This window comes from Sphingomonas sp. GV3 (assembly GCF_031082075.1).
Taxonomy (GTDB): Bacteria; Pseudomonadota; Alphaproteobacteria; order Sphingomonadales; family Sphingomonadaceae; genus Sphingomonas; species Sphingomonas beigongshangi.
On record NZ_JARWLE010000001.1, the window covers coordinates 1 to 111479 of the forward strand.

The 111479-nt window shown below is 68.9% G+C and carries 114 protein-coding genes and 2 pseudogenes (1 of these 116 running past the window's edge); 80 read left to right on the forward strand and 36 right to left on the reverse strand.

The window, feature by feature from the left end; translation table 11 throughout:
* Positions 1-362, reverse strand: a pseudogene (locus RF701_RS00005) (diguanylate cyclase); the annotation flags it as partial.
* Between the two features lie 271 nt (positions 363-633).
* Positions 634-2394, reverse strand: a complete 1761-nt coding sequence (locus RF701_RS00010; protein WP_308813648.1) for a fatty acyl-AMP ligase — start codon at positions 2392-2394, stop codon at positions 634-636.
* Between the two features lie 106 nt (positions 2395-2500).
* On the opposite strand from RF701_RS00010, the gene RF701_RS00015 reads away from it, so the two are divergent.
* The 5 genes and pseudogenes from RF701_RS00015 to RF701_RS00035 all read left to right on the forward strand — a co-directional run.
* Positions 2501-3037 (forward strand): RecX family transcriptional regulator, encoded by a 537-nt coding sequence (locus tag RF701_RS00015; RefSeq protein WP_308813649.1) that lies wholly within the window; start codon positions 2501-2503, stop codon positions 3035-3037.
* 66 nt (positions 3038-3103) lie between these two features.
* Positions 3104-3709: a cold-shock protein gene (locus RF701_RS00020; RefSeq protein ID WP_203310625.1), complete on the forward strand. Its 606-nt coding sequence runs from the start codon at positions 3104-3106 to the stop codon at positions 3707-3709.
* Positions 3706-4209: a DUF192 domain-containing protein gene (locus tag RF701_RS00025; protein ID WP_308813650.1), complete on the forward strand. Its 504-nt coding sequence runs from the start codon at positions 3706-3708 to the stop codon at positions 4207-4209. Before RF701_RS00020 ends, RF701_RS00025 begins: the two co-directional genes overlap by 4 nt.
* A gap of 539 nt (positions 4210-4748) precedes the next feature.
* The gene (locus RF701_RS00030; protein WP_288936932.1) at positions 4749-5144 is read left to right on the forward strand and encodes an NADH:ubiquinone oxidoreductase subunit NDUFA12; all 396 of its coding nucleotides are present in this window, start codon (positions 4749-4751) and stop codon (positions 5142-5144) included.
* Between the two features lie 206 nt (positions 5145-5350).
* Positions 5351-5584 (forward strand): annotated as a pseudogene (locus RF701_RS00035) (DUF2155 domain-containing protein); the annotation flags it as partial.
* A gap of 35 nt (positions 5585-5619) precedes the next feature.
* Here RF701_RS00035 and aat read toward each other — a convergent pair.
* The 3 genes from aat to RF701_RS00050 form a co-directional block, all read right to left on the reverse strand.
* Positions 5620-6354, reverse strand: a complete 735-nt coding sequence (aat, locus tag RF701_RS00040) for a leucyl/phenylalanyl-tRNA--protein transferase (protein WP_308813651.1) — start codon at positions 6352-6354, stop codon at positions 5620-5622.
* 83 nt (positions 6355-6437) lie between these two features.
* The gene (locus tag RF701_RS00045; RefSeq protein WP_210356695.1) at positions 6438-7157 is read right to left on the reverse strand and encodes a ParA family protein; all 720 of its coding nucleotides are present in this window, start codon (positions 7155-7157) and stop codon (positions 6438-6440) included.
* A gap of 126 nt (positions 7158-7283) precedes the next feature.
* Positions 7284-7667: a hypothetical protein gene (locus RF701_RS00050; RefSeq protein ID WP_210356694.1), complete on the reverse strand. Its 384-nt coding sequence runs from the start codon at positions 7665-7667 to the stop codon at positions 7284-7286.
* A gap of 162 nt (positions 7668-7829) precedes the next feature.
* Here RF701_RS00050 and RF701_RS00055 point away from each other — a divergent pair, with 162 nt between their 5' ends.
* The 22 genes from RF701_RS00055 to RF701_RS00160 all read left to right on the forward strand — a co-directional run bounded on the left by RF701_RS00055 (position 7830) and on the right by RF701_RS00160 (position 31818).
* A complete protein-coding gene (locus RF701_RS00055) occupies positions 7830-8798 on the forward strand; it encodes a cysteine synthase A (protein ID WP_210356693.1) in 969 nt (322 codons plus the stop codon).
* A gap of 48 nt (positions 8799-8846) precedes the next feature.
* Entirely contained in the window at positions 8847-9128 is a 282-nt protein-coding gene (locus RF701_RS00060) for a hypothetical protein (protein WP_308813652.1), read from the forward strand.
* A 295-nt stretch (positions 9129-9423) separates the two neighbouring features.
* Positions 9424-9927 (forward strand): division/cell wall cluster transcriptional repressor MraZ, encoded by a 504-nt coding sequence (locus tag RF701_RS00065; protein ID WP_287976946.1) that lies wholly within the window; start codon positions 9424-9426, stop codon positions 9925-9927.
* Positions 9920-10891, forward strand: a complete 972-nt coding sequence (gene rsmH / locus RF701_RS00070) for a 16S rRNA (cytosine(1402)-N(4))-methyltransferase RsmH (protein ID WP_308813653.1) — start codon at positions 9920-9922, stop codon at positions 10889-10891. The genes RF701_RS00065 and rsmH overlap by 8 nt, the downstream gene beginning before the upstream one ends.
* Positions 10888-11565 (forward strand): hypothetical protein, encoded by a 678-nt coding sequence (locus RF701_RS00075; protein ID WP_210356691.1) that lies wholly within the window; start codon positions 10888-10890, stop codon positions 11563-11565. The genes rsmH and RF701_RS00075 overlap by 4 nt, the downstream gene beginning before the upstream one ends.
* Complete coding sequence (locus RF701_RS00080; RefSeq protein ID WP_210356690.1) at positions 11562-13277, forward strand: penicillin-binding protein 2; 1716 nt, start codon at positions 11562-11564, stop codon at positions 13275-13277. Before RF701_RS00075 ends, RF701_RS00080 begins: the two co-directional genes overlap by 4 nt.
* Before the next feature lie 10 nt (positions 13278-13287).
* Positions 13288-14703 carry a UDP-N-acetylmuramoyl-L-alanyl-D-glutamate--2,6-diaminopimelate ligase gene (locus RF701_RS00085; RefSeq protein WP_308813654.1) on the forward strand — a complete coding sequence of 472 codons (1416 nt, stop codon included), beginning with the start codon at positions 13288-13290 and terminating at the stop codon, positions 14701-14703.
* Positions 14700-16088, forward strand: a complete 1389-nt coding sequence (gene murF / locus RF701_RS00090) for a UDP-N-acetylmuramoyl-tripeptide--D-alanyl-D-alanine ligase (protein WP_308813656.1) — start codon at positions 14700-14702, stop codon at positions 16086-16088. The genes RF701_RS00085 and murF overlap by 4 nt, the downstream gene beginning before the upstream one ends.
* Position 16089: 1 nt before the next feature.
* A complete protein-coding gene (mraY, locus tag RF701_RS00095) occupies positions 16090-17160 on the forward strand; it encodes a phospho-N-acetylmuramoyl-pentapeptide-transferase (protein ID WP_210356687.1) in 1071 nt (356 codons plus the stop codon).
* Positions 17157-18446, forward strand: a complete 1290-nt coding sequence (murD, locus tag RF701_RS00100) for a UDP-N-acetylmuramoyl-L-alanine--D-glutamate ligase (protein WP_308813658.1) — start codon at positions 17157-17159, stop codon at positions 18444-18446. Before mraY ends, murD begins: the two co-directional genes overlap by 4 nt.
* 11 nt (positions 18447-18457) lie before the next feature.
* Entirely contained in the window at positions 18458-19687 is a 1230-nt protein-coding gene (locus RF701_RS00105; protein WP_203310610.1) for an FtsW/RodA/SpoVE family cell cycle protein, read from the forward strand.
* Positions 19672-20841, forward strand: a complete 1170-nt coding sequence (murG, locus tag RF701_RS00110; protein ID WP_308813661.1) for an undecaprenyldiphospho-muramoylpentapeptide beta-N-acetylglucosaminyltransferase — start codon at positions 19672-19674, stop codon at positions 20839-20841. Before RF701_RS00105 ends, murG begins: the two co-directional genes overlap by 16 nt.
* Positions 20841-22256, forward strand: coding sequence for a UDP-N-acetylmuramate--L-alanine ligase (gene murC / locus RF701_RS00115; protein ID WP_308815589.1), 1416 nt, complete (start codon positions 20841-20843; stop codon positions 22254-22256). The genes murG and murC overlap by 1 nt, the downstream gene beginning before the upstream one ends.
* On the forward strand, positions 22253-22453 hold the full coding sequence (locus RF701_RS00120; RefSeq protein WP_210356684.1) for a hypothetical protein: 201 nt from the start codon (positions 22253-22255) through the stop codon (positions 22451-22453). The genes murC and RF701_RS00120 overlap by 4 nt, the downstream gene beginning before the upstream one ends.
* Entirely contained in the window at positions 22450-23340 is an 891-nt protein-coding gene (gene murB, locus RF701_RS00125; RefSeq protein WP_308815590.1) for a UDP-N-acetylmuramate dehydrogenase, read from the forward strand. The genes RF701_RS00120 and murB overlap by 4 nt, the downstream gene beginning before the upstream one ends.
* An 81-nt stretch (positions 23341-23421) precedes the next feature.
* Positions 23422-24396: a D-alanine--D-alanine ligase gene (locus RF701_RS00130; protein WP_210356683.1), complete on the forward strand. Its 975-nt coding sequence runs from the start codon at positions 23422-23424 to the stop codon at positions 24394-24396.
* Positions 24393-25355, forward strand: coding sequence for a cell division protein FtsQ/DivIB (locus tag RF701_RS00135; RefSeq protein ID WP_308813663.1), 963 nt, complete (start codon positions 24393-24395; stop codon positions 25353-25355). The genes RF701_RS00130 and RF701_RS00135 overlap by 4 nt, the downstream gene beginning before the upstream one ends.
* 16 nt (positions 25356-25371) lie before the next feature.
* Positions 25372-26634 (forward strand): cell division protein FtsA, encoded by a 1263-nt coding sequence (ftsA, locus tag RF701_RS00140; RefSeq protein ID WP_203310604.1) that lies wholly within the window; start codon positions 25372-25374, stop codon positions 26632-26634.
* A gap of 103 nt (positions 26635-26737) precedes the next feature.
* The gene (ftsZ, locus tag RF701_RS00145; protein ID WP_308813665.1) at positions 26738-28282 is read left to right on the forward strand and encodes a cell division protein FtsZ; all 1545 of its coding nucleotides are present in this window, start codon (positions 26738-26740) and stop codon (positions 28280-28282) included.
* A 245-nt stretch (positions 28283-28527) separates the two neighbouring features.
* On the forward strand, positions 28528-30090 hold the full coding sequence (locus tag RF701_RS00150; protein ID WP_308813666.1) for an SPOR domain-containing protein: 1563 nt from the start codon (positions 28528-28530) through the stop codon (positions 30088-30090).
* Positions 30036-30641: an SPOR domain-containing protein gene (locus RF701_RS00155; RefSeq protein ID WP_308813669.1), complete on the forward strand. Its 606-nt coding sequence runs from the start codon at positions 30036-30038 to the stop codon at positions 30639-30641. Before RF701_RS00150 ends, RF701_RS00155 begins: the two co-directional genes overlap by 55 nt.
* Before the next feature lie 10 nt (positions 30642-30651).
* Entirely contained in the window at positions 30652-31818 is a 1167-nt protein-coding gene (locus RF701_RS00160) for a deoxyguanosinetriphosphate triphosphohydrolase (protein WP_308813670.1), read from the forward strand.
* Between the two features lie 102 nt (positions 31819-31920).
* Here the strand turns inward: RF701_RS00160 and RF701_RS00165 are convergent, their stop codons facing one another.
* On the reverse strand, positions 31921-32223 hold the full coding sequence (locus tag RF701_RS00165; protein ID WP_203310600.1) for a hypothetical protein: 303 nt from the start codon (positions 32221-32223) through the stop codon (positions 31921-31923).
* A gap of 201 nt (positions 32224-32424) precedes the next feature.
* Between RF701_RS00165 and RF701_RS00170 the strand changes: the two genes are divergently transcribed.
* From RF701_RS00170 to tatC, 13 genes are all read left to right on the forward strand, one after another.
* On the forward strand, positions 32425-33948 hold the full coding sequence (locus RF701_RS00170) for a DUF1800 domain-containing protein (RefSeq protein WP_308813673.1): 1524 nt from the start codon (positions 32425-32427) through the stop codon (positions 33946-33948).
* A 5-nt stretch (positions 33949-33953) separates the two neighbouring features.
* On the forward strand, positions 33954-35096 hold the full coding sequence (locus RF701_RS00175; protein WP_308813674.1) for a DUF1501 domain-containing protein: 1143 nt from the start codon (positions 33954-33956) through the stop codon (positions 35094-35096).
* Between the two features lie 76 nt (positions 35097-35172).
* Positions 35173-36900, forward strand: a complete 1728-nt coding sequence (argS, locus tag RF701_RS00180) for an arginine--tRNA ligase (protein ID WP_308813675.1) — start codon at positions 35173-35175, stop codon at positions 36898-36900.
* Complete coding sequence (locus tag RF701_RS00185) at positions 36900-37625, forward strand: SPOR domain-containing protein (protein WP_308813676.1); 726 nt, start codon at positions 36900-36902, stop codon at positions 37623-37625. The genes argS and RF701_RS00185 overlap by 1 nt, the downstream gene beginning before the upstream one ends.
* 254 nt (positions 37626-37879) lie before the next feature.
* On the forward strand, positions 37880-38056 hold the full coding sequence (locus tag RF701_RS00190; RefSeq protein WP_203310596.1) for a hypothetical protein: 177 nt from the start codon (positions 37880-37882) through the stop codon (positions 38054-38056).
* Positions 38053-38346, forward strand: a complete 294-nt coding sequence (locus RF701_RS00195) for an antitoxin Xre/MbcA/ParS toxin-binding domain-containing protein (protein WP_308813677.1) — start codon at positions 38053-38055, stop codon at positions 38344-38346. Before RF701_RS00190 ends, RF701_RS00195 begins: the two co-directional genes overlap by 4 nt.
* A gap of 157 nt (positions 38347-38503) precedes the next feature.
* Entirely contained in the window at positions 38504-39142 is a 639-nt protein-coding gene (locus tag RF701_RS00200) for a hypothetical protein (protein ID WP_308813678.1), read from the forward strand.
* Between the two features lie 123 nt (positions 39143-39265).
* Positions 39266-40267 carry a beta-N-acetylhexosaminidase gene (gene nagZ / locus RF701_RS00205; RefSeq protein WP_210356673.1) on the forward strand — a complete coding sequence of 334 codons (1002 nt, stop codon included), beginning with the start codon at positions 39266-39268 and terminating at the stop codon, positions 40265-40267.
* Positions 40267-40992, forward strand: coding sequence for a ScpA family protein (locus RF701_RS00210; RefSeq protein ID WP_308813680.1), 726 nt, complete (start codon positions 40267-40269; stop codon positions 40990-40992). Before nagZ ends, RF701_RS00210 begins: the two co-directional genes overlap by 1 nt.
* Positions 40989-41579 (forward strand): SMC-Scp complex subunit ScpB, encoded by a 591-nt coding sequence (scpB, locus tag RF701_RS00215; protein ID WP_203310592.1) that lies wholly within the window; start codon positions 40989-40991, stop codon positions 41577-41579. Before RF701_RS00210 ends, scpB begins: the two co-directional genes overlap by 4 nt.
* 28 nt (positions 41580-41607) lie before the next feature.
* Positions 41608-41844 (forward strand): Sec-independent protein translocase subunit TatA, encoded by a 237-nt coding sequence (locus tag RF701_RS00220; RefSeq protein WP_203310591.1) that lies wholly within the window; start codon positions 41608-41610, stop codon positions 41842-41844.
* Between the two features lie 31 nt (positions 41845-41875).
* Entirely contained in the window at positions 41876-42316 is a 441-nt protein-coding gene (tatB, locus tag RF701_RS00225; RefSeq protein WP_308813681.1) for a Sec-independent protein translocase protein TatB, read from the forward strand.
* Positions 42313-43110 (forward strand): twin-arginine translocase subunit TatC, encoded by a 798-nt coding sequence (gene tatC / locus RF701_RS00230; RefSeq protein ID WP_308813682.1) that lies wholly within the window; start codon positions 42313-42315, stop codon positions 43108-43110. Before tatB ends, tatC begins: the two co-directional genes overlap by 4 nt.
* Before the next feature lie 132 nt (positions 43111-43242).
* On the opposite strand, the gene RF701_RS00235 is transcribed toward tatC, so the two are convergent.
* The 3 genes from RF701_RS00235 to RF701_RS00245 all read right to left on the reverse strand — a co-directional run bounded on the left by RF701_RS00235 (position 43243) and on the right by RF701_RS00245 (position 45454).
* Positions 43243-43377, reverse strand: a complete 135-nt coding sequence (locus RF701_RS00235; protein WP_203310589.1) for an entericidin A/B family lipoprotein — start codon at positions 43375-43377, stop codon at positions 43243-43245.
* A 316-nt stretch (positions 43378-43693) separates the two neighbouring features.
* Positions 43694-45238, reverse strand: a complete 1545-nt coding sequence (locus tag RF701_RS00240) for a sensor histidine kinase (RefSeq protein WP_308813683.1) — start codon at positions 45236-45238, stop codon at positions 43694-43696.
* Between the two features lie 54 nt (positions 45239-45292).
* Positions 45293-45454: a NepR family anti-sigma factor gene (locus tag RF701_RS00245; RefSeq protein WP_308813684.1), complete on the reverse strand. Its 162-nt coding sequence runs from the start codon at positions 45452-45454 to the stop codon at positions 45293-45295.
* A gap of 266 nt (positions 45455-45720) precedes the next feature.
* On the opposite strand from RF701_RS00245, the gene RF701_RS00250 reads away from it, so the two are divergent.
* Positions 45721-46527, forward strand: a complete 807-nt coding sequence (locus RF701_RS00250) for a response regulator (RefSeq protein WP_308813685.1) — start codon at positions 45721-45723, stop codon at positions 46525-46527.
* Between the two features lie 282 nt (positions 46528-46809).
* Positions 46810-47460 carry a sigma-70 family RNA polymerase sigma factor gene (locus RF701_RS00255; protein WP_210356666.1) on the forward strand — a complete coding sequence of 217 codons (651 nt, stop codon included), beginning with the start codon at positions 46810-46812 and terminating at the stop codon, positions 47458-47460.
* A 123-nt stretch (positions 47461-47583) separates the two neighbouring features.
* Here the strand turns inward: RF701_RS00255 and RF701_RS00260 are convergent, their stop codons facing one another.
* On the reverse strand, positions 47584-47754 hold the full coding sequence (locus RF701_RS00260) for a hypothetical protein (protein ID WP_210356665.1): 171 nt from the start codon (positions 47752-47754) through the stop codon (positions 47584-47586).
* Between the two features lie 72 nt (positions 47755-47826).
* Between RF701_RS00260 and glnE the strand changes: the two genes are divergently transcribed.
* Both glnE and RF701_RS00270 read left to right on the forward strand, forming a co-directional pair.
* Positions 47827-50520: a bifunctional [glutamate--ammonia ligase]-adenylyl-L-tyrosine phosphorylase/[glutamate--ammonia-ligase] adenylyltransferase gene (gene glnE, locus RF701_RS00265; RefSeq protein WP_308813686.1), complete on the forward strand. Its 2694-nt coding sequence runs from the start codon at positions 47827-47829 to the stop codon at positions 50518-50520.
* Positions 50513-50968, forward strand: a complete 456-nt coding sequence (locus RF701_RS00270) for a peroxiredoxin (protein ID WP_308815591.1) — start codon at positions 50513-50515, stop codon at positions 50966-50968. The genes glnE and RF701_RS00270 overlap by 8 nt, the downstream gene beginning before the upstream one ends.
* A 36-nt stretch (positions 50969-51004) precedes the next feature.
* Here RF701_RS00270 and RF701_RS00275 read toward each other — a convergent pair whose 3' ends face one another.
* The gene (locus RF701_RS00275) at positions 51005-51487 is read right to left on the reverse strand and encodes a hypothetical protein (protein WP_308813687.1); all 483 of its coding nucleotides are present in this window, start codon (positions 51485-51487) and stop codon (positions 51005-51007) included.
* Positions 51488-51567: 80 nt separating this feature from the next.
* Here RF701_RS00275 and RF701_RS00280 point away from each other — a divergent pair, with 80 nt between their 5' ends.
* The 4 genes from RF701_RS00280 (at position 51568) to RF701_RS00295 (ending at position 54564) form a co-directional block, all read left to right on the forward strand.
* Complete coding sequence (locus RF701_RS00280; protein ID WP_308813688.1) at positions 51568-52818, forward strand: multidrug effflux MFS transporter; 1251 nt, start codon at positions 51568-51570, stop codon at positions 52816-52818.
* Positions 52819-52886: 68 nt separating this feature from the next.
* Positions 52887-53228, forward strand: coding sequence for a DNA primase (locus tag RF701_RS00285; protein ID WP_210356662.1), 342 nt, complete (start codon positions 52887-52889; stop codon positions 53226-53228).
* Between the two features lie 229 nt (positions 53229-53457).
* A complete protein-coding gene (locus RF701_RS00290) occupies positions 53458-54099 on the forward strand; it encodes an outer membrane protein (RefSeq protein WP_203310582.1) in 642 nt (213 codons plus the stop codon).
* Between the two features lie 129 nt (positions 54100-54228).
* The gene (locus RF701_RS00295) at positions 54229-54564 is read left to right on the forward strand and encodes an HNH endonuclease (protein ID WP_210356661.1); all 336 of its coding nucleotides are present in this window, start codon (positions 54229-54231) and stop codon (positions 54562-54564) included.
* 64 nt (positions 54565-54628) lie between these two features.
* Here RF701_RS00295 and RF701_RS00300 read toward each other — a convergent pair whose 3' ends face one another.
* From RF701_RS00300 to RF701_RS00315, 4 genes are all read right to left on the reverse strand, one after another.
* Complete coding sequence (locus tag RF701_RS00300) at positions 54629-54796, reverse strand: hypothetical protein (RefSeq protein ID WP_308813689.1); 168 nt, start codon at positions 54794-54796, stop codon at positions 54629-54631.
* Between the two features lie 110 nt (positions 54797-54906).
* Entirely contained in the window at positions 54907-55506 is a 600-nt protein-coding gene (locus RF701_RS00305; RefSeq protein ID WP_308813690.1) for a TIGR02466 family protein, read from the reverse strand.
* On the reverse strand, positions 55503-56072 hold the full coding sequence (pth, locus tag RF701_RS00310; RefSeq protein ID WP_203310578.1) for an aminoacyl-tRNA hydrolase: 570 nt from the start codon (positions 56070-56072) through the stop codon (positions 55503-55505). The genes RF701_RS00305 and pth overlap by 4 nt, the downstream gene beginning before the upstream one ends.
* Positions 56073-56154: 82 nt before the next feature.
* Positions 56155-56814 carry a 50S ribosomal protein L25/general stress protein Ctc gene (locus RF701_RS00315; protein WP_203310577.1) on the reverse strand — a complete coding sequence of 220 codons (660 nt, stop codon included), beginning with the start codon at positions 56812-56814 and terminating at the stop codon, positions 56155-56157.
* A gap of 232 nt (positions 56815-57046) precedes the next feature.
* Here RF701_RS00315 and RF701_RS00320 point away from each other — a divergent pair, with 232 nt between their 5' ends.
* The 19 genes from RF701_RS00320 to RF701_RS00410 all read left to right on the forward strand — a co-directional run bounded on the left by RF701_RS00320 (position 57047) and on the right by RF701_RS00410 (position 72830).
* Entirely contained in the window at positions 57047-57754 is a 708-nt protein-coding gene (locus tag RF701_RS00320) for a CoA transferase subunit A (protein ID WP_308813691.1), read from the forward strand.
* The gene (locus tag RF701_RS00325; RefSeq protein WP_210356658.1) at positions 57751-58716 is read left to right on the forward strand and encodes an HAD family acid phosphatase; all 966 of its coding nucleotides are present in this window, start codon (positions 57751-57753) and stop codon (positions 58714-58716) included. The genes RF701_RS00320 and RF701_RS00325 overlap by 4 nt, the downstream gene beginning before the upstream one ends.
* A 1-nt stretch (position 58717) precedes the next feature.
* Positions 58718-59353: a CoA transferase subunit B gene (locus RF701_RS00330; RefSeq protein ID WP_203310574.1), complete on the forward strand. Its 636-nt coding sequence runs from the start codon at positions 58718-58720 to the stop codon at positions 59351-59353.
* Positions 59350-60048, forward strand: coding sequence for a glutathione S-transferase family protein (locus RF701_RS00335; protein ID WP_308813692.1), 699 nt, complete (start codon positions 59350-59352; stop codon positions 60046-60048). Before RF701_RS00330 ends, RF701_RS00335 begins: the two co-directional genes overlap by 4 nt.
* A gap of 52 nt (positions 60049-60100) precedes the next feature.
* Positions 60101-61540 (forward strand): 3-isopropylmalate dehydratase large subunit, encoded by a 1440-nt coding sequence (gene leuC / locus RF701_RS00340; protein WP_308813693.1) that lies wholly within the window; start codon positions 60101-60103, stop codon positions 61538-61540.
* Between the two features lie 116 nt (positions 61541-61656).
* Positions 61657-62286: a 3-isopropylmalate dehydratase small subunit gene (leuD, locus tag RF701_RS00345; RefSeq protein WP_203310571.1), complete on the forward strand. Its 630-nt coding sequence runs from the start codon at positions 61657-61659 to the stop codon at positions 62284-62286.
* Positions 62249-63250: an NADPH:quinone oxidoreductase family protein gene (locus RF701_RS00350; RefSeq protein WP_308813694.1), complete on the forward strand. Its 1002-nt coding sequence runs from the start codon at positions 62249-62251 to the stop codon at positions 63248-63250. Before leuD ends, RF701_RS00350 begins: the two co-directional genes overlap by 38 nt.
* 321 nt (positions 63251-63571) lie before the next feature.
* Entirely contained in the window at positions 63572-63895 is a 324-nt protein-coding gene (locus tag RF701_RS00355) for a DUF1476 domain-containing protein (RefSeq protein WP_308813695.1), read from the forward strand.
* Positions 63896-63902: 7 nt separating this feature from the next.
* Positions 63903-64133 (forward strand): BolA/IbaG family iron-sulfur metabolism protein, encoded by a 231-nt coding sequence (locus tag RF701_RS00360; RefSeq protein WP_115379230.1) that lies wholly within the window; start codon positions 63903-63905, stop codon positions 64131-64133.
* An 11-nt stretch (positions 64134-64144) separates the two neighbouring features.
* Complete coding sequence (gene grxD / locus RF701_RS00365; protein ID WP_308813696.1) at positions 64145-64456, forward strand: Grx4 family monothiol glutaredoxin; 312 nt, start codon at positions 64145-64147, stop codon at positions 64454-64456.
* Between the two features lie 30 nt (positions 64457-64486).
* Positions 64487-65743 (forward strand): glycosyltransferase, encoded by a 1257-nt coding sequence (locus RF701_RS00370; protein WP_308813697.1) that lies wholly within the window; start codon positions 64487-64489, stop codon positions 65741-65743.
* Between the two features lie 265 nt (positions 65744-66008).
* Positions 66009-66377 (forward strand): BlaI/MecI/CopY family transcriptional regulator, encoded by a 369-nt coding sequence (locus RF701_RS00375; protein ID WP_210356652.1) that lies wholly within the window; start codon positions 66009-66011, stop codon positions 66375-66377.
* Positions 66374-67918 (forward strand): M56 family metallopeptidase, encoded by a 1545-nt coding sequence (locus RF701_RS00380; protein ID WP_308813698.1) that lies wholly within the window; start codon positions 66374-66376, stop codon positions 67916-67918. The genes RF701_RS00375 and RF701_RS00380 overlap by 4 nt, the downstream gene beginning before the upstream one ends.
* A gap of 134 nt (positions 67919-68052) precedes the next feature.
* Positions 68053-68910: an MBL fold metallo-hydrolase gene (locus RF701_RS00385; protein WP_308813699.1), complete on the forward strand. Its 858-nt coding sequence runs from the start codon at positions 68053-68055 to the stop codon at positions 68908-68910.
* Positions 68895-69623, forward strand: coding sequence for a DUF4230 domain-containing protein (locus tag RF701_RS00390; RefSeq protein WP_308813700.1), 729 nt, complete (start codon positions 68895-68897; stop codon positions 69621-69623). Before RF701_RS00385 ends, RF701_RS00390 begins: the two co-directional genes overlap by 16 nt.
* Before the next feature lie 141 nt (positions 69624-69764).
* On the forward strand, positions 69765-70763 hold the full coding sequence (gene nadA / locus RF701_RS00395; RefSeq protein WP_210357767.1) for a quinolinate synthase NadA: 999 nt from the start codon (positions 69765-69767) through the stop codon (positions 70761-70763).
* Positions 70763-71608: a carboxylating nicotinate-nucleotide diphosphorylase gene (gene nadC, locus RF701_RS00400; protein ID WP_210356649.1), complete on the forward strand. Its 846-nt coding sequence runs from the start codon at positions 70763-70765 to the stop codon at positions 71606-71608. Before nadA ends, nadC begins: the two co-directional genes overlap by 1 nt.
* Positions 71609-71679: 71 nt before the next feature.
* A complete protein-coding gene (locus RF701_RS00405; RefSeq protein WP_308813701.1) occupies positions 71680-72123 on the forward strand; it encodes a hypothetical protein in 444 nt (147 codons plus the stop codon).
* Positions 72120-72830: a ribonuclease T2 gene (locus RF701_RS00410; RefSeq protein ID WP_308813702.1), complete on the forward strand. Its 711-nt coding sequence runs from the start codon at positions 72120-72122 to the stop codon at positions 72828-72830. The genes RF701_RS00405 and RF701_RS00410 overlap by 4 nt, the downstream gene beginning before the upstream one ends.
* 72 nt (positions 72831-72902) lie before the next feature.
* Here RF701_RS00410 and ahpF read toward each other — a convergent pair whose 3' ends face one another.
* The 3 genes from ahpF to RF701_RS00425 all read right to left on the reverse strand — a co-directional run bounded on the left by ahpF (position 72903) and on the right by RF701_RS00425 (position 76162).
* Positions 72903-74486, reverse strand: a complete 1584-nt coding sequence (ahpF, locus tag RF701_RS00415) for an alkyl hydroperoxide reductase subunit F (RefSeq protein WP_308813703.1) — start codon at positions 74484-74486, stop codon at positions 72903-72905.
* Between the two features lie 174 nt (positions 74487-74660).
* Positions 74661-75224: an alkyl hydroperoxide reductase subunit C gene (gene ahpC, locus RF701_RS00420; RefSeq protein WP_203310559.1), complete on the reverse strand. Its 564-nt coding sequence runs from the start codon at positions 75222-75224 to the stop codon at positions 74661-74663.
* Between the two features lie 164 nt (positions 75225-75388).
* Entirely contained in the window at positions 75389-76162 is a 774-nt protein-coding gene (locus RF701_RS00425; protein ID WP_308813704.1) for a sulfite exporter TauE/SafE family protein, read from the reverse strand.
* A 171-nt stretch (positions 76163-76333) separates the two neighbouring features.
* On the opposite strand from RF701_RS00425, the gene epsC reads away from it, so the two are divergent.
* The gene (gene epsC, locus RF701_RS00430; RefSeq protein WP_308813705.1) at positions 76334-77023 is read left to right on the forward strand and encodes a serine O-acetyltransferase EpsC; all 690 of its coding nucleotides are present in this window, start codon (positions 76334-76336) and stop codon (positions 77021-77023) included.
* Positions 77023-77361, forward strand: coding sequence for a DUF2794 domain-containing protein (locus RF701_RS00435; protein WP_203310556.1), 339 nt, complete (start codon positions 77023-77025; stop codon positions 77359-77361). Before epsC ends, RF701_RS00435 begins: the two co-directional genes overlap by 1 nt.
* Before the next feature lie 46 nt (positions 77362-77407).
* Here the strand turns inward: RF701_RS00435 and RF701_RS00440 are convergent, their stop codons facing one another.
* The 10 genes from RF701_RS00440 to RF701_RS00485 all read right to left on the reverse strand — a co-directional run bounded on the left by RF701_RS00440 (position 77408) and on the right by RF701_RS00485 (position 87325).
* Positions 77408-78448 carry a hypothetical protein gene (locus RF701_RS00440; protein WP_308813706.1) on the reverse strand — a complete coding sequence of 347 codons (1041 nt, stop codon included), beginning with the start codon at positions 78446-78448 and terminating at the stop codon, positions 77408-77410.
* A 111-nt stretch (positions 78449-78559) separates the two neighbouring features.
* On the reverse strand, positions 78560-79465 hold the full coding sequence (locus tag RF701_RS00445) for an SDR family NAD(P)-dependent oxidoreductase (protein WP_308813707.1): 906 nt from the start codon (positions 79463-79465) through the stop codon (positions 78560-78562).
* Between the two features lie 92 nt (positions 79466-79557).
* On the reverse strand, positions 79558-80052 hold the full coding sequence (locus RF701_RS00450) for a hypothetical protein (protein ID WP_308813708.1): 495 nt from the start codon (positions 80050-80052) through the stop codon (positions 79558-79560).
* A gap of 106 nt (positions 80053-80158) precedes the next feature.
* A complete protein-coding gene (gene phoB, locus RF701_RS00455; RefSeq protein ID WP_308813709.1) occupies positions 80159-80851 on the reverse strand; it encodes a phosphate regulon transcriptional regulator PhoB in 693 nt (230 codons plus the stop codon).
* A complete protein-coding gene (gene phoU, locus RF701_RS00460; protein ID WP_203310551.1) occupies positions 80851-81567 on the reverse strand; it encodes a phosphate signaling complex protein PhoU in 717 nt (238 codons plus the stop codon). Before phoU ends, phoB begins: the two co-directional genes overlap by 1 nt.
* Positions 81560-82324 carry a phosphate ABC transporter ATP-binding protein PstB gene (pstB, locus tag RF701_RS00465; RefSeq protein WP_287980228.1) on the reverse strand — a complete coding sequence of 255 codons (765 nt, stop codon included), beginning with the start codon at positions 82322-82324 and terminating at the stop codon, positions 81560-81562. The genes phoU and pstB overlap by 8 nt, the downstream gene beginning before the upstream one ends.
* Complete coding sequence (gene pstA / locus RF701_RS00470) at positions 82321-83613, reverse strand: phosphate ABC transporter permease PstA (RefSeq protein ID WP_210356638.1); 1293 nt, start codon at positions 83611-83613, stop codon at positions 82321-82323. Before pstA ends, pstB begins: the two co-directional genes overlap by 4 nt.
* Complete coding sequence (gene pstC / locus RF701_RS00475) at positions 83606-84982, reverse strand: phosphate ABC transporter permease subunit PstC (RefSeq protein WP_308813710.1); 1377 nt, start codon at positions 84980-84982, stop codon at positions 83606-83608. The genes pstA and pstC overlap by 8 nt, the downstream gene beginning before the upstream one ends.
* Positions 84979-86022, reverse strand: coding sequence for a substrate-binding domain-containing protein (locus RF701_RS00480; protein WP_210356636.1), 1044 nt, complete (start codon positions 86020-86022; stop codon positions 84979-84981). The genes pstC and RF701_RS00480 overlap by 4 nt, the downstream gene beginning before the upstream one ends.
* A gap of 61 nt (positions 86023-86083) precedes the next feature.
* A complete protein-coding gene (locus tag RF701_RS00485) occupies positions 86084-87325 on the reverse strand; it encodes an ATP-binding protein (protein ID WP_308813711.1) in 1242 nt (413 codons plus the stop codon).
* A gap of 148 nt (positions 87326-87473) precedes the next feature.
* Here RF701_RS00485 and RF701_RS00490 point away from each other — a divergent pair, with 148 nt between their 5' ends.
* The 5 genes from RF701_RS00490 to RF701_RS00510 are packed head-to-tail and all read left to right on the forward strand — an operon-like array spanning position 87474 to position 90511.
* Positions 87474-87893, forward strand: a complete 420-nt coding sequence (locus RF701_RS00490) for a hypothetical protein (protein ID WP_308813712.1) — start codon at positions 87474-87476, stop codon at positions 87891-87893.
* 38 nt (positions 87894-87931) lie between these two features.
* Positions 87932-88162: an HPr-rel-A system PqqD family peptide chaperone gene (locus RF701_RS00495; RefSeq protein WP_308813713.1), complete on the forward strand. Its 231-nt coding sequence runs from the start codon at positions 87932-87934 to the stop codon at positions 88160-88162.
* Positions 88159-89013 carry an HprK-related kinase A gene (locus tag RF701_RS00500; protein ID WP_210356632.1) on the forward strand — a complete coding sequence of 285 codons (855 nt, stop codon included), beginning with the start codon at positions 88159-88161 and terminating at the stop codon, positions 89011-89013. The genes RF701_RS00495 and RF701_RS00500 overlap by 4 nt, the downstream gene beginning before the upstream one ends.
* Positions 88998-89999: a nucleotidyltransferase family protein gene (locus RF701_RS00505; RefSeq protein WP_210356631.1), complete on the forward strand. Its 1002-nt coding sequence runs from the start codon at positions 88998-89000 to the stop codon at positions 89997-89999. Before RF701_RS00500 ends, RF701_RS00505 begins: the two co-directional genes overlap by 16 nt.
* A gap of 14 nt (positions 90000-90013) precedes the next feature.
* Positions 90014-90511 carry a hypothetical protein gene (locus tag RF701_RS00510; protein ID WP_210356630.1) on the forward strand — a complete coding sequence of 166 codons (498 nt, stop codon included), beginning with the start codon at positions 90014-90016 and terminating at the stop codon, positions 90509-90511.
* A 76-nt stretch (positions 90512-90587) separates the two neighbouring features.
* Here RF701_RS00510 and RF701_RS00515 read toward each other — a convergent pair whose 3' ends face one another.
* Positions 90588-91277: an HAD-IA family hydrolase gene (locus RF701_RS00515; protein ID WP_308813714.1), complete on the reverse strand. Its 690-nt coding sequence runs from the start codon at positions 91275-91277 to the stop codon at positions 90588-90590.
* 62 nt (positions 91278-91339) lie between these two features.
* Between RF701_RS00515 and glmU the strand changes: the two genes are divergently transcribed.
* Together glmU and glmS are read left to right on the forward strand one after the other, a co-directional pair.
* Positions 91340-92692 carry a bifunctional UDP-N-acetylglucosamine diphosphorylase/glucosamine-1-phosphate N-acetyltransferase GlmU gene (gene glmU / locus RF701_RS00520; protein WP_246847945.1) on the forward strand — a complete coding sequence of 451 codons (1353 nt, stop codon included), beginning with the start codon at positions 91340-91342 and terminating at the stop codon, positions 92690-92692.
* 212 nt (positions 92693-92904) lie between these two features.
* Entirely contained in the window at positions 92905-94728 is a 1824-nt protein-coding gene (gene glmS, locus RF701_RS00525) for a glutamine--fructose-6-phosphate transaminase (isomerizing) (protein ID WP_210356627.1), read from the forward strand.
* A 405-nt stretch (positions 94729-95133) separates the two neighbouring features.
* On the opposite strand, the gene RF701_RS00530 is transcribed toward glmS, so the two are convergent.
* From RF701_RS00530 to RF701_RS00550, 5 genes are all read right to left on the reverse strand, one after another.
* A complete protein-coding gene (locus tag RF701_RS00530) occupies positions 95134-96096 on the reverse strand; it encodes an SMP-30/gluconolactonase/LRE family protein (RefSeq protein ID WP_308813715.1) in 963 nt (320 codons plus the stop codon).
* Positions 96097-96161: 65 nt separating this feature from the next.
* Complete coding sequence (locus tag RF701_RS00535) at positions 96162-96665, reverse strand: cupin domain-containing protein (RefSeq protein WP_308813716.1); 504 nt, start codon at positions 96663-96665, stop codon at positions 96162-96164.
* Complete coding sequence (locus RF701_RS00540) at positions 96662-97771, reverse strand: Gfo/Idh/MocA family protein (protein WP_210356608.1); 1110 nt, start codon at positions 97769-97771, stop codon at positions 96662-96664. Before RF701_RS00540 ends, RF701_RS00535 begins: the two co-directional genes overlap by 4 nt.
* A gap of 170 nt (positions 97772-97941) precedes the next feature.
* Positions 97942-101019 carry a TonB-dependent receptor plug domain-containing protein gene (locus RF701_RS00545; protein ID WP_374758569.1) on the reverse strand — a complete coding sequence of 1026 codons (3078 nt, stop codon included), beginning with the start codon at positions 101017-101019 and terminating at the stop codon, positions 97942-97944.
* A 134-nt stretch (positions 101020-101153) separates the two neighbouring features.
* Positions 101154-104180, reverse strand: coding sequence for a glycosyl hydrolase family 28-related protein (locus RF701_RS00550; protein ID WP_308813718.1), 3027 nt, complete (start codon positions 104178-104180; stop codon positions 101154-101156).
* Positions 104181-104316: 136 nt separating this feature from the next.
* On the opposite strand from RF701_RS00550, the gene RF701_RS00555 reads away from it, so the two are divergent.
* A complete protein-coding gene (locus RF701_RS00555) occupies positions 104317-104988 on the forward strand; it encodes a gluconokinase (protein ID WP_308813719.1) in 672 nt (223 codons plus the stop codon).
* Positions 104989-105013: 25 nt separating this feature from the next.
* Here RF701_RS00555 and RF701_RS00560 read toward each other — a convergent pair whose 3' ends face one another.
* A complete protein-coding gene (locus RF701_RS00560; RefSeq protein WP_203310536.1) occupies positions 105014-105691 on the reverse strand; it encodes a FadR/GntR family transcriptional regulator in 678 nt (225 codons plus the stop codon).
* Between the two features lie 19 nt (positions 105692-105710).
* Positions 105711-107057, reverse strand: coding sequence for a gluconate:H+ symporter (locus RF701_RS00565; RefSeq protein ID WP_308813720.1), 1347 nt, complete (start codon positions 107055-107057; stop codon positions 105711-105713).
* 294 nt (positions 107058-107351) lie between these two features.
* Between RF701_RS00565 and RF701_RS00570 the strand changes: the two genes are divergently transcribed.
* From RF701_RS00570 to RF701_RS00580, 3 genes are all read left to right on the forward strand, one after another.
* Complete coding sequence (locus RF701_RS00570) at positions 107352-107624, forward strand: helix-turn-helix transcriptional regulator (protein WP_246847943.1); 273 nt, start codon at positions 107352-107354, stop codon at positions 107622-107624.
* A 74-nt stretch (positions 107625-107698) separates the two neighbouring features.
* Positions 107699-110704 (forward strand): glycosyl hydrolase family 28-related protein, encoded by a 3006-nt coding sequence (locus RF701_RS00575; protein WP_308813721.1) that lies wholly within the window; start codon positions 107699-107701, stop codon positions 110702-110704.
* A 327-nt stretch (positions 110705-111031) separates the two neighbouring features.
* Positions 111032-111479: the start of an ROK family protein gene (locus RF701_RS00580; protein WP_308813722.1), read on the forward strand. It continues 467 nt past the right edge of the window; the window shows 448 of its 915 coding nt (coding positions 1-448); it begins with the start codon at positions 111032-111034; its stop codon lies off the right edge, out of view.

Genomic DNA, 111479 nt, shown 5'->3' on the forward strand with positions numbered 1-111479 from the left:
CATGCGATCGCGAGCGCGCCGCCTTCGTAGACGGTGTTGCGCAGGTCGGCGGTGGTCGCATAGCCGTCCTCGCGATGATGCGTCGCGAGCCGGCGGACGGTGATCGTCACCGCGACGACGCCGACGAACACCGCCCAGCCGATCAGCCTGAGATGGTCGACGGCATGCGCGAACACCCAGATCGCGGCGGCCGCACCGAGCAGGTTGGCGGCGAGCAGGAACAGGGACAATTGCCGCCCGGCATGGAGCTGCGACGCGCGGATCTGCGCCCATTGGGTCGCGTCCGCGCCGTCGCGGAGCCCGAGCAGCTGGGAAAAGCGGATCGCTTTGGGATTGGCTGCGGGGGCGGGATCGTTGTTCACGATCCAGGCTGTATCGGGTGGTTGGTTGACGCAAGGTTGAGGCGGGCGCCGCGCGCGGCATTATTTTGCCGCTGGAGTCCGATCTACGTGCGTGGAAGCGGTGCCGGCCCTCGTCCCCACCAGGCCGCCCATCCAGGATACGCCGAGTGGAGGGGGCGGGTTGGGGTGAGGGCCGGTGCCGCGCCGATCCAGCGATGCTGGATCACGCACCCAAAACCCTTTGGTCGGCAGCCGGCACGCCCGCGTCGCGCAGGCGTGTCGGCGCGAGCGATCAGGCGGCGATGTCGTAGGGCTTGATGTCGCCCGAGAGATATAGGTTGCGCGCCTTGGCACGGCTCAGCTTGCCCGAGCTGGTGCGCGGCAGGGTGCGCGGCGGGATCAGCTCGATGACGCAGTTCATGCCCGTCACCGAACGGACGCGCTCCCGGATTTCCTCGCGTAGGCGCTGGCGCTCGGTCTCGTCGCTGCTGCGGCACTGGACGAGCACCGCCGGCGTCTCCTCGCCACCGGGCGTGGTGATCGCGAAGGCGGCGATATCGCCCGCCTTGAATCCGGGCAGCTGTTCCACCGCCCATTCGATGTCCTGCGGCCAGTGATTCTTGCCGTTGACGATGATCATGTCCTTGGCGCGGCCGACGATGTAGATGTAGCCGTCGGACATATAGGCCATGTCGCCGGTATCCAGCCAACCGTCGACCATGCACGCCTGCGTCGCCGCGTCGTCGCGGAAATAGCCGACCATGACGCTGGGGCCCTTGCACCACAATTTGCCGATCGCGCCGTCGGGCAGCGGCGTGCCGTCCTCCTCGCGGATCTCCACCGCCATGTCGCGCACGGGCTTGCCGCAGTTGACGATGGCGCGGAACCGCTGCGGGCGCGGCCCGTCGTTCGCCGCGAGCGAGTCGCCGCCGGACAATTGCGTTTCCTCGACCAGCTCGACGCGGATCCCCTCGCCGGGCGGCATGAGCGAGACAGCCAGCGTCGCCTCGGCGAGGCCATAGCTGGGCAGGAAGGCCGAGGCCTTGAACCCGGCGTCCGCGAAGGCGTCGACGAACGCCTGCATGACGTCGGGGCGGATCATGTCGGCGCCGTTGCCCGCGACGCGCCAGCGCGACAGGTCGAACCGGTCCGACGCCTTGGTCTGCGACGACATGCGGCGCGCGCAGATGTCATAGCCGAAGGTCGGCGAATAGGAGAGGGCGGTGCCATCGTGCCGGCTGATCAGGTCCAGCCAGGCGAGCGGCCGCCGCGCAAAATCTTCCGTCTTCAGATAGTCGGTCGACACCTGGTTGGCGATCGGCGACAGGAAGCAGCCGACCAGGCCCATGTCGTGATACCAGGGCAGCCAGCTGATGCAGCGGTCCGTCCCGCCGATCTCCATCCCGTGGCTGTGCGCGGCTAGATTGTTCAGGAGGGCGTGGTGCGTGATCGCGACGCCGTGCGGGAAGCGCGTCGATCCGCTGGAATATTGCAGATAGGCGATCGCCTGCCCGTCCGCCTGGGGAAGGTCGACGGCCGGCGCCTCGCGCTCGGCAAATTCCGCCCAGTCGATCCCCTGCGTGCCCCCAAGCCGCGCCGCCTCGGCCGCGAAGGCGGCAAGTTCGGGCGGATAGACGAGCATGAGCGGTTCGCAGCTGGCGAGCTGTACTCGCAACTGCTCGATATACGAGTCGCGACCGCCGAAGCTGGTCGGCAGCGGCAACGGCACGGGCCAGGCCCCGGCATAGACCGCGCCGAAGAACAAGGCGGCGAATTCCGGCCCGGTTTCCGCGACCAGCGCGATCCGGTCCTCCGGACGCACGCCCGCCGCGATCAGGCGATGCGCCATGGCGATGGCGTCGTCGCGCAGTTCGGCGAAGGGATATGCCCGCGCCAGCGTGCCGCGCGCGTCGTGGAAGTTCAGCCCGCGGCGGCCCTGCGCCGCGTAGTCCAGCGCCTCGCCGAGCGTGGTGAAATCGGCGAAGCGGCGCGGCAGTTCGTCCAGCGTCGGCGTCGACGTCGGCGCTGGCTGGGGCTGAATCTGCTCGGTCATTCGTGGGGTCCCGTATTGTCGCGCACCGCGCGCATCGTCTCGAAACGCTGCCGATGCGACAGCACAAGCGTTCTTTTTCTCGCGCCACTGTGGCAACAACAAGGCCATGCCCCGATCGCGTGCCTCTCCCAAGCCGTTGGACGCCGCCGCGCTGGAGCGGCTGGCGTTGCGCTACGTCGAACGCTTCGCGACGACGCGGGGCAAGCTCACCGCCTATCTGACGCGCAAGATCCGCGAACGCGGGTGGACGGGGGAGGCGGCGGACCCGGCGGCGCTCGCGGATCGCATGGCCGCGCAAGGCTATATCGACGATCGCCTGTATGCGCAGAGCAAGGCGGCGGCGCTGGCACGGCGGGGGCTGGGCGCCCGGCGCGTGTCGGCGGCGCTGCGCGAGGCGCATGTCGAGGAGGCCGACGCGGCGGCGGTCGCGCCCGACATCGCGGCGCGCGAGGCGGACTCGGCGCTGCGCTTCGCACGCCGGCGGCGGCTCGGACCGTTCGGGCCGCCCGCGGTCGATCGCGCGGTCCGCGAGAAGCAGCTGGCCGCGATGTTGCGGGCGGGGCACCCCATGACGATCGCGCGGCGCATCGTTTCCGCGCAAAATGCCGACGATATCGTCCGAGAATTGGAAGGAATGTCCTGAAACGCCCTTTTCCTGAATTGCGGCCGCGACGAAGCGTGCTAGCGTAGCGGCAACAGGGGTGCAGTGATGCGTAGCGAGCCGCAACGGGAGGGCGACGAGCACGGCGAAGTGCGGAGCGGCGGCGATATGCCCGCCGCGTCCGCGCCGATGCCTGCACCGGTCGCCGTCGAAGGTGTTATCAAGTGGTTCGACGTGACCCGTGGCTTCGGCTTCGCGGTGTCCGGCGATCCGGCTATCGGCGATGTGCTCGTGCATTTCTCCGTGCTGCAGCCGCATGGGCGGCGCAGCTTGCCGGAGGGCGCGCGCGTCACCGCGCTTGCCGTACAGCGCGGCCGCGGCTGGCAGGCGCGCGAGATCGTGACGATCGACCTCAGCCAGGCGGTGGAGGAACCGCCACGGCCCGCGCGGCCGGCGGACCGCGTCGACCCGGTGGCGCTGATCGACGTCGCGGGCGCCTTCGAGCCGACGCAGGTGAAGTGGTTCAATCGCTTGAAAGGCTATGGCTTCCTCATCCGGCTGCGCGATGGCGCGGACGTCTTCGTGCATATGGAGACGTTGCGCCGCGCGGGCATCTTTGCGATCGAGCCCGACCAGCCGCTGCGTGCCCGGATCGTCGACGGGCGCAAGGGACCGCTGGCGGTGGTGGTCGAAGGGGACGGGGAAGGGGCATGATCGGCAGCAAGGCGATCGTCGCGATCGTGGCGGTGCTCGCGATCGGCGGTACCGGCATCGCGGTGCAGCAGGGCGTGTTTTCCGGTGCGTCCGATACCGCCGCCAGCGACCAGCAGACGCGTCTTCCCGTGACGATCGCCTCGTCGAACGGCCAGCACCGGTTCGTGGTCGAACGCGCCGTGACCGCGCAGCAGCAGGAGCGCGGCCTGATGTTCCGCACCGACCTGACGCCCGACGGCGGCATGCTGTTCTGGCCCTATCCGGCCGGCGGCGGCGCGCCGCGCGAGGCGAGCTTCTGGATGAGGAACACGCCGACGCCGCTCGACATCGTGTTCATACGCCCCGACGGCACGATCGCGACGATCGCGGAAAACGCCGTGCCCTATTCGGAAACGCCGATTCCGTCGGGCGAGCCGGTCGGCGCGGTGCTGGAACTCGTCGGCGGGCGCACCGCCGAACTGGGCATAGCGGCGGGCGACAAGGTGACCTGGCCGAAGTGATGCGGGGTTAACCCATGGCGCCTGCGGCATCCGGATCGCGGGTCTTTTCCTTCTTGCGGGGACATCATCGGCGGAAACCTGGAGCCCGGGGAGGCGCTGCGAGCTGCGCTTGACCGGAGAGTTGCGCGAGGAGACCGGCATTTCCGCTGCCAGTGCCGTACCCTGCTTCCATTCATTGCGAGGATTCGTACGAGACGGCCTTTCAACTCAATATTTCTTGGTGACCACGTGGACGGGCACGCCAGCCATCCGCGGGAAGGAGCATAGCGACCTTCGCTGCTTCGATCTGGCGCTAGAGCATGATGACATTCCGTTGATCGTCATTGCGAGCGGCGCAAAGCAATCCAGCGCCGGACCTGCAAAGCCTGGATTGCTTCGCTACGCCTGCAATGACGGCGTAATTCGACCTGATGTCATCCCGCTCTGGCGGCATCGATGCCGAATCTGGCCCTCCCTCACTACAGGAACATCTTCGCGTCGCTCTCCTGATATCCATGATGCCGGTTGAAGCGGCGCGTGCGGGCGGGTAAGCGCGAGGCATGGGCATCAACCTCAATCCCTTCACCTGGTGGAACGGCGCGACCTGGGGCACCGTCCTCTATGGCCTGCGCGGCATGAAGCAGGTCGGCACCGACGACCTCGGCAACGCCTATTGGGAAGGCGGCAAGGATACGGCCGGCCGCGCCCGCCGCTGGGTGATCTATCAGGGTGCGAACGATGCCAGCCGCGTGCCGCCCGAATGGTTCAGCTGGCTGCATCACCATATCGACGAGACGCCGGATCGTGCGCTGCCGCCGCCGCGCCCCTGGCAGAAGCCGGCGATTCCGAACATGACCGGGACGCCGCTGGCCTATCGGCCGAGCGGCGCGCTGGAAAAGGGCGGTCACCGCCAGGCCGCGACCGGCGACTACGAAGCCTGGACCCCCGAAGGGTGACTCGGCGCTGGCTCGCCGCCGGCGTCCTGGCGGTGGTGCTGGCGGTGGCGGGCCTGATCGGCTGGCGCGCCTATGACGCGCGCCGGGCGGCCTCGCCGGTGGTCGCCGCGCAGGATTTCGATCCTAGCCCGCGCGACAAGGGAGACGACGCCGCGATCGAGACCGTCGCGGGCGCGGACGATGCCGCGCCGACCGGCGGCACGCCGATGGCGCAGCGCGTCGCGATCGTCGGACTGCTCAACAAGCGCAACGGCGTCGCGCGCGACCTGACGCTGAAGCCAGGCCAAGCCGTGCGCGTCGGCGACGCGATCGTCCGGCTGCGGGCGTGCGAGCGGACCGCGCCCTGGGAACAGGACACGCTGACCGGCGCCTTCGTCCAGCTGGACGTGCGCGGCAGCGACACGCATTGGCGCCGCGTCTTTTCGGGCTGGCTGTACAAGGAACGTCCGGCGCTGAACGCCGTCCAGCATCCGGTCTACGATGTCTGGGCCAAGAGCTGTACGATGGAATGGCCGGCGACCGGGCCCGATACGGTGTCGGCGGGCGCCGGCGCGGGCGGCGGGGCCAGCCGGTCCAGCGCGGCGAAATCGCCGGCCGCCCCCGAAGACGCGGCCGACGGCGAGACGCAGGCGCCGCCGTCCAGCGCCGCGGCGAGCAACGCGCAATAAGCGTCGCGATCGATCTCCACCGCGCCGAGCGAGGCGAGGTGGGACGTCTGGAACTGGCAGTCGAGCAGGCTGAAGCCGCCGACCTTCAGTCGCGCCACGAGCCAGGCGAGCGCGACCTTCGATGCGTCGGTCCGGCGGCTGACCATCGATTCGCCAAAGAAGGCGCGGCCGAGGGCTAGGCCGTACAGGCCGCCGACCAGTTCGTCGTCCTCCCAGCATTCGACCGAATGCGCGAAGCCGAGCGCGTGCAGCGTCACGAAGACGCGCTCGATGCCGGCGTTGATCCAGGTTTCGGGGCGATCCTCGACGCTTTCTGCGCACAGGCGGAGGATGCGTTCGAACGCGGTATTGGCGGTGACACGGAACCTGTCGCGGGCGATGGTCTTGCGCAGCGAGCGCGACAGGCGGAACCCGTCGAGCGGCAGAATCGCGCGCGTGCGCGGCTCCACCCAATAGACGCTGTCGGCGTCGCGATGGTCCGCCATCGGGAAGACGCCGACCGAATAGGCGCCCAGCACCATCTTTGGGTCCAGCCACTGCATCGCCGCCAAGGTGGCGGTGCACGCTGCCGATGGCAAGGCGCGGGGTGAGGGGCGGCGCCGCTCCCGCTAGAACGGGCCAGATCCTAGCCGGCCAACCGGCGCTCGATTGCGATCCACACGTCGGCGAAGGCGCGCGTCGCGGCGGAGCGGGGGGCATAGGCGCCGAGCGGGAGTCGGTGGCCCGCCATGGCCTCGACCGCGCTCGCCATGGGAATGACCGGCCAATCGGGATGCGCGGCCAGCGCCTCGGCATGCAGCCGGCGACGCCGATCGACCATTGCGTGGACGGGCATCACGGCGACCTTGCCACCAAGATGCCGCACCACCTCGTCATGGGTCCGGTGCGAAAGCGGCGAGGGCGCGACGGGCATGACGATGAGGTCGGCGGCGCGGATCACCTGCTCGCTGGTCTCCGTCAATCCCGGCGGACAGTCGAGCAGCACGTGATCGTAATCGCCCACGCCGTCGATCAGCTTGCCGAGGCGGCGGCGCTTGCCGATGCGGTGCAGCACGACGTCCAGATCGCGCAGCGAGGCATCCGCCGCGATCAGGTCGAGCCCGTCGGTGGCGGTCGCCCGGACCTGCGCCGCCGCGCCGACGTCGCGGGTGAAGATCGCCTGCGCGCGATCGGCGGCGGGGGCGGAAGGGCCGTCACCGAGGATCCAGCTCGCCGCCCCCTGCGGATCGAGGTCCCACAGCAGGGTGCGGCGCCGGGACGCGGTCGCCGCGCACCAGGCGAGGTTGACCGCGAGGCTGGTCTTTCCGACGCCACCCTTCGCACTATAGATCGCGATCGTTGCCATGGCGCGACCGTATCGGTCCGTTCGGCAGCCGTCGAGCGACCCACGCAGCGGCAGGCCTCGGGCCAAAAAGAAAAGGCCGGCGGAACGCACCGCCGGCCTTTGCCTACATCGGGTCAGTTCGTCGCGTTACGACTTGCAGGTCAGCGTGCCCTTGCCCGGCCGCGTGATCGTGATGTTCGACGGCGTGCCCGTCAGCTTCCAGCCGCCGTCCGCGGTGAGCGGATCGCCGGCCTTGGCGGCGGTCAGGCGGTTCGGCGCGCCCGCCTTTTCAGTCCGCACGAAGGCCAGCTTGTCGCCGTCGAAGAAGGTGACGTAGAGCAGGCTGTTGTCCTTGCAGCGGAACGTCTTGTCCGCCTTGATCGCCGGCGGCAGCTCGACGGGCGGGCGATTGGCGAGCTGCGTCGCCATCGGATCGGGATTGGTGTCGACGACCTCGGGCTGGGCCGGCTTGTTGTTGCAGGCGGCCAGCGCGAGCAGCGCGGCGGCGGCGGGGAGGAGGGCGCTCTTCATGATGGCGCGGTGCTTTGCGTATACGACGGGTCAGCGTCAAGCACGCTTTTGTCGCGCTGCAAAATCGGCCAAGCGCAGCTTTACGGCCGCCAAGCGGAACTGGCGGTGCCCGTCGTCACGCGCCGCTTGCCCCCGCGTTGCACCCGCGCCATCTAGCGAGCCATGTCCAGCCTGCCCGATACGCTCGCCCTGATCGGCAACACGCCGCTCGTCCGCCTGAAGGGGCCGAGCGAGGAAACGGGGTGCGACATCTTCGGCAAGTGCGAATTCGCCAATCCCGGCGCCAGCATCAAGGATCGCGCCGCGCTCGGCATCGTCGAGGACGCGGAGGCCCGGGGCCTGCTGAGGCCGGGCGGCACGATCGTCGAGGGCACCGCCGGCAATACCGGGATCGGCCTCGCGCTGGTCGCCAACGCCAAGGGCTACCGGACGATCATCGTCATGCCCGAGACGCAGAGCCGCGAGAAGATGGACACGTTGCGCGCGCTCGGTGCCGAACTCGTCCTGGTACCCGCCGCGCCCTATTCCTCGCCCTGTCATTTCGTGCACACCAGCCGCCGCATCGCGGAGGAGCGCGACAATGCGCTCTGGGCCAACCAGTTCGACAACGTGGCCAACCGCCGCGCACACATCACCGGCACCGCCGAGGAGATCTGGTCGCAGATGGACGGTCGCATCGACGGTTTCACCTGCGCCGTCGGCACGGGCGGCACGTTCGCCGGTGTCGGCCTGGGGCTGAAGGCCAAGGACGAGGCGGTGTGCATCGCGCTCAGCGACCCGCACGGCGCGGCGCTGTACGATTACTACGCCTGCGGCGAATTGCGCAGCGAGGGGTCGTCGGTCGCCGAGGGGATCGGGCAGGGGCGGATCACCGCCAACCTGGAAGGCGCGCCGGTCGATACGCAGTTCCGCATCTCCGACCAGGAAGGCTGGGACTGGGTGCGCCGCCTGCTCGGCGAGGAGGGCCTGTGCCTCGGGCTGTCGTCGGGTATCAACGTCGCCGGGGCGGTGCGGCTGGCGCGGCATCTTGGCCCGGGCAAGCGGATCGCGACCATCCTGTGCGACACCGGCTTCCGCTACCTGTCCACCCTGTACGACCCGGCATGGCGACAGGCGAAAGGCCTCGCCTGAGCGCCTGATCGACAATCGCGCGGCAAGTCGTTACAACAGTACGACACGATGAAGGCAGCGCGCGAACATTCCCAGACGGTGCAGCGGGTCAAGGTCGGGCTGATCGGCCTGGTCGCGGTCGTCCTGCTCATCGCCATCGCCAGCGCGATCCTGGGGTCGGCGACGCGGGAGCGTCCGATCGCCACGGCCGGATCGGCGCAGGCCGATGTCGTCGCCAACATGGCGCTGACCAACGCGGGCAGCGCGCAGGCCGCCGCCGACGCCTCCGGCGAACCGCTCGCCGAACTCGGTGTCGCCCCCTCGACCAGCAACAGCCAAGCCAACCGGTGATCCGCCGGGGAAAACCGGGGACGGCGCACCACGCGTGCGTCCGGCTGGCCGATTCTCGTGACATGCCAGGGATTTCGCTGGAGCGCCGAATGGAGCGTCCACCCAGAGGATAAGCGACGAAAGGGGGCCCTTTCCCCGTCTTTCCCCGAAAATCCCGTTGCGTCCCCGCCTGCCTGTTGGTATCCATTACCAACAACGGGGCAGGTATCACCTTTGCTGGCCGCAAAGACGGTCGGAGTCCGACGAGGGTCGGATTTCGAGGGTGATGCCGTGCGCGCCAGGGTGCGAGACGGGCGTGACAGAAAGGGGCAATTATCAGGGAAGCGGACTTGCTCTTGTCGACGACAAGGGCCGGGTTGCCATCCCCAACGCGCTCCGCTCGACGCTGGCGGAGAATGCGCCCCGCGCCGACGGCAAGGACGGCGGCACCGTCATCATCGCCGCGCACGAGGATCAGCCCTGTCTGATCGCCTACGACCCTGCCTACATCGCCGAGCTCAAGCGCGAGCTGAACGAGCGCGTCGCTTTGTCGCGCGGACTCGACGGCAAGGTCGACCACAATATCAAGCGCGGCGGCGCGAACGGCGAGGCGGTGCCCTTCGACGGTTCGGGGCGTTTCATCATGCCCGGCTTTCCGCGCTTCTACGCCAATATCGGTGCGCATGCCTTCTTCTGGGGCACGCTCGACTATATCGAGATCTGGGACCCCAAGACGCTGTTGTCGACACCCGGCATCGCGCCGCAGATGGTCGCCGCCTGCCGCTATTACTGCCAGGACAAGGGGATCGCGCTTGACTGACGCGCCCCACATCCCCGTGCTGCTCGACGAAGTGGTCGCCGGTCTCGCGCCCGCGCCCGGCGAGACGATCGTCGACGCGACCTTCGGCGCGGGCGGTTACACGCGTGCGATCCTGGCGCGGGGCGCGCGCGTGATCGCGTTCGACCGCGATCCCGACGCGATCGCCGCGGGCCGCGCCGCGGGACTCGAAGGACTGACGCTCGTGCACAGCGACTTTTCCGCGCTGGAGGCCGCGATCGGGTCGCCGGTCGACGGGCTGACGATGGATATCGGCGTGTCGTCGATGCAGCTCGACCAGGCGGCGCGCGGCTTCTCCTTCCAGTCGGACGGCCCCCTCGACATGCGGATGAGCCAGGAGGGGCCGAGCGCGGCCGACTTCCTCAACACCGCCGACGAGGAGGCGATCGCCGACGTCCTCTACCATTATGGCGAGGAGCCCAAGTCGCGCCGCGTCGCGCGCGCGATCGTCGCGGCGCGGCCGCTCGCCCGGACCGGCGAACTCGCGCTGGCGGTGCGCAAGGCGCTGGGCCACCGGCCGCACGACAAGAAGGATCCGGCGACGCGGACCTTCCAGGCGGTCCGCATCCATGTGAACCGCGAGCTGGGCGAGCTTGCCGACGGGCTCGCCGCCGCGGAGCGCGTGCTGAAGCCGGGCGGTCGCCTGGCGATCGTCACCTTCCACAGCCTGGAGGATCGGCTGGTGAAGAGGTTCCTGCGCGAACGCTCGGGCAACGTGCCCGGCGGCTCGCGTCACCTGCCGCAGGCCGCGTCAGGCAAGGCGCCGACGTTCGCAAACGTCGGCAAGGCGATCCGCGCCGGAGAGGCGGAGCTGGCGCGCAATCCGCGCGCGCGTTCCGCGACGCTCCGGGTCGCCACACGGACCGATGCGCCCGCCTGGGAGCATGGGTCCTTCGATCAGGGCATGCGTCCGGGGGCGGGCAGCAATCAGGAGGTGAGTATATGACCGCGGCGTACCGGTTGAAGGGAATAGGCTGGTTCGGTGGCTGCGTCGCCATCGTGCTCGGCTTCTATCTCGTCTCGCTGCAGGTCGCCGCCGAGCGCAAGAAGCTGGAGGGCATGGATCGCAAAATCGATGCCGCGCAGCGCGACATCCGCGCGCTGGAGACCGAATTCGACACCCGCGCCAATCTGGCCCAGCTGGAAAAGTGGAACGGCGAGACGCTGGCGCTCGCCGCGCCCGTGGCGGGGCAGTTCGTCTCCGACGAGCAGGCGCTCGCCAGCCTCGACGCCAATGGCGGCCCCGCCGCGCCGGGGCAGGGCGACGGCGCGATCCGCACGGCCGCGCTCGTCGTTCCGTCGCTGTCGATGCCGGTGCTCAACGCCCCCGCGACCGCGACTCCGGCGCCGGCGGTGGTGCAGGTCGCGGCAGCCATGCCCAAGGCGGCACGCGCGGTGATCCCGACCGCCAAGCTCGCCGCCGGCGCCACCGTCATCAAGGCGGCGGCGGTCGAGAAGAGCGCGCGGATGATCGCCAAGCTCAACGACGCGGCGCGCGGCGCGGCCGCGGTCGCGAAGGTGCGCCCGCAGGCCGTCGCGATGCTCGACAAGAAGCTGCTGTCGGACACGACGCTGGGCGAGATCCTGTCGAACGCCCGTTCGGAAGCCCGCAAACGGTGACCGTCATCGTCGCCCGCCCGGCCGCCCCGCGGCGCAGCGCCGGCCAGCGCCAGGCGCTGGTCGCGACCAGCCATACCCGGCTGATGATGCTGATGCTGCTCTTCGCGGCGGCGGTGACCGTGGTGATCGGCCGGCTGGCGATGCTCGGCGTCTTCTCGGGCGCGGAGGCGCAGGCGCGCACGGCGGCGCTCGCCGCGCGGGGCGACATCGTCGATCGCAACGGCGCGCCGCTGGCGCGGACGATCGATGCCTGGACGATCGCGGTCCACCCGAACAAGGTGCTGGGCGACAAGATGGAGATCGCGGCGAAGCTCGCCGCGCTGATGCCCGATCGTGGCGACCAGGCATGGTTCTACGCGCAGCTGACCAAGCCCGTCAGCTTCACCTATCTGCAGCGCCGCGCCAGCCCGGCGCTAGTCGAGCAGGTCAATGCGATCGGCGAGCCCGCGATCGTCTTCGCGCGCGAGACGCAGCGCCTCTATCCGCAGTCGACGCTGGCGGCGCATGCCTTGGGCTTCCTGTCCACGGACGGACACGGCATGAGCGGGATGGAGCGCGTGCTCGACGAGCGGTTGCTCGATCCCGCCAAGGCGGGACAGCCGGCCCAGCTGTCGATCGACACGCGTGTGCAGGCGGCGCTGGAAAGCGAGCTCGGTCGTGCCATGACGACCTTCTCCGCGCGCGCGGCGGGCGGCATCGTCCTCGACGTCCATACCGGCGAGGTCATCTCGATGGTGTCGCTGCCGACGTTCAATCCCAATCGCGTCGGTACGTCCGGCAGCGACGAACTGCGCAATATCACGACGCAGAGCGTGTTCGAGCTCGGTTCGACCTTCAAGCCTATCACCATGGCGGCGGCGATCGACAATGGCGTCGTCACCAGCATGAACCGGCGTTTCGATGCGACGCACCCGTTGCAGGTCGGTCGCTTCACCATCCATGACGAGCGTGGCGATCCGAAGCGCTGGCTCAACATGGCGGAGACGCTGATCTATTCCTCGAACGTCGCGACCGCGCGCGTCGCCGACGAGGTCGGGCCGCAACGGATGCAGGCGATGTTCCGCAAGCTCGGCTTCGATACCAAGCCCGATATCGAACTGCGCGAGAAGGGCCGTCCGCTGTGGCCCGGCTTCTGGGCCCGCACCACGACGATGACCACCGCATATGGCCATGGCATCGCGGTGACGCCGCTGCATCTCGCCTCCGCCTATGCGGCGCTGGTCAACGGTGGCATCTGGCGCCCGGCGACGCTGATGAAGATCGCGCCCGGACAGGCGCCGCGCGGGCGCCGGGTGATCAGCGAGGCGACCAGCGCGCGCATGCGACAGATGCTGCGCCTGATCGTTCTGCGCGGTACCGGACGTAAAGGCGACGCACCGGGCTATCGCGTCGGCGGCAAGACGGGTACGGCGGAGGCCGCGGTGGCGGGCGGCTATGACCGCTCGCGCAACGTCGCGACGTTCGCGGCGGCCTTCCCGATGGATGCGCCGCGCTACGTCGTGCTGGCGATGCTCGATTCGCCGCAGGGGACGAAGGAGACTGGCGGGTGGAAGACCGCAGCCTGGAACGCGGCGCCCGTGGTGGGCCGCACGATCGCACGGGTGGGCGCGATGCTGGGCGTCGTGCCGGACGAGCGGCGCGATATCGACGTGTCGGACATCACGCCGACGCTGTGGCAGGATCCGAGCGCGCCGCCGGTCGACGGCCGTTGAGGCGGGCGGCATGAGGCTGAGCCAGCTCACCGGGAACGACGACGCCGCGCTCGTCACCGGGTTCGCCATCGACCACCGCAAGGTCGCGCCGGGCACCGTCTTCGGCGCCTTTCAGGGCGCCCGCGTCAACGGCGAGGACTTCATCGCCGACGCGGTGCGCAGCGGCGCGGTGGCGGTCGTGGTGCGGCCGGGCGTCGCGGTCGAGGGTGCGGTCGCGATCCACGACGAGAACCCGCGCGAGCGTTTCGCGCGTCTCGCCGCCGCCTTCTTCGCGCCCTTTCCCGACGTCGCGGTCGCCGTGACGGGGACGAACGGCAAGACATCGACGGTCGAGATGACGCGCCAGTTGTGGCGGATGGCCGGCCATCATGCGGCGTCGATCGGCACGCTCGGCGTGACGACGGCGGACGAGCGCGTCACCACCGGCCTGACCACGCCCGACGTCGTCACCTTCCTGTCCAACGTCGCCGGCCTCGCCCGCGAAGGCGTGACCCATGTCGCCTTCGAGGCGTCGAGCCACGGGCTGACCCAGTACCGGACCGAGGGACTGCGCGTCGCGGCGGCCGCCTTCACCAATCTCAGCCGCGACCACCTCGATTATCATGGCGACATGGGCGCCTATCTGACCGCGAAGCTGCGGCTGTTCTCCGAGGTGCTCGATCCCGCCGGCACCACCGTCGTATGGTCGGACGACATTTACGCGGACCGCGTCGTGGACCTGGCGCGGGCGCGGGGCAACAAGCTGATCACGGTCGGCGAGCGCGGCACGACGCTGCGGCTCGTGCGGCGCGACCCGACCCTGCTCGGCCAGGGACTGACGATCGAGGCGGACGGCGCGGAACATCGCGTCGCGCTGCCGCTGATCGGCGGCTATCAGGCAGCCAATGCGCTGGTCGCCGCCGGCCTGGTGATCGCAACGGGCGGCGATGTCGCGCGAACCATCGCCGACCTGGCGCGGCTGCAGCCGGTGCGCGGCCGGCTGGAGCGTGCGGCGATCGCGAAGAGCGGCGCGCCCGTCTACGTCGATTACGCGCACACGCCCGATGCGCTCGAGGCGGCGATCGCCGCGCTCAAGCCGCACGCGCGCGGGCGCCTGTTCGTCGTCTTCGGCGCGGGCGGCGACCGCGACGCGGGCAAGCGCGAGACGATGGGGCAGGTCGCGGGAACGCAGGCCGATGTCGCGATCGTCACCGACGACAATCCCCGGACGGAAGATCCCGCGGCGATCCGCGCCGCGGTGCTGCGCGGCGCGCCCGGACTGCGCGAGATCGGCGACCGGCGCGAGGCGATCGGCGCCGCGATCCGCGAGGCGGGGCCGGAGGACATCGTGCTTGTAGCGGGCAAGGGGCACGAGCAGGGCCAGGTGGTCGGCGATCTGGTGCTGCCGTTCGACGACGTCACGGTGGCGCGGGAGTGCGCCGCATGACGGGGGCGGGCGGAACGCCGCTCTGGACCGCCGCGGAGATCGCCGTCGCCGTTTCCGGCATCGCCTCGGCCGATTTCGCGGTCGACGGCGTCGCCTTCGACAGCCGCGAGGTCGGCCCGGACGACCTGTTCATCGCGCTGACCGGCGAGAGCACGGACGGCCATCGCTTCCTGCCCCAGGCCTTCGCGCAAGGGGCGGGCGGCGCGATCGTCGCGCAGGAGACGCCGCATCCGCACGTCCGCGTCGCCGACACTTTCGCCGCGCTCAACGACCTCGGCCGCGCCGCGCGGGCGCGTATGGCCGGCACGGTGATCGGCGTGACGGGCTCGGTCGGCAAGACCAGCGCGAAGGAAGCGCTGTTCGCCGCGCTCGACCGGTCGATGCCGGGCGAGGTCCATCGGTCGGTCAAGAGCTACAACAACCACACCGGCGTGCCGCTCAGCCTCGCACGCATGCCGCGCGAGACGCGCGTCGGCGTGTTCGAGATGGGGATGAACCACGCGGGCGAGCTCGCGCAGCTGACCCGGCTGGTGCGACCGCATATCGCGATCATCACCGCCATCGCGCCCGCGCACACCGCCTTCTTCGCAGACGAGAGCGCGATCGCGGATGCGAAGGGCGAGATCTTCCAGGGGCTGGAGCCCGGCGGCACCGCCATCGTCCCCTATGACAGCCCGCATCGCGAGCGGCTGATCGCCGCAGCCCGCCCCCATGCCGCCCGGATCGTGACGTTCGGCCTCGACAAGGCGGCGGATGTCCATGCGACGGAGGCGATGCGGCTGCCGACCGGGGGCACGTTCGTGTCCGCGCGGCTCGGCCCGCGCGAGCTGTCCTTCACCCTGTCGCAGCCCGGCATGCACTGGGTATCGAACGCGCTGGCGGTGCTCGCCGCGGTCGACGCGGCGGGTGCGGACCTCGGCCTGGCGGGCCTCGCGCTCGGGGAGATGGGCGGGCTCGCCGGACGCGGCGCGCGCTTCATGGCGCCGGCGGTGGGCGGCGAGATGCTGGTGATCGACGAAAGCTACAACGCCAATCCCGCCTCGATGCGCGCGACGCTGGCGGTGCTGGCGCAGGAGCCGGGCCGGCACCTCGCCGTGCTGGGCGAGATGCGCGAGCTGGGCGACGATTCGGCCGATTACCACGCCGGTCTCGCCGATCCGGTCGTCGCGGCGCGCGTCGAGACGGCGCTGCTCGTCGGTGAAGCGATGACGCCGCTCGCGAATGCCCTTGAGGGGCGCGTCGATGTCGTCCATGTGGCCGATGCCGCTAGTGCGCTGGGCCGCCTTCGGGACATGGCCCGCGCCGGCGACGCGGTACTCGTCAAAGGATCGAACGGCGTGGGGCTGTCGCGGCTGGTCGCGGGCCTGGGGGGCGGAACTACCTGAAATGCTTTACTGGATCGCCGAGCACCTGAAGTTCACGGGGCTGCTGAACCTCATCCGCTACCAGTCCTTTCGAACCGGGGCGGCGATCGCCACCGCGCTGTTCATCGGGCTGATCATCGGGCCGCGCTTCATCGGCTGGCTGCGCGTCCGCCAGGGCAAGGGGCAGCCGATCCGCGCCGACGGCCCGCAGACGCATCTCGCCAAGCGCGGCACGCCCACGATGGGCGGGTTGATGATCCTGACCAGCATGGCGCTGTCGATCCTGATCTGGATGGACATGGCCAACCCCTTCGTCTGGGCGTGCCTGTTCGTGACGCTCGGCTTCGGCGCGATCGGATTCCTCGACGATTACGACAAGGTGCGCAAGGCGAGCACCGCTGGCGTGTCGGGACGCACGCGGCTGCTGCTGGAATTCGCCATCGCCGGCATCGCCGCGTGGATCATCATGGGGCAGAACGGGCCGCACCTGTATCTGCCGTTCACCAACCGGCTGTACCTCGACCTCGGCTATGCCTATCCCCTGTTCGCGGCGTTCACGATCGTCGCCTTCGGCAATGCGGTGAACCTGACCGACGGGCTGGACGGGCTGGCGACGATGCCGGTGATCATCGCCAGCGTCACCTTCGCGATCATCACCTACCTCGCGGGCAACGTGAAGTTCGCCGAATATCTGGGCATCGCGCACGTGCCGGGGGCGGGCGAACTCGCGATCTTCTGCGGCGCGGTGATCGGCGCGGGCCTTGCCTTCCTGTGGTTCAACGCGCCCCCGGCGGCGGTGTTCATGGGCGACACCGGCAGCCTAGCGCTGGGCGGCGCGCTGGGCACGATCGCGGTGGTGGCGCATCACGAGATCGTGCTGGGCATCGTCGGCGGCCTGTTCGTGGTCGAGGCGCTCTCCGTCATCATCCAGGTCTTCTTCTACAAGCGCACAGGCAAGCGCGTGTTTCGGATGGCGCCGATCCACCATCATTTCGAGCAACTCGGCTGGAGCGAGCCGACCGTGGTGATCCGATTCTGGATCATCAGCCTGGTGCTGGCGCTGGCCGGCCTGTCGACGTTGAAGCTGCGGTGATCACCGCCGCGCACTGGGCGGGGCAGCGCTACGCGGTACTCGGGCTCGCGCGTTCGGGCATGGCGACGGTGCGCGCGCTCGCCGCGGCGGGCGCCCATGTCGTCGCGTGGGACAGCGATCCCGCGGCGCGCGAGCGGGCCGAAGCGGTCGACGGCGTGATCGTCCACGATCCGGCGCTGCTCGACCTCTCCGGCGCGGCGGGGCTCGTCGTCTCGCCCGGCGTGCCGCTCAACACGCATCCGCTGGTGGCGCAGGCGCGGGCGGCGGGCGTGCCGGTGATCGGCGACATCGAATTGTTTGCGCAGGCGCGTGCCGAGCTTCCGCCGCACAAGGTGGTCGGCATCACCGGCACCAACGGCAAGTCGACGACGACTGCGCTGGTCCACCACATCCTGAAGACCGCGGGCGTGCCGACGCTGATGGGTGGCAACATCGGCCTGCCGATCCTGGAGCAGGACCCGCTGCCGGAGGGTGGGGTCTATGTACTCGAACTGTCGAGCTACCAGATCGACCTGACGCAGACGCTCGACTGCGATGTCGCGGTGCTGACGAACATCACCCCGGATCACCTTGATCGTTACGATGGTTTCGAGGGTTATGTCGCGTCGAAGCTGCGGCTGTTCGAAATGCAAACCGGTAATCACCTTATGGTGGTTGACAATGATACAGATGCGACCTTCGGGGTGACCGATGTCCGCGAAGAAGCGCAGATAAAATTTTGGGATATGGTCGATGTGTCGCGGCAAGCGGCTTGGCCGAATCTCAAGGGGCCGCACAACGCGGCAAATGCAGCGTGTGCCATCTCTATCGGTATCTGGCTGAATTTGTCAGGTGAGCAAATCGAGCAGGCACTCGAAACTTTCGCCGGTCTCCCCCATCGCACGCAGCGCATTGCCGAACGCAACGGCGTCGCGTTCGTGGATGACAGCAAGGCGACCAACCCCGAAAGCACCGCGCCCGCGCTCGGCGCGTTCGAGCGCATCCACTGGATCGTCGGCGGCAAGCGCAAGGGCGACGACCTCGACGCCTGCGCGCCCTATCTCGACCGCGTCGTCGCGGCATACACGATCGGAGAGGCGGGGCCGCTGTTTTTCGACCTGCTGAAGGGGCGCGTCCCCTCGGTGGAGCTGGCGGGCGATCTCGCCACGGCCGTCCGCCACGCCGCCGCGGCGGCGCGGCCGGGAGAAACCGTGCTGTTGTCGCCGGCCTGTGCTAGCTTCGACCAGTTCCGCGATTACGAGGATCGCGGGCGGGCGTTCCGCGCGGCGGTGGAGGCATTGGACTGATGGCGACACGGATGAACACCGGCGCTCCGGCGCAGGGCCGCGATACGCTGATCGCCAAGGTCAAGCGGCGCGGCGGGCGCGGCGACCGGTCGCCGCTGGGCACCTGGTTCTGGGACATCGACCGGATGCTCTTGCTGCTGACGCTGTTCCTGATCGCGATCGGATTGGTCGCGGTGGCGGCGGCGAGCCCGGCGACGGCGGTCCGCTATTCGGGCGAGCATCACAAGTTCGCGCCGCTCTATTATTTCTGGCGCCAGCTGATGTGGGTCGGCGTGTCGCTGCCCGTACTGTTTGGCGTGTCGATGCTGCCCGTCGCCACCGCGCGGCGCGCGGCGCTGATCGGCGCGGCGCTGTTCGCGTTCCTGCTCGCGGTGACGCCGTTCATCGGCGCGGTCCACAATGGCGCGCGGCGCTGGATCGGCGTTGGCATCGCCGAGTTCCAGCCGTCGGAATTCCTGAAGCCGGTGTTCATCGTCGCCGTCGCCTGGGTCCTGTCGCTCAAGGTCAAGGACCAGGACCTGCCGACAGTGCTGATCACCGGCGCGATGACGGCGGTGGTCGCGGTGCTGCTGATGCTGCAGCCCGATTTCGGCCAGACCGTGATCTTCTGCACCGTCTGGCTGGCGCTGCTGATGATCGCGGGCACGCCGATGCGCGTCCTCGCCGCGATCATCGGCATGGTGCCCGTCGGTCTCGCCGCCGCCTATATGTTCTACAGCACGGCGCGCACGCGCATCGACGCCTTCCTCTTCCCCGGCGTGGAGGGCGAGGGGGCCGGCGACCATTTCCAGACCAATGCCGCGCATGCGACGATCACCGCGGGCGGCTGGACCGGCACCGGGCCGGGCGGCGGCACCGCCAAGTTCGGGCTGCCGGAGGCGCATACCGATTACATCTATTCGGTGATCGGCGAGGAGTTCGGCCTGATCGCCTGTTCGATCATCGCGGTCGTGTTCCTGGCGATCGTCGTGCGCGTCTTCGTCCGGCTGCTCGACGAGCAGGACGAGTTCAAGCTGCTTGCGGCGAGCGGCCTGGCGGTGCAATTCGGCGCGCAGGCATTGGTGTCGATGGCGGTGAACACGGGGCTGGCGCCGTCGAAGGGGATGACGTTGCCGTTCATCAGCTATGGCGGGTCGTCGATGATCGCGCTGTCGATCGGCATGGGGCTGCTGCTCGCATTCACGCGGCGCAACCCGTTCCTGACGCGCAGTCCCTATGTGGTGAGATGGGGTTCGAATTGAGCAAGCATTACGTCCTCGCCGCCGGCGGCACGGGGGGGCACATGGTACCGGCGGCGGCGCTGGCCGCGGAACTGACGAAGCGCGGGCATCGTGTCGCCCTGGTCAGCGACGCGCGCGGCGTGCGTTTCCCGGGCCTGTTCGACGGAGTCCAGACGCACGTCCTGCCCGCGGGCCGGTTCCAGCTGAAGAAGCCGCAGGGCTGGGCGAGCGCGGTGCGCGAGATGCTGTGCGGACGGGCGATGGCGCGCGAACTGTACCGCACCTTCAAGCCGGCGGCCGTGATCGGCTTCGGCGGCTATCCGGCCTTCCCGGCGTTGCTCGCCGCCTTCGCGGAAAAAATCCCGACGGCGGTGCACGAGCAGAATGCCGTGCTCGGCCGGGTCAACCGCGTCGTCGCGGGGCGCGTTGGGGCGATCGCTACCTCCTATGCCGAGACCGCGCGCCTGCCGGCCAAGCTCGCGGACAAGGTGCATCTGGTCGGCAATCCGGTGCGCGAGGCGGTGCTGGCCCTGCGCGCCAGGCCCTATCCGCTGCTGGAGGAGGATGGGATCTTCCGCGTCCTCGTCACCGGCGGCAGTCAGGGCGCAAGCGTGCTCAGCCAGGTCGTGCCCGACGGGCTGGCGATGCTGCCCGTCACCTTCCGCCGGCGGCTGCAGGTGACGCATCAGGCGCGGATCGAGGATATCGACGCGGTGCGCGCCAAATATGCCGAGCATCAGATCCCGGCGGAACTCGCCACCTATTTGCCCGACATGCCGGAACAGCTCGCCTGGGCGCATCTGGTAATCGGCCGTGCCGGCGCATCGACCATCGCGGAGCTGACCGCGGCGGGCCGACCGGCGATCCTCGTGCCGCTGCCGTCGGCGACCGACGACCACCAGACCGCCAATGCGCGGGAGATGACCAAAGCGGGGGGCGCGCGCACCATTCCGCAATCCGACTTCACCGCCAAGGAACTCGCCAAGCAGATGCAGAAGCTGGGCCTCGACCCCGCGGCGCTCGAAAACGCCGCCGTCCGCGCGAAGAGCGTCGGCCGCCCCAATGCGGTCAGCGACCTGGCCGACCTGGTCGAAAGCCTCGACGCCCCGCTCGCGCGCTTGCCGGTCGGGAAGCCGGTAAAGCCCAAGCCGGCGCTGGCGGGGATGGGCGCATGATCCGCGGCGTCCATACCGACATCGGCCCGATCCACTTCGTCGGCATCGGCGGCATCGGCATGTCCGGCATCGCCGAGGTCATGAAGAACCTCGGCTATACGGTACAGGGTTCCGACGTCGCCGAGGGCTATGTGGTGCAGGGGCTGCGCGACAAGGGGATCGCGGTCACGATCGGCCATGCCGCCGAAAACGTCGCGGACGCGGCGGTGGTCGTCACCTCCACCGCGATCACGCGGTCCAACCCCGAGGTCGAGGCCGCGCTGGAGCGCCGCATCCCCGTCGTCCGCCGCGCCGAGATGCTCGCGGAGCTGATGCGCCTGAAGCAGACGGTCGCCGTCGCGGGCACGCATGGCAAGACGACGACGACCTCGATGGTCGCCGCGCTGCTCGACGCGGGCGGGATCGACCCGACCGTGATCAACGGCGGCATCATCAACAGCTACGGGTCCAATGCGCGCCTCGGCGCGAGCGACTGGATGGTGGTGGAGGCGGACGAGAGCGACGGCAGCTTCCTGCGCCTCGACGGCACGATCGCGGTGGTCACCAACATCGATCCCGAGCATCTGGACCATTACGGCAGCTTCGACGCGGTCAAGGACGCGTTCGTCGAGTTCGTCGAGAACGTGCCCTTCTATGGCGCGGCGCTGCTCTGCCTCGACCATCCGGAGGTGCAGAACGTGTTGCCGCGCGTGCGCGACCGGCGCGTCGTGACCTATGGCTTCTCCGCGCAGGCGGACATCCGCGGCGTCGACGTGACGCCGGTGCCGGGCGGCAACCGCTTCGCCTGCGTCGTGCGCCAGCGCGACGGGTCCGCGCGTACCATCGCCGACATCGAGCTGCCGATGCCCGGCCGCCACAACGTGCAGAACGCGCTCGCCGCGATCGGCGTGGCGCTGGAGCTTGGCATCGACGATGCGACGATCGCCCGGGGCTTCGAGGCGTTCGGCGGGGTCAAGCGCCGCTTCACCAAGGTTGGCGAGGTCGCGGTAGACGGCGGCGCGGTGACCGTGATCGATGACTATGGCCACCATCCGGTCGAGATTCGCGCCGTGCTGGCCGCGGCGCGCGAGGGTGCGCGCGGCCGCGTCATCGCGGTGGTGCAGCCGCACCGCTACTCGCGGCTCGGCAACCTGATGGAGGACTTCCAGACTGCGTTCAACGACGCCGACCGCGTGCTGGTGACGCCCGTCTATGCGGCGGGCGAGGCGCCCGTGCCCGGCGTCGACGCCGAGGCGCTGGTCGAGGGGCTGAAGCGGCGCGGTCATCGCTCCGCCGCCGTCATCGCGGATGCCGATGCGCTCGCTGCGGAACTCGCGGGCACGGTCCAGGCGGACGACATGGTCGTATGCCTCGGCGCCGGCGACATCACCAAATGGGCGGCCGGGCTGGCTGCGGCGATCGAGGCACGGCGATGACCGACTGGTTCGACGCCGGACTGCGCTTCCAGAAGCAGATGCTCGATGCGCAGCGCCGCACGCTGGAGGCGGGCAACCACGCCGTGGGCGCGGGCGAGGCGCTGGTGCAGGCGCAGGAGGCGACGCGCAAGGCGGCCGAGGCGAACCTCGCCGCCATCCAGGCGTGGATGCGCCTGTGGGGGGCGGGGCCGTGGTGATCGACCGTCCCGCCGTCCGTGGCCGCCTGACGCACGGCGCCCCGCTGGCGCCGCTCGTCTGGTTCAAGGCCGGCGGGGCGGCGGAATGGCTGTTCGAGCCGGCGGACGTCGACGACCTCGCCGACTTCCTGCGCGGCCTCGATCCTTCGGTGCCGGTGATGGCGCTCGGCCTCGGCTCGAACCTCATCGTCCGCGATGGCGGCGTCCCCGGCGTTGTCGTGCGGCTGGGCAAGGCGTTCGCGAAGGTCGAGGCGGTGGACGCGACGACATTGCGCTGCGGTGGCGGCGCGAGCGGCATCCTCGTGTCCTCGACCGCGCGCGACGCGGGCATCGGCGGCGTCGAGTTCCTGCGCTCGATCCCGGGTACCGTCGGCGGCTTCGTGCGGATGAACGGCGGCGCCTATGGGCGCGAGGTCAAGGACGTGTTGACCGAGGCAGAGGTGGTGCTGCGCTCGGGCGAGCGGCGGATCCTGTCGCTAGGCGATCTCGGCTACACCTATCGCCACAGCGCGCTGCCCGAGGGCGCGGTGGTCGTCGCCGCCACCTTCCGTGGCCATCCGGCCGAACCCGCCGCCGTGCAGGCGGAGATGGACCGGATCGCCGCGGCACGCGAGGCGTCGCAGCCGCTGCGTTCGAAGACCGGCGGCTCGACCTTCAAGAATCCCGACGGGCACAAGGCTTGGGCGCTCGTCGACGCGGCGGGCTGTCGCGGCTTGCGTCGCGGCGATGCACAGGTATCTGAGAAACATACGAACTTTCTGCTCAACCTTGGCACGGCGACGAGCGCCGACATCGAGGCACTGGGTGAGGAGGTACGCGATAAGGTAAAGGCGTATTCCGGGGTGACATTGGAGTGGGAAATTCAGCGGGTAGGGGTGCGCGCGTGAGCTCAACCCGTGTCATGCCCGCGAAAGCGGCGATCCGGATCGGCTGGCCCGTCGGCTCCCTCGCGATGGCGGCGTTTCCGGATGACGGAGGCGCGCGTGGTTGAGGCTTTGCCCGTGCCCCCCCTCCACATCGCGGTCCTCATGGGCGGCTGGTCGGCGGAACGGCCCGTGTCGCTGATGTCCGGCGCCGGCGTCGCCGATGCGCTGGAAGCGAACGGCCACCGCGTCACCCGGATCGACATGAACCGCGACGTCGCGGCCCGGCTGGCGGAGGCCAAGCCCGACCTCGTCTTCAACGCGCTCCACGGTTCGCCGGGCGAGGACGGCACGGTGCAGGGCATGCTCGACCTGATGGGCATTCCCTATACCCACTCGGGTCTCGCCACCTCGGTGATCGCGATCGACAAGGTGCTGACCAAGCAGGCGCTCGTCCCCGCGGGCATCCCGATGCCGGGCGGACGCGTCGTGCGGTCCGCCGACGTGTTCGAAGGCGATCCGATCGCGCGGCCCTATGTGCTGAAGCCGGTCAACGAGGGATCTTCGGTCGGGGTCGCGATCGTCACCGACGACGGCAATTACGGCAATCCGATCGGTCGCGACGTACAGGGACCATGGCAGGAATTCGACGAGCTGCTCGCCGAACCCTATGTCCGCGGGCGGGAACTGACCACCGCCGTGCTCGGCAACCGCGCGCTCGGCGTGACGGAGCTGAAGCCCAAGAACGGCTGGTACGATTTCGACGCCAAATATACCGACGGGCTGACCGAGCATGTCTGCCCCGCCAATATCCCCGACGAGATCGCGGACGCGTGCAAGCGGCTGGCGCTGGAGGCGCACCGCCTTCTCGGCTGCAGGGGCGCAAGCCGATCGGACTTTCGCTGGGACGACGAGCGCGGCGTCGACGGCCTGTTCCTGCTGGAAGTGAATACGCAGCCCGGCATGACGCCGCTCAGCCTGGTGCCCGAACAGGCGCGGCACATCGGCATGAGCTACGAACAATTGGTCCAGGCGATCGTCGAAGAGGCGCTGGCCGACGCGCGGGGTCGCGACGGATGAGCCGCACCATCAAGCGCGGCACGCCGCCGCGCCGACCCGCCCCGCGCCGCAGGCAGCCCGTCCGCAAGGTCGGGCTGTTCGAGCGCGCCGTCAACGCGCTGCCGGTCAGCGAGACGACGATCCGCAGGGCGGCGACCTGGACGATCACCGGCGCCGGCGTGGCGGGCGCGCTGGCGATCCTGACCTGGATCGGCATCCCGGGCATGATCGGCGGCGCGATCGCCGAAGGCGCAGGCCGCGCGGGCTTTCGCGTCGAGCAGATCGAGGTCACCGGCCTCAAGCGCATGGACCGGATGAGCGTTTATGCCGTCGCGCTCGACCAGCAGAGCCGGGCGATGCCGCTCGTCGACCTGGAGGCGGTACGCGAGAAACTGCTGCGCTACGGCTGGATCGCCGACGCGCACGTCTCGCGCCGACTGCCCGATACGTTGCTGATCGACATCGTCGAACGCGCCCCCGCCGCCGTGTGGCAGGACAATGGCCAGCTGACCCTGATCGACAAGGACGGCGTGCTGCTGGAGCCCGTGCGCAGCGAGGCCATGCCCGACCTGCCGCTGGTGATCGGTCCCGGCGCGGATCGGCAGGAACCGCAATATCAGGCGCTGATGGCCGCGGCCCCCGCGCTCAAGCCGCGCGTCAAGGCGGCAACCTGGATCGGCAACCGCCGCTGGGACCTGACGTTCGACACGGGCGAGACGCTGGCGCTGCCCGAGGACGGTGCGCCCGCCGCGCTGCTCAAGTTCGCGGAGATGGACGGCGCGCGGCCGCTGCTGGGCAAGGGGTGGGTGCGGTTCGACATGCGCGATCCGGCCAAGCTGGTCGTGCGCCGCCCGGATGCGAGCGTCGTCCACGCCATGCCCGATCCCGCGGAGCTGCCGGCGAAGGGCGTCGATACGGCGCCCGAGACAAATGCGCCGGAAACCCGTAGCATAGCATCGACGGCGTCTTCCGATGGCTGAGGGGGGCTGAGGGACAATGGCGAAGGTCACACCGGAAGGGCTCATCACCGCGCTCGACATCGGCTCGTCCAAGGTGTCGGCGATGATCGCGCAGAAGGGCGACGGCGGCGAGCTGATCGTGCTGGGCACGGGCCAGCGCGAAAGCCGCGGCGTCAAGCGCGGCTATATCGCCGACATGGGCGCGACCGAGGCGGCGGTGCGCGAGGCGGTCGAGCAGGCGGAACGGATCGCCGGCATCAACATCGAGAACGTCTGGGTCGGCTTTTCCGCCGGCGGGCTGGTCAGCGACGTGGCCGAGGTCGAGTTCGAGCTGGGCGGTCACCGCGTCGAGCAGCAGGACATCGACGCGCTGCTCGCGGCGGGGCGCAACTCGATCGATCCGCAGGGACGCATGGTGCTGCACGCGCAGCCGGCGCTGTACACGCTGGACGGGCTGACCGGCGTCAAGAAGCCGCTCGGGCTGCATGCCGACAGGCTCGGCGTCCACATCCACGTCGTCGCGGCGGACGGTTCGCCCGTCCGCAACCTCGACCTGTGCGTCCGCTCCGCGCATCTGGAGGTGAAGTCGATCATCGCGGCGCCGGTCGCGACGGGCCTCGCCTGTCTGAGCGAGGAGGAGCGCGAGCTCGGCGTCGCGCTGGTGGAGATGGGGGCGGGGATCACCAACGTTTCGCTGTTCGCCGGCGGCATGCTGGTCGGCCTGTGTTCGCTGGCGATGGGCGGGCAGGACATCACCGACGATATCGCCTCCGCCTTTGGCACGCGGCGCGCGCAGGCGGAGCGGATGAAATGCTTCCACGGCTCCGCCAATGCCTCTCCGCGCGACAATCACGAGATGATCCCGGTGATGCCGATCGCCGCGGAGGACGACGTCCATGGCGGGATGCAGATCACCAAGGCGCAGCTGATCGGGATCGTCCGCCAGCGGCTGGAGCACCAGATGGGCGAAATCCGCAAGGCGCTGCAGCAGCTCAAGTTCGAAGGACCGGTCGGGCGCCAGGTGGTGCTGACCGGCGGCGGTGCGGAGCTGAAGGGCGTCGCCGATTATGCGCAGCAGGCGTTGGGACGGTCGGTGCGCATCGGTCGCCCACGCGGGCTGACGGCGCTTCCCGATGCGCATGGTGGCCCCGCCTTCGCGACGCTGGCGGGCCTTGCCTTCTACGCCGCCTCCGATCCCATCGACCTGCGCGGCGCGGCGCCGCAGCCGCAGACGGTGCATCGGCAGAAAGGGTTGGGCATGGTGCGCAAGCTCATTCAGGCGGCGCGCGCCAATTATTGATTTTACGTGACGATTTTCGGTGGCACCGTGCGTAACCTTGGGGCAAAAGGGTTAATCAGTGCCCCGGTCAGTATTTACCGGTAGGGGGCGGAGAGAACAGGCCATGAGCATCGAATTCATCACTCCCGAGGTCGACGAACTGACCCCCCGCATCGCCGTGATCGGCGTCGGCGGCGCGGGCGGCAATGCGATCGCCAACATGATGCGCGCCGACGTGCAGGGCGTCGATTTCCTGGTGGCGAACACTGACGCGCAGGCGCTCAAGTCGTCGGTCGCGCCGCATCGCATCCAGCTCGGTTCCAAGATCACGCAGGGCCTGGGCGCGGGCGCCCGGCCGGAGATCGGCCGCGCCGCCGCGGAGGAGACGATCGACGAACTCGCCAAGCGGCTCGAGGGCGCACACATGTGCTTCATCGCGGCCGGCATGGGCGGCGGCACGGGCACGGGCGCGGCGCCGGTCATCGCCAAGGCGGCGCGCGACATGGGCATACTGACCGTCGGCGTCGTCACCAAGCCGTTCAGCTTCGAGGGTAATCGCCGCGCCAAGGCGGCCGACGGCGGTATCGAGGAACTGCAGAAATACGTCGATACGCTGATCGTCATCCCGAACCAGAACCTGTTCCTGATCGCCAATGCGAATACGACCTTCAAGGAAGCGTTCGAGATGGCGGACGAGGTGCTGCAGCAGGGCGTGCGCGGCATCACCGACCTCATGGTCATGCCTGGCCTGATCAACCTCGACTTCGCCGACGTCCGCTCGGTGATGCAGGAGATGGGCAAGGCGATGATGGGCACCGGCGAGGCGAGCGGCGACAACCGCGCGCTGGAGGCGGCGCAGAAGGCGATCGCAAACCCGCTGCTCGACGGCGTGTCGATGCAGGGCGCGAAGGGCGTCATCATCTCGATCACGGGCGGCGACGACATGCGCCTGCTCGAGGTCGACGAGGCGGCGAACCATATCCGCGACCTGGTCGATCCCGATGCCAACATCATCTGGGGCTCGGCGTTCAACCCCGACCTCGAGGGCAAGATCCGCGTCTCCGTCGTCGCGACCGGCATCGATTCCGACGCCAAGCCGCAGGCCGCGGCGCAGCAGGCAGAGCCGACCAAGTCGTTCAGCTTCGGCATGGGGCGCAAGACCGACGATTCCACCTCGTTCCGCCCGACCGCGACGCAGCAGGCGCCCACCGCGGCGGCGCCCGCGCAGGCCGCTCCGGCGCAGCCGGTCGCCGCGCCCGAACCCAGCGTGTCCTTCGCACCCGCTGGCGATGCGGAGCCGCTCGACCTGACCCAGAACGAGGCCGTTGGCTCGCCGCAGGCCGCCGCGCAGGACGATGAACTGGTCCTGGGTGCGGAGACGATCGTGCCGCCGGCTGCCCCCGCCGCACCGCGCGCTTACGGCGACGACGCCTATGCGACGCCGCGCGCACCCGCCGCCGCGCCGGCGGACGACGGTGGCCGTCGTCGCTGGATCGCGCCGGGGAGCGAGGCGACCCCCGAGGCCGCGCCGCAGCCGCGCGTCAAGCTGGGCGGCACGCTGTTCGAGCGCATGTCCAACGCGGCACGCGGCGCACAGCGCGAAGAGGCCGGCGACGACAAGGAGCCGCTGGACATCCCGCGCTTCTTGCATCGCCAGAACAACCAGTAAGGCGGTCGCGCGCGTTCGGCCGAACGCGGCTTTCGTTGACGGCGCCCGACGACGTGATCGGGCTCGGGCACTCCGCCTTGCACGGCGGGGTGCCTTTTCGTTTGCCCGGCCCATCCTCTCCGTCTTCCGGACCCCGCCGTTGACGGCGTCTTTACCTTCGTCGCCGCCAGGGCTCGCTTCGCCGCAGCGCGGTCGGGCGGGACATTGCCGGTTCAGCCGGCCTCGGCTCTAGTCGGTCGCGTCTCATGCGCGTTTTCCTCCCCGCTATACTCGCGCTGGCGTTCGCGCCGGCCGCGCTCCCCGCGCAAGAGGTGGTCCAGCCCCTGCCGGGCACCACCGATGCCGATCGCCTAGCCGAGCAGATGCGCGCGCTGGCGTCCAATCCACGTGACGTGAACGCCCTGGTCGCGGCTGGCGATCTGTCGCTCAAGCTCGACGATCTCAGCGGCGCGGCATCGCTGTTCGCGCGGGCGGAAAAGGTCGCGCCGGCCGATCCGCGCATCAAGGCCGGGGAGGGCGCGATCCTGGTGCGCTCGGAGCGGCCCGGCGAAGCATTGCGCTATTTCGCGCAGGCCGAGGCGGGTGGGCTCGACGCGCGCACCTTCGCGGCGGACCGCGGCCTGGCCTATGACCTCGTCGGGCAGCAGGAGCGTGCGCAGCGCGACTACAGGCTCGCGCTGAAGACCGCGCCCAGCGACGAGATCGTCCGGCGCTACGCGCTGTCGCTCGGCATTTCAGGCAAGCGCCAGGAGGCGCTGGACGCGCTCGATCCGCTGTTGCGCAAGCAGGATCGCAGCGCATGGCGAACGCGCGCCTTCGTGCTCGCGATGGGCGGGGATCAGGCGGGCGCGGAAAAGATCGCCGCGACGATGCTGCCCGGCGGCATGGCGCAGGGTCTGCAGCCGTTCTTTCAGCGGCTGCCGACACTGCCGGCGGCGGATCGCGCCTTCGCGGTGCATTTCGGCGAGGTGCGCGCCACCCCGGAGCGCATCGCCGACGCGCGCCTGGCGCCCGCCATGCCGTACCTGGCGCCCGAGCCTTCGGCGGCACCGGTCGCGCTGGCTGCCGCGACGACGCCCGTCGTCGGCAAGCCGGTGCAGCGTGGCAATCGCCGCGAGCGGCAGCGGCCCGGCCGCGTCCAGATGGTGGCGGCGACGCCCGCTCCGGTCGCACCGTCCTACACCGAGGCGACGCGCGCGCTGGCATCGGTACAGCCCGTCCCGGCTTCGACCGGCGCGGTGACGCTGGCGGCGGCGACGGTTCCGGTCGCGCCGGTTTCGGCGGTTCCCGCCGCCGCGCTATCATCGAGCGGCGCGCCAACGCCGACGCAGCCCGTCACGGTCCAGCCAGCGCCGGTCGTGCAGCCGGCCCCGGCCCGCGTCGCCAGCGTTCAGCCGAGCGTGGCCCGCGCGGTCGTATCGCAGCCGTCGACGGTGGTCGCGACGCCGTCGCCGCGCCAGGCCCAACCGGTCGTGTCCGCGCCGCAGCAGCCGACGCAGTTCGCGGCGGCCAGCGTCACGCAGCCGTTGCCCGCAACGGCGACGGTCCAGCCGATTCCGCGTCCTGCCTCACCGGCCTATGCCGGCAGCACGGTGTCGCCGGCCGCGCCTGCGCCCGTCGCCACCACGGCGGCCGTCACCCGGGGACGGTCGCTGCGGCGCCGGCGGCGGCCACCCCGGCGCCCGCGTCCGCGGCGCCCGACCGACCGACGCGGGCCTTCGCCGCGCAACGGCGCAGGGACGAGACCGACGCGGTGCTCGCGCGAATCGTCGCGGGCCTTTCCATCCCCGGTTCCGAACTGGGCGTGACCGAGCCGGCGCGGCCGTTGGCGGTCGTCGCCGCGCCTGCCGCTCCTGCGGCGGTGCCGGCGGAAACGGCGGCGCGCGTGCTCGCCGAGGCCAAGGCCAAGGAGCAACGCGACGCGGAGGCGCAGAAGGCGCTTGCCGCCAAGGCGCTCGCCGACAAGCGTGCCGCGGACAGGAAGGCCGCTGCCGACAAGAAGGCGCTTGCCGCCAAGAAGGCGGCCGAGGCCGAGAAGCTGGCCGAGGCTAAGGAAGCGGCGGAGGAGAAGCGCAAGGCCCGCGCCAATCCGTCGCGGATCTGGGTGCAGGTTGCCGGCGGCGCGAACGAGGACGATCTGCCCAAGGCCTGGGCAGCGGCAAAGGCGAAAGCACCGACCCTCGCGGGCAAGAGCGGCTGGAAGACACCGCTGCGCGCGACCAACCGCGTGCTTACCGGTCCGTTCAAGACCGACGCGGAGGCGCGCGCCTTCGTCAACAAGCTGACGAAGGAGGGGGTCGGCGCCTTTACCTTCACCAGCGACGCGGGACAGGTGGTGGAGAAGCTCTCAAGCAAGTAAGGCGCCCCGGATGAGCATTCGCGCCTCCTGGGCTTCCGATCCCGCCGCAAGCCGCGGCCGTCTGCATGCCGAGGGGCAGGGGACGGCGCGCGGCCCGCGCGACGATTTTCAGCGCGACCGCGACCGGATCATCCATTCGATCAGCTTCCGTCGGCTCCGTCACAAGACGCAGGTGTTCATGGCGCCGGACGGCGACCATTTCCGGGTCAGGCTGACGCACAGCCTGGAGGTCGCGCAGATCGGCCGCACGATCGCCCGCGTCCTCGGCCTCAACGAGGATCTGACCGAAGCGCTGTGCCTGGCGCACGATATCGGGCATCCGCCCTTCGGCCATGCCGGCGAGGATGCGCTCAAGGCGGCGCTGCGCGATGTCGGCGGCTTCGATCACAACGGGCATACGCTGCGCACGCTGACCGAGATCGAACGGCCCTATCCGATGTGGAACGGCCTGAACCTGACGTGGGAAACGCTGGAGGGCCTCGCCAAGCACAATGGGCCGGTCCGTCACCCCGGCTGGGCGCTCGCGACGGCGGATGCGCAATTTCCGCTCGACCTGTCGAGCCACGCCAGCCTCGAGGCGCAGGTCGCGGCCATCGCGGACGACATCGCCTATGACAACCACGATATCGACGACGGCCTGCGCGCCGGGCTGCTGACGCTCGACCAGCTGCTCGCGGTGCCGATGGTCGCTTCGGGATGGGATGCGGCCCGCCGTCGCTTCCCGGACGTGCCGGAAAAGCGACTGGCGCACGAGCTCGTCCGCAGCCAGATCGGGCTGATGGTCAACGACCTGATCGAGGAAACGCGCGCGCGCATCGCCGCGTCGGGCGTCGTCACCGTCGACGAGGTGCGGACCGTGGGTCGCGCGCTATGCGGCTTCTCGCCGGCGATGCGGGAGGCGGAGCGCGACCTGAAGCGGTTCATGTACGCCAATCTCTACCATCATCCGCGCCAGCTCGCCGCCGCCGAGGCGGCGCATGGCATCGTCGCGGGTTTGTTCGCTGCCTATCGCGACGATCCCGGCGCGATGAGCGCCGATTGGTCGGACGACGTACCCGCGACGGAGCCGGAGCGCAGCCGCCATATAGCGGATTTCATCGCGGGCATGACCGACCGCTATGCGATCGCCCGCTATCGGGAACTGGTCGGGCCGATCGACCTGCCCGAAGGCTTCTGATCGCAGCCGCTCGACAGCGGCAGGAATGAGCCACGAAAAAGGGGCCGTCCCTCGCGGGAGCGGCCCCTTCGGATACGCTTTACTGGAAGACGCCGTCCGCGTTCAGCGGGTCGCCGTCTCGATGCCGCGCGCGTCGCTGGCCGCGCCGACGGCCTGCTGCGTGCGGAACGAGACGGGGTAGCCGCCTGCAACGCCGGACACGCGGTCACCGCGGACGACGAGGCGGAACGGCGTGCCCGAGGGATATTGCCGCCCCGTGATCACCTGGCGGCCCTGCTCGTCGTGGCTGGTGTAGACATAGGTCTCGCCGTTCTGCGTGAAGGTACGGCGACCTTCGGCAGCCATGCCGATGGTGGAGGTGAGTGCGGCCGTCACGGCGGCCAGGATGGCGATCGTCTTGCGCATGGTCATACTCCCGTTTCGCAGTGCGTCGAAATGTCGCCTCGGAAATATTGCAGTGCAGCATAAGGCACAAATGCGCATTGCGGACACAAGCGTGCAAATCGTGCAATCGTCGCGGACATGTCCCGGCTGAGATAATTGCGCGACAATCGCGTGCTAAAGCGGAGACGCTGTTTTTTCCGGGAGAGGGAAGGGAGCGTGTCCGTGTCACAAATCGCAATCGCGCTGAATCGCTTCGGCCTTGGCACGCGTCCGGGCGACGTCGCACCGGATGATCCGCGCGGCTGGCTCGAAGAACAGATCGCACGATATCAGCCTGGCTCTCCGCTCCTCGCGTCCGTTCCGACGAGCGTCGCCGTCGCCGCCGACATACGCGACTATCGCGAGGAGCAGCGCCTGATGCGGATGCAGGGCATGGCGAAGCCGACGCCGACGCCGGCGCCCCCTGCAATCATGGCCGCCGCGAATCCCGCCCCGCCTGCTGCGGCAACCATGGCCGGACCGCCGGCAATGCAGCCGCCGACGACGGCGGCGACCACCGCCAGACCGGAGATGCAGGAAGCGCGACAGGCCGCCCGCCGGCTGGCGAAGGACGATTACGCGACGCTGGCTGCGGCGCGCGCCAACCTGGCGCTGGCGAGCGATACGCCGTTCGCCGAGCGGCTGGTGCATTTCTGGTCCAACCATTTCGCGGTTTCGGCCGACAAGCTGGAATTGGTCGGACTGGCCGGAACGCTGGAGATGGAGGCGATCCGGCCAAATGTGATGGGCCGGTTTTCCGACATGCTGTTCGCGGTCGAGCGGCATCCGGCGATGCTGCTCTATCTCGACCAGTCGGTGTCGATCGGGCCGGGCAGCCCACTGGGGCAGCGACTCGCGGCGCGGGGCAAGGCGAAGGCCGGGCTCAACGAGAATCTGGCGCGCGAGATCATGGAACTGCACACGCTGGGCGTGCGCACCGGCTACACGCAGGCGGACGTCACCGAATTCGCCCGCGCGATGACGGGCTGGACCGTCAGCGGCATCGGCGGCGGTCCCGGCGGACGGTTCTCCGATCCGCTGACGCCGGGCGGATTCATGTTCGTCGACCAGGTCCACGAGCCCGGTCCGCGCCATATCCTGGGCAAGACCTATGCAGCCGGCGGACGGGCGCAGGCGGAGGCCGTGCTGAGCGACCTGTCGATCCATCCGGCGACGGCGCGGCACCTCGCGACCAAGCTCGCACGCCACTTCATCGCGGATGCGCCGCCGCCGTCCGCCGTCGCCCGGCTGGAGACCGCCTTCCTTCGGTCCGGCGGCGACCTGCCGACCGTCTACCGGGCATTGATCGCGTCGCCGGAGGCGTGGGCCACGCAGCCGGCCAAGTTCAAGACGCCGTGGGAATGGTCCGTTTCCGCATGGCGCGCGCTCGGAACGCGCACGGTGCAGCCGGGGGCGGTGCAGGGGCTGCTCGACCAGCTCGGCCAGCCGATGTGGAAGCCCGGCCAGCCGATCGGCTATGACGACACCGCGCCGAGCTGGGCCGGCCCAGACGCCATCCTGCGCCGGGTCGAGGCGGCGCAGCGCTTCGCCGCGGCCGCACCCGCCGGCACCGACGCGCGCGCGCTGGCCGCGCAGATGTTTCCCGGCATGCTGAGCCCGGCGACCGCACAGGCGCTGCAACGGGCGGAAAGTCCCAATCAGGCGATCGCGCTGTTGCTCGTCTCGCCCGAAATGATGCGGAGGTAACAGCCATGGATCGTCGTTCCTTCCTGCGCGGCGCCGGTACGCTGGGCGTACTCGGCGGCTTCGCGCCGCGGCTCGCCTTCGCCAAGGCGGCCACGGCCAAGCGTTTCGTCTTCATCATCCAGCGCGGTGCCGCCGATGGCATGGGCATCGTCGGTCCCGTCGGCGACCCCGCCTTCATCGGCGCGCGCGGCGATCTCGCCGCGGACGTGGCGCAGGGCACCAAGCTGGACGCGATGTTTGCGCTGCATCCGGCGATGACCGCGGCGGCGGGCCTGTATGCGCAGGGGCAGGCGCTGTTCGCGCATGCGATCGCCTCGCCCTATCGCGACCGGTCGCATTTCGATGGCCAGAACGTCCTGGAGACCGGGGGGGCCAGCGCCTACCAGCTGCGCGACGGCTGGATGAACCGCCTGCTCGGCCTCGTCCCGGCGGAGGATGCGCATGCAATCGCGGTCGCGGCGACCGTCCCCATGGCGCTGCGCGGCAAGCGCGAGGTCGCGAGCTACGCCCCGTCGTCGCTGCCGCACGCGTCGGACGACATGCTCGCCCGCGTGACGCAGCTGTACCAGGGCGACGCACAGCTCCACGCCCTGTGGGACGAGGCGCTGTCGACGCGCCAGCTGACGGGCGACCTCAACGCCAAGGACGCGCGCAACACCGGTGCGCTCGCCGCACGATTGCTGGCGCCGGCCAACGGCGCGCGCATCGCGACGATCGAGACGGGCGGGTGGGACACGCATGCGGGCCAGCGCGGTCGGCTGACGCAGCAGCTCAAGGCGCTCGACGCGATGATCGGTGCGCTGCATGCGGGGCTGGGCCCGGTTTGGAACGATACGCTGGTGCTCGTCGCGACCGAATTCGGCCGCACCGTCGCGGCGAACGGGACGGGCGGGACCGATCACGGCACCGGCACGGCGGCGATGCTGCTGGGCGGGGCGGTCAAGGGTGGGCGCGTGCTCGCCGACTGGCCGGGGCTCGCGCAGGCAAGCCTGTTCGAGAATCGCGATCTCAAGCCGACGACGCCGCTCGACGCGTTCATCGGCGGCGCGGTGGCGAGCCATTTCTCGGTCGATCCTTCCCGCACGATGCCGGCGCTGTTCCCGTCGAGTGCCCGCACCGCGGCGCTTGAGGGATTGCTGCGGGCGTAATCACGATCGCCTCCCGCCGCCGGGGAGGCGATCGCCATTGCGGCAGAGGCTGCGCGCCCGTACATCGCGGCGCATCATGACGCTTTATACCCGCTTCGCCGCGCATGTCGCCGCGGCCCTCGACACCCTGACCGCCGCCGGCACTCTGCCCGAGGGGCTCGACCGCCGTAACGTCACGGTCGAGCCGCCGCGCGACCCGAGCCACGGCGATCTCGCGACCAACGCGGCGATGGTGCTCGCCAAACCCGCGGGGACCAATCCCCGCGCCCTGGCCGAGGCGATCGTGGTCGAACTGGCCAAGCTGCCCGATGTCGCGGGCGCGAGCGTCGCGGGGCCGGGCTTCATCAACCTGACGCTGACCGATGCGGCATGGCGCGGCGAGCTTGCCGCGATCCCAACGGCGGGTGCCGATTACGGTCGCTCGACGATGGGGCGGGGCGCGCGCGTCAATATCGAATATGTATCGGCGAACCCGACCGGACCGATGCACATGGGCCATTGCCGCGGCGCGGTGGTCGGCGACGCGCTCGCCAGCCTGCTCGAATTCGCCGGGCATGACGTGATCCGCGAATATTACGTCAACGATGCTGGCGGTCAGGTGGACGTGCTCGCCCGCTCCGCGCATCTGCGCTATCGCGAGGCCCTGGGCGAGGACGTCGGCGCGATCCCCGAAGGTCTGTATCCCGGCGACTATCTGGTACCGGTCGGCAAGGCGCTCGCGGAGGAATTCGGCGATCGTTATGCGACCGCCCCGGAGGATGCGTGGCTTGCGCTGTTCCGCGCCCGCGCGGTCGCGGCCATGCTCGTCATGATCAAGGACGACCTCGCGCTGCTCGGGATCCATCACGACGTCTTCTCGTCGGAGGCCGAACTGCAGGCCGCCGGCAAGCCGGAGGCGGCGGAGGCGTGGTTGCGGGAGCATGGCTTCGTCTACGATGGCTTCCTGGAGGCGCCGAAGGGCGAGACCCCCGAGGACTGGGAACCCGTCGAGCTTCCGCTGTTCCGCTCGACGGCCTTCGGCGACGACCAGGACCGGCCGATCAAGAAGTCGAACGGCAGCTGGACCTATTTCGGTGCCGATCTCGCCTATCACTTCCAGAAGAGCCAGTCCGCCGACCAGTTGATCGACATCTGGGGCGCCGATCATGCCGGGACGGTCAAGCGCATCGTCGCCGCCGTCGCCGCGCTGACCGGCGGCAAGACCCGCTTCGACGTCAAGCTGGTGCAGATGGTGCGCCTGCTGCGGGCGGGCGAGCCGGTCAAGATGTCGAAGCGCGCCGGCAACTTCGTCACCCTCGCCGATGTGGTGCGCGAGGTCGGCAAGGACGTCGTCCGCTTCACGATGCTGACGCGGCGCGCCGATGCGCAGATGGACTTCGACTTCGCAAAGGTGGTCGAGGCGTCGAAGGACAATCCGGTGTTCTACGTGCAATATGCCCATGCTCGGATCGCCTCGCTCCATCGCAGGGCCGCGGAGGCGGGGGTGACGGACGGTGCGGCCGACCTGTCCCGCCTTGATACGGAGGACCTGGCGCTGGTGAAGCTGGCGGCGCAATTCCCGCGTGTCGTCGAAACGGCCGCGGCAGCGCGCGAACCGCATAGGATTGCGTTCTATCTGTACGACTTAGCTGCTGCTTTTCATGCTGCGTGGAATGTCGGCAATGACCGGCCCGACCGGCGTTTCCTGGTTCCCGAGGACCAGGATGCGACGCGGGCGCGTCTGTTCTTGGCGGACGCGATCGCGCAGATTATTCGTAACGGGCTCAGCATCATGGGCGTGGTCGCGGTTTCGGAGATGAAGTGATGGCTGACGAGAGGGATCTGCGGGAGGAAGACCGCCTGCCGTGGCTCGAAACCGTCGAGCCGGATGAGGACCGCGGCGCGCCCATCGGCAAGATGATCGCGCTCGTCGTCGTCGGCCTGGCATTCCTGTCCGCGATCGTCTTCGGCATCTACAAGCTGCAGACGCGCCACGGCGGCGGCAACGGCGAACTGATCGAGGCGCAGGAGGGCGACTATAAGGTCCGTCCCGACGACCCCGGCGGGCTGAAGGTGAAGGGCGAGGGCGATGCCGCCGTCGCCACCAGCGCGGGCAAGGCCGGCAGCGCCTCGATCGACCTCAACGCGGTGCCCGAAAAGCCGGTCGAGGGTCATCGCGCCGGCAGCCTGCCCGCGAAGACCAAAAGCGAGGGCGGTCGCAACGCCGTCGCGCAGGTACCGGCCTCGGGCGGCAAGCTGGTCGCCACCCCGCCCGTCACGGCGCAGCGTCAGGCAAGCGGCGGCGGTAACGGCGGCGGTTCGCTCGTCCAGCTCGGCGCCTATCCGAGCGAGGCCACGGCCAATGCCGCCTGGACCGGTTTCTCGAAGCGCTTCTCGTATCTTGCCCCGCTGGGCAAGGCGGTGCAGCCGGTCGCGATCGGCGGCCGCACGCTGTACCGTCTGCGCGTCAACGCGGGCTCCGCCAACCAGGCGGCAGACATCTGCGGTCGCCTGCGTGTCGCCGGCGAGAGCTGCTTCGTCGCGAGCTGAGGGCGTCGTCCCCGGGGAGGGGGCGGAACCGGCCCCGCGACGTGCCGCCCAACGCGCCTGAAGGTGCGGCGATCGCGAGCGGTCAGGCCCTGTCGGCGACCTGCCTGTGCCGCCCGATCGCGGTCCGATCGCGGCCGCCGGGCTGGCCTTTTGCCCATGGCGTTCCTATATGCGGTGCATCGTTGCCAGTTCCCCTGTAGGCGGCAGCGGCTGAGAGACCCTGTGTGCTCCCGCTTACGCAAGGAGTACGGCACATGGGCCTGAACGACCTCCTCTATCGTCATCAGGTTTCGCTGATGATGGCCGACGCCGCCGCGAGTCGCGAGGCGCGGCATAGCCATCTGGCGCTAGCGCGGGCCTATGCCCGGCGAATTGCCGATTGGACCGCGCCCCTTCGCGGCGAGGCGGCCCCGCTGGTCTCCCTCGCGTGATCGAGACGGCGCCGCCGCGCCCCGATCGGCCTACGCGCCGCTTCCGGCCAGCGTCGCAGACGCGCCTTTCCGACGACCAGAAGCGGCGGCAGGCCACCGTGATGGCGGCGGCATGGCGGGCGTTCGGCGATCGCGATCGGACGATGGCCTTTCTGAACGAAGCGGACGACGTGCTCGGCGGACGGCCGCTCGACCTCGCCGTCGACGGCGAGGTCGGGTTGTCGGCAGTGCTCGACCGGCTGGCAGGCGTTCCGCTGCCACCCTCATCTTCCAGCGAAAGGCAGGCCTGAGCTATGTCCAGGGACGCACAGTTCTTCCGTGAACAGGCCGAACTCCAGCGCGCGGCGGCATCCGAGGCGACGCTCGACAACGTGCGTGAACGATGCGAGCGGGCCGCTGTGTCCTGGGAGGCGATGGCGACACGCTCCGAGGCGACGGAACGGCGCCGTGTCGAACGGGGCGCTCGGCCGGCGCTATGACGACGGCGACGACGGCGCTGGCCGCCGGGGCCGCGATCGTCGCGGCAGCCGCCTTTCCCGCCTGCCGGGCCGTCCCGCACGCCTTGCGCTGGATTTACTGGCGTGGGCGCCGATGATAGGCGGCCGCTATGAGACGCTGAGCCGCGCGACGCGCTTCCTGGCGGAGATCGATCCAGGCTCTTCCGCATCGCACCGTGCGGACTATGCGCGGGCCCGCTATCTGGGCAATTGCCTGGGCGAGATCGATCGCTTCCTCAGCCTTCTGCTCGATGCGGTCGGGGATGTCTCGCCGTCCCTGCAGCGACAGCGGAATACCGCCCGCAAGATCGGCCTCGTCGCGCCCGACCGCATCGACCTAGCCGCGGACCAGCGCCGCCTGCGCGCTCTGGGTCGGACGCGGGCCTGCCTCTCCTATTGCCGCGGCCGCGTCTGCCGTCCCGACGATGCGGCGGCGCAGTGGATGACCGCGGGATGGACCGATTCGCACGCGCCGACGCTGCGTCGCTACGCGATGGGCGACCGCCTGCATCCGTCGACCAGCGACCTCGCCTGCGTCGGCGCCTTTTACCAGGGTCTGGCGGACACGCTCGTCGCGGCGGTGCGGTAGCCGGCGGCGCGGCCGGCGAGGCTGACCCGCAGGCGGTCGCACCGCGCTGCCCATACGATGGATCGGCGCGCGCGTGGCTGGCCGGCATGGCGCGGGCGCGCGCGCCACGCTACACCGGCGGGCATGAAGCCCGTCATCTTCGGCCTGTCCGGCCCCGCGCTCACCGTCGAGGAGCGCGCCTTCTTCGCCGATGTCGAACCCGCCGGTTACATCCTTTTCAAGCGCAACGTCGAGACGCGCGGCCAATTGCGGGCGCTGACCGACTCCTTGCGCGCGCTCGCCGGGCGCGACGACCTTGCCATTCTGATCGACCAGGAGGGCGGCCGCGTCGCGCGCATGGGGCCGCCGGAATGGCCCGCCTTTCCCGCCGGCCCGGCCTTCGCCGCATTGTACGACAGGGCACCGATGTCCGCGATCCAGGCGATGCGGGCCAACGGCCAGGCGCTCGGCCTGATGTTGCGCGAAATGGGCATCACCGTCGATTGCGCGCCGCTGCTCGACGTCGCGCAACCGGATACCACGCCGGCGATCGCCAGCCGCGCCTATGGCGGCGACCCGATGCAGGTCGCCTCGCTCGGCCGGGCGATGCTGGAAGGGTTGGCGGCTGGCGGGATCGTCGGGGTCGTCAAGCATATGCCCGGCCATGGCCGCGCCATCGTCGATTCGCATTACGATCTGCCGACCGTCACCGCCGATGCGGCGGCGCTGGAGACGGACCTGGAGCCGTTCCGCACGCTCGCGCATGCGCCGATGGGGATGACCTCGCATATCGTGTTCCAGGCGTGGGACGCCGAGCGGCCCGCCACGCTGTCGCCGGTGGTGATCGAGCAGGTGATCCGCGGTGCGATCGGCTTCGACGGCCTGTTGATGACCGACGACATCGACATGAAGGCGCTGGCGGGGAGCGCCGGAGACAAGGCCGCGGGCGCGATCGCCGCGGGCTGCGACCTGGTGCTCGATTGCTGGGCGCGGATGGACGAGATGGTCGACATCGCGGGGCGGCTCGACGATATCGCGCCTGCCGCCCGCGCGCGCCTCGATCGGGCCATGGCGACGCGCCGGCCGCCGGAGGGGGACTTCGCCGAGCTCGTCGGCCGCCGCGACGCCTTTCTCGCGCTCGCCTGATGGTCGAACCCGAACAGCTGACACTCGACCTTGACGGCTGGGAGGGGCCGCTCGACCTGCTGTTGTCGCTCGCGCGGGCGCAGAAGGTGGATCTGCGAGCCATATCGATCCTGGCGCTGGTCGAGCAGTATCTCCGCTTCGTCGACCGGGCGAAGGTGCTGCGGCTGGAACTCGCCGCCGATTATCTCGTCATGGCGGCCTGGCTGGCCTATCTCAAATCCGCGCTGCTGCTGCCGCGCGACCCGCGGGTCGAGCCGGACCCCGAGGAACTGGCGCTGCGCCTGCAATTGCGACTCGAGCGGCTCAACGCGATGCGCGAGGCGGGGGCGCGGCTGATGGCGCGGGATCGGCTCGGCCGCGACGTGTTTCCGCGCGGCAGGGCGGAAGGGTTGCGGACGATCCGGCGCGCGCGCTGGCAGGCGGAGTTGTACGACGTCATTGCCGCCTATGGCCGGATCAGCGCGCGCAACCGCCCGGTGATGCACGTCGTCGCCGATCGCGAGGTGATGACGCTGGAGACGGCGCTGGCGCGGATCGGCGCGTTGCTCGGCACCCGGCTCGACTGGACGACGCTGGAAAGCTTCCTTCCCGACGGCAGCGACCGGCTGCGCAAGTCGGCGCTCGCCTCGTCCTTTCTCGCCGCGCTGGAACTGGCAAAGCAGGGCAGAGCGGAACTGCGCCAGGCGGCGCCCTTCGCCCCGCTCTACCTGCGCGCCGCCTCGTGACGCCCCCCGACGACATCGTCCGCGCGGTCGAGGCGCTGCTGTTCGCGTCCGCCGAGCCATTGTCGGTCGATTCGCTCCGCGCCTATGTCGGTGGCGGCGACGTGCGCGCCGCGCTGGAGCGGCTGGAAGCCGATTATGCCGGACGCGGCGTCGCGCTGGTGCGCCGAGGCGACCGCTGGCATTTCCAGACCGCGCCCGATCTTGCCCACCTGCTGCGCCGCGATCGCGAGGAGCCGCGGCGCCTGTCGCGTGCCGGCGTCGAGACGCTGGCGATCATCGCCTATCACGAGCCCGTGACGCGCGCGGAGATCGAGGCGATCCGCGGCGTTCAGATATCCAAGGGCACGCTGGACGTGCTGATGGAGGCGGGCTGGGTCCGCCCGGCGGGGCGACGCGAGGTGCCGGGGAGACCGCTCCTGTACGCGACGACGCCCGCGTTCCTCGCGCATTTCGGCCTCGCGAGCCGTCGCGACCTGCCCGGCTTGGACGATCTGCGCGCCGCCGGTCTGCTCGATCCCGTCGACCTTATGCCGGAAGGCGCGCACGTCGGGGCTTTCGCAGTGGAAAAGGACGACGACAGTGACTAGATGTCGATGAAGTTTCAGGAGACATGCCATGGGCAGCTTCAGCCCGATCCATCTGCTCGTCCTCGCCGTCGTCGCCATTCTGCTGCTCGGCGGCGGCCGCTTCTCCAACCTGATGGGCGACGTCGCCAAGGGCGTGAAGAATTTCAAGAAGGGCATGGCCGAGGAGGACGAGAGCCACGCCAAGCCGGCGCCGCGCATCGAGGCGCAGAAGTCTGCCGAGCCCGCGTTCGATCGCGACGGCGAGCGCGTCCGCGACGATCGCTGACCGACGACCGTCCGCTAGCGTACTCTAGTCCATGTTCGATATCGCCCCGTCCGAGTTCCTGCTGGTCGCCTTCGTCGCGCTGGTGGTGATCGGGCCAAAGGATCTTCCCAAGGCGATGCGGATCGTCGGCTATTGGGTCGGCAAGGCGCGCGGTGTCGCGCGCCAGTTCCGCCAAGGCTTCGACAACATGGTCCGCGAGGCGGAGCTGGAGGAAATGGAGAAGCGCTGGGCGGCGGAGAATGCGCGGATCATGGCCGAACATCCCGCGACGCCCGCTGCGGATGCAGCTCCGTCGTCGCCGGTCGAGCCCGGCGCCACGACCCTCGACCATGATGCGCCCGCGCTGGTCGAACCGCCCGTGATCCATGATCGGCCCGCACCACCGGCGCCGCCGATCAGCGTCGACCATCCGCATGTCGTACCGGCCGCGCCCGATCATCCGGACGCGCCGCGCGAAGGAGCGGCCTCGTGAGCGACGACGCGCTGATCGACAGCCGCGACGAGATCGACGCGAGCCGCGCGCCCCTGCTGGACCACCTTGTCGAGCTACGCCGCCGCCTGCTCTATTGCATCGCGGCAGTCGCGGTCTGCTTTGGCGTGGCGATGTATTTCGCCAACACGATCTTCGCCTTCCTGCTCAAGCCCTTGCGTGCGGCAGGGCAGACGGAGGTGATCTTCACGACGGTCTACGGCGGCTTCTTCACGGAGGTGAAGCTCGCCTTCTTCACCGCGATGATGCTCAGCTTCCCGGTGATCTCCAACCAGGCGTGGCGGTTCATCGCCCCCGGCCTGTACCGCAAGGAAAAGCGGGCGCTGCTGCCGTTCCTCCTCGCGACGCCGGTGCTGTTCACCGCCGGCGCCGCCATGGCCTATTTCGTCGCGGTGCCGATGGCGCTGCACTTCCTGCTCGGATATTCCGGCATGGTCGGCGACGTGAAGCGCCAAGCGCTCCCCGACATCGCCGAATATCTGTCCTTCATCATGCAGTTCCTGTTCGGATTCGGCATCGCCTTCCTGCTGCCGGTGCTGCTGATGCTGTTGGAGCGCGCCGGGATCGTGACCCGGCAGCAGCTCAAGTCCGCGCGCCGATACGCCGTCGTCGGCGCATTCGCCATCGCGGCGGTGCTGACGCCGCCGGACGTGGGGTCGCAGCTGCTGCTCGCGATTCCGCTCTGCCTCCTCTACGAACTCGCCCTCATCGGCATCTGGTTCACCGAGCGCAAGCGGGCCAAGCTGGCGGCGGAAGAGGCGGCACAGGCGGCCTGACGCCGCGGCGACCCGCGTGCAGCATGGCGGGACCGGTCGCTGCCGTGCGGGTGCAGATTATCAGCGCAGATGACAAAAGGCCTCCCGCCCGGCGTCGGGCGGGAGGCCTTGCTTGGCCGTGCGGCGGAAGGATTACTTCGCGTCGTCGGCGGTCTTCGCGACGGTCTTGCCGGCCGAGCTCACGTCCTTGCCGACGCCTTCGACCGTGTTGCAGGCGCTGACCATCAGTGCACCGGCGACGACGGCGAGGCCGAGAATCTTACGCATCGGAATATCTCCTCGATGAATGGAATAGGTGCGTCGCCAATGTTCGGGGGGGCGCTTCGCTCCGCACCCGGAACGCCAATTCCGCTAATGTTGCCGGCACTCGGAGGGATGTTCGCTGAGCCGGGCCAGCGGCATGATCCGCTTGGTTGAAAGAGTAAAGGCCCGGAAGCAGCACCGGGGGGGGGAGGGTTGCTGCTTCCGGGCCTATGTCGTGGATCGCGAGAGCGGGGGGGCATAAGGTCGCGATCCGAAGTGCATAACGGCGCGCATTCGAGGAGGTTCCGCCCCTATCGCTTTTTTTTGAATCTTTTTTGGCTCAGTCGCGACCGAGGACGGGAAAGGCGATTTCGTAGGCGCCGGTCATCGGATCGTGATGCAGCGGGGCGCGCAACTGGCGCGACAGACCCTCCATGACGCGACCGTAGCGGGTAGAAAGCAGATGCGTCAGCTTCTCGCTTTCGACGAAGGCGCGCGACACGACCCGCAGCACGGCGCGTTTCTCCGCGTCGCCCGATTTGATCGCCACGCGGATCTGGGCGGCGGGATCGCTGGTCATCGCCAATTCGATCGTCTCCGTGACCAGGAACGCGACGGCCACGGCGACGTCCTGGGTCACCAGGAACGGATCGACATCGAGCGCGATGATCAGGCTGCCTGCACCTTCCGGCGCGGTGGCGCGGATGTTGGATGCCAGCTCGCCGATCACCGAGCGCAGATTGAGTCCGCGGTTCTCCTCCATTTCGGCGAAATGGTTGCGATGTACCACTGCCAGCGCGTCGACGCGCCGCTGGATCGAGGCATAGGCTGCCGTCGCATCGGCACTGGGGGCACCGCGCGCATGAAAGTTGATCAGGCTGGAGATCACCTGCAGGTTGTTCTTCACCCGGTGATGGACCTCTCGGGTGAGCTTGGTCTGGCGTACGACCGCATCTGCCAGGCCTGCCTCGTGGAGCGCAACGGTGCGGCTGATCGCGCGAAAGGTATCGCCGAGCTCGCGGATTTCCTGCGCGGGCAGGGGGCCCAACTTGCCGGGATCGATCACTTCGCCGGGGGTATAGGCTGCAACGCTCGCCCGCAGCAGGCGCAGCGGCCGGATCAGCAGGCGATCGACGACGAACCAGGAAAGCCCCGCGGCCGCGGCCCACATCAGCAGCGGCAGCATCAGCGCAACCAGGAACGACGAGGTGACCGGCGCGCTGCGCATGCGGGTGCGCAGGACGAGCCCGTCGAGCCCGAGCGGTGTCTGCACCGTTTCCGTTCGGTCCAGCGGCCCCAGACCCGGTATGTCGGTCAGGTCGAGCGACGCTTTCTCGTCGATCAGCGCGGTGCTCAGCGGCATGGCGCGGCTGCCCGACCCGGCGAGCCGGGAAAGGAACGCGGTGGGGAAGAGGACGCGGGCGATCGGCGATCCGCCCGGCGCCGCAACCGACAGGACGAGTCCGCGATTCGCAACGATCGCGATGTCCAGCGGCTTGTCCGCGGCGGGCAGCGAGGCGTCGATCGGCTGACCGCACAGCAGGCGACCCTGGCGGTCGACGATCGAGAAGCGGGTGCCGATCGCGGCCTGCTGCGCGAAGACGCCCTGGGCGCGCGCGCAGCTGGGCGCGTCGGCTGGATCGTCGCGCAGCGCCTCGACCGCGACCTTCAGCGCGGTGGTGTCGCCGATCAGCTCGATCGCGATGTTGCGGGCGCTCTCGGTCGCCGCGATTCGCAGTCGCGCGCGCACCTCCGCGTCCGCGACCCGGCCGGTCTGCAGGGTCGCGGCGATCGCGATCAATGCCAGCAGCAGCAAGGCAATGGACAGCGTGATGAAAAGCTTCGCGCCGGTCGGGAGGCGCGAAAGGGCTGACACCGGCGTCATGGAGACACCACGGGCGGCGGCAGCAGCATCTGGGGAGGAGGCCATGCCCCTCGGCTAGGCGAGCTTGTTCAGCAGGTCTAGCATTTCGTCCGGCACGTGCTCGTCGACCGTCTTCTGATATGCGGACCGTAGCGCCGCACCCATGTCGCGGTCATTGCCCTGGCCTTTCTCAGACGTTTTCTTCGACGAGGTTTTCCGGTCCTTCTCGCTGGCCAAGTCCAACAATTCCCCCTGGTGGCCCGGTGGAAGTCCAGGCGATCGACGCGATGAAATGCCACGACCGCATCGGTCGCGCTGACGGCGACTTTACGGTCTTGGTTCGGGCAAGGAAACCAAATCGATGCTCGATGGTTCCATTGCCGCGCGAAAATTCCGCAGGTCCATGGGGGCGGCTGGGTTTCTCGACAAACACCGTTGCAAAGACGCGGGCTCCCGCTCACCTATCGGGGCCGCCAGTACATCTCAGGGAGTGAAACCGACCCATGTCGCTTGGACAGCAACTCGCACCGCATCTTCCTTTCCTGCGGCGCTACGGCCGGGCGTTGACCGGGAGTCAGAACCAGGGCGACAAATATGTCCGCGCGACGCTGGAGGCTATCGTCGCCGCGCCGGATCAGTTTCCGCGCGACGTCGATCCGCGTCTCGGGCTGTACCGCATGTTCCAGGGGATCTGGGCTTCCGCAAACGCCGACGGCGCCGAGGAGACGTCGGTGAGCGACATCGAAGGCAGCGAGGTGGTGGCGCGCGCGCGCCTCGCGCGGATGACGCCGCTGTCGCGGCAGGCGCTGCTGCTGACGGCGATGGAGGGCTTTTCGCCCGAGGACGCCGCCTATCTGATCGAGGTCGACACGAGCGAGGTCGAGAGCCTTGTCGCCGAGGCGCTCGAGGAGATCGAGAAGCAGACGCGTGCGCGCGTGCTGATCATCGAGGACGAGCCGATCATCGCGATGGATATCGAGACGATCGTGCGTGACCTGGGCCACGAGGTGACCGGCGTCGCCGTCACGCGCGACGAGGCGGTCGCTTTGGCGATGGAGGACCGTCCCGGCCTCGTGCTTGCCGACATCCAGCTCGCCGACGACAGCTCCGGCATCGATGCGGTCAAGGACATCCTCGCCGAATTCGAGGTCCCCGTGATCTTCATCACTGCCTTCCCGGAGCGTCTGCTGACCGGCGAACGGCCGGAGCCGACCTTCCTCATCACCAAGCCGTTCCAGCGGTCGACCGTGAAGGCCGCGATCAGCCAGGCGCTGTTCTTCGATCAAAGTACGGTACCGGCCGGGGTCTGAGTCCGCAGGCGAAGGTTACGGACCCAAAACGTCTTTCGAGGGTTGAGACATCATGGCGGATCAGAACGAACCTGTGCATGTGACAACCACGGAAGCGCGCGCTGGCGCTACCCCGGGGGTGACGCGATACGTCCTCGGCATATCGCTGGTACTGGTGATCGCGATCTTCGCCTTTCTGATCCTGCGTTAGAGCCGGTCTCATTTATCTTGGTAATTGAAGACCGTGGCACCTATCTCTGTCGCGAAGGCGGCAACCACGTCCCCGGCATTGAACGGAATTGCATGACTCAGCCTGCCCCGCGCGACGACTATGAAGACGACGAGGCGCCGACAGCGCCCGTCGAGCACGTCTCGCTGTCGGACCCGGAATTCAAGACCCAGCTCGCGCAGGTTATCCCGCATCTGCGCGCGTTCGGCCGTTCGCTGTCGGGCAGTCGCGACCTCGCGGACGATCTCGTCCAGGAAACCCTGCTCAAGGCCTGGGCGGCGCGCAAGCGCTTCCAGGCCGGCACGAACATGCGCGCCTGGACGTTCATCATCCTTCGCAACCTCTATCTCTCCCAGATGCGCCGGGCGCGGTTCAAGGGCGAGTGGGACGACCTGGTGGCAGATCGCATTCTTGCCGCGCCCGCCAGCCAGGATCGCCACGTCGAGCTCGGCGACATGCAGCGCGCTTTGATGCACCTGCCCCAGCCGCAGCGGGAGGCGCTGATCCTAGTCGGTGCCGGCGGATTCGCCTACGAGGAAGCGGCGGAAATCTGCCAGGTGGCGGTCGGCACGATCAAGAGCCGCGTGGCGCGCGGCCGGGTCGCGCTCGAAACCATCCTGTCGGAGGGCGCGCTGCCCTCGCGCCGCGAGCATGAGACCGACACCAGCAAGACGGCGCTGGACACCATCATGGGCGAAGTCGACCACCTGAGCCGCGGACGCTGATGGGATAGTGCGGGCGGCAACGACCTTCGGGCCGCGCCGCCGCATCTGCCGACGCGCGGGGCGTTCATTCGTATCTCGCGAAAGCCGACCTGTACTACCGGGGGGTGAGGAGGCCCGGGCCGTTCAGCTTGGCAACCGGTCCAGTTTGCCGAGCAGGTCGAGCATGTCGTCCGGCACACCGGTATCGCTGAAGGCGCCCCGCAGCGTATGGCCGAGCGCATCGGTCGAACGCGGACGGCGCACGACATAATCGCCGCGACGCGGCTTTTCCGAATGATGCCCGGCGATCGACATGCCATCCTGAACGACCGTTCGTGCGAATCGTTGCGGTTTTGCGACGAACAGACGGAAACGAAAGGGAAATTCATGGACGAGCCGGGAAACCGGGACCGTGAGAGCGTGCGGGCCGATGCCGTCGGGCGTATTCGCGCGCATTCGCCCTTCCTGTCATCCGTTCTCGATCGTCACCCCGGTTGGAGCGACGCGGTGCGCCAGGGCGCACTCGATTGGCGCGATCCGCAGGTCGTCGCGCCCGACATGCCCGTCGCGCGCCGGTTGCGCTGGCAGCGCAACGCGCTCGCGCTCGCGGTCGCGGTCGACGATCTCGCCGGTCTCGCGGACCTGACGGAGGTCACGCACCGGCTGAGCGACTTTGCCGACCATGCGCTTGATACCGCGATCGCCGCGGCGATCGCGGAGCGGGTGCCGGATGCACTGCCGCACGGCTTCGTCGCCATCGCGCTCGGCAAGCACGGCAGCCGCGAGCTCAATTACTCCTCCGACGTCGACCCCATTTTGCTGTTCGATCCCACCGCCATCCCGCGTCGCGCCCGCGACGAACCCGAGGAGGCGGCGGTGCGGATCGCGCGCCGCGTCGTCGACCTGCTGCAGACACGCGACGGCGACGGCTATGTGCTGCGCGTCGACCTGCGCCTGCGACCGGCGGCGGAGGTGACGCCGATCGCCATCCCGCTCCTGGGTGCGATCAGCCACTACGAGTCGCAGGCGCTAACGTGGGAACGGGCCGCCTTCATTCGCGCGCGCGCCGCCGCCGGCGACCTGGCGCTGGGACGCCAGTTCCTCGAAGCGATACGGCCTTTCGTCTGGCGGCGGGGGCTCGACTTCGGCGCGGTACGGGAGATCCGCGAGCTGTCGCGCCGCATCCGCGATCACTATGCCAGCGGCCAGGCGTTCGGACCGGGATATGATCTGAAGCGCGGTCGCGGCGGCATCCGCGAGATCGAGTTCTTCGCCCAGATCCATCAGCTGATCCACGGCGGCCGCGATCCCGCGCTGCGTGCGCCGGCGACGCGGGACGCACTGGCCGCGCTTACCGTGGCGGGCCACGTCACCCGCGAGGACGCGGCGATGCTCACCGATGCCTATGTCCGCCTGCGCACCGTCGAGCACCGCCTGCAGATGGTGGACGATCGGCAGACGCACAGCCTGCCCGCGGGCAGCGCGCTGGAGGGCGTCGCGGCGCTCGACGGCCTTGCCGGTGCGGACGCGCTCCTCGCGGGATTGCACCCTTCGATCACCGCGGTCGGACGGCTTTACGACACGCTCGACGACAGCCGTCCGGCGCAGCTGCCGCACACGGCCGAGGCGCTGGCCGCGACCTTGGACCAGGCCGGGTTCGTGGATGGCGCCGCCGCGGCCGCTGCGGTTGCGGGTTGGCGCGGCGGCCGGTATCCCGCACTGCGCAGCCCGGCCGCGCGAGAGGCACTGGAGGCGGTGCTGCCGGTGCTGATGCCCGCGCTGGCGGAAGCGCCCGATCCCGCCGCGGCGCTGCGCCGGCTCGACCGAATGCTCGAACGCCTGTCGAGCGCGATCAACATCTTCCGCCTGCTTGAGGCGCGTCCCGGACTTGCCGCGATGCTGGCCGCCATCCTCAGCCATGCGCCGCCGCTCGCGGATGCGCTGGCGATGCGTCCCGAACTGATCGACGGCCTGATCGACGCGAGCGCCTTCGAGCCGCTCGGCGAGGTGGATACCCTGGTGGCCGCGATGCGACGCGGCGATGCCGCGGATTACCAGTCCTTGCTGGATCAGGTCCGCCGCATCGTCGGGGAACGCCGGTTCGCGCTGGGGTGCCAGATCGTCGCGGGCGCCGCCGATCCGCTCGTCGTGGCGGGCGGCTATGCGCGGCTGGCGGAGGCGGCGGTGGAGACGCTTGCCGCCGCGACGATCACCGACTTCGCGCGCACCCACGGCCGCGTGCCGGACAGCGAACTCGTCATCCTGGGCTATGGGCGGCTCGGCGGCCGCGCACTCACCCACGCCTCGGATCTCGATCTCGTCTACCTCTTCACCGGCGACTATGCCGCCGAGTCGGACGGCGCGAAGCCACTCGGCGCCACGCTCTATTACAATCGTCTCGCGCAACGGATCGGCGCGGCGCTGTCGGTGCCGACCGCTGCGGGCCCCCTCTATCCGGTCGACACCCGGTTGCGGCCGTCGGGGACGCAGGGGCCGCTCGTCGTCAGCCTCGACAGTTTCGCCCGCTACCAGCGCGAAGGCGCCTGGACCTGGGAGCATATGGCACTGACGCGAGCGCGGCCCGTGTTCGGATCGCCGGCGGCGCGCGCCGCGGTCCAGCAAGAGATCGACGCGGTTTTGGGCGGAGCGCGTGCCGCGCGCGACATCGCCGCCGACGCGGTGGCGATGCGCGGCGAGATGGCACGGCACAAACCGCCGGCGGGTCCGCTCGACGTCAAGCTGTTGCCCGGCGGTCTCGTTGACCTGGAATTCACCGTGCACGTCGCGCAGCTGCGGTATCGCGCCGGCTTCGACCCTCAACTGCTCGGCGCGATCGACACGCTGATCGCGCTCGGCCGACTGCCGGCAAGCCTCGGCCCTGCCTATGCCGTGCTGGCCCGCCTGCTCGTGGTCGTGCGGCTCGTCGCCCCCGATGCGGCGGAGCCGCCGCCCGCCACCTGCGCGCTGATCGCGCGCGCGCTCGGCATGGCGGATTGGTCCGAGGTGCTTGCGACGCTGGCCGCGACGCGGCAGGACGTTGCGGCCGCTTGGGCCGCAACGACGGAGGATGACGATGGATGACGGCGCGACTATTCCGGCCGTTTCGGTGACGGGCATGGACGGCTCGCCGATCCGGTTGACCGACCTGCCGCTGCCTGCCGTGATCTATTTCTACCCCAAGGACGATACCGCTGGTTGCACGCGGGAGGCGCAGGATTTCTCCGTGCTGTCGGCGGATTTCGCCGCTGCCGGCGCCACCGTGTTGGGGATCAGCAAGGATCCGCCGTCCGCCCATGCCAAGTTCGCCGCAAAGCATGCGCTGACGGTCACGCTCGCGTCCGATGAGGATGGTGCCGCCTGCGAGGCCTTCGGCGTCTGGGGCGAAAAGCAGATGTATGGTCGCACGTATATGGGGATCGAGCGCGCCACCTTCCTGTTCGGCCGGGACGGTCGGCTCGTTCGGGCATGGCGAAAGGTGAAGGTGCCCGGCCACGCCCAGGCGGTACTCGACGCGGTTCGCGCACTTTGATTTCCGCCGGGCGGCATTCGCCCGGCCGAGGGCGGCTCACCCGCCCAGCAGGATCGTCCCCTTCGTCCTTTCCGCACCGCCCTCCAGGTTCAGGCGGAACGACGTATTGTCGTTCGTCCGGCCGCTGAGCCCCTCGGGCTCAGCCTTGAGCGCATAGCCCGCCTTCGCCAGCCGTTCCCGGAAATAGTCGCGGACGGCCGCGGCGGGGGCGGGGCTGCTGAAGCGGATGCGCATGCCGCCATCGTTCATGTCCACCGCCTCGATTTTCGACCCGGGATAGAGGTGGACGCCGTTAAGCTGAAAGTTGCCCGCGTCCATGTCCAGCTTGGGCATCTTGAACTGGCCGCTGAAGCCGGGCAGCGCGATCTTCACGTCGCCCGACCTGCCGTCGATCGCACCGACGGTATTGCCGTCATCGGCGTTGATCGTGATCGACGTACCGTCGCCCGATCGGTCGCAGGCCGTCACCAGCATCGCCGCCGCGAGCGATATCGATCCCATCCATGCCCGGTTCGTCATCTGTCTCTCGCCATGTCGTTGCAGAGGCTTGGGATCGGCGAGGGGTTCCGAACCCGTCGTCGCCACTATAGGGGGTTCGCGTGTCCACGTCATCCTCCCCAGCCACCGCCGCCGCAAGCCTCGCGGAACCGCCCGGCGCGCCGATCGGCTTCGTCGAGTTCGTCGCGCTGATCGCGGCGCTGATGTCGCTCGCCGCGCTCGGTATCGATTCGATGCTGCCCGCACTGCCCGCGATGGGGGCGTCGCTGCACGTCGTCGGCGAGAATCAACGCCAGTTCATCATCACCGCGTTCGTGCTCGGCTTCGGCATCGCGCAGATCGTCCACGGGCCGCTCGCCGACCGGTTCGGCCGACGCGCGGTGCTGCTCTGGGCGCTCGCCGGCTATGCCGTCGCCAACATCCTGTGCGCGATATCGGCAAGCTTCGTGCTCCTCCTCTGCGCGCGGGTGGCGGGCGGCGCAATGATCGCCGCCACCCGCGTCGCGACCGTCGCGCTGGTGCGCGACTGCTACCATGGCCGCCCGATGGCGCGCGTCATGTCGATCGCCTTCATGGTGTTCATGATCGTGCCCGTGCTCGCGCCGACCTTTGGCCAGACGGTGCTGCTGTTCGCCAATTGGCGCGGTATCTTCTGGACCATCGCGGTCATCACCATGGTGCTGTTCACGTGGTTCTACACTCGCATGCCGGAGACGCTGCGACCGGATGCGGTGCAGCCGCTGTCGCCGTCCCGGATCGTCGCGGGCTGGCGACAGACGCTCGGCGACCGCTGGTCGCTCGGCTATACGCTCGCCTCGACGGCGCTGATGGGTGCGCTTTACGGCTATCTCAATTCGATCCAGCAGATCATGTTCGACACGTTCCACCGCCCCCATTTGCTGGCGGTGATGTTCGCAGCGACATCGATGCTGATGGCGGTGGCCAACCTGACCAACGCGCGCCTCGTCCTCAAGCTGGGCACGCGGCTGATCAGCCACAGCGCACTGACCGTGCTGATCGCGCTCAGCGCGGTGCACCTGGCCCTGGCGTGGAGCGGGCGTGATACCCTGATCAGCTTCGTGCTGCTGCAGGCGTTCACCATGGGCTGCTTCGGCCTTGCCACGTCCAACTTCTCGGCGATGGCGATGGAGAACATGGGGCGGATCGCCGGCACCGCGTCGAGCGTCCAGGGCTTCACCTCCGTCACGATGGGCGCGTTGCTCGGCGTGGTGATCGGCCAGGCGTTCGACGGCACGACCGCCCCCCTTGCGGCGGGATTCCTGCTTGCCGGGCTCGTCGCCATCGTCTGCGTCGCGGTGACCGAAAAGGGGCGCCTCTACCGCCCGCTCTGATCGCGGGATCGGGAACCGCCGGCCGCGTCCCGCCGTTCGCTCCATCACCATAGATTCTGGAGGGCGCGATGGGCGGACATCAGGTGCCGGGCATGGGCTCGGGCGACGACGGATACGACGAAGAAGGTTATGACGAGAGCCAGCGCGCCGAAATCCTCGAGGCGACGCGGGACGGGCCGACCGATGGCGTCGTGCTGACCGATCTCGATCCCGATTTGGGTGACGAGGACGACGAGGACGAGCCGCTCGACGACATCGATATGGATGCCGAGGAAATTGGCGAGGCCGACAGCGACGCAGACCGGGACGAGGCAGACGTCGAAGAGGACGATGCGCAGGACGATTTCGACGACGATGCCGTCGACGAGGAAGACCTGAACGACCGGGACGATGCTGCGCTGCGTCCCTGACGCATTTCACCGTCCGAGACAGAAATACCACATCGACCTACCAGTCGGTGTGGTATTTTGTTCATGGTAGCGACAGGAAGTGTTGCCGTAATACCACATGTCCGAGGTGATTGCCCGTTTTTGGCGCGTGCGCTGCAACAAAGCCCCGGTAGATCGGTTTGGTGGGGCCTGGGCTGGCCAGCGACTTGGTCGCGGCCGCCCGAGTTGAGGCAACACAAGGTAATTCATTATGCGTAAGCTCGCCCTCGCGGCCGCCGTTGCGGCCGTGTCCTTCGCTGTCCCGGCCTTCGCGCAGGACATGTCGACCACCGCGACGACCGATACCAGCGCCACGGCCCCCAGCGACGCCCCGCGCGCACCGGACGGTACGCGGGCGTTCGGCATCGAGCCGTATTTCGGCGTGATGGGCGGCTGGGAGCAGTTCTCGCGTCAGGGCGCGGGCATTCCGGCGCAGCCGCGCGGCTACAAGCTCGACGGCGCGCTTGTCGAGGGCGTGGTCGGCGTTAACGTGCCGCTGGGTCCGGTGTTCGTCGGTGCCGAGGGCAGCGTCGCCAAGGGCGTTTCGGGCAACATCGACTGGCAGTATGGCGCCTACGGCCGCGCGGGCTTCCGCGCCGGCGACAGCGGCCTGTTCTACGGCAAGGTCGGCTACCGCTGGAACAACTTCGACCATTTCGCGCCGGGCGTGGTGGGCGACACCAAGTATGACTATCACGGCGTCGTCTATGGCGTCGGTGCGGAGATCGGTCCGAAGGACATCGGTCTGGGCGGCATCACCGGCAATTCGGGTCTGCGCTTCCGCATCGAGGCGACGACCTTCGACAAGGCGCACAGCTTCCGCCCGATGGCGGGCGTGATCGCGCACTTCTGATCCCACGCAGGGACGACAGGCGGGGCGGGTCCGGCGACAGCCGGGCCCGCCCTTGTCGTTTTGGGTCGCTGCAAGGGGCGGGGGCGGGCGGGCCTCGCCAAATCGATCCGCGCCCCCATATCGGCCGCAATGCGCGGTAGGGTCAAACGCAAGGCGGGTCTGGTCGAAGCTGCGGCGCGCGCGGGGCGCGACGCGCCTGCCGATCCTTGTCCGATCTGCGGACGGCCGCTCGGCAGCAAGGTCGAATGGCATCATCTCGTGCCCAAGTCACAGGGCGGCCGCGTCACCGCGGCGGTCCACCCGATCTGCCACCGCACCGTCCACGCGCTGATCCCCAATGCGGCGCTCGCGAAGGACTTTGCGGAGCCCGCCGCGCTCCGCGATCACCCCGGGATGGCGCGGTTCATCCAATGGATCGCCGACAAGCCGCCCGACTTCCATGCGCCCACGCGGCGCGGACGCTGAGCGTGGGGCGAAGGGCCGCCCGTGCCATCGCCGACAGGCGCACCCGGCCGATCCGGTCGCCCGGTCAGAGGTCGGTCTCGTCGGGGCGCGAGGCGGGTTCGCCGCGCGCATCGTTCTTGGCCGCGACCTTCTTGCGGTAATGGTTGGCGAGCAACGTCGCCCCGAGCAGGAACCCGCCGGGGGCCAGCAACACCACGGCGGCCAGGCCGACCTTGTTCCACGTCTTGTCCATGGCCCGCGATCATAGCGTCGACAGGTGAACGGCGCCTTGCGGTCGTGACCGGACCGGCGTTGCGGGCAAGCGGTGGGCGCCGCTCCCCATCGCGCGTGCGGCGCGGCGGATCAGCGATAGTTGAAGCTGATGCTGATCCGTTCGCCCTTGGCGCCGTTGGGCACCACCTCGTGCCGCAGCCAGCTTTCCCACAGGAACACGCTGCCCGGTTCGGGCACCGCATAGACGAACGTCCTGAGATCCTCCGGCGCGTCGTCGGTCCGCGTCGGCGCCGCCATCATCATCGGTAGCCGAGGGTCCTCGAGCTTGAGCGCACCGGCTCCCGGTGGCACCGCGACATAGAGCGTGCCGGAGACGACGCTGTGCGGGTGGATGTGCCCGGAATGGCTGCCACCCGGCTTCAGGACGTTTACCCACAGGCTGTCGAGCTTGAGCTTGCGGCCGAGGTCGAAAGCGCAGGCCTGGGCGAAGGTCGCGATGTGCCGGTTGAGCAGCCTGACGAGGTCGGCAAAGCGCGGATCCCGGGCCGGAAGGTCGTTCAGCGAGGCATAGGACGTGTAGCCGCGATAGCCGTGCGCCTTGCACCAGCCGATACCGGCGCGATCTTCGCGCGCTAGGTCGCATGCCGCCTCTTCGAGTTCGGCGAGCAGGTCGGCATCGCCGAGCGGGGCGTCGTAGAAACGGGTCGCGAACAGAGACCGTATCGTCATTGTCCCATCCTCAGCGCCACGTCGTTCATGAAGCGCACGTCGTCGCCCGCGGCGAGCCAGGGCGCCTCCGCCCCGACCGCGCCCAGCATGTCGGCAAGCGCGTCCATCTCCGCCTTGGCGTAATTGCCCAGCACATGGCCGGTGACGCGATCCTTGTGCCCCGGGTGGCCGATGCCCAGCCGCACGCGGCGGAAATCCGGTCCCAGATGCTGGTCGGTCGAGCGAAGTCCGTTATGGCCCGCGGTCCCGCCGCCGCGCTTCACCTTGACCTTGAACGGTGCGAGGTCGAGCTCGTCGTGGAACACGGTCAATGCATCGGGCCCCAGTTTGTAGAAGCGCAGCGCCTCGCCGATCGCGCGACCGCTCTCGTTCATGAATGTCGCCGGCTTGAGCAGCACGATCTTGTCGCTGCCGATCCGCCCTTCCTGCGTCCAGCCCTGGAACTGCTTCTTGACCGGGGAGAAGCCGTGCATCTCCGCGATCGTATCGAGCGCCATGAAGCCGACGTTGTGCCGGTGCAGCGCATATTGCGGCCCCGGATTGCCGAGCCCGGCCCAGATCTGCATCGCGAATGCTCCAAAAAGACGAAGGGCAGGGGAGCGTCGCCGCTACCCTGCCCCGCAATCACAGTCGAGGTCGACGGGGCGATCAGCCCTCGGCCGACTCCTCGTCGCCCTCGGCGGCAGCCTCGGCGGCCTCAGCCGACTGGGCCTCGGCCACTTCGGCCTCGAGCGCCTCGTCAGCGGCGGTCGGGACGGTCGGCGGCACGATCGTGGCGATCGCGAAATCGCGGTCGTCGATCGCCGGCGTCGCGCCCTTGGGCAGCTGCACGTCGCTGATGTGGATCGAATCGCCGATCTCGCGACCCTTGAGCGAGATGGTCAGCTCGGTCGGGATGTCGGCGGCGTCGACGACCAGCTCGACCTCGTGACGGGTGATGTTGAGCACGCCGCCCTGCTTCAGGCCACGGCTCTCGTCCTCGTCCGTGAACACGACGGGCACGGCGACCGTGACGGTCGCATGCTCGCTGATGCGCAGGAAGTCGGCGTGCGTCGGACGGTCGGTGACCGGATGGAACGCTACGTCCTTCGGCAGCGTACGCTCGCCGTTGATCATGATAACGGAGGTGAAGAAGTGGCCGGTCATCAGCGCCTTGGTCAGCGCCTTCTCCTCGAGGTGGATCGAGGTCGGTTCCTTGTTCAGGCCGTAGATCACGGCGGGGACGCGGCCGTCACGACGCAGCGCCCGGGAGGCTCCCTTGCCAACCCGGTCGCGCGTCTCGGCTGCGAGCGTAATGGTCTCGCTCATGCAAATTCTCCGAAACGTGCTAAAAGTTCAGTTCTTCCCGGCGCCACGCCTCCAGGGATGACCATGGCTCGGAAGGAGGCGCGCATAGCGGGAAGCGGCGGCAAAAGCAATGATGTGGTCGCGGTCCTGCAGGACCGGTCCCCGCCGCCAAGTTGAATCTCCATTCAGGTTGCTTGACCGGGCTGGCGCCGCCCCGCTAATCGCAGGTCCGATCACAGGAGAGACGAGGGCGATGAAGAAGCTCTATCCGGATGCCGCGGCCGCGCTCGACGGGCTGCTCCACGACGGAATGACGATCTGCGCGGGCGGGTTCGGCCTGTGCGGCATTCCGGAGCGGCTGATCGATGCGATCCAGGCGTCGGGCGTCAAGGACCTGACCATCGCCAGCAACAATGCCGGCATCGACGGCGAGGGACTCGGAAAGCTGCTGCGCAGCCGCCAGGTCCGCAAGATGATCTCCAGCTACGTGGGCGAGAACAAGGAGTTTGAGCGCCAGTATCTGTCGGGCGAACTCGAGGTCGAATTCTGCCCGCAGGGCACGCTTGCCGAGCGCTGCCGCGCGGGCGGTGCGGGCATACCCGGCTTCTACACGAAGACGGGGGTCGGCACGCTGGTGGCGGAGGGCAAGGAGGTGAAGACCTTCGACGGCGAGGAGTATATCCTCGAACGCGGCATCCGCGCCGACCTCAGCATCATCAAGGGCTGGAAGGCGGACGAGAGCGGCAACCTCATCTTCCGCAAGACCGCGCGCAACTTCAACCAGCCGATGGCGACCGCCGGCCGCATCTGCGTCGCGGAGGTCGAGGAGGTCGTGCCGGTCGGCAGCCTGGATCCGGATCATATCCATCTGCCCGGCATCTACGTGAAGCGGATGATCGTCGGCGCGCCCTACGACAAGAAGATCGAGTTCCGCACCGTCCGCCAGCGCGAGACGGTATGAGGCGCGCACTGGCGCTGGCGCTGCTGGCGACGTCGCTGCTCGGCGGCTGCGGCGGGCGTGGACAGCGCGTCGCGCGCCTGCCCGCGCCCGGACAGGTCGTCGCGGCGGACGGACAGGCGGTTCAGATCACCGCGCTGAAGGCGCTGCCGCCGCCCGACGGGCAGCGGACCGCCACGCCGATCGCGGCATCGGGCGCGCGCGTGCCGCCACAATTCCAGTACCTCTACGGCTCGGGCGAGGCGGTTGCGCTCAGCCGTCAGGCATTCCACGCGCTCGTGGCCTATGCCAGCTATCGCCGTGCGGCGGGCGACAGCGTGATCCTGAAGCCGGGCGCGACGCTGGCCGCCCCGCAATGGGAACCCTGCGCCGGCAAGCCGCGCGCGGCGGTGTTCGACGCGGACGAGACGGTGCTGCTCAACGTCGGTGTCGAGGCGCTGGCGTCGAACAGCCCGGACGCGCCGTTCGACGCGGCGCAATGGACGCGCTGGGAGCGCGGCGGCGCCCGCGCGGTCGCACCCGTGCCCGGCGCGGTCGAGGCCTTCGCCGCGTTGCGTGCGGCCGGCATCGCGGTGATCGTCAACACCAATCGCGCGAGTGCGACGGCAGCCGGCACCATCGCGACGCTGAAGGCGGCGGGGCTGGGCGACTTCACGGTCGGCACGGACCTGTTCCTGCGGGATGGCCCCAGCGGCAAGGACGCGCGCCGACGGGCTATTGCGGCCCGCTATTGCGTCGTTGCCATGGCGGGCGATCAGCTTGGCGACTTTAGCGACCTGTTCGGGGCCTTCGCCTCGTCCGCGGATCGCCGCCGTGCCGCCGACACGGGCGCGATCGGCGACATGTGGGGCAACGGCTGGTTCGTGCTGCCCAACCCCGTCTACGGCAGCGGGCTGAAGGGCGGGTATGACGAGGTATTTCCCGTCGACAAGCGCTGGGTTGATCCCGGCCAAGGAGCGAATTGAGATGAGCTGGGACCGGAACCAGATGGCGGCGCGCGCGGCGCAGGAACTGCGCGACGGCTATTACGTCAACCTCGGCATCGGCATTCCGACGCTTGTCGCCAACAACATCCCCGCCGGAATGACGGTCACGCTGCAGAGCGAGAACGGCATGCTCGGCATCGGGCCGTTTCCCTATGACGACGAGGTCGATCCCGACCTGATCAACGCGGGCAAGCAGACGATCAGCGAACTGCCGCAGAGCGCCTATTTCGGCAGCGAGCAGAGCTTCGCGATGATCCGCGGCGGGCATATCGACCTGACCGTTCTCGGCGCCATGGAGGTGTCCGAGGGCGGCGACATCGCCAACTGGATGATCCCGGGCAAGATGATCAAGGGCATGGGCGGCGCGATGGACTTGGTCGCCGGGGTCAAGAAGATCATCGTCGTGATGGATCACAACGCCAAGGACGGCAGCCCCAAGTTCATCCCGTCCTGCACGCTGCCGCTGACCGGCAGGAACGTCGTCGACATGATCGTCACCGATCTCGCCGTGTTCCAGCGCCCGGATCACCAGTCCCGTTTCAGGCTGGTCGAGCTCGCCCCCGGCGTCACCGCCGACGAGGTGGCGGCGAAGACGACCGCCGCCTACGAAGCATGAGCTACACGCTCGTCACGGCGAACCGGAATTATTCCAGTTGGTCGCTGCGCCCCTGGGCGCTGATGACCGCGTTGGACATTCCCTTCGTGGACCGGATCCAGCCGTTCGCCGAACGCGACAATTATGATGCGTTTCGGGCCTTTTCGCCCACCGGACAGGTGCCGGTCCTGCTGGATGGCGACCGTGTCGTCTGGGATTCGCTCGGCATCACGCTCTACCTAGCCGACCGGCACGACCGCATCTGGCCGGAGGACGCAGCGGCGCGCGCCTGGGCGATGTGCGCGGTAGCGGAGATGCACGGCGGCTTTTCGGCGCTGCGCCGCGAGCGGACGATGAACGTCGGCGTCCGTGTCGCCGCCGCACCGTCCTCCCCGTCGCTGTCGCGCGACGTGACGCGCCTGTCGGAACTCTGGGCGGAGGGATTGGACCGTTTCGCGGGACCCTGGCTCGCCGGGCAGCGCTTCTCGGCGGTCGATGCGTTCTACGCGCCCGTTGCCTTTCGGGTGCGGACCTATGGCATCGACGTCGGCCCTGCCGGCTCGCGGTGGGTCGACACGTTGCTCGCCCATCCCGCGATACGTCGCTGGGAGGCGGAGGCACTGGCGGAGCCGTGGCGCGAGCCGGGCCATGAGGAGGAACTCTCCGCCTGCGGGCGGGTCGTCGAGGATCACCGCACGCCGCCCGTGTCGCAATAATCTGTCGTCCAGGGTTTCGTCCGCGCATCTTTTGGGTTAACGCGCCGACATCATGGCTTCCAGACCGCAAACCCTGTACGAGAAGATTTGGGCTGCCCACGTTGTGGAGCGGCGCGACGACGGCACGTGCCTGATCTATATCGATCGGCATCTGGTACACGAAGTGACCAGTCCCCAGGCATTCGAAGGCCTGCGCGCGAACGGCCGCCGCGTGCGGCGACCCGAGCTGACGATGGCCGTGCCCGACCACAACCTGCCGACGACGCCGCGACTGGACGCGCAGGGGCGACCGATCCCGATCGCCGATCCGGAAAGTGCGCAACAGCTCGACGCCCTCCGGCGCAACACGGCCGAATTCGGCATCGACTATATCGATGCCACGGCGGCGGAGCAGGGGATCGTCCATGTCGTCGGGCCGGAACTCGGCTTCACGCTGCCCGGGACGACGCTGGTCTGCGGCGACAGCCATACGTCGACGCACGGAGCCCTGGGCGCGCTCGCCTTCGGCATCGGCACCAGCGAGGTCGAGCATGTGCTCGCGACGCAGACGCTCCTGCTCAGTCCGTCGCGGACGATGGAGGTGCGGGTCGACGGCATGTTGGGCTTTGGCGTCAGCCCGAAGGACGTGATCCTCGCGATCATGGGCCGCGTAGGCGCGGCTGGCGGGACCGGCCACGTCTTCGAATATACCGGCGACGTCGTGCGCGCGATGTCGGTCGAGGGACGGATGACGCTCGCCAACATGTCGATCGAGGGCGGCGCACGCGCGGGCCTGGTGGCGCCGGACGACACGACCTTCGCCTATCTGAAAGGGCGGCCGATGGCCCCCGCGGGCGAGGCGTGGGACCGCGCGGTGGCGTGGTGGCGGACGCTCGCGACCGATCCGGGCGCGCGCTACGACAAGTCGGTACGGCTGGACGCATCCGAGATCGCGCCCGCACTCACCTGGGGTACCAGTCCCGAGGATGTCGTGCCGATCACCGGTACGGTGCCCGAGCCGGACAGCTTCGCGGATCCGGCGAAGCGGGCGGCGGCGCGTGCGAGCCTTGCGTATATGGGCCTGGCACCTGGCACGGCGATGCAGGACGTTCCGATTCAGCACGTCTTCATCGGCAGTTGCACCAACAGCCGCATCGAGGATCTGCGCGCCGCTGCGGCGGTCGCCGATGGCCGCCGCGTCGCGGACGGCGTGCACGCGATGGTCGTCCCCGGTTCCGGATTGGTGAAACGCCAGGCGGAGGCGGAGGGGCTGGACCGGATCTTCGCCGCCGCCGGTTTCGACTGGCGCGAGCCGGGGTGTTCGATGTGCCTGGCGATGAATCCGGACAAGGTGCCGGCGGGGGAACGCTGCGCCTCCACGTCCAACAGGAATTTCGTTGGACGTCAGGGACCTGGCGCTCGTACCCATCTGTTGTCGCCAGCAATGGCGGCCGCCGCGGCCGTCACCGGTCGACTGGCCGACGTCCGCGATCTGATGGGAGACAGACAGTGAAGAAGGTCCTGGTAATGCTGGTACTCGGCGCGGTGTTCAGCGGCGCGGCCGCCTATTATGCCGGCGCCCGAACCCCCGTCGTCCCCGTCAAGACTCAACGCTGATCGGACAAGGCCTTGCAACCCGTCACCCGCGTCAGCGGCACCGCTTATCCATGGGGTGCCAAGAATATCGACACCGACGTCATCATCCCGGCGCATTGGCTGAAGACGATCACGCGTGCCGGGCTCGGCCGCGGGGCGTTCGAGACGGTGCGGGCGCAACCGGGCAACGTTTTCGACGATCCGCGCTATGCCGGATCGCCCATCCTGATCGCGGGTGACAATTTCGGGTGCGGTTCCAGTCGCGAGCATGCGGCCTGGGCGCTTGCCGATATGGGGATAAGGGCGGTCATCGCACCCAGCTTCTCCGATATCTTCTCGGGCAATGCGTTCAAGAACGGCATCGTGCCCGTCGTTCTGCCGCAGGACGCCGTCGATCGCCTGCTGGCGGTGGCGGAGGCGCAGCCGATCGTCGTCGACCTGGAGACGATGACGGTCACCACGCCCTTCCAGGATCGCTTCGCCTTCGAACTGGACCCCTTTCGTCGCCGATGCCTCATGGAAGGGCTGGACGAGATCGGCATGACGCTGGCAGAAGATACCGCGATTTCGAATTTCGAAGCGGCGGTGCGCGATCATCGCCCCTGGATCGAAAACAGGAGCGGATATGCGAGCATTGCTGTCGAGGGCGCCGGGCGGACCTGAAACTCTGGAACTTGCCGACCTGCCCGATCCCGCAGCTGGCAAGGGGCAGGTCGTCGTCGCCGTCAAGGCCTGTGCGATCAACTATCCCGACGTCCTGATCATCGAGGACAAATACCAGTTCCGCCCCGAGCGGCCCTTTGCTCCGGGGGGAGAGATCGCCGGTACGATCGAGAGCATCGGCGAAGGTGTCGAGGGCTGGCAGGTCGGCGATCGCGTCATGGGGGTGATCGGCCATGGCGGGCTTGCGACCCGGATCGCGGTCGACGCGCATCGCCTGTATCGTCTGCCCGATGCGCGCAGCTTCGCGGAGGGCGCCGCGCTGATCCTGACCTATGCGACGACGATCCACGCGTTGCTCGATCGCGGCCGCCTGTCGGCCGGGCAATCGCTGCTGGTGCTCGGTGCGGCCGGCGGAGTCGGGTTGGCGGCGATCGAACTGGGCAAGGCCTATGGCGCCCGCGTCGTCGCGGCGGTGTCGTCCGAGGAGAAGGCGGCGGCCGCCACCGCCGCTGGCGCGGACGCGACGATCGTCTATGCACGCGCGCCCTTCGACAAGGATCAGTCGAAGGCTCTAGCCGAACAGTTCAAGGCCGCGGGCGGCCGGGGTGGCTTCGACGTCATCTACGATCCGGTCGGCGGCGACTATGCCGAACCTGCGTTGCGATCGATCGCCTGGGAGGGACGCTATCTGGTGGTCGGATTCCCAGCCGGCATTCCCAAGTTGCCGCTCAACCTGACGCTGCTGAAAAGCTGCGACGTCTGCGGCGTATTCTGGGGGGCGTTCGCGGCTCGCGATGCCGAAGCCAATCAGCGCCACGTCGAGACCCTGTTCCGCCTGTGGGAAGACGGCAGCATCGCCCCCCGGGTGACACAGCGGTTCTCGTTCGAGCGGGGCGGCGAGGCCATCGCGATGATGGCCGCGCGCGGCGCCATCGGAAAGTTGGTCGTCGAAATAGAGTCCTGACCGCGATCAGGCGACCAGCAGGACCAAAATGGCGATCACCGCCCACAGGATTAGGGATAGCCCCGCGCCGATCGCTATGCCGGCCATGGGAGGCATCCGATTTACCACGGATCGTCCCTGGCCGTGTGGCAGGGCTATGCGTTCCATGTCTTCTCTCCTCGCGTGCTTTTCTACACGTCTATTGCGATGATCGCGTGAAATGCCATATGGTTCCGCCTTCGTTTCTACGTAATAATTGTACACGGCGATCGAATACCTCGATCCGTTGCGTGGCGGCTCCCGCGCTCCTATGTGACGCTTCACATGCCACAGGGGGTCGCTATGTCCATGTTCGATGATCGGGAGCGCGCCGCAGAGGCTGGTTTCGCGCGTGAGCAGGAAATGGCCTTTCGCATCACGGCGCGCCGCAACCGGCTGCTCGGCCAGTGGGCGGCGGCGCAGATGGAGCTGACCCCGGCCGAGACCGATGCCTATGCCAAGGCGGTGGTACAGGCGGATTTCGAGGAAGCGGGCGACGAGGACGTGATCCGCAAGCTGCTCGGCGACCTCACCGCCGCCGGTGTCGATGTCGACGAAGCTGTGGTCCGTCGCGCGCTCGACGACCGGACGGTCGAGGCGCGGCGCCAGTTGATGCAACCGGAGTAAGACGATCATGCCCATGGCGGCCGACGACATTGCCGCACTCATCAAGGCGGCGATCCCCGATGCGGAGGTGGAGATCACCGATCTTGCCGGGGATGGCGACCATTATGCGGCGCGGGTGGTATCGGCAAGCTTTGCCGGCCTGCCGCTGCGCCGCCAGCATCAGGCTGTCTATGCGGCGCTCGGGCATCGCATGGGCGGCGAACTCCATGCGCTGCAGCTAAAGACCGCGGCGGCTTGAGGACGAGAGATATGACCGAAGATACGAATGCCCGCATCGACGCGGTGGTGAAGGCCAATCCGGTCGTCCTGTTCATGAAGGGAACGCCGCTGTTCCCGCAATGCGGCTTTTCGAGCCGTGCTGTGGCGATCCTGGATCATCTGGGCGCCGCGTACGAAAGCGTCGACGTGCTGCAGGACCAGGCGATCCGGCAGGGCATCAAGAGCTATTCCGACTGGCCAACCATCCCCCAGCTCTATGTACACGGCGAATTCGTCGGCGGCTCGGACATCATGATGGAGATGTACGAGAGCGGCGAGCTGGCGGAACTGTTGAAGGCGTGACGCGTCTCCCGGCCAACGGGAGATTGCATCATGCTCTTTCAGGACGAAGGATTGCGCCGCGCACCGGGTGCGCGGCCGCTCCTGGTCTGTGACCTGACACAGAGCTACTCGCCCAAGGGCGGTGGCGGCATCAGCACCTATCTGCGCGAGAAGCGGGACTATGTCCTCACGCGCACGCCCCACCATCTCCTGCAGATCGTGCCGGGTGCCAAGGATCGCGTGACCGTGAACGGTCGGCATGTCTTCGCGGAAATCGCCGCCGACCCGGTGCGCGGCAGCCCCAATTACCGGTTCATCCTGAGGACTCGCGCGGTCCGCGACCTGCTCGCCGAATATCGCCCGGACGTCATCGAATCCTTGTGCCCCTGGGTATTGCCCTGGACGGCGATCCAGCATCGACGCGCCTATCCCGATACGGCGCTGGTCGCCGGCTATCGGACGGACTTTCCCAACGCGCACGTCGACCGCGTCGCGCGCAAGCTGTTCGGCCCGGCGGGCAAGCTCTTCTACTGGCTCAGCCTCGGCTATACGGAGATCACCTATCGGGAATTCGACGCCGTCTACACGCTCGGCGAGGAGGCGCGCGAGACGCTTCGTCGTCGCGGGATCGTCCGCACCGCCGTGCTGCCGCTCGGGGTCGATACAGACCTGTTCCATCCTCAGGCGCGCGATCCGGACTATCGCCGGCGCCTCGGCCTCGCTGGCGACGGGCCGTTGCTCGTCTATGCCGGCCGGATCGACAACGAGAAGCGCGCGGACCGCCTCGTCGCGATGATGCGTCACCTGCCAAGGGACTTTGGCGCGGCGTTGGTGATGATCGGCGACGGCAAGCTGCGGCCCCAGCTGATGCGGGACGCGGCCGACCTGCCGATCGCCTTCACCGGGTTCGAGACGGATCGCACCGCCCTGGCCGGTGCGCTGGCCTCTGCCGACCTGTACGTGTCGGCGATGGCGGACGAGACATTCGGGATCTCGGTTATCGAGGCGCAGGCGGCCGGCCTTCCCGTCGTCGGCGTGGCCAGCGGCGCGATGCCGGCGCGGGTGCCGCCCGGCCTCGGCCTCCTGGGGCCGGTCGACGATGTTGCGGCGATGGCTGCCAACGTTCGGGCACTGTGGAACGGCGACCATGTCGCGATCGGGCAGGCCGCGCGCGAGCATGTCGAAAAGCATTTCAGCTGGAACCAGACCTTTGCGCGGCTGTTCGGGTCCATCTACCCCCAGGCGCTCGCCCGCGCGGCGATGCGGGTCGGTCGGCCAACTGCGGCGCCGGTGTTCGCAAGGGCGTGAAGCGCCGGGTGCGGGTGGGGGCCATCGAAACCGGTCGAAGGCCTCCCACCCTGCTGAAGCGTTTGACGCTCGGCTGCACCTTCCTATGCAGACGCCGTGCCGTTTGTGCAAAGGCGCGCGAATGGCGGCATGCAGTGCTTAACACGCCGTTCGCCTGATCCGGGCTTGTAAGGAATTCCGACACCGATCGACGCCGATCCAATCGCTATTGACTACGACCGTAAACAGTGCGACCACAGCTGTAGTCAGATGAGGGAGCGTGATTGTGGCGGAGCGGATCAGCGATGCGGAGCATGCGGTGATGGAGGTCCTTTGGGACGATGCCCCGCTGACGGCGCAGGACGTCGCCGAACGCGTTGATCCCGGCCGCGGTTGGAGCGCTAACACGGTCAAGACGCTGCTCGGCCGGCTGCTGGCCAAGAACGCCATCTCGCACGAGGCGGACGGCCGGCGCTACCTGTACCGGCCGCTGGTCGCGCGCGACGACTATGTGTCGGGCGAGTCGCGGCGGCTGATCAACCGGCTGTTCGGCGGCAGGCTGACGCCGCTGGTGGCGCATCTTGCCGAGCGCGACGAACTCACCGCGCAGGATATCGCCGAGATCGAGGCGCTGCTGAAGGACCTGAAGCAGTGACCGCGCCGGCGATCGCCGCCTGGGCGGTGGAGGCTCTGATCGCCTCGACCCTGCTGATGCTGTTGGTATTCGCGCTGCGCCGGCAGGTGCGACGCACCTTCGGGCCGCAGGTCGCTTATGCACTCTGGGCGCTGCCCGTGCTGCGACTGGTCCTGCCGCCGTTGCCGACCGCCTTCCACCGCGCGGTGACGACCCCCATCAGCCATGCCGGCGAAACGATCAGCGTGCTGATCGTCGACCCCGATGCCGCCGCCGCACCGGTCGCCGCGGCGCGGGGAGTCGACTGGCCGTCGCTGGGTCTGATCCTGGGCCTGATCTGGGCGGTCGGGGCAGGGGCCTTCCTCGTCTGGCATCTGACGCGGCACGCGCGCTTCTGTCGCCGCATGGTCGCCACCGCGGCGGCGGTTGAGCATATGCGCGGCGTCCGCGTCATTGCCAGCGCGGCCGCGCCTGGTCCGCTCGCCTTCGGGATCGTGCGCCGCTACGTCGCCTTTCCGCTCGATTTTGCGGATCGCTATGACAGCGACGAGCGTGCGCTCGCACTGGAGCACGAGATCGGCCACCACCAGCGCGGCGACCTCGCCGCCAACTGGATCGCGCTGGCCGTGCTTGCGCTGCACTGGTTCAATCCGGTCGCATGGCGGGCCTTTCGCGCCTTTCGCGCCGATCAGGAGCTCGCCAACGACGCACGCGTCCTCGCCGGCCGATCCGCGATCGATCGCCACACCTATGCCTGCGCCATCGTCAAGGCCGCACACGGCGGTGCCGTATCGGCGGCCTGTCATCTTCACACCATCGACGATCTGAAAGGGAGAATCAGGATGCTGTCCACCTCGCCGCGCTCACGCCGTCGCATCGCCGCGGGCGGTACGATCGTCTCCATGCTCGCGCTCGTCGGCCTGGGCCTGACCGCGTCGGGGACCAGCGCCGCCGCCGCGATCACCGGCAAGGTCGGCGCGGCCGTGGGCGTCGATCTGCAGGCTGTCCCGCCGGTGCCGCCCGCGCCGCCGGCGCCTCCCGCGCCCCTCGCGGCTGCTGTCCCGCCGGAAGCGCCCGCCGCGCCGACGCCGCCCGCCGCGCCGCGCCATGTCATCGTCCAGCGCGTGGCGCGCGACGGACAAGTCCATGTGGTCGGTGACGGCGTCGGCGGATCGGGCTTCAGCCAGGCGCAGATCGACGCGATGGTCGCCCGTGCGATGGCCAATGCGCCGCAGGTCACGCAGCGTACCTGCGTCGACGGCGCCGACGGCGGTCCGCGCCAGTTCGTCATCAACACGCAGAAGGCGGGCAAGCGCGTCATGATCGTCTGCGCCAACCGCATCCAGGCGGCGTCGCGGTCCGGTGCCGAGACGGCCGCGCGCTCCGGTGAAATTCGGCGGTCGGCGCTGAGCAGCGCGCTCGCGAGCGTCGAGGCGTCGCGCGCGACGATCCGTGACAATCGCGACATGCCCGAGAGCGATCGCGCCGAGGCCCTGGCCGAAATGGACTCCGCCATTGCCGAACTACGCCAGGAAATGGCGTCGCCCGACAAGGACGATTGAGCGTTCGCCAAGGCTTAGCCATGCCGATCGGCTTCCCGTCGGCATGCCGCCCCGCCCGCCCGTTTCCCTCGCGGGCGGGGCGTCTCTTGTCCCGCCCCTTGCCTTCCCGGCCCGCGCGGGCCACATCGACTGCAATGGCCGAGCACCCGACCGGAAGCCCGATCCCGCTCGAGCCGCGGGTCACGCGCCTGCTCGCACCCAATGCGTCGGCCTATACCTTCACGGGCACGCAGACCCATCTGGTCGGGACCGAGGACATCGCCGTCATCGATCCCGGTCCGGACGACCCAGCCCATATCGCCGCGTTGCTGCGCGTCATCGGCGACCGTCCGGTCCGTGCGATCCTGGTCACGCATCACCATCGCGATCATAGCCCGGGCAGCAGGCCGCTCGCCGCCGAGACGGGCGCGCCGATCGTCGGCGCGGCGCCGACGCATGTCACCGGCGGCGATCCTCGCCACGACGAGGCGTTCGATGCCGCCTATGCGCCCGACCGCGTGATGGCCGACGGCGATACGGTATCGGGACGCGACTGGACGCTTACCGCCCTCGCGACGCCGGGTCACACGTCGAACCATCTCGCCTTCGCGCTGCCGGAAAGCGGTGCCTTGTTTTCCGGCGACCATGTCATGGGCTGGGCGACCAGCGTCGTGTCGCCGCCCGACGGCGACATGGGCGATTACATGGCGAGCCTGGAGATGCTCCTCGGTCGCGACGATCGCGTCTATTATCCGGGTCACGGCGAGGCGGTCGAACGGCCGCAGCGCCTGGTGCGCGGCATGCTCGGCCATCGCAAGCAGCGGGAGGGGCAGATCCTGCGGCTCCTGCGCGATGGCGCCATCGTGTCGCTGCCGGCGATGGTGGCGAGCATGTACGTCGGGCTGGACCCCCGCCTGGTCCGCGCGGCGGAGCGCTCGACGCTCGCGCATCTGCTCGATCTCCACCGCCGCGACATTATCGTACAGGAGGACGGCGGATGGCGGACGAGGTGACGACGATCCCGCCGCGTCGGGGCGGGACGCTGGGCGGGTTCCTGGCCAAAGCGGCCGGGATCCTCGTCCTGCTCGCGCTGGCCGCGCTGCTCATCCTGTGGGTCGTGCAGCGTTATGTCGCCGCGCGCCTGTCGCCTGATCCGACCACGATCGCGAGCGCCAGCCTGGAGGGTCTGCGCGAGCAGAACCGTCTCTCCGCCTTCGCCGCGCGCTACGTCGCCGTCGTCACCTCGCGTCAGACGCAGATGGGCCTGTCGACCGAAAAGACGCTGATCATGCCGGGCATGGTCCGCTACGAGGTCGACCTCGGCAAGCTGACGCAGCGCGACGTTCGCTGGGATGCAGCCCATCGCCAGCTGCTGGTGAAGCTGCCGGGGCTGGAGATCGACGGTCCGCAGGTCGATCTGGCGGCGATCCGGGAATATGGCTCCGGAGGCCTGCTGTCGCACATCACCGACGCCGACCAGCGGCTCGAGACGGCGAACCGCAAGGCGGGCCAGGCGGAGCTGCTTCACCAGGCGCGTGATGCGATGCCGATGAAGCTTGCGCGCGACGCCACCCGTCATGCGATCGAGCGCAGTTTCGCCATGCCGCTGCGCGCGGCCGGGATCGACGCCAGCGTGCGGGTCAGCTTCGCGGACGAACCCGTCAGCAACGACGAGCGCTGGGACGTCTCCCGCTCGCTCGAGGAAGTGACGGCGAACGCCCGTTGATCGTCGGCCTCGCCGAGGACAGGGATCGGCCGTCATCGTTTCCGTGGTCGGGGTAGGGCGGGAATGCTCCCGCCCCGTCGCGTCTATGCCCGTCGCACCAGCCTTGATTCCGATCCCGCCGCGGGCCATGGCGCGGATACGATGGACCAGTCCAAGCCCCTCTCCGGCGTCGACCTGCGCGCCGAGATCGAACGCCTGCGCCGCGAGCGCAATGCCGTCATTCTGGCGCATTATTACCAGAAGCCGGAGCTCCAGGATCTCGCCGATTTCGTCGGCGACAGCCTCGACCTCAGCCGCAAGGCGCAGGCGACGGACGCGGAGGTGATCGCCTTCTGCGGCGTTCGCTTCATGGCGGAGACGGCGAAGATCCTGTCGCCGGACAAGGTCGTGGTGCTGCCCGACATGGACGCCGGATGCAGCCTGGAGGACAGCTGCCCGCCCGAACAATTCGCCGCGTTCCGCGCCGCGCATCCCGATCACATCGCGCTCACCTACATCAACTGCTCGACCGAGGTGAAGGCGCTCAGCGACATCATCGTCACCTCGTCGTCGGCCGAAACCATCCTCGCGCAGCTGCCGCGCGACCAGAAGATCATCTTCGGGCCCGACCGCAACCTGGGCGGCTATCTCGCCCGCAAGACGGGGCGCGACCTGCTGCTGTGGCCGGGCGTGTGCATCGTGCACGAGGCGTTCAGCGAGACCGAACTGCTGAAGCTCCGCGCCCAGCATCCGTCGGCGCCGATCGCGGCGCATCCGGAGTGCCCCGCGGTGATCCTCGATCATGCCGATTATGTCGGCTCGACGCGGGGCATCCTCGAATTCGCGATGGCGATGCCTGGCGACACGCTGATCGTGGCGACCGAGCCGCACATCATCCACCAGATGGAAAAGGCGCTGCCCGGCAAGCGTTTCATCGGTGCGCCCGGTGCGGATGGTAACTGCAATTGCAACATCTGCCCGTATATGGCGCTCAACACGATGGAAAAGCTCTACGTCGCGCTGCGCGACCTAGAGCCGCGGATCGAGATCGCCGACGACCTTCGCCTCAAGGCGAAAAAGAGCCTCGACGCGATGCTTGCCATGGCATCCGGCACGGTGGGGCAGGGCGACCTCGGCCCCGCCAAGGTGACCGGCGACTGATGGCCTTCGCGATCGACGGGTTCGACCTCGCCGCCTTCGTCGCGGCGACGCTGGCGGAGGATCTGGGCGAAGGCGGCGATGTCACCGCCGAAGCCGTGATCCCGGCGGATGCCCGTTTCGCCGGTGCGATGGCGACGCGCGAGGACATCGTCGTCGCGGGTCTGCCGATCGCGCAGGCCTTCTTCCGCGCGCTCGATCCTGCCGTCTCCGTCGAGATCCTGGCGGAAGAGGGTGCGCGGGCCGCGGCGGGCGCCATGCTGATGCGTGTCGAGGGGCAGGCGCGCGCCCTGCTCACGGCCGAACGATCCGCGCTGAATACGGTCCAGCACCTGTCGGGCATCGCCACGCTGACCGCGCGTTATGTCGACGCGATGGCCGGGACGGGCGCGACGCTGCTCGACACGCGCAAGACGATCCCCGGGCTGCGCCGGCTGGAGAAATATGCGACCCGCACCGGCGGCGCGCGCAACCATCGCATGGGCCTGTGGGATGCGGCGATGATCAAGGACAACCACGTGGCGGTGGCGGGCGACATCGGCACCGCCGTGAGGCGCGCGGTCGCGGCGGGCATCGAGCAGGTGATCGTCGAGGTCGATCGCATCGACCAGATCGCGCCGGCGCTGGAGGCGGGGGCGACGCATCTGCTGCTCGACAACATGGTGCCCGCGGTGCTGCGCGAGGCCGTGGCGCTGGTGGCGGGGCGCGTGCCGACGGAGGCTTCCGGCGGCGTCCGCCTCGACACGATCCGCGCCATCGCCGAGACCGGGGTCACCTATGTCTCGGTCGGGCGCCTGACCCAGTCTGCGCCGGCGGCGGACATCGGGCTGGATTTCGCGTTGCTCTGAAGCGCGATCCGGCTTGCGCGCGGCGCCGGGAAAGCTAGGCTCCGCGAACCATCTCTGAGGGGGGAGCTAACATGATCAAGCCGCCGTCGATCGCCCGTTTCGAGCAATTCTATTGGGGCAGCCTGGTGATCGGATGGATTAACAGCGCGCTCAACTGGAAGACGTCGCAGGCGGCGCTGGACGCCAATCCGCTCCTGGCGAACGCACGCTGGTTCCTCCCCGCCATGACGCTGGTCGGCGTTCTGATCGCGGTCGCGCTCTGGTTTTTCATCGCGCGCAAAGCCAGCGTGGTCGCCAAGTGGATACAGGTCGTCTTCGCTGCCTTCGGCGCGTTCGGTATCCTTTCCGCCGTCTATCTGATCGCAACGGGCAAGGCGCCCTCGGTGCTCGCAGTCGTGATCGGCGTGGCTGCCAACATTCTGTACATTGCCGCCGCCACCATGCTGTTCCGCCCCGAAGCGAAGGAATGGTTCGGCGAGGGGCGCGATATCGATGAGGATGCGCCGCTCGTATGATCCTGCGCCTGCTCGCCGCCGCCGCAGCCCTCGTCGCGCCTACCGTCGCGGGGGCACAGGCCTATCAATGTACCGTGCCTGCGAAGGTGCAGCGGCCGCATCCCGACGTGGCGAATGCGGAGCAGCCGCAGCGGTTGCTGCCGATCGGCGGTTACACGCTCGCGATCACATGGGCACCCGGCTATTGCCGCGCCCACGATCGTGACGCGAGCGCGGCGTTCCAGTGCGGTCGCCAGAATCGCTTCGGCTTCACGCTGCATGGCCTGTGGCCGGACGGGATCGGCAAGGATTGGCCGCAATATTGCAAGGCGACGGCGCTGCTGCCCCCCGCCGTGATCCGGCGCAACATCTGTTCGACGCCGTCGGCGCAACTGCTGCAGCACGAATGGTCGAAGCACGGCACCTGCATGGCCGGCTACACGCCTGCGACCTATTTTGCGAAGTCGACCGGGCTATACGGCATGCTGCGATATCCCGACATGGATGCGCTCTCGCGGCAGACGCTGACGGCGGGCGCCTTTGCGGAGGCGATGGCAAAGGCCAATCCGGGCATGACGGCTGACATGATGCGCGTCACCGCCAGCCGCCAGGGTTGGCTGGACGAGGTGTGGATCTGCCTCGACAAGGCCTTCAACTACCAGCGTTGCCCCGCGCATCAGGGCGGGCTGTCGCCCGACGCCGCGTTGAAGATCTGGCGGGGGCGGTGATCGGGCCGCACCGTCACGCCGCCGGATCGGCCGGGGTGACGGTGCGGTGGCACGCTTAGGGCGCCAGTTCGACTAGGCCGCTTCCAGCACGCCGGCGTCCACTGGCGCGAGCCTGATCAGATAGTCGAACGCCGCGAGGGCGGCGCGGGAGCCTTCGCCGCTCGCCACCACGATCTGCTTGAACGGCGTTGTCGTGGCGTCGCCCGCCGCGAAGATGCCGGCGCGCGACGTCGCGCCGCGATGATCGACCTCGATTTCGCCCCGGGCGGACAAGGTCACCGCGTCGCTCAGCCACTCGGTATTGGGTACCAGCCCGATCTGGACGAAGACGCCCTCCAGATCGATCCGATGCAGCGACCCTTCGGCGCGATCCTCATAGGTCAGGCCGTTCACCCGCTCGCCGTCGCCATGGACTTCGGTGGTCAGCGCGTTGGTGACCACGCGGACGTTGGCGAGGCTGGCGAGCTTGCGCTGCAGCACCGCATCGGCCCTGAGCGCGCCGTCATATTCGATCAGCGTCACATGGGCGACGATGCCGGCCAGATCGATCGCCGCCTCGACGCCGGAATTGCCGCCGCCGATCACCGCGACGCGCTTTCCCTTGAACAAGGGGCCATCGCAGTGCGGGCAATAGGCCACGCCCTTGTTGCGATATTCCGCCTCGCCCGGCACGTTCATCGTGCGCCAGCGCGCGCCGGTCGAGAGGATCACCGCGCGGGCGCGCAGCGACGACCCGTTCTCCAGCACCAGCTCGTGCAGGCCGCCGGCATCGGCCGCCGGGACCAGTTTCGCCGCACGCTGCAGCGTCATCAGGTCGACGTCATAGTCGCGCACGTGGCTTTCCATCTGCGCGACGAGCTTCGGACCTTCAGTATAGAGGACCGACGGGAAATTCTCGATCCCCATCGTGTCGAGCACCTGTCCGCCGAAGCGCTCGGCAAGCAGGCCGGTACGGATGCCCTTGCGCGCCGCATAGATCGCCGCGGCCGCGCCGGCGGGGCCGCCGCCGACGACCAGAACGTCGAACGCCTCCTTGCCGGCGAGCTTCTCCGCGGCGCGCGCGCTGCTGCCGGTGTCGAGCCGGGCGACGATCTGCTCCAGCTCCATGCGACCCTGGCCGAAGGGTTCGCCGTTGAGGAAGACGGTGGGCACCGCCATCACCTTGCGCGCGGTCACCTCGTCCTGGAACAGGCCGCCGTCGATCGCGACGTGGCTGATCCGCGGATTGAGCACCGCCATCAGGTTGAGCGCCTGCACGACGTCAGGGCAATTTTGGCAGGAGAGGGAGAAGTAGGTCTCGAAGGCATAGTCTCCGTCGAGCGCCTGCACCTGTGCGATCAGGTCTCGCGCGGCCTTGGACGGATGGCCGCCGACCTGCAGCAGCGCGAGCACCAGGCTCGTGAACTCGTGCCCCATCGGCAGGCCGGCGAAGCGCACGCCGATGTCGGTGCCGGCTTGGCGGATGAGGAAGCTGGGCCGCCGCGCGTCGGCGCCGTCGGCCCGCGTGATCATGTCGGACAGCGCCGCGATCTCATCGAGCAGCGTATCCATCTGGCGCGACTTGGCATCGTCGCCCAGGCTCGCGACCAGCTCGATCGGCTGGCGGATGTTGACCAGATAGCCCTTGAGCTGCTGCGTCAGATTGGCGTCGAGCATGGGAAATCCCCATCATGGTAATGGAAGAAAAGGCCCGGATCGCGCCGCGACCCGGGCCTTGACGGGCCCCCTCACGCGAGGGCCCGCGGTCGCACTCTCCGGCGCCGGGACGCGGCGCCGCGTCCCGGCGCCGCGTCATCGTGTCCCCGCCCAGGCGGCGACACGCGCGTCGCGTCAGATCTTGCCGACGAGGTCGAGGCTGGGCGCGAGCGTCTCCTCGCCCTCTTCCCACTTGGCCGGGCAGACTTCACCCGGATGCGCCGCGATATATTGCGCCGCCTTGATCTTGCGCAGCAGCTCGGCGGCATTGCGGCCGACGCCTTCCGACGTGATTTCGACCAGCTGGATCACGCCCTGCGGATCGACGACGAAGGTGCCGCGATCGGCCAGGCCCTGGCCGGCGCGCAGGATCTCGAAGTTGTTCGAGATCGTGTGATTCTGGTCGCCGAGCATGAAATAGTCGATCTTGCCGATCGCCGGCGAGGTGTCGTGCCACGCCTTGTGGCTGAAGTGCGTGTCGGTCGACACGCTGTACACCTCGACGCCCATCTTGCGCAGCGTCGGGTAGATGTCGGCGAGGTCCTCGAGCTCCGTCGGGCAGACGAAGGTGAAATCGGCCGGATAGAAGAAGAACACCGCCCACTGGCCCAGCACGTCGCTGTCGGAGACGGTGACGAACTTGCCCTGCTTGTAGGCCTGGGTGGTGAACGGCTTAAGCTGGCTGCCGATGAGCGACATGAATGGTCTCCGCGTTGGAATGGATGCGACGGATGTAGTCATTCCATGCCGCAGTGCAAAATGGAGAGGAATTCGATACGCGATCGAACCAATCGATCAATCACGCCGTTCTATGGTCGCCCGCGCACGATCCCGAAGTCGGCCGTACCGCAAGAGCGAACGGATCACTTCGCGAGCGCGGTATAGATTGACCAGAGGCTGGTGGCCGCCAGCAGGACCCCGACAAAGGCCATGAGACGGCGCGGGGCAACCCGCTTTGCGAGGATGCCGCCGAGCGGTGCGGCGACCAATCCGCCGATCAGCAGGCCGACGGTCTGCAGCGTGAAGGCTGCCCAGCCCAGCGACACGAAGAAGGCCACCGAGGCGGTCAGCGTCAGGAAGAATTCGGCGGTATTGACCGTGCCGATCGTGTGGCGCGGCGTCGTCCCTTGCACGAGGAGATTGGAGGTGACCACCGGCCCCCAGCCGCCGCCGCCCGCGGCATCGAGAAACCCGCCGACGAGGCCGAGCGGTGCGACGACCCGGGCCTTTCGCGGCTCCACGTCGCCGCGAATGGCGCGGAAGATGAGGTATCCGCCGATAAGCGCCAGATAGGCCATGACGAACGGCCGCGCGACGGATCCGTCGATCGAACTCAACACCGTTGCGCCGAGCACGGCACCGATCATACCGGGAATGACAAGCCGTCTGAACAGGCGCCAGTCGACGTTGCGATTAACGACGTGGCTGACGCCGGAGGCGGCGGTCGTGAACGTCTCGACCGCATGCACGCTCGCGGACGCGAGGGCGGGCGGCGTACCCATCACCGTCACCATCAGCGTCGAGGTGATCAGACCGAACGCCATGCCCAGCGCGCCGTCGACGATCTGCGCCGCGAAGCCGATCGCGACGAACGGCAGGATCGTCGACCAGTCGAGGGCGGCGAGAAAATCGGGCATCTGGGGTTCTCCGGCAGCCTATCGGCTGAGGGGGGGGAAACGCACCGTGGCCGCGAACGGCCCTGGCGACAACAAAGCTCCGGTTTCGCCCGGCAAAGCGGCCCCGACTGGCTGTGGAAATCCTCGGCGCGCGTGCCTAGATGATGGGCAACGGTGATAAAGGGGACGCGGATGTTCGGGCGCTTGGCGGCCTATCTCGATTCGATCAGGGCACGCGATCCCGCGCCGCACTCGCGCCTCGAGATCCTGACCTATCCCGGCGTCTGGGCGCTGGGCTGGCATCGCATCGCACATGCGCTCTATCGCCGCCGGCTGTTCCTGCTGGCACGGCTGGTCAACCATTTCTCCCGCGCCTGGACCGCGATCGACATCCATCCCGGCGCGACGATCGGGCGTAATTTCTTCATCGACCACGGATTCGTCGTGATCGGCGAGACCGCGGAGATCGGGGACGACGTGACCATCTACCAATGCGTGACGCTTGGTGGGACCAGCCCGGACAATGGCGTCGCGGGCAAGCGGCATCCGACGCTGGCCGATGGCGTGATCATCGGGTCGGGCGCGCAGGTGCTCGGTCCGATCCTCGTCGGACCGCGGGCGCGCGTCGGCGCCAATGCCGTGGTGACGCGCGACGTTCCCGCGGGGGCGGTGATGGTCGGTATCCCGGCGCGTCCGACCATGGTCGAGGGCGGTGTCGCGGAGGCGCCCTCGCGGTTCGTTCCTTATGGGACGCCGTGCAGCGACATGTTCGATCCCGCCACCCAGCGATTGGAGATCATGCGCTGCGAGCTTGAATCGATGCGCAAGCGGCTCGATGCGCTGCTCGAGGAGCATCCGGCGGCGGAACGCGACCGCGCCTGATGGGCATCGTCACGCCATTCCCCAATGCGCAAAAGCCGAACCAGATCGGCTTCGAGCGGCTTGAACTGACGCGCATCCTCGACCTGTACGGTCGCATGGTCGCGGCCGGCCACTGGCGCGATTATGCGATCGAGCTGGGGCAGGATGCGGCGGTCTTCGCGGCCTTTCGCCGGACGGCGGAGCGGCCCGAGTTCCGCATCGAAAAGCGTCCGGCGCTGCGGCACCGCCAGGGGATGTGGGCGCTGATCGGCGAACATGGCACCGTCCTGAAGCGCGGCCAGGAGCTGGGACCGGTGCTGGCCCCCGTCGAACGGCGGCTGATGAAGCTGGTCGATTGAACGCCCCCTCCCGTGCGGGGGAGGGGGGAGGTGATGGCGATCCGCGTCAGGCCGGCTGGTGGACCGGCGGCAGCTTGAGGCGAAGCGGCTGCGACAGCCATCCGACGATCATCGATCGCATCGGCTGCCAGAAGGCGGACAGCGTCAGCAGTGCCGAGCCGATCACGAAGGCGGTGAACGCGGCCCCCAGCTCGACCGCGCCGGCACTGCGGAACAGCGCATACAGCGCGTACAGCACGTAGACGAGGCTCGAAACGAGCAGCGCGCGCCGGTCGATCGCCAGCGCGATGCCCGCGAACAGCAGATAGAGCACGAGCACGATCGCCGCGACGCCGGCGCCGATCTCTCCGTTGGCCTGGCCGTTGAACACGCCCAGCATGTGGAAGACCGGATGCGCGATCATCGGGGCGGCGGCGAGGTGCAGCCAGAAGGCGACGTCCGCGCGCCGCGTCTCGCGTCGCGTATCCGACATGTCCCAGCGCATCGCGAGGGCGAAGACGGCGATGCCGCAGAGCAGCACCAACGGCCAGATGCCCTGCTTGATGTCGGGAACGGCAGCCATCAACAGACCCGCCGCGACGGCGACCAGTGCCGCCGCGCCCGCCGCCACGGTGATCGGCACCATGAAGCGGCGCCAGTGAAGATAGGCCGCGGCGGCGCTGATCAGGCCGACGCCGGCGGCCGCGAATCCGCCCGCGCGCCCGTCGATATGGGGGAAGATCGTCTCGATCCCCCCGATCAGCGCCCCGGCGACGCCGCCGACGAAGGCGAGCAGCAGCAGGATGCTCGGGAGCGCCATCCGCCGCCGTGCCGTGAAATACAGCGCTAGCATCCACGCCGCCGCAGCGACCAGCCCGCCACCGAGCGCGTGGGTGACCCGGAAGCCGATCTGGCCGAGCGCGGCGAGCAGCAGCGCGATCGCGATCGAGACGAAGATGTCGTTGAAACCGGTGAGCAGTCGGAAATGCTCTTCGTCGACCGCCGGCGCGGCATGCGCCGAGGCGACGTGGCGCCGCAGCGCCGCGGCGGCATCGGGCGAGATCGCCCCCGCCGCCACCGCGCCGTCGATGTCGCTTTCGCTGTACATGGGCGTTCTCCTTCGTTGAGGAACGCGGAAGGGTCACCCATGTGTATTACATTGTCAATACACGTCGTGCGGGCTCGCGACGCGAGCGGCGCGGCCCTCGGACGCCCTGCGTCACGGTTGCTGCAGCAACCGGCCGATCGTCATCGCCTGTTCCGCGCCGGTCTTCGGCACGATCTCGCCCGCCCGGTCGGTGATCCGATCCCAGTGCGCGGCGACGCCCTCCGGCGACAGATCGTCGCCGGTCAGCAGCGCGCCTGGCGTCAGCGTGACGTAGCTCGCCTGGAACGCCCCGGCACCGGCGCCCAGGATGACGTTGGTCGGTGCGTCCTCGCTGACCAGGAACAATGCGCCCGGCGCGACCTTTTCGGGCGCGAAGGCATCGAAGGCCTCTTTCGGGAACAGGTCTTCTGTCATCCGGGTCCCCGCGGTCGGCGCGATCGTATTGACGCGAATGTCGTTCTTGGCGCCTTCGAGGCTGAGCGTCTTGGTCAGGCCGGCCAGCCCCAGTTTGGCGGCGCCGTAATTGGCCTGGCCGAAATTGCCGAACAGGCCGGTCGACGACGACGTCATCAGCACGCGGCCGTAATTCTGTTCCCGGAACGTCTCCCAGCATGCCTTGGTCGCGAAGGCCGAGCCGATCAGGTGGACGCGGACCACGAATTCGAAATCGGCGGGATCCATCTTCGCGAAGGTCTTGTCGCGCAACACGCCCGCGTTGTTGATCAGGATGTGCACGCCGCCCCAGGCGTCCTTCGCGCGGGCGACCATGTCGACCATCTGGTCATAGTCCGCGACGTTGCCGCCATTGGCCATGGCTTCGCCGCCGGCCGACCGGATCTCGTCGACCACCGCAAGCGCCGCGTCGGAATGGCCGGTGCCGTCGCGCGTCCCGCCGAGGTCGTTGACGACGACCCTGGCGCCACGACGCGCCAGCTCGAGCGCATAGCCGCGGCCCAGGCCGCCCCCGGCTCCGGTGACGATGGCGACGCGGCCGTCGAAGCGGATCGGACTGGGCATGAAAAAGGCGCTCCTTCCAGACTGGATGAAGCGCCTTTTCATACCGAAGGTTCGAACGGGCGCAATGCCCGTTCGACCGGCGTCAGCCTCGCTTAGCGGCGGGCGTGACGCTTGGCCTTGTGCATCGTCTTGTGGCCACCCTCGACCTGGCGGCAGCTGTCATACTGCCCCTTCTTGCAGATCGGATACTCGGCCTGCGGCGCCGGGGCCGGATAGGCCTGGTCCGGGGTCGGTGCCGGGCGGAACACGGGGGGGACGTTCGATCCGGGCGTGCCGCCGCTCAGCGCGGGGCCGGTCGGCTGATAGCCGCCCGCCGGGGTCGGGGTCGAACCGGTCGTCATCGGCGCCTGGGCGTCCGTCTGGCCGGCGGGAGCCGACATGTCGCTGGCGGGAGCCGGCGCCGTCTGGCCCGCGGGCATAGCCGACTGATCGGCCGCCGGCGGGGTCATCGTCTGGTCGGGGGTTCCGGCCGGAGCGGTCTGCGTCCCGGTGGTCGTCATCGGCGAATTGGTGCCCATCGAGCCCGAGGTCTGGGCCATGACGGGGGCGGCAACGAGGGCCGTTGCGGCCAGCAGAATGAGCTTCATTGCGAATCTCCCTAATCTGTTGCGCAAGATTGCGTAAGCGCCCCCGCCCAACGCCCGATGTGCCACTTGGGTCCTTTGTTTCGCTTCCGGTTCTACCGATGCGGTCTCATACGCCAGAGTCGAGCGAATAGCCCGCCGAGCGGACGGTGCGGATCAGGTCGGGGCGATTGCCGATGTTGATCGCCTTGCGCAGCCGGCGGATATGCACGTCGACGGTCCGGCTTTCGATGTCGCTGTCATGGCCCCAGACGGCGTCGAGCAGCCGCTCGCGACTGAACACCCAGCCAGGATGTTCGAGGAAGTGCTTGAGCAGGCGGAATTCGGTTGGGCCGAGCGGGACGACCTCTCCGCCGCGGCGTACCTTGTGGCCGACCGTGTCCATCTCGATGTCGTCATAGGTCAGCTGCTCGCCCGCCAGCGCGGGTCGGACGCGGCGCAGCACCGCGCTGACGCGCGCGACGAGCTCGCGGGGCGAAAAGGGCTTGGTCACGTAATCGTCGGCGCCGGTTTCCAGGCCGCGGATGCGATCCTCCTCCTCGCCGCGCGCGGTGAGCATGATGATTGGCACGTTCGCCGTATCCGGCATGCGGCGCAGACGACGGCACACCTCGATTCCCGACAGCCCTTCGACCATCCAGTCGAGCAGCACGATGTCGGGTGCCTTTTCCTTGGCGAGCAGCAGCGCCTCCTCGCCGTCGGGTGTGTGCGCGACGTCGAAATCCTCGCGCCGGAAATGAAACACCAACAGTTCGGCGAGGGCGGCGTCGTCCTCCACCAGCAGCATGCGTGCGCGGGCCATCAGCGTTGCTCCTCTGCGGATTGGGAAAGGGTGCCGCCCCGGTGATGGTCGGCCATCTGCGAGCCGGAAGCGGCGAAATAGACCATCTCGGCGACGTTGGTCGCATGGTCGCCGATCCGTTCCAGGTTCTTGGCGACGAACAGCAGGTGCGCGACCTGGCTGATCGTGCGCGGATTCTCGACCATGTAGGTGACGAGCGTGCGGAAGATGCTGTCGTAGAAATCGTCGAGCGCCTTGTCGCTTTCGACGACGCGCACCGCCGCATCGGGGTCGCGCGCCGCGAAGGCGTCGAGCGCCTGCCGGACCATGCCGCTCGCCATCGCCGCCATCGATGGCAGGATCGAGATCGGCTCGATACGATGGCCGCCACCTTCTGCGCCCTCGATCATCGGGACGCGACGCGCGATATTCTTCGCATAGTCGCCGATCCGCTCGACGACGGACGCGATCTTCATCGCCGCGACCACCTCGCGCAGGTCCACCGCCATGGGCGCGCGCAGCGCGATGATCCGCACCGCCAGCCGCTCCACCTCGCGCTCGATCGCGTCGATCGCCTTGTCGTCGGCGTCGACCTTCCGCGCCAGGACGGGATCCGGGCGCTGCAGGGCGAGGATCGCCTGCGCGATCGCGTCCTCGGCCAGTCCGCCCATCTGCGAGATCAGGCCGCGCAGCTGCCCGATGTCGGCGTCGAACGCCTTGACGGTGTGATCAACCATAACGCCCCGTGATATAGTCGCGGGTGCGTTCCTCCCGCGGGTTGGTGAAGATGTCGCTGGTCGGCGCGAACTCGACGAGCTGGCCCAGGTGGAAGAAGGCGGTCTGTTGCGAGACGCGTGCCGCCTGCTGCATGTTGTGCGTGACGATGACGATCGCGTAGCGGCCCTTGAGCTCGTGGATCAGCTCCTCGATTTTCGCGGTCGCGATGGGATCGAGCGCGCTGCACGGCTCGTCCATCAGGATCACTTCCGGATCGACCGCGATCGCGCGGGCGATGCACAGGCGCTGCTGCTGGCCGCCCGACAGCGCGGTGCCGCTGTCGTCCAGCCGGTCCTTGACTTCGTCCCACAGGCCGGCGCGTCGCAGCGAGCGTTCGACCATCTCGTCAAGATCGGCGCGTGCCGCGGCTAGGCCGTGGATACGCGGCCCGTAGGCGACATTCTCGTAGATCGACTTGGGAAAGGGATTGGGCTTCTGGAACACCATGCCGACGCGGGCGCGCAGCTGCACCACGTCCATGTCCGGCGCGTAGATATCCTCGCCGTCGAGCAGGATCTGCCCGTCGACCCGGGCGCTGGCGACCGTATCGTTCATCCGGTTGAGCGTGCGCAGGAACGTCGACTTGCCGCAGCCCGACGGGCCGATGAAGGCAACCACATTGTCCTGCGCGACGTCGATCGAGACATGGTCGATCGCGCGCGTGTCGCCGTAGAAGACGCTGACGTCGCGCGCCTGAATCTTGGGGGGAAAGGTCACCAGCGTGTCTCGAAGCGGTTGCGGAGGTAGATGGCGAGGCCGTTCATCGCGAGCAGGAAGACGAGCAGGACGATGATCGCCGCGCTGGTCTTTTCGACGAAGCCGCGGTCGACCTGATCGGACCATAGGAAGATCTGGACCGGGAGCACGGTGGCGGGGTCCGCGAGCCGGGATGGGGGCGCCGCGATGAAGGCGCGCATGCCGATCATGAGCAGCGGCGCGGTCTCACCCAGCGCGCGCGCCATGCCGATGATCGTGCCGGTGAGGATGCCGGGCAGCGCGAGCGGCAGGACATGGTCGAACACCACCTGGACCGGCGAGGCGCCGACCGCGAGCGCCGCATCCCGGATCGATGGCGGCACGGCCTTGATCGCATTGCGCCCCGCGATGACGATCACGGGCATGGTCATCAGCGCCAGCGTCAGTCCGCCGACGATCGGCGCGGACCGGGGCAGGTGCATCGTGTTGAGGAACACGGCGAGACCAAGCAGGCCGAAGATGATCGAGGGCACCGCCGCCAGGTTGTTGATCGATACCTCGATGATGTCGGTCCAGCGGTTTCGCGGCGCATATTCCTCGAGGTAGAGCGCGGCGAAGACCCCTACCGGGAAGGCGAGCAGCAGCGTCACCATCATCGTCAGCAGCGATCCCTTGAGCGCTCCCCAGATGCCGACGCGGGTCGGATCGGTGGAATCGGAAGAGGTCAGGAAGCCGAGGTTCCAGCCGACGGACAATACGCCCCGCGCCTGCAGCCGTGCGACGACCGCCTCCGCGGCGGCCGGTCCGTCGCGACGCGCCGCGATATCGATCGCGCTGGTGACCGGGACGTCGATCGTCGCGGGCCGGCGCAGCAGGCTTGGATCGCGTTTCACCGCGTCGCGCACCACCAGCCAGGCGCCATCGGAAAGCCAGTCCGGCGCATCCGCGCCGTAGGCGGCGGTGGCCGCGTGATCGACCGCAGTCTCGAGCCCCGCGCCCGCCAGGGCGAGATCGGCGCCGCGGCCGCGTACCTGGTCGCCCGTCACGGGCAGGTGCTCGCGCGCCAGATCGATCGGCAAGGCGATGCGCGTCTGTCGGAAGCCCCCGATCCCCTGCGTCAGCATCGACGCCAGGAGCAGCGCGAGGAAGCCCGCCGACAGCCAGACCGCGGCGAGCCCGATGAGGCGGAAACGGCGTTCCGCCGCGTAGCGGCGCCGGGTGCGGCGCTGGACCGCCGCCGCCTTCCAGTCCGTCGGTCGCCGGTCGGACGGCGGGCGCCCGACGGTCTCGGTGTCGGGCCCGTTATTCATAGGATTCCCGGTATCGCTTGACGACGACGAGCGCGACCACGTTGAGCGCCAGCGTCACCGCGAACAGGGTGAGGCCGAGGGCGAAGGCGGCCAGCGTCTTGGCGCTGGTGAATTCCGCTTCGCCGGTCAGCAGGTCGACGATCTGCTTGGTGACCGTCGTCGTGCTCGCGAAGGGATTGAGGGTCAGCGTCGCCACGCCGCTTGCGGCCATGACGACGATCATCGTCTCGCCGATCGCGCGGCTGACGGCGAGCAGGATACCGCCGACGACGCCGGGCAGGGCGGCCGGCAGTATGACCTTGCGGATCGTTTCGGACGTTGTCGCGCCCATCGCCAGGCTGCCGTCGCGCATCGCGGCGGGGACGGCGGCGATCGAATCGTCGGCCATCGACGAGACGAACGGGATGATCATGATGCCCATCACCAGTCCGGCGGCCAGCGCGCTTTCGGACGACGCCCAGCGGATGCCGATCGCGACGCCCAGCTCGCGTACGGCAGGGGCGACGGTGAGGGCGGCGAAATAGCCGTAGACGACGGTCGGAACGCCCGCGAGCATCTCCAGCGTCGGCTTCATCCAGCGGCGGGTCACCGGGCGCGCATATTGGGTCAGATAGATGGCGCTCATCAGCCCGAGCGGGACCGCCACTGCCATCGCGATGACCGCGCCGATGAAGAACGTGCCCCAGAACAGCGGCAAGGCGCCGAGGCTGGCGCCCGGGTCCCGGGAGTCGACGACCTGCGGGCTCCAGTGCGTGCCGAACAGGAACTCGCCCGCCGGCACCAGGCGGAAGAAACGCACCGACTCGTAGATCAGCGACGCGACGATCCCCACCGTCGTCAGGATCGCGATCAGCGACGCGACGAGCAGCATCAGCATCACGCCGCGTTCGACCTGCGTCCGCGCGGCGAAATCGGGTCGGACGCGGGTGAAGGCCAGCGCGCCGCCCGCGAAGGCGAGCAACAGCGCGGCCGCCGTCGCGATCGTGTCGTACCGATGCTGGGCGCGGGCATAGGCGGGGGCCAGTTTCTCCGCCAGGTCGTGGAACGCGCCCTGGCTGCGCCCGGCGCCGAGCTCGCGGGCTTCGGACAGGATCGACGCGCGTTCGAACCCCGGTGGCGGCAGCATCGCCGCGGCGGGCGTCGCGAGTACGGCATCCGTGACGAGCGCCGGCGCGGTCGCGGACCAGACGGCAAGCAAGATCAGCGGCGGCGCCAGCGTGCAGATGCCGACGAACCAGCCGTGATGCGCGGGGAGTGCGCTGAAGCGGGCGACGCGCGGCCGTCGGAACGTCGCCGCCCGCATCCGCGCGACGAGCCAGCCGATCAGCGCAAGGCCGGCGACGGTGAACAGGAGGCCCAGCGCGCTCAATGCGCGAGCTCCGCCGGGTCGAGCGGCGTTTCGTGCGCGACGATGGCGGCGGCGCGCGCGCGCACCGCCGGGGACGCGGCGATCAGACCACGCCGCACCAGCGGCCCGTCCGGGCCCCAAGCGCGGGCGTAGAGGCCCAGGAATGTCCGGAGCCCGGGCACCGCGCGCAGATGCGCTTTCTTGACGTAAAGGAAAAGCGGGCGCGATCCGGGATAGCGGCCGTCGGCGATCGTCGCATAGGTCGGCGCCACGCCGTTGATCGCGACGCCGCGGACCGTCGCGGCGTTCTCGTCGAGATAGCTATACCCGAACACGCCGATCGAGCCGGGATTGGCGGCGAGCTTCTGGACGATCAGATTGTCGTTCTCGCCCGCATCGATGTAGGCGCCGTCTTCCCGGATGCGCGTGCACACGGCCTTGTGGGTGTCGGGCGCAGCTACGGCCAGCGAGCGCGCGGACGGATCGACCGCCTCGCAGCCGCGCGTCAGGATCAGTTCCGCCAGCGCGTCGCGCGTCCCGCTCGTCGCCGGGGGTCCATAGACCTGGATGGGGATCGCGGGCAGCGCGGGGTTCACGTCACGCCAGGTCCGCGCGGTGTTGCTCCTGCCCTCCGGCGACGCGGCGAGCGCACGGTACAGGTCCGCCTCGGTCAGGGCCATGCCCGGTCCGCTCAGCGCCTCGGCGAAGGCGACGCCGTCGATACCGATCGGCACCTCGACGATATCGGCGACGCCGTTGCGCCGGCATTCGGCATATTCGCTCCGCTTCATGCGGCGGGACGCATCGGCGATATCGGGATGCGCGGCGCCCAGCCCCGCGCAGAAGAGCTTGAGCCCGGCGCCGGTGCCGGTCGATTCGATGACCGGCGCGCGGGCGTCGGGATCGTTGGCGACGAACTGTTCGGCGACGATGGTCGTGAAGGGATAGACGGTGGACGAGCCGACGACGCGGATCTGGTCGCGCGAGCCGCCGCCGCCGCCCTTCGCCTGGTCCTGACAGCCCGCGAGGCAAAGCCCGAGAGCGAGTATCGCGATACGCATGATTCCCCCGCCCCGCGAGGCGACTCGGTGCCGTCCTCGGCAGCCCTGTGTGACGGTTGCGTTACCCTTTGATGACAGTGGCTTCGGCAGTTACCGTCGGCCGGTCCGGTTCCGCCGGGGGAAGGGCGACGGAGACGGTCGTGCCGACGCCGACCTTGCTGGCGATGTCGAGCCGGCCGCGATGCCGCTCGACGATATGCTTGACGATCGCAAGGCCCAGGCCCGTCCCGCCGATGCTGCGGCTGCGTCCGGCGTCGACGCGGTAGAAGCGCTCCGTCAGACGGGGAATATGCTGGGCCGGAATGCCCTCGCCCTCGTCGGTGACGGTGAAGCGGATCATGCCCGACCCGTCGCGGCCGACCGTCGCGGTCACCGGCGAACCGGGCCGGCCGTATTTCATCGCGTTGCCGACGAGATTGTGGATCAGCTGCGACAGCTGCACCTCGTCGCCGACGACGGCGGGGAGGTCGTCCTCGAACCCGATGGTCACGTCCACGACGCGATCGCCGCCGCCGGCAGCGAGTTCGGCATAGACGTCCTCCAGCAGTTCGCCGATGTCGACGCGTTCTGCGGGCAGGCGGTATTTCTCGCCCTCGATCCGCGACAGCGAGATCAGATCCTCGATCAGCCGCTGCATCCGCTGCGCCTCGTCAAACATCACCTTCAGGAACCGTGCGCGCAGGGCGGGGTCGTCGCCCGCGCCGTCGGTCAGCGTCTCGACGAAGCCCAGGATCGACGCGAGCGGCGTGCGCAGCTCGTGGCTGGCGTTGGCGACGAAGTCGACCCGCATCTTCTCGGCCGCGTGCCGCCCGCTCTGATCGACGAGATGGACGATGCGCGCGCCGTCACTGGTTTCCCCGATCCGCATCTCCCAGCGTTGATCGGGTGCCCCGAGCCCGACCAGCTCGACGGGACGCCCGGGAAGCGGCGCCTCGCCCGCAAGACGGTCGGCCGCGGCGGGATGGCGGATCGCCACGCGCACGTCTTCGCCGACGATATGCCTGCCGAGCAGCGCGCGCGCCGCCGCATTCGCGCAGGTGACCCGTTTCCCGCGCACGAGCAGGACGGGTTCGGCGATACCGTCCAGCACCTCGTCGAGGATCTGGCCCACGTCCGGACCGGCAGGTCCGCTGGCGGCGGGCGCGGGGCCGCGAATCCCCATGGCCGCCAGTCCTGCGGCCACCGCACCGACGAGAGTCACCACGACCGCATCCGGCGTACCGCCAAGCGCGCGCACGGCAGCGGCGGCGAGGAGGGCGATCACGAGCGCGCCGCTGAGGCGCCGGGCGAATCTGGGCGGCATGACGCATCGCTAGCCCATTTCACGGCGAATCGCATCGTCGCGCGTCCCGGAACGATACGGCGGCTGGCGGTGGCGGCGACGCCGACCGCAGGGGGCAGCTTGCCAGTGATCGGCGAATGTGAAAGGCACGGCGGACAGGACGAGCATGATGAGCGATGAGACGCCCCCTCAAGACGGAACGCCGTCATCGCCCGATACGGGCGCAGCGACCCGAAGGCGCGTGTTGGCGCTGGGCGCGGTGTCCGCCGGCGCCGTCGTGTCGATCCGCCCCGCGCTGGCGCAGACGGCGGGGTCCGTCCTGAACTGCGAGATACCCGTCCCCGACATCACCCGATCGGGACAATATATCGATGCGAGCGGCAACGTCGTCGCGCCGGGGTCGAAGGGGGCCTTCCCCCCGCCGGGCCGGCCATTCAAGGGAGAAGACGTCAAGCGCGCGCTCGCCGGCGCCCAGCTTCCCGGCACGACGCCTGACAGCAATCGTGCCTATGTCGCCTATATCCGCCGGCTGCAGCGCGGGCAGGGGGGCTTCACCTGCTTCGCCTCGCTGCAGATGCCGCGCGGCTGACGCGCTTGCGCTTTCGCGCGGCGTCACCGGCGGCGCTGGTGTCCGAGCCGCTCGACGCGTTCACCGCCGTCTTCCATCGGCCGTCCGGCATCACCCACCTGCTCGTCAGCCCAGCCCATGAAATCCTGGCGGCCATGGGCGAGGACGCGCTGACCGTCGGCGCCTTGCACGCCCGGCTGGCCGCAAGCTTCGATCTCGACGCGGAACCCGGCGCGCTGGCGGCGCGGCTCGACGAACTTGTCGCGGCCGGATTGGTCGAAATGCTGTGAGGCACGCCCTGTCGCTGCGTATCGGCCCGTTCGGCTTTCGGATCGGGTCCGACTGGCGCGCGCCCATCGAGACCCTGGCGGACCTGTACGCCGATTATCCGCGGCCCGAGCTTCCGGACTATACCGTGCGGCTCGAAGCCTTGCGTCCCTGGCGTCGGTGGATCCGTCCGGCGATCGCGATTTCCGGCGACTATATGCTGCCGGATGCCGCGCCGCTGCCGCTGGCGCAGGCGCTGCTAGCGGCCGAAATGGGGATGAACCTGCAACTGGCGCTCGGTGCCCGTCGCTTTCTGCTGCTGCACGCCAGCGCGGTCGAGCGCGATGGCCGGGCGCTGCTGATGAGCGGCGAGTCCGGCGCCGGCAAGTCGACGCTGGCGACGCTTCTGGCGGCACACGGCTGGCGGTTCATGGGGGACGAATTCGCGCTGATAGAGCCCGAGACGGGTCTGGCCTGGCCGCTGCCGCGTCTCATCAGCCTCAAGAACGACGGCGTCTCGGCGGCGGCGCGGGTCTGGCCGAAGGCGCGCTTCGGGCCGCTGCTCCACGACACGCCGAAAGGCACGATCCGCCATCTCGTCCCGGACGCGGGCGCAATCGCCACGATGGATGAGCCCGCGCAGCCCGCGGTGCTGCTGTTTCCGCGGTTCGGTGCCGCGGCGGCCGTGCGCGCCGTGCCCCCTGGCGAGGCGTTCGTCCGGTTGACGCAGGCCTCGACGAATTACGTCGCTTTGGGTGAGGCAGGATTCGCCGCGCTGACCGCGCTGATCCGCGGCGTTCCCGCCTACGCGGTCGACTATCCCGACGGCGAGACCGCGATCGCGCAGGTGGAGGCGTTGTGGCCGGAGCCGTGACGCTGGCCCGCGCGCTCCGCGATCCGACCGCATTGCGGCTGGATACCGACTGGACGGGGCTGATCACGGCGGCGCGTGCCGAGCAGCTCGTCGGATCGCTCGCGTGGCGACTGCACGGCCTGCCGATGCCCGAGCCCGTCGCAATCCTGCTCGCCGAAGCGCGCGACGGCGCCGAGGCGGCGCGGCGAACCGCGCTGTGGGAGGCGGAGATGGCGCGCCGCGCGCTGGCGCCGCTCGGACTGCCGGTCGTGTTGCTGAAGGGGACGGCCTATGTCGCGGCGGGTCTCGCCGCGGGGCAAGGGCGCCATATCGGTGACCTTGACGTGCTCGTGCCGCGCGACGGACTCGATGCCGTCGAGCAGGCGCTGATCGCCGCCGGATGGGAATGGGTGAAGCCGGACCCGTATGACGACGCCTATTATCGGCGCTGGATGCACGAGCTGCCGCCGCTGATCCACCGCGAGCGCGACCGGATGATCGACGTGCATCACACCATCCTGCCGCTGACGGCGCGCCGCAGGCCCGATCCGGACGCGCTGATCGCGGCGGCGCGCCCACTGGGCAACGGTCTTGCCGTGCTGTCGCCGTCCGACATGATCTGCCATGCCGCCGCGCATCTGTTCGCCGATGGCGATCTGGCCGGCGGCTTGCGCAATCTGTGGGACATCCATTGCCTCGTCGAGGAATTCGGCGTCGACGGCCTGGAGGCGCGGGCGCGGCATCATGGCCTCGGCGACCCGGTGCGGCGCGCCTGCCGCCACGTGCGGACGCTCTTCGGCACGGCGATGCCGCAAGGCTGGGGAAAGGACGATGCGCTCGATCGTCTGATCCGGCGGCGCCTGCTGGCACGCGACGGCTGGGGACGGCCGACCCGCCCGGTCACGCGGTTCGCGTTCTACGTCCGCTCGCACGCGCTGCGCATGCCGCCCGCGATGCTGGTGCGGCATCTCTGGATCAAGGCGCGCCGGCGGCCCGCATCTTTCTGATGGATGTGCCGGCGATGCACGCCCTGGCGCGCGATCCAGCAAAGTCGGATCGGCGCGGTACCGGCCCCGCTTCCACGCACCTGCATCGGACTCTAGGATGCGGCATGCCGACTCGTTTTTCCGCCGCCATGGGGCTCGCGCCGTTGATGCTCGCCGGCTGTTCCCCGCCGGATACGAAGCAGGCGACCGCCGAGGTCGCGCGGTTCCATGCCGCTTATAACGCGGGGCGGTTCGACATGCTCGTCGGCATGACCACACCCATGTTTCGCGCCGTGAGCGGGCCGGAGAAATTCGCCGCGATGATGGGTAAGGTGCGTCGCAAGCTGGGGCGGGAAGTCGGCACGGAGACGGTGAACTGGTCGGTCAATGTCGGCACCGGCGGCGCCACGACCGTGCTGCAGGAGATGACAACGTACGAACACGGCAGAGCCCGGGAAACCTTCACCTTCGGCGAGCTGGGCGGCCGGCCCGCGTTGAACGGTTACAACATCAATTCGCCCGATCTGCTGTAGGTCTGCCGGCTTTCAGCATGCGGACCGGCGCAGCTGGATACGGGCCGGCACCGCTGCCAAGGACGTGGATCGGACCCTAGCCGCGCTCCGATGCCAGGCGCTCCAGCGTCGGAACCAGCGCGTCATAGCCGTCGATCACCGCGTCCGCGCCGAGCTCCTCGACCGGCTGCATCAGGAACCCGAACGAACAGGCGATCGCCGGCAGCCCCGCCGCATGCGCGGCCTGGACGTCGAAGATCGAATCGCCGACGAACGCCGCGCGACCGCCGCCGCAGCGGCGCATCATCTCGTCGATCGGCGCGGGCGAGGGCTTGGCGTTGCCCGGCCCCATCGTGTCGCCGCCGATGAGCGTCGCGAATCGGTCGATCAGGTCGAGCTCGGTCAGCACGGTGCGCGCCAGTCCTTCGAGCTTGTTGGTCACCACCGCGAGCCGCACGCCCCTGGCCGCCAGCGCATCCAGCGCGTCCAGGCAACCGGGATAGGGGCGCGTGTGGACCGCGATATGGGCGGCGTAATAGTCGAGCAGGCGCCGATGCAGCACGTCCAGCGTCGCATCGTCGCATCCACCCGTCGCGGCCAAGCCCTGCGCGAGCATGTGCCGCGCGCCGCCGCCGATCATCGGCTTCACCTGTTCGACCGTCAGCGGCGCCCGCCCGATGGAGCCGAGCGCATGGTTCACCGCCGCGGCGAGGTCGCCACTGGTGTCGAGCAGGGTGCCGTCGAGGTCGAAGCCGACGATGGCGAAGGGAAATCGGGTATCGGTCATGCTTAAGCCGCGTGACGCGCGCGGCTGGAAATGACAAGCCCGCCATGGCAGAGACGCGCGCCATGAGCACGCCACTAGCCGTCATCATCCTTGCCGCGGGCAAGGGAACCCGGATGAAATCCGATCTGCACAAGGTCTTGCACCCGGTCGCCGGGCGGCCGATGCTGCTGCACCTGATCGACAGTCTCAATCGGGCGGGCGCCACGCGCCGCGTGGTCGTGGTCGGCGCATCGGGTGAACAGGTCGAGGCGGCGGTCGCTGCGACCGGTGTCGAGATCGCCTGGCAGCATGAGCAGCTCGGCACCGCGCATGCCGCGCTGCAGGCAAAGCAGGCGCTGGCGGATTTCGACGGCATCGCGATCGTGTGCTTCGGCGATACGCCCCTGCTGGCGACCGAGACGGTTGCGCGCCTCGCGGCGCGACTGGAGGCGGCGGACGCGCCGACCGTGGCGGTGCTCGGTTTCCGGCCCGCGGACGCGAAGGCCTATGGACGGATCATTGCCGACGCGGACGGCACGATCGCCAAGATGGTGGAATACAAGGACGCAACCGAGGCGGAGCGTGCGGTCGACCTGTGCAATTCCGGCGTCACCGCGGTGCGCACCCGCGATCTCTGGCGCCTGCTGGAAGCGGTCGGCAACGACAATGCGGCGGGGGAATATTATCTGCCCGACATCGTCACGCTGACCATCGCCGAGGGCGGGCGGGCCGTGTGCATCGAGACAGGGGAGGACGAGGTCGCCGGGATCAACAGCCGGGCGGAACTGGCGGATGTCGAGGCCGGCTGGCAGACGCAGCGCCGCGCGCGCGCAATGGCGGAGGGCGCGACGCTGATCGCGCCGGAGACGGTGTGGTTCAGCCACGACACGGTGATCGGGCGGGACGTCGTGGTCGGGCCCAATGTCGTGTTCGCGCCCGGCGTGACGATCGCGGACGGGGCGACGATCCATGCCTTCAGCCATGTCGAGGGTGCGACCGTCGGCGAGGGGGCGGAGATCGGCCCCTATGCGCGACTGCGCCCGGGCGCGGTCGTGGGGCGCAAGGCGAAGGTCGGCAACTTCGTCGAGATCAAGAAGGCGACGCTGGGAGAAGGCGCGAAGGCCAATCACCTGAGCTATATCGGCGATGCGGAGATCGGCGCCGGTGCCAATATCGGCGCGGGCACGATCACCTGCAACTACGACGGCTTCTTCAAGTACAAGACCCAGATCGGGGCAGGCGCCTTCATCGGGTCCAACTCCGCGCTGGTCGCTCCGGTCAGCATCGGCGCGGGCGCCATCGTCGGCGCGGGCGCGGTCGTGACCCGCGACGTCGAGGCCGATGCGCTCGCGCTCGTCCGGCCCGAACAGCGCAGCAAGCCCGGCTGGGCCGCCCGTTTCCGCGCGCAAATGACGGCGCGCAAGGCCGGCAAGTGAAGCCGCGCGCGATCTCTCGCTGATATGGCGGGCGTCACTGCCGACGCATGGTCGCGTGATCCCCGTCGTTCCGACGGGGGCGCCGCCCGGCCTGGCGGGTCGCGCGGCCCCTTGCTGGCCGAATTTGCGTCCTACCTTTGCAACTTCACGGATTTCCCGGCAGGCAGGGCCGGGGCCCGTGCGTCCTACCTTATCTGAAAGCAGGTTCTTCCATGTGTGGTATCGTTGGAATCGTCGGTAACGAAGACGTCGCGGATCGCCTGCTCGATGGGCTGAAGCGGCTCGAATATCGCGGCTACGACTCGGCGGGCATCGCCACGGACGTGGATGGCGCAATCGAACGGCGGCGCGCGTCGGGCAAGCTCGTCAATCTCGCCAAGGAACTGGCCGCGCATCCGCTCGCCGGCACGACCGGCATCGCGCACACACGCTGGGCGACGCATGGCGGCCCGACCACCAACAACGCGCATCCGCATGCGACCGAGGAGGTCGCGGTCGTCCACAACGGCATCATCGAGAATTTCAAGGCGCTCCGCGACGAGCTGATCGCGCGCGGCCGCGTGTTCACCAGCGAGACGGATACCGAGGTCGTCGCGCATCTGGTCAGCGAGAAGGTCGAGTCGGGCCTCGATCCCGTCGCCGCGGTCCGCGACGTGCTGCCGCGCCTGCATGGCGCCTTCGCGCTGGCCATCCTGTTCCGCAAGCATCCCGACATGCTGATCGGCGCGCGGCTCGGCTCGCCGCTCGTCGTCGGCTATGGCGAAGGCGAGACCTATCTCGGCTCCGACGCCCTCGCCCTCGCGCCCCTGACGCAGCGGATCGCCTATCTCGACGAAGGCGACTGGGTGGTCTGCACCAACGATGGCGCACAGGTCTACGACCGCGACAACAATCCGGTCGAGCGTCCCATCACCATCTCCGGCGTGACGGGCGAGCTGATCTCCAAGGGCAACCACCGTCACTACATGCTCAAGGAGATCTACGAGCAGCCGATCGTCGTCGCGCAGACGCTGCGGTCCTACCTGCAGCGGATGGAGGAGCGGGTCACGCTGCCGATCCCGGATTTCGACCTTTCGGCGGTGAAGCGCGTCACCATCGTCGCCTGCGGCACCAGCTTCTACGCCGGCATGGTCGCGAAATACTGGTTCGAGCAGTTCGCGCGCGTGCCCGTCGACCTCGATGTCGCGTCCGAGTTCCGCTACCGCGCGCCGGTGATGGAGCAGGGAGGGCTGATGATCGTCATCAGCCAGTCGGGTGAGACCGCGGATACGCTCGCCGCGCTGCGTCACGCCAAGAGCGAGGGGCAGAAGATCGCCGCGGTCGTCAACGTGCCGACCAGCTCGATGGCGCGCGAGGCCGACCTGCTCCTCCCGACGCATGCGGGACCCGAGATCGGCGTCGCCAGCACCAAGGCGTTCACCTGCCAGCTCGCGGTACTCGCCGCGCTTGCCGCCAATCTGGCGCAGGCTAAGGGGCAGCTGAAGCCGGGCGAGGAGAAGCTGATCGTCCGCCACCTGGGAGAGGCGCCGGCCTCCCTCAACGCTGCGCTCGCCTATGACGAATCGATCCAGGAAATGGCCGGCGTCGTCGCTTCGGCGCGGGACGTCCTGTATCTCGGCCGCGGCACGGATTATCCGCTCGCCCTCGAGGGTGCGCTGAAGCTCAAGGAGATCAGCTACATCCATGCCGAAGGCTATGCGGCGGGCGAAATGAAGCACGGTCCGATCGCGCTGATCGACGAGAATGTGCCGGTGATCGTCATTGCCCCCTCCGGTCCGCTGTTCGAGAAGACCGTCAGCAACATGCAGGAGGTCCAGGCGCGCGGGGGCAAGGTCATCCTGATCAGCGATTATGACGGCATCCAGGCCGCCGGCGAAGGTTGCGTCGCGACGATCACCATGCCCAAGGTGCATCCGCTGATCGCGCCGCTGGTCTACGCGGTGCCGGTGCAGCTGCTCGCCTATCATGTCGCCGTCGCCAAGGGGACGGACGTCGACCAGCCGCGCAACCTTGCGAAGTCCGTGACGGTGGAGTGACCCTCCGTGACGTCGCACAGTTTGCCGAGTCGTCGGCGACCGCCTGACGCGGCGACGGCGGAGGGCGTTCGGCGCTTCCGGATCTGACAGCATGATCCGGCGGCGTCGGCGCCGACCATGACCGCCTTGCTTTCGGCGCCGTAATCCGCGCGCGGGAAATGCCAGAACATTTCGCACGCCTGCCGGCATCCGAAACCCTTCAGGGAATCTGCCTGTCCTCTTTCCGGTGGCGATGGCCAGGAAGCGGATGCGTGTTCAGGCGACGGGTCGGCGGAGCTGGCGTGCCCGCGCGCGGTGCGGACCATTCGTGCAGCTTTGTTCGCGCAGTCATCAGGTATCGACCCCTCGACGTCGCGCCGGTTCGACGGAAAGGCATGGGTCCGTGGGCAGTCCGCAGAAGCAGACCTAGCCCATGTGCTTGAGCGGCAACCGCAATATGCGGTCGGAAGCGGCGAGGTACAGGGCGCCACCGTGCTCGCCAAAGGCGCAATTGGCGATAGGCGCTCCGATTGAAATCAGACCGAGTGGTTCCGCGTCGGGCGATAGAAACATCATTCCGCCCGGTACGGAGCAGACCAGCGTACCGTCCCGCGCGATTTTCATGCCGTCCGGCAGGCCGGGTGCCTCCGGGCCCTGCATCGGTCTGGCATCGAGCAGCACGCGCGACCGGGACGGGCGCCCCCGTTCGTCGAGATCGTAGACGAGGATTCGCGGCGCCGTTTCGTCCGACACCGAGACGTAGAGCCGGTGTTCGTCCGGCGACAGCGCGATACCGTTGGGCCGCGTCAGGCTGTCGTCGATCAGCGTCACCGTGCCGTCGGCACCGCGCCGGTAGACGCCGTTGACCGACATCTCCCTCGCCGCCGACGTGTCAGGATCCTGCAATCCGTAAGGCGGGTCGGTGAAGTAGATCGTGCCGTCCCGGGCGACGTGGAGGTCGTTCGGGCTGTTGAAGCGCTTGCCCTCGAACCGGTCGACCAGCACTTCGCGCGTCATCGTCCCGAGATCGAGCCGGTCGATCGAGCGGCCGCCGCTGTTCGCGATCAGGAGCCTGCCGCGGCGATCGATCGCCAGGCCGTTGGCGCCGGGCTCGCGGGTGATGGTGGGGTCGGGGTTCGCGAGGCCCGACGGAGTGAGGAAGGGCGTCGCCCGACCGCCTGGCCGCCAGCGCCGCACCACATTCGCCGGTGGATCGGAGAACAGCAGGTAACCGCCGGCATCGACCCAGACGGGTCCCTCCGCCCAGCGGATTCCCGTCGCGACGACCTCGATCCTGGCGTCCGGCGACACAAAACGGTCGAAGCGTGGCGCAAGCCGGCGGATGCGCGGGGCGAAAGCCGCCGCCCTCGCACCCGGCGCCGCGGCCATGGCCAGTGCTGCCCCCACTACCAGCCGCCGGCTCGGGGCGAAGGTGCCGGTGGTCCCTTGGCACGTCATGGCGTCGGCGCGGCGGTTGCGGCGGAGGCAAGCTTGATTCCCAGGAGGACGAGCTTGCCGCCGCGCATGCCGAACCAGTGCGGGACGCCCGCCGGGATCATCACGACATCGCCCTTGCGCAGCGCGCGGGTGATGCCGTGCTCGATCGCGCTGCCCTCGGTCAGTCCCGGCCGCGTCACGCTGGGATCGGCGAGCTGCCCGCCTGACACCAGCGAACCCTCGCCCGCTACGACGATGGCATATTCCGTCTCCGTGGGGTGGATGGCCGGGCGACCCGGTTTCCGCCAATATTCCAGTGCCGCGACCGATCCGCCGGCCTGTATCAGCGGTCGCCACAGAAAGCCTTGGCCGGGCTTCATGTCGCGCTCCATTCCGACGATCGCCGCCTCGATCTCGGCGCTGCTCGCGACGCTCGTCGGATCGGCGCTTTGCGCGCGCGCGGGGAGCCCAACGATCAGGCCGGCGAGGGCCGACCCGCACAGGGCTATCCCGCGGATCATGCGCGACCGCCCGGTGTCAGGCGGATCGTGCGGCCTTCGCGCGCGGAGCGATAGATGGCCTCGATGATCCGCATGTCGCGCAAGCCCTCCTCGCCCGAGACGATCGGCTCGCGCCCCGTCGCGATACAGTCCGCCAGATGATCGAGCTGGCCTGCGAACTGCGTCGCGGCGGCGCCCGCCGGCACGACGATCGCCTGTTCCCGGCCGTCCGCGCCTGTCCACATCCTGTTGTCGGAATAGCGCGTCGCCGGCTCCAACTCGATCCGGCCCTTGTCGCCCATCAGCAGGATATGGTTCTGGTTGGCGCTGTACATCGACTGGCAGCTCGCGACCGCGCCCGACGGGAATTCGAGCGTCCAGTCTATGATGTCCTCCACCTCGGCGAAGCGCGGGTCGCGGCGATCGGTGGACTCGCGCGCGGTCACCGCGATCGGCTCCTCGCCGGTCATGTAGCGCGCCGCCTGCAGGCTGTAGATCCCCATGTCCATCAGCGACCCGCCGCCCGACAGCGCTTTCTTCAGTCGCCACTTGCTGGGGTCGCGCTGGACGAAGCCGTGCTCCGAACGGACGTAGCGGATCCGGCCCGCCACGCCGCTGCGCGCCAGTCGCATCGCCTCAAGGTTGGTGGGCTCGAAGTGTACGCGATAGCCGATCATCAGCTTGCGGCCTGCGCGCTTGCAGGCCGCGATCATCGCTTCGGCCTCCGCGACCGACGTCGCCATCGGTTTCTCGCACATGACATGCTTGCCGGCGCGCGCCGCGCGGATCGTATATTCGGCATGCATCGCGTTCGGCAGGCAGACATAGACGATATCGACGTCGGGATTGTCGCGGATGCGGTCGAAATCGGCATAGGAATAGATGGCGCGTTCGCCGAGGCCATGCTCGGCGGCGACGCGACGGGCCTTGGCGGGATCGCCGCTGACCACGGCGGCGAGGCGACTGTGCCGGCAGTTCCTGAACTCCGGGATGATCCGGTCGAGCCCGTAGCTGCCGAGTCCCACGATCGCATAGCCGAGCGGCCGCGAGCGCCCCTGCGCCACCGCCCGGGACGCGGCCGCCAGCGCGGTGGCCCCGATCAGGAAATCGCGTCGCAGCATGTCCATGGCGTGTCCTCAGAGTTGCGGCGGTGAGCCGATGCCGATGTGCTCATCGATAAGTAGCGCAGAATAAAGCCAAATATTGGTCCGTCGACGCGGATTTTGTGCTGTGGCGCGGCGGAGACAAAGGCGCCACCTGGGACGGTTCGTCCGGAGTGGCGCGAGGGGGGGAGGGATCAGAAGCGGGCCCGCACGCCGATGCGGTAGAAGCGGCCGAGCGTGTCGTAGAGCGCGGGATTGACGTCGAGGCCGGTATTGGTCTGCGGCGACGGCTCGGGATCGTGGTCGAACAGATTGTCGACCTTGAAGAACATGCTGACCGCCTTGGTCACGTTGAGCGAGCCGCCGATGTCGAAGTAGAAGGCACCCTTCATGAACGCCCGGTCGATCGTCGGGTTGTTCGCGGTCGAGACGGGGCAGTTGGTCGAGCAAACGACATACTGGTTGCCGATCACGCCGTCACTGAACCAGCGCTGTTGCAGCGTCAGGCTGAAGGCGTCGTTGTCGTAGCTTTCGATCGCGAGCCACTTCCATTTGGGCGTCGCGCCGGAATTGGCGCCGGCACTGTCGACCGGCACCGTGCCGGGCAGGCCGGGGTCGGTGATGAAGTTGATGACATGGGTGCCAAGACCGCGCGCGGTGAAGGTGCCGCCCAGACCCAGCGGGTTGCGCCACTGGTAGCTCGCCTCGATGTCGAAGCCCTCGGTCTTGATCGCGGCGAGATTGAACGACTGGACGTTGACGAACGGCGTCTGGTTCGTGCCTGCCGGTATGTCGAGGTTGAAGGCGCCGCACGTGTCGGGCAGGTTGGAGATGAAGCACAGGTTGACGATCTGCTGCGCCGACAGGCTGGAGACGACGTCGCTGACCTTGATCTTGTAATAGTCGAACGACAGGCTCAGCCCCGGCAGCCACGACGGTCGCGCGTAGACGATGCCCGCTTCGGTGCTCCGGGCGGTCTCCGGACGCAGGTTGGGATTGCCGATCGTGTTCTGGATGATGAGCAGCTGGCGACCGTTGGGATTGGCCGCCGTCTTGCGCGGATCGGTGAAATTCGGGACGGTCGTGGTCGTCGGCGCCGCGAACAGTTCGGACAGGTTCGGCGCGCGCACGTCGCGCGACGTGACGGCGCGCAGCCGCAGGCCGTCGATCGGTGTTTCCCAGCTGCCGCCGATCTTCCAGGCGTAGATGACGCCCGACGTCGAATATTTCGTCGCGCGGCCGGCGACGTTGACGTTGGCCTTGCCCAGCGTGCCCGAATCGAGGATCGGCAGGTTCAGTTCGAGGAAGCTTTCGAAGACGTTGTATTTGCCCGACCCGTTCTTGTAATTTCCTGCGTACCAATTGCTGCCGACGGTGGAGTTGAGGATCGGATCTGCCGGATAGGCCGCCGAATTGGGGCTGATCGCCGAAACGCCCGCGCCATACGGGTCGGCGTTCACGCGATAGGCTTCACGCCGGTATTCGACGCCCATGGCCACCGCGAGCGGGCCTGCCCACAGGTCGATGGGCGTCCCCGAGATGCTGGCCGCCGCGGCATCCTGCGTCTGGCGCGTATGTTGGAACGGCCCGTTCTTCGGAACGATATAGGCGAGCGCCGCCGCGCTCGGCGTCGCTCCGCCGAAGATGTTGATCGGCTGGCAACCGTTGGCGCGCGCCGTCGCATCGGCGCAGACGATCTGGCCGTTGAGGGTCGTCGCGTTGATCGCCTGGTTGTAGCGGCCGTTCAGGCTGATGTTGTCGACGTTGATGTCGGTGACGTTGATGCCGTGCTCGTAATAAACGTCGTAGGTCCAGTCGGACCCGAACATGTCGGCCTTGCCCTTCAGGCCGCCGACGAAGCGATATTGGCGGCGATCGGTATTGACCTTGATGTTGGGCAGGATCGCGTTGCTGAGGCCGTAGCCGAAGCTGGTTATGCCGTTGGCGGCGCACTGCTGCTGGATCGACGCGGGCAGGTAGGGATTGGAACACTGGATGGTCAGGCCGGTCTTGGCGGCACCGGGGTTCGGCTGGTTGCTGGTCTTCACCTGCGCGATGTTGGCGGTGACGTAGAGCTCGGTATCCGGCGCGATGTCGTAGCCGACGCGGGTGAAGCCATTGATCCGCTCCAGCGCCGATTGCAGGGACGTGCCCGAGCCGACATGGCCCGATTGATCGCCGCCGACGCAGAAGCCGACATAGCAGCCGATGACGTTCCCGCCCGCGGTCTTCGACGGCACGCCGTTCGAGCCGTATTGGAACGGGAAGGGGTTTCCGTTGACGTCGAAGGCCGTCCCCTGGAGCGGGCCACTGCTGATGAGGCCGTACCGCGTATATTGATACGCCTGGCCGTGATCGCGGTACAGGAACTGTGGCGTGCCGCCGTTGCGGTTGCCGGTGTCGATCAGCGTCGTGGCGCGATACCAGTCGCGGCTGCCGGCAAGGTCTTCGCCGAAGAAGCCGGGGCCGACCCCCTGGTCCTTGGCGTATTCGCCGCTGAGGATGAGGTGGAGCTTGTCGCCCGCGAATGCCTTGCCGACTGCGAGCTGGGCCAGCACCTGCCCGTCGTCGCCATAGGTCGTGACGCCGGTCTGCAGATTGCCCTTGAACCCGGTGAAGCGGGTGTCGGTGATGAAGTTGATGACGCCGCCGACCGCATCCGAGCCGTAGGAGGCGGAGGCGCCGCCCGTCACGACGTCGACGCGCTTGATCAGCAACTGCGGGAACTGGCTGATGTCGGGCACGCCGGTGACGTTGGCGCCGACGACGCGTTGCCCGTCGAGCAGCGTCAGCGTCCGGATCGTGCCCAGCCCGCGCAGTGAGAAGGAGCTGAGACCTTGCTGGCCGCTCGACGTGCTGAACGTGCCGGTCGTCGCGCCGGTCGACCCCTGCAGCGACGGCAGCTGCGCGATCGTGTTGAAGATGTTGGGCTGCGCGTTCTTGAGGATCTGGTCCTCGCCGATCACGGTGGTCGGTGTCGGCGCGTTGTAGCCGTTCGCGGTGATGCGCGTGCCGGTGATGACGATGTCGCTGCCGCCGCCGCCTTCGGCCTGCGGCGCGTCGGCCGTGCCGTCGGTGGTGGAGGGCTTGACCGACTGGTCGGGCGCCGCGGGATCGGCCGATCGGGTCGGATCGGCAACGGTCTGCGGTGTGGGCGAGGGCGCCGCGAACGCCGGGGCGGCAAGCAAGGCGCTCGCCAGGACGACAAGACTGGTAGCGGTATCAACCCTGCGCTTGACGAGAGTGCGCGGCGCCGTCGTGCGGTTCATCATCCATCCCCTAATCGCCCACGGCCGTCCGCCGGTGTCATCCCGGCTGGTCCCCGTGTCGCCGCCCGGTTTAGTCGATCGGAGGGCGGGCGGCATCTACGACCAAAGTCTGTGCGACCATCGGCTTATGCTGTGGATCAAGGTCTTGCGGCGTAGAGCGCGTGATGCGTGAGGATGAAGAGCGTCGTCCCGTCCACCCCGCCGAAGACGAGTTGCAGCGGCCGATCGGGCACGTCGATCCGCCCGAGCGCGCGTCCGTCGGCGCCATAGACGTAGATCTGCCCGTTCGCGACGTAGACGCGCCCGTCCGGGCCGGCGACGACGCTCTCGCCGCCGCGCGCGGCGAAGGGTTTCATGTCTGTGATCGTACCGCCCGGACCGACGAGGCCGGTATAGGTGCGATCCTCCGATCCGTTGGGCAAGTACAGCCGATCGCCGACCCTCGCGGTCACAAGGCCATAGGTGTCGAGCGTGTCCGAAAAGCGCCAGCCGCGATGATCCGCCGGTCCCTGCTGCCATACGCGATAGGCGGGCAGCGACAGGCTGCCGTCGGGCGCGACATAGCCTTGGGGCTTCGGGACCGCCACGTCGCGGGCGAACATCTCGGCCAGAGTCGTGAACTGGTCGGTCGCGGGGTCATATTGGTCGCGGAACTCGCCGTTGATCCATAGGCTGCCGGGCAGCGCGAGCCGCCCCGTGCGGCCGGCGGCCCGGGCGGTCAGCACGCGGATATCCGCCGGCGCCTTGGGATCGAGACTGTACACCGTTGCGGCGGGGCCGGCGGAGGAGAGCACCATCAGCTTGCCCGATGCATCCACCGCCAGGTTCACGGGGTCGAGCGGTGCATCGGTGACGATCAATAGTCCCTCGGCCTTCGTCCAGCCGTGGATGCGCTGCATCGGACGATCGACGAAGTAGAGCTTGCCCGCCGCGTCCACCGCCCCGCCGCCCAGCGCGTGAAAGCCGCCCGCAAGCCTTTCGACGGCCGCCAGGCTGCGGACCGACGCGGCCGCGGCATCGTTGACGTCGAGCGAGGCGAACTCGCGCTCGCGCACGTCCACCCCGCGCGTGACGTCGCGGATCGCATTCTCGAACGGATATTTGCTGGCCCGCAGATAGGTGCCGCAGCCCGCCGCGTCGCAGGTCGCAAAGCCGCTCTCGGCATTCACATGGAGGTTGCGGAAGTGGAGTCCGCTCGCATTGTAGAGCGTGACGGCCGCGGGCGCGGGATCGAGCGAACGGGTGACGCGATAGGCGTGGAGATTGGCGAACAGGACGTCGCGCGTATTGCGCACCTCGATGGCGACGGCGGCGCGACTTTCGCCGGCCTCCTCCTCCGTCTGCGGGGCGAGGAATTCCCAGTTGCGGACGCCGTCCAGCACGATCTCGGTCCGGCGGTGATGTTCGGCGGACAGCTGGTAGACATGGCCCGGCGTGTGCGTGTCGGACACGTACAGGCCCGCCGAGGCATAGGTATTGGGTGACCAGAGGCCGTTGAAGGTGCCGCCGCCGCCGTCCGTCACCCACAGGCTGGGATATTGCCCGTCCCAGCGCTGCTGCGGGTCGGGATCCCCGCTGTGGTCGGCATTGTAGGGTTCGGTGCGGCTGCCGTCGGTGGCGAACGTGCCGTGGCCGCCCTGGAACTTGACGTCGTCGACCAGCGACGTCTCGCCAGCCTTCCACAACAGGGCCGTGGCCCGCGGGTTGCGGCCGCCCGTCGCGAGGCCCAGCCCCGAGACGATCGCGCCGCCGCCCTTCGCGCTTTCGATCAGCGCGCGGGCGGGCCCGACGCCGCGAAAGGCGGGGCTGTCGTCGGCGAGCACGATCTGCGTGAGGCTGGGGTGCAGGCCGATCAGCACGCTGTCGGGCCGCAGCGTCACCGTGTCGGTGACGCGATAGAAGCCGGCGGGGAAGTAGAGCACGCGTCGGCTGGCGATCGCCCGGCGGAGCGCCGCGGTATCGTCGGTCGTACCGTCGCCGCGCACGCCGAGCGTGCGCACGTTGACCCATTGCGCGACGGGCGGCAGCGCGCGGATCGCGGGGGCTGGCGCCTTGGGCAATGCGGCAAGCGGGGCGGCATCGATACGCGTTTCGTACGTGCCGGCCGCGGCGGGTGAGGCGAGCGTCAGGCCGTAGCTGAAATCCCGCACGCGGTAGCGCTGGCCTGGCCCCGCGACGTCGCGGCCGCTGTCGCGGAAGTGCGCGAAGACGGGAGTGGCGCTGGCGACGACGTCGCTGAAGCCGATCTGGGTATAGGCATTGCCCTCGTTGCTGATGACGACGCCCGCCCTGGCGACGTTCTCGAACCGCACGCGGCTGCCCCACAGCCAGTCGCCATAGCCGCGGTCGATCTCGACGCCGACGGGCACGTTACGGAAGACGGTGTTGACCAGGGTCAGACCCGCCTCATGTTCGCGGATCGCGGCGTCGCGCTGCCCGTCGAACACCGAATCGATCAGCGTAAACTGCCAGGCAGGCGACGTCTTCTCGGCGAGGATGCCGTAGCGCCCCCCGAAGAAGCGAAGATCCTGTCCCAGATTGCCGACCTGGTAGATGCCGGCGAGCGCCGACCCCAGGCGGAAGTCGATGTGGCTGAGATAGCTGTGCTGCGCGGTGTGGAAGCGGACGGCGGTCGCGGCCGGATTGCCCTCGCCGATCTCGAAGTCGACGTTCGCCATGGCTGAATAGAAGGTGCCGGAATTGGCATCGGCGATGTCCGCGTTGAACGGCACGCTGGTCGGCGGCGGGACGGGGACGGGCGGGAGGGGCGGTTCGCCCGGCCTCACCGGCAGCGTACCGGTGAAGAAGACCATGGTGGCGACACCGGTTTGGAAGCCGGGCGTCCGGGGATCCAGGACGAAGACGGGCCTCGTCCTGCCGACGCCGAACAGCCGCACGCCGGGCCGGATGTAGAGCGTTTGCGTCAGGCGGTACCGCCCCGAGGGCAGGAAGACGAGGCCGCCGCCGCCCTGGCCTGCGACCGCGTCGATCGCACGCTGGATCGCCGGCCCCGCGTCTGCCACGCCGTCGCGTGGCGCGGCGACCGTCACCGCGCGCGGATCCGCGGGCGCGACGCTCAGCCACGAGGGCGCATCCGCGAGCGCGGGCGCGGCGGCACCGGCGAGCAGCAGCGCGGCGGCTAGGCGAACGGGCGTGGCGGTCATGTCATCGATTTCCTTGATGATGGGCGCGCGGCGGATCGTGGGGCGACCGGGATAGGTGCGGGGACGAGCCCGATCGACTGCGACAAAGGTCGTAATGGCCTTTCGCGCGTTGACGCCGGATATGCGACGAGCCGGCGTGCGCCGGCGGAAGGGATCGAGGCCGCAGGTGCAGCCAAAGGCGCAGGCAGGGACGACGCAGGTAGGGCGGGCGCAGGCAGGGTCGGCGCAGGAGGGGGCGGCGCAGGCCGGGGCCGTTCCCGCAGCGTGCGCACTTGAGCGGCCCTTGGGTCTGGTGGTGATGGGGGTGAGCGGCAGCGGCAAGACGACGCTGACGCAGGCGCTCGCCGCCGCATGCCTCTGCCCGGTCCTCGAGGGCGATGCGTTCCATTCGCCCGCCAATGTCGCCAAGATGCAGGCCGGGCATCCGCTGACCGATGCGGATCGCTGGCCGTGGCTTGACCGGCTCGGCGCGGCGCTGGGCGCGGCGGCTGAGCGCGACGGCATGGCGGTCGCGGCCTGTTCCGCGCTGAAGCGCAGCTATCGCGAGCGGCTGGCCGCGGCGAGCGCGGCGCCGCTGTGTTTCGTCCTGCTCGAAACGGACGCGGGGGAACTTGCCCGCCGGATGACGACGCGCTCGGGCCATTACATGCCGACGAGCCTGCTCGGCAGCCAGCTGGCGACTCTGGAGCCACCCGGGGCGGACGAATGCGCGGTGACGCTGGATGCCGCCCAGCCGATCGACGCGCTGGTCGCGCAGGTCGACGCATGGCTGTGCGGTCGACGGACGCGGCCTGACGCGTCGCGCTGAACCGGGCGCGCTGAACCGGGCGCGCTCACGGCATCAGCCGCTTGCGCCCCTGGGACAGATGCCAGCGCATCGCCAGCGCCGCGCCATCGGCGTCGCGCGCGCGGATCGCATCGACGATCGCATCATGTTCGTCCATCATCGCGCCGATCACATGCGGCGGGCGCGAGCGCGAGATGTCGACGCCGGCGCGCAGGATCTGCACGACCTCGTTCTGCAACAGGTCGAAGACGGGGAGGAAAGCGGAATTGCCCGTCGCCTCGACGATCGCGCGGTGGAGCAGCCAGTCCTCCTCGTGCGCCGGCGCGTTCGACAGCAGGGCCGCGCGCAGCGCTGCCAGCGCCGCCTCGATCGCGTCGAGCTGGTCCTGCGAGCGCCGCAGCGCGGCGAGGCGCGCCGATTCCGCCTCGAGCACGAAGCGGACCTCATATGTGCCCAGCGTCTTGGCGAGCGCATCCATCGCGACGTGCGTGCCCAGCCGTTCCGACGGGCGACGCTTGACGAACGAGCCGGCACCGCGTCGCGCCTCGGTGATGCCGTCCGAAGCGAGCCGCGCCAGTGCCTCGCGCACGATCGTCCGCGACATGCCGAACAGCTCGGCGAGGCGTGCCTCGGACGGCAGGCGGTCGCCGGTCGTCAGGCCGTCATCGGCGATGATCCGCACGATCGCGTTATAGGCACGATCGGCCAGGCGCCCCTCGTTCATCGACCCCCTCCGCGTCGCGTCAGACGACATAGCTGAGCGCCACCACCAGCGCGAGCCCGACCACCGAGATCACGGTCTCGAGCAGCGACCACGTCCTGAACGTGTCGGCCGTACTTGTGCCGACATAGCTTTTGACCAGCCAGAAGCCGGGATCGTTGACGTGGCTGAAGAACACCGAGCCCGCGCCGACCGCCAGCACGACAAGTTCGGGAGCGACGCCGGATCCCGCGACGACGCCGGGCATGATGCCGACGGCGGTGATCGTCGCCACGGTCGCCGATCCGGCGGCGAGGCGGATGCCGACTGCGACCAGCCAGCCGAGCAGCAGGGGTGAGATCGCATACATCAGCACGAGCCGCGCGAGGAGGTCGGACAGGCCGGCGCTGACGAGCACCTGCTTCAGCGCGCCGCCGGCGCCGATCGCGAGCAGGATCGCGCCCGCCGCCGCCATCACCTCGTGCCACACGGCGTCCTGGATCGCGGCCTCGCGCAGGCGCCGGCCAAAGAGCAGCGGCAGCGCGAGCAGATTGGCGACGAGCAACGCGACGACGGGATTGCTGGCCGCGACCAGCCATGGCGCGCCCTTCATGCCCGCGATCATCTGGCCGAGTTCGCCGGTGGCGATCAGCGCGACGGGCAGCAGCACGATGAACAGCGCGGCGGCGCGACCGGGCGTGGCGATCCCCAGCCGATGATCGTGCAACACCGGCGCGTCGAGCCGAATCCCCGGCGTCACGAATCGTGCCAGCACCGGCCCCGCGAGGATCGCAGTCGGGATGCCGATCAGAATCCCGTAGAGCATAGTCTTGCCCAGGTTCGCGCCCAGCGCCTCGACCGCGAGCAGCGGGCCGGGGTGGGGCGGCACCAGCGCGTGGACGACGCCCAGCCCCGCGAGGGCGGGCATGATGAGGCGGAGCTTCGCCGCGTCGCGTTCGGCGGGATCGCCCCCCGCCATGGCCTCGGCCGCCGCCACGACGATCGGCAGCAGCAGGACGAGGCCGGTCTCGAAGAACAGCGGCAGACCGATGACGATCGCGATGCCCAGCGTCGCCCAAGGCGCCGCGCGTGTGCCGGTCAGCTGCAGCGCGCCGCGGGCGAGTGTCGCCGCACCGCCCGACAGGTGCAGCATCGCCCCGAGCGACAGGCCGAGCGCGACGACGAGGCCGGTCCCGCCGACGATGTCGCCGACGCCTTTCTGCACGGCCTTCGCAATGTCGGGCAGCGGCAGGCCGGCGAGCAGACCGACCGTGAACGCGCCGCACAGCAGGCCGATGAAGGGGTGAAGGCGTCCCCGCACGATCATCAGCACCGCGAGCAGGATGCCGGCGAGCGCCGCGGCGACAAGTCTGATGTCGGCGCCGGTCACCGCGGTGCCGCCATGATCGCGCCGGTCCCGGCCTCCCGCTGTCCGCAGCCCATCGCATCCTCTCCTGCCTTGTGCCCGTTGCGCGGCGGCTATGTCTTCATCTGCCTGGCACACTGATACTTGTTGGACAGATTTTGGTGTCGAGCAATAAAAAAGCGCTTGATCCGACGAATGTAACGCGATCATACACTGAACCTGTCCGACCAAAGCCCAAAGAATGGACTCGGCTGGACCAAGCGCGATCGTCCTCGACGGACGACCTTCGGCTGCCAAGCCGATCAAAGGAGGAAGAGGATGGAAGGGACGTTCCCTGTCGCCCGTCAGACCAATGCGGAGCCCGCCGTGACGGCTGATGGAGCGCATGGCCTCGATCGCCTGACGCCGACGCAGATGAAGGTGCTGCGCGGTGTCCACTCGGGCCTGCTCAACAAGCAGATCGCCTATGACCTCGGCATCGCGGAAGCGACGGTGAAGGCGCATATGACGGCGCTGATGCGCAAGCTCAACGTGCGCAACCGCACGCAGGTGGCGATCGCGGCGCAGGCGTTGCACCTCCACGCTCACTGATCGCGGGGCATCCCGCCGCACGACCGCGCCGGCCCGGCGGCATCGACGGGGCCGACCATCCTGGGAGACGCCCGATGAAGGCATTTTGGCTGCTCGGCGCGGCGGCATCGCTGCTGCCCGCATCGGCATGGGGCGAGACGACCTCGGTCTATCTCAGCGCGCCGGCGGACCCGCGCGCGATCACCGTGCGCGGCGCGGGCGACGGGCGCGCGGACGACAGCGCCGCGATCCAGCAGGCGATCGACGCCGCGGCGGCGGGCGGGCAGGGCGGCATCGTCTTCCTGCCCTCCGGCCGCTACCGGATCAGCCGCACGATCTTTGTCCGCCCGGCGGTCCGCGTCTTCGGCGTCGGGCCGACCCGGCCGGAGATCGTCCTCGGCGACGCCACGCCCGGTTACGGATCGGGCATCGGCGCGATGGTCGCCTTCACCGGCGAGGATCAATATCGGTCGGGAAAGGTGCCGGTGCCGCCGCCGACCAGCGTGCCGTTCGATCCCACCATCTTCGACGCCACGTCGAGCACCTTCTATTCCGCGATCGCCAACGTCGATTTCCGCATCGGCGCGGGCAATGCGGGCGCGGTCGCGGTGCGCTTCCGCGTCGCGCAGCACGGCTATATCCGCCATGCCGATTTCCACATCGGGTCGGGCTTCGCCGGCGTCTATCAGGCGGGCAACGAATTCGAGGATCTGCGCTTCTTCGGCGGCCGCTACGGCATCGTGTCGGAAAAGACCTCTCCGGCGTGGCAATTCACGCTGATCGACAGCGCGTTCCAGGGCCAGCGCGATGCGGCGATCCGGGAGCATGAGGTCGATCTGACGCTCGTCAACGTCGTGATCCGCGACACGCCGGTGGGCATCGACATCGACCGCGGCAACGCCGATTCGCTGTGGGGCAAGGACGTCCGCTTCGAAAATGTCGCGCGGGCGGGCGTGCTCATTGCCGAGGACAAGAGCGTGTTTACGCAGATCGGCTTCGACAATGCGGTGGGAATCGCGACACCCGTCTTTGCACGCTTCCGCGACAGCGGACGGACGATCGCCGGCAAGGGCGCGCGCTACCGCGTCGCGGACTTCTCCCACGGTTTGAAGCTGCCCGCGTCGGGCGGCATCGGCGACTTCGCGACCGACGTGACGATGACGCCGCTCCCCCGCCTGCCTGCCCGCCGCCGTCCGGCGATCGCGGCGCTGCCGCCGGTCGGGGATTGGGCGAACGTTCGCGACCTCGGCGTGAAGGGTGATGATACCACCGACGACACCGTCGCGCTGCAACGCGCGATCGACGCGCATCGGGTGCTCTACCTGCCGATGGGCCGCTACCGCGTCACCGATACGCTGCGCCTGCGTCCGGACAGCGTGCTGATCGCGCTCCACCCCAGCCTGACCCACGTCTATCTGCCCGACGAGACGCCGGCCTTTGGCGGCGTCGGCGGCCCCAAGGCGCTGGTCGAGAGCGCGAAGGGCGGCGCGGCGATCGTCCACGGCCTCGGCCTGTGGACCGGTGCGATCAACCCGCGCGCGACCGCGCTGCTGTGGCGCGCGGGCGAGCGGTCCGAGGTCAACGACGTCAAGATCCAGGGCGGTGGCGGCACGCTGCTGACCAAGGGCAGTCCGATCAACCAGAACGACCCGCGCGCGCGCCCCGACGGGCAGCAGCCCAGCATCTGGGTGACGGACGGCGGCGGCGGCACCTTCGCCGCGATCTGGTCGCCCAACACACTGGCCTCCGCGGGCTTCTACGTCTCGAACACCACGACGCCCGGCCATGTCTATCAATTGTCCGCCGAGCACCACTATCGGCACGAGATCGTCCTCGAGCATGTCGCGAATTGGGAATTTCTGGCGCCGCAGACCGAGCAGGAGGTGCGCGACGGCGTCAACGCGGTGTCGACGGAGATGCGCGACAGCCGCAACATCCTGTTCGCCAACTACCACGGCTATCGCGTGACGCGCACCGCCAAGCCCATGGACGCGGCGGTCAGGCTGTACAACGCGGGCGACATCCGGTTCCGCAACGTCCACGTCAATGCGGAGAGCGGCTTTGCGAGCTGCGACGCCAAGGGCTGCGGCACCTTTCTGCGCGCAAGCAAATATCCGTTCGAGAACGCGATCAAGGACATGACCCGCCAAAGCGAGGTTCGCGAGCGCGAATTCGCTCGCTTCGACGTGCCTGCGGCCCCCGTCGCCGCATCGTCGGTATCGCAGGTGCCGGTGACGCCGGGCCTACGCAAGTTGGCGGACGGCTTCTACTCGATCGCCGGCGGCGCGGTCGATCGGCGTGGCAAGCTCTACTTCATCGACCGGTTCTTCCATCGCATCCATGGCTGGTCGGAGGACGAGGGCCTGTCGACGATCGCCGACGCACCGCTCGACCCGGTAAATCTCGCGGTCGATCGCTCGGGCAGGTTGCTCGTGCTGTCGTCCGCAGGGCGCGACGGCAGCGTCTACAGCATCGATCCCGAACTCCCCGCCGACGTGCGCGCGATCGCGCCGACGCCGGTGGCGACCCCGGCGCGCGACGATGCCGCGACGCTGTTGCCGGTCAATGTCTGGGCGAACGGCGAGTTCGCCGACCGGATCGATCCGAGGACCTACGACTTTCCGACGATGGCCGACTATTTCGCGGCCAAGATGGGCGAGGCGAAGCCGCAGCGCTATCTCTCGCCCGACGGGTCGCTGGCGCTGCCCGCGTTCCGCGTCTGGAACCAGGGCCCGGACGATGGGCGCGGCTGGCGCTGGTCCGATACGCTCGACGCGTATGGCTTCGTCGCGGCACGGCCAAGCGAGCGGGCGATCCTGACCAATGAATCGGAGAACCGCACCTACAGCGGGCTGGTCGGAGAGGGCGGGCGCGTCACCGACCTCCGCGTCGTCGCGGATCGTGGCGGCGAAAGCGCCGTGCGCGACGCTTCGGGCAATCTGTACGTCGCGAACGGGCAGGTGTTCGTCTACGCTCCCGACGGCACGCTCATCCGCCGGATCGACATACCCGAACGCCCGCTCCAGCTGCTGATCGGCGGCAGCGATCGGCGTACGTTGTACATTCTCGCACACCACGCTTTGTATGCCGTGCGGACCTGAAATGTCGTGACAGCGCGCACGGCGACCGTCGCCTTCTGCGCGCCGGCGGCACCCGCCCCAGCGGCAATCCGGGTAGATCGCACAGGTGCATTGCCGGCTGGCCTCGCGGCCCGTCGATCGGCCGACGACATGCCGGGCCGCCAGGGTGGCCAGGCATTCGATGGAGGCGACTCAGCTAGCTGTTGTGAGATCGGCCGCATAGGTGATAGCGGGCGCAGGAGTATGACGGGCTCCCTGGGCTCAGCGAACCGAACGGCGCTCTCGCATCGCCGCGGTGCTGCGCCGGGGTCGGTTTCGAAGCGATTGCGATTTGGGGGATGCAGGACCGTGGATAGCGCAGCGCCGCTGGTGGCGGGGATCGAATTGGGCGGCACCAAGATCGTCTGCCTGCTCGCGCGCGGTCCGGACGATATCGTCGACAGGGTGCAGCTGCCGACCTTGCACCCCGACGAAACGCTCGCGGCGGTCGAGCGGGTGCTCGACGGCTGGGGTGGGTTCGACGCGCTGGGCATCGCGAGCTTCGGACCGATCTCGATCGATCGCACCGCCGCCGATTACGGTCATATCACCTCGACGCCCAAGCCGCATTGGGCGGGCACCGATGTCGCCAGGCGGCTCGGTACCCGCTACGCCGTGCCGACCGGGTTCCATACCGACGTCGTCGGCGCCGCCTTGGCGGAAGCGCGCTGGGGGGCGGCGAAGGGGCTGGGCGAGATCGCCTATGCCACCGTCGGGACGGGTATCGGTGTCGGTCTTATCGCGGGCGGCCGGCCGG

Excerpts from the sequence above, each read along its gene's own strand:
- RF701_RS00330 (WP_203310574.1), top strand. The coding sequence starts at position 58,718 with ATGAGCTGGGACCGGAACCAGATGGCGGCGCGCGCGGCGCAGGAACTG.
- RF701_RS00050 (WP_210356694.1), bottom strand. The coding sequence starts at position 7,667 with ATGAAGAGCGCCCTCCTCCCCGCCGCCGCCGCGCTGCTCGCGCTGGCC.
- RF701_RS00515 (WP_308813714.1), bottom strand. The coding sequence starts at position 91,277 with ATGACCGATACCCGATTTCCCTTCGCCATCGTCGGCTTCGACCTCGAC.
- RF701_RS00540 (WP_210356608.1), bottom strand. The coding sequence starts at position 97,771 with ATGGACATGCTGCGACGCGATTTCCTGATCGGGGCCACCGCGCTGGCG.
- RF701_RS00315 (WP_203310577.1), bottom strand. The coding sequence starts at position 56,814 with ATGAGCGAGACCATTACGCTCGCAGCCGAGACGCGCGACCGGGTTGGC.
- RF701_RS00135 (WP_308813663.1), top strand. The coding sequence starts at position 24,393 with ATGAGCCGCACCATCAAGCGCGGCACGCCGCCGCGCCGACCCGCCCCG.
- RF701_RS00150 (WP_308813666.1), top strand. The coding sequence starts at position 28,528 with ATGCGCGTTTTCCTCCCCGCTATACTCGCGCTGGCGTTCGCGCCGGCC.
- RF701_RS00410 (WP_308813702.1), top strand. The coding sequence starts at position 72,120 with ATGATCCTGCGCCTGCTCGCCGCCGCCGCAGCCCTCGTCGCGCCTACC.
- RF701_RS00335 (WP_308813692.1), top strand. The coding sequence starts at position 59,350 with ATGAGCTACACGCTCGTCACGGCGAACCGGAATTATTCCAGTTGGTCG.
- RF701_RS00405 (WP_308813701.1), top strand. The coding sequence starts at position 71,680 with ATGATCAAGCCGCCGTCGATCGCCCGTTTCGAGCAATTCTATTGGGGC.
- pstA (WP_210356638.1), bottom strand. The coding sequence starts at position 83,613 with ATGAATAACGGGCCCGACACCGAGACCGTCGGGCGCCCGCCGTCCGAC.
- RF701_RS00305 (WP_308813690.1), bottom strand. The coding sequence starts at position 55,506 with ATGACGATACGGTCTCTGTTCGCGACCCGTTTCTACGACGCCCCGCTC.
- RF701_RS00210 (WP_308813680.1), top strand. The coding sequence starts at position 40,267 with ATGGTCGAACCCGAACAGCTGACACTCGACCTTGACGGCTGGGAGGGG.
- argS (WP_308813675.1), top strand. The coding sequence starts at position 35,173 with ATGACGCTTTATACCCGCTTCGCCGCGCATGTCGCCGCGGCCCTCGAC.
- pth (WP_203310578.1), bottom strand. The coding sequence starts at position 56,072 with ATGCAGATCTGGGCCGGGCTCGGCAATCCGGGGCCGCAATATGCGCTG.
- nagZ (WP_210356673.1), top strand. The coding sequence starts at position 39,266 with ATGAAGCCCGTCATCTTCGGCCTGTCCGGCCCCGCGCTCACCGTCGAG.
- RF701_RS00085 (WP_308813654.1), top strand. The coding sequence starts at position 13,288 with ATGAGGCTGAGCCAGCTCACCGGGAACGACGACGCCGCGCTCGTCACC.
- RF701_RS00020 (WP_203310625.1), top strand. The coding sequence starts at position 3,104 with ATGCGTAGCGAGCCGCAACGGGAGGGCGACGAGCACGGCGAAGTGCGG.
- RF701_RS00570 (WP_246847943.1), top strand. The coding sequence starts at position 107,352 with ATGGAAGGGACGTTCCCTGTCGCCCGTCAGACCAATGCGGAGCCCGCC.
- RF701_RS00530 (WP_308813715.1), bottom strand. The coding sequence starts at position 96,096 with ATGGCCGCGGCGCCGGGTGCGAGGGCGGCGGCTTTCGCCCCGCGCATC.
- RF701_RS00165 (WP_203310600.1), bottom strand. The coding sequence starts at position 32,223 with ATGCGCAAGACGATCGCCATCCTGGCCGCCGTGACGGCCGCACTCACC.
- nadA (WP_210357767.1), top strand. The coding sequence starts at position 69,765 with ATGGACCAGTCCAAGCCCCTCTCCGGCGTCGACCTGCGCGCCGAGATC.
- RF701_RS00545 (WP_374758569.1), bottom strand. The coding sequence starts at position 101,019 with ATGATGAACCGCACGACGGCGCCGCGCACTCTCGTCAAGCGCAGGGTT.
- mraY (WP_210356687.1), top strand. The coding sequence starts at position 16,090 with ATGCTTTACTGGATCGCCGAGCACCTGAAGTTCACGGGGCTGCTGAAC.
- RF701_RS00055 (WP_210356693.1), top strand. The coding sequence starts at position 7,830 with ATGTCCAGCCTGCCCGATACGCTCGCCCTGATCGGCAACACGCCGCTC.
- RF701_RS00550 (WP_308813718.1), bottom strand. The coding sequence starts at position 104,180 with ATGACCGCCACGCCCGTTCGCCTAGCCGCCGCGCTGCTGCTCGCCGGT.
- glmS (WP_210356627.1), top strand. The coding sequence starts at position 92,905 with ATGTGTGGTATCGTTGGAATCGTCGGTAACGAAGACGTCGCGGATCGC.
- RF701_RS00120 (WP_210356684.1), top strand. The coding sequence starts at position 22,253 with ATGACCGACTGGTTCGACGCCGGACTGCGCTTCCAGAAGCAGATGCTC.
- phoB (WP_308813709.1), bottom strand. The coding sequence starts at position 80,851 with ATGGCCCGCGCACGCATGCTGCTGGTGGAGGACGACGCCGCCCTCGCC.
- RF701_RS00360 (WP_115379230.1), top strand. The coding sequence starts at position 63,903 with ATGCCCATGGCGGCCGACGACATTGCCGCACTCATCAAGGCGGCGATC.
- RF701_RS00370 (WP_308813697.1), top strand. The coding sequence starts at position 64,487 with ATGCTCTTTCAGGACGAAGGATTGCGCCGCGCACCGGGTGCGCGGCCG.
- murF (WP_308813656.1), top strand. The coding sequence starts at position 14,700 with ATGACGGGGGCGGGCGGAACGCCGCTCTGGACCGCCGCGGAGATCGCC.
- RF701_RS00160 (WP_308813670.1), top strand. The coding sequence starts at position 30,652 with ATGAGCATTCGCGCCTCCTGGGCTTCCGATCCCGCCGCAAGCCGCGGC.
- glnE (WP_308813686.1), top strand. The coding sequence starts at position 47,827 with ATGGACGAGCCGGGAAACCGGGACCGTGAGAGCGTGCGGGCCGATGCC.
- RF701_RS00290 (WP_203310582.1), top strand. The coding sequence starts at position 53,458 with ATGCGTAAGCTCGCCCTCGCGGCCGCCGTTGCGGCCGTGTCCTTCGCT.
- leuC (WP_308813693.1), top strand. The coding sequence starts at position 60,101 with ATGGCTTCCAGACCGCAAACCCTGTACGAGAAGATTTGGGCTGCCCAC.
- RF701_RS00240 (WP_308813683.1), bottom strand. The coding sequence starts at position 45,238 with ATGACGCCGGTGTCAGCCCTTTCGCGCCTCCCGACCGGCGCGAAGCTT.
- RF701_RS00075 (WP_210356691.1), top strand. The coding sequence starts at position 10,888 with ATGACCGCGGCGTACCGGTTGAAGGGAATAGGCTGGTTCGGTGGCTGC.
- RF701_RS00575 (WP_308813721.1), top strand. The coding sequence starts at position 107,699 with ATGAAGGCATTTTGGCTGCTCGGCGCGGCGGCATCGCTGCTGCCCGCA.
- RF701_RS00535 (WP_308813716.1), bottom strand. The coding sequence starts at position 96,665 with ATGATCCGCGGGATAGCCCTGTGCGGGTCGGCCCTCGCCGGCCTGATC.
- RF701_RS00490 (WP_308813712.1), top strand. The coding sequence starts at position 87,474 with ATGAGCGATGAGACGCCCCCTCAAGACGGAACGCCGTCATCGCCCGAT.
- RF701_RS00220 (WP_203310591.1), top strand. The coding sequence starts at position 41,608 with ATGGGCAGCTTCAGCCCGATCCATCTGCTCGTCCTCGCCGTCGTCGCC.
- RF701_RS00010 (WP_308813648.1), bottom strand. The coding sequence starts at position 2,394 with ATGACCGAGCAGATTCAGCCCCAGCCAGCGCCGACGTCGACGCCGACG.
- RF701_RS00185 (WP_308813676.1), top strand. The coding sequence starts at position 36,900 with ATGGCTGACGAGAGGGATCTGCGGGAGGAAGACCGCCTGCCGTGGCTC.
- RF701_RS00235 (WP_203310589.1), bottom strand. The coding sequence starts at position 43,377 with ATGCGTAAGATTCTCGGCCTCGCCGTCGTCGCCGGTGCACTGATGGTC.
- RF701_RS00045 (WP_210356695.1), bottom strand. The coding sequence starts at position 7,157 with ATGGCAACGATCGCGATCTATAGTGCGAAGGGTGGCGTCGGAAAGACC.
- RF701_RS00015 (WP_308813649.1), top strand. The coding sequence starts at position 2,501 with ATGCCCCGATCGCGTGCCTCTCCCAAGCCGTTGGACGCCGCCGCGCTG.
- RF701_RS00355 (WP_308813695.1), top strand. The coding sequence starts at position 63,572 with ATGTCCATGTTCGATGATCGGGAGCGCGCCGCAGAGGCTGGTTTCGCG.
- RF701_RS00480 (WP_210356636.1), bottom strand. The coding sequence starts at position 86,022 with ATGCGTATCGCGATACTCGCTCTCGGGCTTTGCCTCGCGGGCTGTCAG.
- RF701_RS00510 (WP_210356630.1), top strand. The coding sequence starts at position 90,014 with ATGCACGCCCTGGCGCGCGATCCAGCAAAGTCGGATCGGCGCGGTACC.
- RF701_RS00560 (WP_203310536.1), bottom strand. The coding sequence starts at position 105,691 with ATGAACGAGGGGCGCCTGGCCGATCGTGCCTATAACGCGATCGTGCGG.
- RF701_RS00105 (WP_203310610.1), top strand. The coding sequence starts at position 18,458 with ATGAACACCGGCGCTCCGGCGCAGGGCCGCGATACGCTGATCGCCAAG.
- RF701_RS00260 (WP_210356665.1), bottom strand. The coding sequence starts at position 47,754 with ATGTCGATCGCCGGGCATCATTCGGAAAAGCCGCGTCGCGGCGATTAT.
- RF701_RS00320 (WP_308813691.1), top strand. The coding sequence starts at position 57,047 with ATGAAGAAGCTCTATCCGGATGCCGCGGCCGCGCTCGACGGGCTGCTC.
- RF701_RS00445 (WP_308813707.1), bottom strand. The coding sequence starts at position 79,465 with ATGCCCAGTCCGATCCGCTTCGACGGCCGCGTCGCCATCGTCACCGGA.
- RF701_RS00190 (WP_203310596.1), top strand. The coding sequence starts at position 37,880 with ATGGGCCTGAACGACCTCCTCTATCGTCATCAGGTTTCGCTGATGATG.
- murG (WP_308813661.1), top strand. The coding sequence starts at position 19,672 with ATGGGGTTCGAATTGAGCAAGCATTACGTCCTCGCCGCCGGCGGCACG.
- grxD (WP_308813696.1), top strand. The coding sequence starts at position 64,145 with ATGACCGAAGATACGAATGCCCGCATCGACGCGGTGGTGAAGGCCAAT.
- aat (WP_308813651.1), bottom strand. The coding sequence starts at position 6,354 with ATGCAGTGGCTGGACCCAAAGATGGTGCTGGGCGCCTATTCGGTCGGC.
- RF701_RS00440 (WP_308813706.1), bottom strand. The coding sequence starts at position 78,448 with ATGTACAGCGAAAGCGACATCGACGGCGCGGTGGCGGCGGGGGCGATC.
- RF701_RS00270 (WP_308815591.1), top strand. The coding sequence starts at position 50,513 with ATGGATGACGGCGCGACTATTCCGGCCGTTTCGGTGACGGGCATGGAC.
- RF701_RS00130 (WP_210356683.1), top strand. The coding sequence starts at position 23,422 with ATGACGGAGGCGCGCGTGGTTGAGGCTTTGCCCGTGCCCCCCCTCCAC.
- nadC (WP_210356649.1), top strand. The coding sequence starts at position 70,763 with ATGGCCTTCGCGATCGACGGGTTCGACCTCGCCGCCTTCGTCGCGGCG.
- RF701_RS00250 (WP_308813685.1), top strand. The coding sequence starts at position 45,721 with ATGTCGCTTGGACAGCAACTCGCACCGCATCTTCCTTTCCTGCGGCGC.
- RF701_RS00255 (WP_210356666.1), top strand. The coding sequence starts at position 46,810 with ATGACTCAGCCTGCCCCGCGCGACGACTATGAAGACGACGAGGCGCCG.
- RF701_RS00300 (WP_308813689.1), bottom strand. The coding sequence starts at position 54,796 with ATGGACAAGACGTGGAACAAGGTCGGCCTGGCCGCCGTGGTGTTGCTG.
- RF701_RS00030 (WP_288936932.1), top strand. The coding sequence starts at position 4,749 with ATGGGCATCAACCTCAATCCCTTCACCTGGTGGAACGGCGCGACCTGG.
- RF701_RS00485 (WP_308813711.1), bottom strand. The coding sequence starts at position 87,325 with ATGCCGCCCAGATTCGCCCGGCGCCTCAGCGGCGCGCTCGTGATCGCC.
- ahpC (WP_203310559.1), bottom strand. The coding sequence starts at position 75,224 with ATGTCGCTCATCGGCAGCCAGCTTAAGCCGTTCACCACCCAGGCCTAC.
- RF701_RS00425 (WP_308813704.1), bottom strand. The coding sequence starts at position 76,162 with ATGCCCGATTTTCTCGCCGCCCTCGACTGGTCGACGATCCTGCCGTTC.
- RF701_RS00025 (WP_308813650.1), top strand. The coding sequence starts at position 3,706 with ATGATCGGCAGCAAGGCGATCGTCGCGATCGTGGCGGTGCTCGCGATC.
- RF701_RS00385 (WP_308813699.1), top strand. The coding sequence starts at position 68,053 with ATGGCCGAGCACCCGACCGGAAGCCCGATCCCGCTCGAGCCGCGGGTC.
- ahpF (WP_308813703.1), bottom strand. The coding sequence starts at position 74,486 with ATGCTCGACGCCAATCTGACGCAGCAGCTCAAGGGCTATCTGGTCAAC.
- phoU (WP_203310551.1), bottom strand. The coding sequence starts at position 81,567 with ATGGTTGATCACACCGTCAAGGCGTTCGACGCCGACATCGGGCAGCTG.
- RF701_RS00060 (WP_308813652.1), top strand. The coding sequence starts at position 8,847 with ATGAAGGCAGCGCGCGAACATTCCCAGACGGTGCAGCGGGTCAAGGTC.
- RF701_RS00175 (WP_308813674.1), top strand. The coding sequence starts at position 33,954 with ATGGATCGTCGTTCCTTCCTGCGCGGCGCCGGTACGCTGGGCGTACTC.
- RF701_RS00275 (WP_308813687.1), bottom strand. The coding sequence starts at position 51,487 with ATGACGAACCGGGCATGGATGGGATCGATATCGCTCGCGGCGGCGATG.
- RF701_RS00450 (WP_308813708.1), bottom strand. The coding sequence starts at position 80,052 with ATGAAGCTCATTCTGCTGGCCGCAACGGCCCTCGTTGCCGCCCCCGTC.
- tatB (WP_308813681.1), top strand. The coding sequence starts at position 41,876 with ATGTTCGATATCGCCCCGTCCGAGTTCCTGCTGGTCGCCTTCGTCGCG.
- RF701_RS00350 (WP_308813694.1), top strand. The coding sequence starts at position 62,249 with ATGCGAGCATTGCTGTCGAGGGCGCCGGGCGGACCTGAAACTCTGGAA.
- RF701_RS00285 (WP_210356662.1), top strand. The coding sequence starts at position 52,887 with ATGGGCGGACATCAGGTGCCGGGCATGGGCTCGGGCGACGACGGATAC.
- RF701_RS00295 (WP_210356661.1), top strand. The coding sequence starts at position 54,229 with ATGCGCGGTAGGGTCAAACGCAAGGCGGGTCTGGTCGAAGCTGCGGCG.
- glmU (WP_246847945.1), top strand. The coding sequence starts at position 91,340 with ATGAGCACGCCACTAGCCGTCATCATCCTTGCCGCGGGCAAGGGAACC.
- epsC (WP_308813705.1), top strand. The coding sequence starts at position 76,334 with ATGTTCGGGCGCTTGGCGGCCTATCTCGATTCGATCAGGGCACGCGAT.
- ftsZ (WP_308813665.1), top strand. The coding sequence starts at position 26,738 with ATGAGCATCGAATTCATCACTCCCGAGGTCGACGAACTGACCCCCCGC.
- RF701_RS00390 (WP_308813700.1), top strand. The coding sequence starts at position 68,895 with ATGGCGGACGAGGTGACGACGATCCCGCCGCGTCGGGGCGGGACGCTG.
- ftsA (WP_203310604.1), top strand. The coding sequence starts at position 25,372 with ATGGCGAAGGTCACACCGGAAGGGCTCATCACCGCGCTCGACATCGGC.
- RF701_RS00325 (WP_210356658.1), top strand. The coding sequence starts at position 57,751 with ATGAGGCGCGCACTGGCGCTGGCGCTGCTGGCGACGTCGCTGCTCGGC.
- RF701_RS00435 (WP_203310556.1), top strand. The coding sequence starts at position 77,023 with ATGGGCATCGTCACGCCATTCCCCAATGCGCAAAAGCCGAACCAGATC.